General features: G+C 62.6%; 111 protein-coding genes and 1 tRNA gene (2 of these 112 only partly in view). 58 read left to right on the forward strand and 54 right to left on the reverse strand.

Annotated features, from left to right (window positions below; all coding sequences use genetic code 11):
• Window positions 1-134, reverse strand: the start of a protein-coding gene (gene hspQ / locus WFR25_RS04430) for a heat shock protein HspQ (RefSeq protein WP_336968912.1). Its footprint begins 238 nt before the window's first position; 134 of the gene's 372 nt are visible here — the first part of the coding sequence; its start codon is at window positions 132-134; the stop codon falls past the left edge of the window.
• 147 nt (window positions 135-281) lie between these two features.
• Here hspQ and WFR25_RS04435 point away from each other — a divergent pair.
• Window positions 282-371, forward strand: a tRNA-Ser gene (locus WFR25_RS04435).
• Window positions 372-600: 229 nt separating this feature from the next.
• On the forward strand, window positions 601-1,950 hold the full coding sequence (locus WFR25_RS04440) for an IS1380-like element ISSp1 family transposase (protein WP_013039775.1): 1,350 nt from the start codon (window positions 601-603) through the stop codon (window positions 1,948-1,950).
• A gap of 322 nt (window positions 1,951-2,272) precedes the next feature.
• Here WFR25_RS04440 and WFR25_RS04445 read toward each other — a convergent pair whose 3' ends face one another.
• Window positions 2,273-3,439, reverse strand: a complete 1,167-nt coding sequence (locus tag WFR25_RS04445) for a hypothetical protein (protein ID WP_336968915.1) — start codon at window positions 3,437-3,439, stop codon at window positions 2,273-2,275.
• Window positions 3,436-3,999: a UGSC family (seleno)protein gene (locus WFR25_RS04450; protein ID WP_336968918.1), complete on the reverse strand. Its 564-nt coding sequence runs from the start codon at window positions 3,997-3,999 to the stop codon at window positions 3,436-3,438. Before WFR25_RS04450 ends, WFR25_RS04445 begins: the two co-directional genes overlap by 4 nt.
• 111 nt (window positions 4,000-4,110) lie before the next feature.
• Between WFR25_RS04450 and WFR25_RS04455 the strand changes: the two genes are divergently transcribed.
• Window positions 4,111-5,004 (forward strand): LysR family transcriptional regulator, encoded by an 894-nt coding sequence (locus tag WFR25_RS04455; RefSeq protein WP_336968921.1) that lies wholly within the window; start codon window positions 4,111-4,113, stop codon window positions 5,002-5,004.
• A gap of 63 nt (window positions 5,005-5,067) precedes the next feature.
• Here WFR25_RS04455 and WFR25_RS04460 read toward each other — a convergent pair whose 3' ends face one another.
• Window positions 5,068-5,916, reverse strand: coding sequence for an amidohydrolase family protein (locus WFR25_RS04460; RefSeq protein ID WP_336968922.1), 849 nt, complete (start codon window positions 5,914-5,916; stop codon window positions 5,068-5,070).
• Here WFR25_RS04460 and WFR25_RS04465 point away from each other — a divergent pair.
• Window positions 5,911-6,111: a helix-turn-helix domain-containing protein gene (locus WFR25_RS04465; RefSeq protein WP_336968923.1), complete on the forward strand. Its 201-nt coding sequence runs from the start codon at window positions 5,911-5,913 to the stop codon at window positions 6,109-6,111. The two genes, WFR25_RS04460 and WFR25_RS04465, sit on opposite strands and share 6 nt — an antisense overlap.
• Window positions 6,112-6,114: 3 nt before the next feature.
• Here the strand turns inward: WFR25_RS04465 and WFR25_RS04470 are convergent, their stop codons facing one another.
• From WFR25_RS04470 to WFR25_RS04480, 3 genes are read right to left on the reverse strand one after another with little or no spacing between them, the layout of a single operon-like run.
• The gene (locus WFR25_RS04470) at window positions 6,115-8,139 is read right to left on the reverse strand and encodes a M3 family metallopeptidase (protein WP_336968925.1); all 2,025 of its coding nucleotides are present in this window, start codon (window positions 8,137-8,139) and stop codon (window positions 6,115-6,117) included.
• Window positions 8,132-8,947 (reverse strand): transglutaminase-like domain-containing protein, encoded by an 816-nt coding sequence (locus WFR25_RS04475; protein ID WP_336968926.1) that lies wholly within the window; start codon window positions 8,945-8,947, stop codon window positions 8,132-8,134. Before WFR25_RS04475 ends, WFR25_RS04470 begins: the two co-directional genes overlap by 8 nt.
• 5 nt (window positions 8,948-8,952) lie before the next feature.
• A complete protein-coding gene (locus tag WFR25_RS04480; protein WP_336968928.1) occupies window positions 8,953-9,891 on the reverse strand; it encodes a transglutaminase family protein in 939 nt (312 codons plus the stop codon).
• Between the two features lie 14 nt (window positions 9,892-9,905).
• Between WFR25_RS04480 and WFR25_RS04485 the strand changes: the two genes are divergently transcribed.
• Window positions 9,906-10,679, forward strand: coding sequence for an N-formylglutamate amidohydrolase (locus tag WFR25_RS04485; RefSeq protein WP_336968931.1), 774 nt, complete (start codon window positions 9,906-9,908; stop codon window positions 10,677-10,679).
• 10 nt (window positions 10,680-10,689) lie between these two features.
• On the opposite strand, the gene WFR25_RS04490 is transcribed toward WFR25_RS04485, so the two are convergent.
• From WFR25_RS04490 to WFR25_RS04500, 3 genes are read right to left on the reverse strand one after another with little or no spacing between them, the layout of a single operon-like run.
• Window positions 10,690-12,078, reverse strand: coding sequence for an efflux transporter outer membrane subunit (locus WFR25_RS04490; RefSeq protein WP_336968933.1), 1,389 nt, complete (start codon window positions 12,076-12,078; stop codon window positions 10,690-10,692).
• Window positions 12,068-13,252, reverse strand: a complete 1,185-nt coding sequence (locus tag WFR25_RS04495) for an efflux RND transporter periplasmic adaptor subunit (RefSeq protein WP_336974669.1) — start codon at window positions 13,250-13,252, stop codon at window positions 12,068-12,070. Before WFR25_RS04495 ends, WFR25_RS04490 begins: the two co-directional genes overlap by 11 nt.
• 31 nt (window positions 13,253-13,283) lie before the next feature.
• Window positions 13,284-16,481 (reverse strand): efflux RND transporter permease subunit, encoded by a 3,198-nt coding sequence (locus WFR25_RS04500; protein WP_336968935.1) that lies wholly within the window; start codon window positions 16,479-16,481, stop codon window positions 13,284-13,286.
• Between the two features lie 300 nt (window positions 16,482-16,781).
• Here WFR25_RS04500 and WFR25_RS04505 point away from each other — a divergent pair, with 300 nt between their 5' ends.
• Complete coding sequence (locus WFR25_RS04505; protein WP_336968937.1) at window positions 16,782-17,672, forward strand: LysR substrate-binding domain-containing protein; 891 nt, start codon at window positions 16,782-16,784, stop codon at window positions 17,670-17,672.
• A gap of 293 nt (window positions 17,673-17,965) precedes the next feature.
• The gene (locus tag WFR25_RS04510; RefSeq protein ID WP_336968940.1) at window positions 17,966-18,616 is read left to right on the forward strand and encodes a GntR family transcriptional regulator; all 651 of its coding nucleotides are present in this window, start codon (window positions 17,966-17,968) and stop codon (window positions 18,614-18,616) included.
• Window positions 18,617-18,637: 21 nt separating this feature from the next.
• Here the strand turns inward: WFR25_RS04510 and WFR25_RS04515 are convergent, their stop codons facing one another.
• The 4 genes from WFR25_RS04515 to WFR25_RS04530 form a co-directional block, all read right to left on the reverse strand.
• Window positions 18,638-18,814, reverse strand: coding sequence for a LytTR family transcriptional regulator DNA-binding domain-containing protein (locus tag WFR25_RS04515; RefSeq protein ID WP_336968942.1), 177 nt, complete (start codon window positions 18,812-18,814; stop codon window positions 18,638-18,640).
• A 193-nt stretch (window positions 18,815-19,007) separates the two neighbouring features.
• Window positions 19,008-20,171, reverse strand: a complete 1,164-nt coding sequence (locus tag WFR25_RS04520) for an FAS1-like dehydratase domain-containing protein (RefSeq protein ID WP_336968945.1) — start codon at window positions 20,169-20,171, stop codon at window positions 19,008-19,010.
• Between the two features lie 119 nt (window positions 20,172-20,290).
• The gene (locus WFR25_RS04525) at window positions 20,291-21,646 is read right to left on the reverse strand and encodes a sensor histidine kinase (RefSeq protein ID WP_336968948.1); all 1,356 of its coding nucleotides are present in this window, start codon (window positions 21,644-21,646) and stop codon (window positions 20,291-20,293) included.
• Window positions 21,643-22,395 (reverse strand): response regulator, encoded by a 753-nt coding sequence (locus WFR25_RS04530; RefSeq protein WP_336968950.1) that lies wholly within the window; start codon window positions 22,393-22,395, stop codon window positions 21,643-21,645. Before WFR25_RS04530 ends, WFR25_RS04525 begins: the two co-directional genes overlap by 4 nt.
• A 265-nt stretch (window positions 22,396-22,660) precedes the next feature.
• Between WFR25_RS04530 and WFR25_RS04535 the strand changes: the two genes are divergently transcribed.
• From WFR25_RS04535 to WFR25_RS04575, 9 genes are all read left to right on the forward strand, one after another.
• Window positions 22,661-22,984, forward strand: a complete 324-nt coding sequence (locus WFR25_RS04535) for a high-potential iron-sulfur protein (RefSeq protein WP_336968952.1) — start codon at window positions 22,661-22,663, stop codon at window positions 22,982-22,984.
• A gap of 5 nt (window positions 22,985-22,989) precedes the next feature.
• Complete coding sequence (locus tag WFR25_RS04540; RefSeq protein WP_336968955.1) at window positions 22,990-23,652, forward strand: cytochrome b/b6 domain-containing protein; 663 nt, start codon at window positions 22,990-22,992, stop codon at window positions 23,650-23,652.
• Window positions 23,653-23,669: 17 nt separating this feature from the next.
• Window positions 23,670-24,131, forward strand: a complete 462-nt coding sequence (locus tag WFR25_RS04545; protein ID WP_336968958.1) for a c-type cytochrome — start codon at window positions 23,670-23,672, stop codon at window positions 24,129-24,131.
• A complete protein-coding gene (locus WFR25_RS04550) occupies window positions 24,131-24,931 on the forward strand; it encodes a hypothetical protein (RefSeq protein ID WP_336968960.1) in 801 nt (266 codons plus the stop codon). Before WFR25_RS04545 ends, WFR25_RS04550 begins: the two co-directional genes overlap by 1 nt.
• Before the next feature lie 77 nt (window positions 24,932-25,008).
• Complete coding sequence (locus WFR25_RS04555; protein ID WP_336968963.1) at window positions 25,009-26,157, forward strand: hypothetical protein; 1,149 nt, start codon at window positions 25,009-25,011, stop codon at window positions 26,155-26,157.
• Window positions 26,154-27,884, forward strand: coding sequence for a DUF1592 domain-containing protein (locus tag WFR25_RS04560; protein ID WP_336968965.1), 1,731 nt, complete (start codon window positions 26,154-26,156; stop codon window positions 27,882-27,884). The genes WFR25_RS04555 and WFR25_RS04560 overlap by 4 nt, the downstream gene beginning before the upstream one ends.
• Window positions 27,881-29,221: a DUF1552 domain-containing protein gene (locus WFR25_RS04565; RefSeq protein WP_336968968.1), complete on the forward strand. Its 1,341-nt coding sequence runs from the start codon at window positions 27,881-27,883 to the stop codon at window positions 29,219-29,221. The genes WFR25_RS04560 and WFR25_RS04565 overlap by 4 nt, the downstream gene beginning before the upstream one ends.
• Window positions 29,222-29,276: 55 nt before the next feature.
• Window positions 29,277-30,170: an ROK family protein gene (locus WFR25_RS04570; RefSeq protein ID WP_336968970.1), complete on the forward strand. Its 894-nt coding sequence runs from the start codon at window positions 29,277-29,279 to the stop codon at window positions 30,168-30,170.
• 102 nt (window positions 30,171-30,272) lie between these two features.
• Window positions 30,273-30,911 (forward strand): peptidylprolyl isomerase, encoded by a 639-nt coding sequence (locus WFR25_RS04575; RefSeq protein ID WP_336968971.1) that lies wholly within the window; start codon window positions 30,273-30,275, stop codon window positions 30,909-30,911.
• 4 nt (window positions 30,912-30,915) lie between these two features.
• Here the strand turns inward: WFR25_RS04575 and WFR25_RS04580 are convergent, their stop codons facing one another.
• Window positions 30,916-31,152 carry a DUF2061 domain-containing protein gene (locus WFR25_RS04580; RefSeq protein ID WP_336968974.1) on the reverse strand — a complete coding sequence of 79 codons (237 nt, stop codon included), beginning with the start codon at window positions 31,150-31,152 and terminating at the stop codon, window positions 30,916-30,918.
• Window positions 31,153-31,294: 142 nt separating this feature from the next.
• On the opposite strand from WFR25_RS04580, the gene WFR25_RS04585 reads away from it, so the two are divergent.
• Window positions 31,295-32,035: a DUF72 domain-containing protein gene (locus WFR25_RS04585; protein WP_336968976.1), complete on the forward strand. Its 741-nt coding sequence runs from the start codon at window positions 31,295-31,297 to the stop codon at window positions 32,033-32,035.
• A 339-nt stretch (window positions 32,036-32,374) separates the two neighbouring features.
• Here the strand turns inward: WFR25_RS04585 and WFR25_RS04590 are convergent, their stop codons facing one another.
• Window positions 32,375-32,563: a PspC domain-containing protein gene (locus WFR25_RS04590; protein WP_336968979.1), complete on the reverse strand. Its 189-nt coding sequence runs from the start codon at window positions 32,561-32,563 to the stop codon at window positions 32,375-32,377.
• 356 nt (window positions 32,564-32,919) lie between these two features.
• Between WFR25_RS04590 and WFR25_RS04595 the strand changes: the two genes are divergently transcribed.
• Window positions 32,920-33,297: a gamma-glutamylcyclotransferase family protein gene (locus WFR25_RS04595; RefSeq protein ID WP_336968982.1), complete on the forward strand. Its 378-nt coding sequence runs from the start codon at window positions 32,920-32,922 to the stop codon at window positions 33,295-33,297.
• Between the two features lie 34 nt (window positions 33,298-33,331).
• Here WFR25_RS04595 and WFR25_RS04600 read toward each other — a convergent pair whose 3' ends face one another.
• Genes WFR25_RS04600 through WFR25_RS04610 form a run of 3 tightly spaced genes read right to left on the reverse strand, consistent with a single transcriptional unit; the run spans window position 33,332 to window position 35,577 of the window.
• The gene (locus WFR25_RS04600) at window positions 33,332-33,754 is read right to left on the reverse strand and encodes a hypothetical protein (protein ID WP_336968984.1); all 423 of its coding nucleotides are present in this window, start codon (window positions 33,752-33,754) and stop codon (window positions 33,332-33,334) included.
• A 17-nt stretch (window positions 33,755-33,771) separates the two neighbouring features.
• The gene (gene rlmN, locus WFR25_RS04605) at window positions 33,772-35,040 is read right to left on the reverse strand and encodes a dual-specificity RNA methyltransferase RlmN (protein WP_336968986.1); all 1,269 of its coding nucleotides are present in this window, start codon (window positions 35,038-35,040) and stop codon (window positions 33,772-33,774) included.
• A 45-nt stretch (window positions 35,041-35,085) separates the two neighbouring features.
• Entirely contained in the window at window positions 35,086-35,577 is a 492-nt protein-coding gene (locus WFR25_RS04610) for a hypothetical protein (RefSeq protein ID WP_419723141.1), read from the reverse strand.
• Between the two features lie 185 nt (window positions 35,578-35,762).
• On the opposite strand from WFR25_RS04610, the gene dnaN reads away from it, so the two are divergent.
• A complete protein-coding gene (dnaN, locus tag WFR25_RS04615) occupies window positions 35,763-36,875 on the forward strand; it encodes a DNA polymerase III subunit beta (RefSeq protein WP_336968987.1) in 1,113 nt (370 codons plus the stop codon).
• A 92-nt stretch (window positions 36,876-36,967) separates the two neighbouring features.
• Window positions 36,968-39,595 carry an EAL domain-containing protein gene (locus WFR25_RS04620; RefSeq protein ID WP_336968988.1) on the forward strand — a complete coding sequence of 876 codons (2,628 nt, stop codon included), beginning with the start codon at window positions 36,968-36,970 and terminating at the stop codon, window positions 39,593-39,595.
• A gap of 60 nt (window positions 39,596-39,655) precedes the next feature.
• Here the strand turns inward: WFR25_RS04620 and WFR25_RS04625 are convergent, their stop codons facing one another.
• The 3 genes from WFR25_RS04625 to WFR25_RS04635 form a co-directional block, all read right to left on the reverse strand.
• Window positions 39,656-42,511, reverse strand: coding sequence for a TonB-dependent receptor (locus tag WFR25_RS04625; RefSeq protein ID WP_336968990.1), 2,856 nt, complete (start codon window positions 42,509-42,511; stop codon window positions 39,656-39,658).
• Between the two features lie 119 nt (window positions 42,512-42,630).
• Window positions 42,631-43,299, reverse strand: coding sequence for a 2OG-Fe(II) oxygenase (locus WFR25_RS04630; RefSeq protein ID WP_336974673.1), 669 nt, complete (start codon window positions 43,297-43,299; stop codon window positions 42,631-42,633).
• Between the two features lie 56 nt (window positions 43,300-43,355).
• A complete protein-coding gene (locus WFR25_RS04635; protein ID WP_336968992.1) occupies window positions 43,356-44,117 on the reverse strand; it encodes a class I SAM-dependent methyltransferase in 762 nt (253 codons plus the stop codon).
• A 150-nt stretch (window positions 44,118-44,267) separates the two neighbouring features.
• Between WFR25_RS04635 and pip the strand changes: the two genes are divergently transcribed.
• Both pip and WFR25_RS04645 read left to right on the forward strand, forming a co-directional pair.
• Window positions 44,268-45,230, forward strand: a complete 963-nt coding sequence (pip, locus tag WFR25_RS04640; protein ID WP_336974676.1) for a prolyl aminopeptidase — start codon at window positions 44,268-44,270, stop codon at window positions 45,228-45,230.
• 76 nt (window positions 45,231-45,306) lie between these two features.
• Window positions 45,307-45,900 carry a hypothetical protein gene (locus WFR25_RS04645; protein WP_336968995.1) on the forward strand — a complete coding sequence of 198 codons (594 nt, stop codon included), beginning with the start codon at window positions 45,307-45,309 and terminating at the stop codon, window positions 45,898-45,900.
• Here WFR25_RS04645 and WFR25_RS04650 read toward each other — a convergent pair.
• Both WFR25_RS04650 and uvrB read right to left on the reverse strand, forming a co-directional pair.
• A complete protein-coding gene (locus WFR25_RS04650) occupies window positions 45,891-46,208 on the reverse strand; it encodes a hypothetical protein (protein ID WP_336968998.1) in 318 nt (105 codons plus the stop codon). The genes WFR25_RS04645 and WFR25_RS04650 overlap by 10 nt on opposite strands.
• Before the next feature lie 93 nt (window positions 46,209-46,301).
• Window positions 46,302-48,482, reverse strand: coding sequence for an excinuclease ABC subunit UvrB (gene uvrB, locus WFR25_RS04655; RefSeq protein ID WP_336969001.1), 2,181 nt, complete (start codon window positions 48,480-48,482; stop codon window positions 46,302-46,304).
• Window positions 48,483-48,714: 232 nt separating this feature from the next.
• Between uvrB and WFR25_RS04660 the strand changes: the two genes are divergently transcribed.
• Window positions 48,715-49,281, forward strand: a complete 567-nt coding sequence (locus WFR25_RS04660) for a DUF3617 domain-containing protein (protein ID WP_336969002.1) — start codon at window positions 48,715-48,717, stop codon at window positions 49,279-49,281.
• 25 nt (window positions 49,282-49,306) lie between these two features.
• Here WFR25_RS04660 and WFR25_RS04665 read toward each other — a convergent pair whose 3' ends face one another.
• The 5 genes from WFR25_RS04665 to WFR25_RS04685 all read right to left on the reverse strand — a co-directional run bounded on the left by WFR25_RS04665 (window position 49,307) and on the right by WFR25_RS04685 (window position 54,912).
• On the reverse strand, window positions 49,307-49,786 hold the full coding sequence (locus tag WFR25_RS04665) for a GNAT family N-acetyltransferase (RefSeq protein WP_336969004.1): 480 nt from the start codon (window positions 49,784-49,786) through the stop codon (window positions 49,307-49,309).
• A gap of 26 nt (window positions 49,787-49,812) precedes the next feature.
• The gene (locus tag WFR25_RS04670; RefSeq protein ID WP_336969006.1) at window positions 49,813-51,036 is read right to left on the reverse strand and encodes an MBL fold metallo-hydrolase; all 1,224 of its coding nucleotides are present in this window, start codon (window positions 51,034-51,036) and stop codon (window positions 49,813-49,815) included.
• Between the two features lie 36 nt (window positions 51,037-51,072).
• Window positions 51,073-52,434: a methyl-accepting chemotaxis protein gene (locus WFR25_RS04675; RefSeq protein ID WP_336974678.1), complete on the reverse strand. Its 1,362-nt coding sequence runs from the start codon at window positions 52,432-52,434 to the stop codon at window positions 51,073-51,075.
• 200 nt (window positions 52,435-52,634) lie between these two features.
• The gene (locus WFR25_RS04680; protein ID WP_336969009.1) at window positions 52,635-54,155 is read right to left on the reverse strand and encodes a fumarate hydratase; all 1,521 of its coding nucleotides are present in this window, start codon (window positions 54,153-54,155) and stop codon (window positions 52,635-52,637) included.
• Between the two features lie 103 nt (window positions 54,156-54,258).
• Window positions 54,259-54,912 (reverse strand): glutathione S-transferase family protein, encoded by a 654-nt coding sequence (locus WFR25_RS04685; RefSeq protein WP_336974679.1) that lies wholly within the window; start codon window positions 54,910-54,912, stop codon window positions 54,259-54,261.
• A 458-nt stretch (window positions 54,913-55,370) separates the two neighbouring features.
• On the opposite strand from WFR25_RS04685, the gene WFR25_RS04690 reads away from it, so the two are divergent.
• The 3 genes from WFR25_RS04690 to WFR25_RS04700 all read left to right on the forward strand — a co-directional run bounded on the left by WFR25_RS04690 (window position 55,371) and on the right by WFR25_RS04700 (window position 59,182).
• Entirely contained in the window at window positions 55,371-57,338 is a 1,968-nt protein-coding gene (locus WFR25_RS04690) for a ribonucleoside-diphosphate reductase subunit alpha (RefSeq protein ID WP_336969011.1), read from the forward strand.
• A 62-nt stretch (window positions 57,339-57,400) separates the two neighbouring features.
• Window positions 57,401-58,450, forward strand: coding sequence for a ribonucleotide-diphosphate reductase subunit beta (locus WFR25_RS04695; RefSeq protein ID WP_336969012.1), 1,050 nt, complete (start codon window positions 57,401-57,403; stop codon window positions 58,448-58,450).
• A 207-nt stretch (window positions 58,451-58,657) separates the two neighbouring features.
• On the forward strand, window positions 58,658-59,182 hold the full coding sequence (locus WFR25_RS04700; RefSeq protein ID WP_336969014.1) for a glycine zipper 2TM domain-containing protein: 525 nt from the start codon (window positions 58,658-58,660) through the stop codon (window positions 59,180-59,182).
• Between the two features lie 49 nt (window positions 59,183-59,231).
• Here the strand turns inward: WFR25_RS04700 and WFR25_RS04705 are convergent, their stop codons facing one another.
• From WFR25_RS04705 to WFR25_RS04715, 3 genes are all read right to left on the reverse strand, one after another.
• The gene (locus tag WFR25_RS04705) at window positions 59,232-59,576 is read right to left on the reverse strand and encodes a VOC family protein (protein WP_336969016.1); all 345 of its coding nucleotides are present in this window, start codon (window positions 59,574-59,576) and stop codon (window positions 59,232-59,234) included.
• Between the two features lie 2 nt (window positions 59,577-59,578).
• Window positions 59,579-59,893, reverse strand: a complete 315-nt coding sequence (locus WFR25_RS04710; protein WP_336969018.1) for a hypothetical protein — start codon at window positions 59,891-59,893, stop codon at window positions 59,579-59,581.
• A 63-nt stretch (window positions 59,894-59,956) separates the two neighbouring features.
• Window positions 59,957-60,487, reverse strand: a complete 531-nt coding sequence (locus WFR25_RS04715) for a thermonuclease family protein (protein WP_419723191.1) — start codon at window positions 60,485-60,487, stop codon at window positions 59,957-59,959.
• Window positions 60,488-60,648: 161 nt separating this feature from the next.
• On the opposite strand from WFR25_RS04715, the gene WFR25_RS04720 reads away from it, so the two are divergent.
• From WFR25_RS04720 to WFR25_RS04740, 5 genes are all read left to right on the forward strand, one after another.
• The gene (locus tag WFR25_RS04720) at window positions 60,649-61,035 is read left to right on the forward strand and encodes a RidA family protein (protein ID WP_336969024.1); all 387 of its coding nucleotides are present in this window, start codon (window positions 60,649-60,651) and stop codon (window positions 61,033-61,035) included.
• Window positions 61,036-61,040: 5 nt separating this feature from the next.
• Entirely contained in the window at window positions 61,041-61,400 is a 360-nt protein-coding gene (locus tag WFR25_RS04725) for an ArsC family reductase (protein WP_336969027.1), read from the forward strand.
• Between the two features lie 59 nt (window positions 61,401-61,459).
• Entirely contained in the window at window positions 61,460-62,458 is a 999-nt protein-coding gene (locus WFR25_RS04730) for a glycerophosphodiester phosphodiesterase (protein ID WP_336974681.1), read from the forward strand.
• A gap of 49 nt (window positions 62,459-62,507) precedes the next feature.
• Entirely contained in the window at window positions 62,508-62,924 is a 417-nt protein-coding gene (locus tag WFR25_RS04735; protein WP_336969028.1) for an RrF2 family transcriptional regulator, read from the forward strand.
• 69 nt (window positions 62,925-62,993) lie between these two features.
• The gene (locus tag WFR25_RS04740) at window positions 62,994-63,656 is read left to right on the forward strand and encodes an MBL fold metallo-hydrolase (protein WP_336969030.1); all 663 of its coding nucleotides are present in this window, start codon (window positions 62,994-62,996) and stop codon (window positions 63,654-63,656) included.
• On the opposite strand, the gene WFR25_RS04745 is transcribed toward WFR25_RS04740, so the two are convergent.
• A complete protein-coding gene (locus WFR25_RS04745; protein WP_336969031.1) occupies window positions 63,657-64,088 on the reverse strand; it encodes an MAPEG family protein in 432 nt (143 codons plus the stop codon).
• Window positions 64,089-64,301: 213 nt separating this feature from the next.
• On the opposite strand from WFR25_RS04745, the gene rpmF reads away from it, so the two are divergent.
• The 5 genes from rpmF (at window position 64,302) to WFR25_RS04770 (ending at window position 67,430) form a co-directional block, all read left to right on the forward strand.
• Window positions 64,302-64,481 carry a 50S ribosomal protein L32 gene (rpmF, locus tag WFR25_RS04750; RefSeq protein WP_336969033.1) on the forward strand — a complete coding sequence of 60 codons (180 nt, stop codon included), beginning with the start codon at window positions 64,302-64,304 and terminating at the stop codon, window positions 64,479-64,481.
• Between the two features lie 76 nt (window positions 64,482-64,557).
• Window positions 64,558-65,580, forward strand: coding sequence for a phosphate acyltransferase PlsX (plsX, locus tag WFR25_RS04755; RefSeq protein ID WP_336974682.1), 1,023 nt, complete (start codon window positions 64,558-64,560; stop codon window positions 65,578-65,580).
• On the forward strand, window positions 65,577-66,545 hold the full coding sequence (locus tag WFR25_RS04760; RefSeq protein ID WP_336969036.1) for a beta-ketoacyl-ACP synthase III: 969 nt from the start codon (window positions 65,577-65,579) through the stop codon (window positions 66,543-66,545). Before plsX ends, WFR25_RS04760 begins: the two co-directional genes overlap by 4 nt.
• Window positions 66,546-66,704: 159 nt before the next feature.
• Window positions 66,705-67,001, forward strand: a complete 297-nt coding sequence (locus WFR25_RS04765) for an integration host factor subunit alpha (protein ID WP_336969038.1) — start codon at window positions 66,705-66,707, stop codon at window positions 66,999-67,001.
• A gap of 84 nt (window positions 67,002-67,085) precedes the next feature.
• Window positions 67,086-67,430 carry a MerR family transcriptional regulator gene (locus WFR25_RS04770; RefSeq protein ID WP_336969041.1) on the forward strand — a complete coding sequence of 115 codons (345 nt, stop codon included), beginning with the start codon at window positions 67,086-67,088 and terminating at the stop codon, window positions 67,428-67,430.
• A 119-nt stretch (window positions 67,431-67,549) separates the two neighbouring features.
• Here WFR25_RS04770 and WFR25_RS04775 read toward each other — a convergent pair whose 3' ends face one another.
• The 4 genes from WFR25_RS04775 to WFR25_RS04790 form a co-directional block, all read right to left on the reverse strand.
• The gene (locus WFR25_RS04775; protein ID WP_336969044.1) at window positions 67,550-68,086 is read right to left on the reverse strand and encodes a GNAT family N-acetyltransferase; all 537 of its coding nucleotides are present in this window, start codon (window positions 68,084-68,086) and stop codon (window positions 67,550-67,552) included.
• A gap of 24 nt (window positions 68,087-68,110) precedes the next feature.
• A complete protein-coding gene (locus WFR25_RS04780) occupies window positions 68,111-68,653 on the reverse strand; it encodes a SixA phosphatase family protein (protein WP_336969046.1) in 543 nt (180 codons plus the stop codon).
• Window positions 68,650-71,430: an ATP-dependent DNA helicase gene (locus WFR25_RS04785; RefSeq protein ID WP_336969049.1), complete on the reverse strand. Its 2,781-nt coding sequence runs from the start codon at window positions 71,428-71,430 to the stop codon at window positions 68,650-68,652. The genes WFR25_RS04780 and WFR25_RS04785 overlap by 4 nt, the downstream gene beginning before the upstream one ends.
• Before the next feature lie 77 nt (window positions 71,431-71,507).
• A complete protein-coding gene (locus WFR25_RS04790) occupies window positions 71,508-71,888 on the reverse strand; it encodes a PilZ domain-containing protein (RefSeq protein ID WP_336969051.1) in 381 nt (126 codons plus the stop codon).
• A 128-nt stretch (window positions 71,889-72,016) separates the two neighbouring features.
• Between WFR25_RS04790 and WFR25_RS04795 the strand changes: the two genes are divergently transcribed.
• A complete protein-coding gene (locus WFR25_RS04795) occupies window positions 72,017-73,612 on the forward strand; it encodes a lysine--tRNA ligase (RefSeq protein ID WP_336969053.1) in 1,596 nt (531 codons plus the stop codon).
• Between the two features lie 222 nt (window positions 73,613-73,834).
• Here the strand turns inward: WFR25_RS04795 and WFR25_RS04800 are convergent, their stop codons facing one another.
• From WFR25_RS04800 to WFR25_RS04810, 3 genes are all read right to left on the reverse strand, one after another.
• A complete protein-coding gene (locus WFR25_RS04800) occupies window positions 73,835-74,305 on the reverse strand; it encodes an RcnB family protein (RefSeq protein WP_336969056.1) in 471 nt (156 codons plus the stop codon).
• A 162-nt stretch (window positions 74,306-74,467) separates the two neighbouring features.
• Window positions 74,468-75,148, reverse strand: coding sequence for a prolyl hydroxylase family protein (locus tag WFR25_RS04805; RefSeq protein WP_336969058.1), 681 nt, complete (start codon window positions 75,146-75,148; stop codon window positions 74,468-74,470).
• Between the two features lie 110 nt (window positions 75,149-75,258).
• Window positions 75,259-76,179, reverse strand: coding sequence for an RcnB family protein (locus WFR25_RS04810; protein ID WP_336969059.1), 921 nt, complete (start codon window positions 76,177-76,179; stop codon window positions 75,259-75,261).
• 242 nt (window positions 76,180-76,421) lie between these two features.
• Between WFR25_RS04810 and WFR25_RS04815 the strand changes: the two genes are divergently transcribed.
• Entirely contained in the window at window positions 76,422-77,231 is an 810-nt protein-coding gene (locus tag WFR25_RS04815) for a DODA-type extradiol aromatic ring-opening family dioxygenase (RefSeq protein WP_336969061.1), read from the forward strand.
• Between the two features lie 107 nt (window positions 77,232-77,338).
• Here the strand turns inward: WFR25_RS04815 and WFR25_RS04820 are convergent, their stop codons facing one another.
• Window positions 77,339-77,875: a (2Fe-2S)-binding protein gene (locus WFR25_RS04820; protein ID WP_336969063.1), complete on the reverse strand. Its 537-nt coding sequence runs from the start codon at window positions 77,873-77,875 to the stop codon at window positions 77,339-77,341.
• A gap of 66 nt (window positions 77,876-77,941) precedes the next feature.
• Window positions 77,942-78,700, reverse strand: coding sequence for a class II aldolase/adducin family protein (locus tag WFR25_RS04825; RefSeq protein ID WP_336969066.1), 759 nt, complete (start codon window positions 78,698-78,700; stop codon window positions 77,942-77,944).
• Window positions 78,701-78,923: 223 nt separating this feature from the next.
• On the opposite strand from WFR25_RS04825, the gene rpsU reads away from it, so the two are divergent.
• Both rpsU and WFR25_RS04835 read left to right on the forward strand, forming a co-directional pair.
• Window positions 78,924-79,130, forward strand: coding sequence for a 30S ribosomal protein S21 (gene rpsU / locus WFR25_RS04830; RefSeq protein WP_004208618.1), 207 nt, complete (start codon window positions 78,924-78,926; stop codon window positions 79,128-79,130).
• A gap of 88 nt (window positions 79,131-79,218) precedes the next feature.
• Window positions 79,219-79,797 carry an FKBP-type peptidyl-prolyl cis-trans isomerase gene (locus WFR25_RS04835; RefSeq protein WP_336969068.1) on the forward strand — a complete coding sequence of 193 codons (579 nt, stop codon included), beginning with the start codon at window positions 79,219-79,221 and terminating at the stop codon, window positions 79,795-79,797.
• A gap of 66 nt (window positions 79,798-79,863) precedes the next feature.
• Here the strand turns inward: WFR25_RS04835 and WFR25_RS04840 are convergent, their stop codons facing one another.
• From WFR25_RS04840 to pyrE, 5 genes are read right to left on the reverse strand one after another with little or no spacing between them, the layout of a single operon-like run.
• A complete protein-coding gene (locus WFR25_RS04840; protein WP_419723192.1) occupies window positions 79,864-80,940 on the reverse strand; it encodes an AI-2E family transporter in 1,077 nt (358 codons plus the stop codon).
• Window positions 80,941-80,975: 35 nt separating this feature from the next.
• Window positions 80,976-81,902, reverse strand: a complete 927-nt coding sequence (lepB, locus tag WFR25_RS04845) for a signal peptidase I (protein ID WP_336969073.1) — start codon at window positions 81,900-81,902, stop codon at window positions 80,976-80,978.
• Between the two features lie 32 nt (window positions 81,903-81,934).
• Window positions 81,935-82,336 (reverse strand): holo-ACP synthase, encoded by a 402-nt coding sequence (gene acpS, locus WFR25_RS04850; protein ID WP_336969076.1) that lies wholly within the window; start codon window positions 82,334-82,336, stop codon window positions 81,935-81,937.
• Window positions 82,337-82,349: 13 nt separating this feature from the next.
• The gene (locus WFR25_RS04855) at window positions 82,350-83,078 is read right to left on the reverse strand and encodes a pyridoxine 5'-phosphate synthase (protein ID WP_336969079.1); all 729 of its coding nucleotides are present in this window, start codon (window positions 83,076-83,078) and stop codon (window positions 82,350-82,352) included.
• Window positions 83,079-83,085: 7 nt separating this feature from the next.
• Window positions 83,086-83,667 (reverse strand): orotate phosphoribosyltransferase, encoded by a 582-nt coding sequence (gene pyrE / locus WFR25_RS04860; protein WP_336974684.1) that lies wholly within the window; start codon window positions 83,665-83,667, stop codon window positions 83,086-83,088.
• Between the two features lie 228 nt (window positions 83,668-83,895).
• Between pyrE and coxB the strand changes: the two genes are divergently transcribed.
• The 10 genes from coxB to WFR25_RS04910 all read left to right on the forward strand — a co-directional run bounded on the left by coxB (window position 83,896) and on the right by WFR25_RS04910 (window position 92,643).
• A complete protein-coding gene (gene coxB / locus WFR25_RS04865; protein WP_336974687.1) occupies window positions 83,896-84,885 on the forward strand; it encodes a cytochrome c oxidase subunit II in 990 nt (329 codons plus the stop codon).
• A 17-nt stretch (window positions 84,886-84,902) separates the two neighbouring features.
• Window positions 84,903-86,597 carry a cytochrome c oxidase subunit I gene (gene ctaD, locus WFR25_RS04870; RefSeq protein ID WP_336969081.1) on the forward strand — a complete coding sequence of 565 codons (1,695 nt, stop codon included), beginning with the start codon at window positions 84,903-84,905 and terminating at the stop codon, window positions 86,595-86,597.
• 83 nt (window positions 86,598-86,680) lie between these two features.
• Window positions 86,681-87,595 (forward strand): heme o synthase, encoded by a 915-nt coding sequence (locus tag WFR25_RS04875; RefSeq protein ID WP_336969084.1) that lies wholly within the window; start codon window positions 86,681-86,683, stop codon window positions 87,593-87,595.
• On the forward strand, window positions 87,592-87,729 hold the full coding sequence (locus tag WFR25_RS04880) for a hypothetical protein (protein WP_336969087.1): 138 nt from the start codon (window positions 87,592-87,594) through the stop codon (window positions 87,727-87,729). The genes WFR25_RS04875 and WFR25_RS04880 overlap by 4 nt, the downstream gene beginning before the upstream one ends.
• On the forward strand, window positions 87,729-88,304 hold the full coding sequence (locus tag WFR25_RS04885) for a cytochrome c oxidase assembly protein (RefSeq protein WP_336974689.1): 576 nt from the start codon (window positions 87,729-87,731) through the stop codon (window positions 88,302-88,304). Before WFR25_RS04880 ends, WFR25_RS04885 begins: the two co-directional genes overlap by 1 nt.
• A 43-nt stretch (window positions 88,305-88,347) precedes the next feature.
• Complete coding sequence (locus WFR25_RS04890; RefSeq protein WP_336969090.1) at window positions 88,348-89,178, forward strand: cytochrome c oxidase subunit 3; 831 nt, start codon at window positions 88,348-88,350, stop codon at window positions 89,176-89,178.
• 87 nt (window positions 89,179-89,265) lie between these two features.
• Window positions 89,266-89,661, forward strand: coding sequence for a DUF983 domain-containing protein (locus WFR25_RS04895; RefSeq protein ID WP_336969092.1), 396 nt, complete (start codon window positions 89,266-89,268; stop codon window positions 89,659-89,661).
• Window positions 89,662-89,663: 2 nt separating this feature from the next.
• Complete coding sequence (locus WFR25_RS04900) at window positions 89,664-90,320, forward strand: SURF1 family protein (protein ID WP_419723193.1); 657 nt, start codon at window positions 89,664-89,666, stop codon at window positions 90,318-90,320.
• A gap of 44 nt (window positions 90,321-90,364) precedes the next feature.
• Entirely contained in the window at window positions 90,365-91,765 is a 1,401-nt protein-coding gene (thrC, locus tag WFR25_RS04905) for a threonine synthase (protein ID WP_336969094.1), read from the forward strand.
• Between the two features lie 8 nt (window positions 91,766-91,773).
• Complete coding sequence (locus WFR25_RS04910) at window positions 91,774-92,643, forward strand: class I SAM-dependent methyltransferase (RefSeq protein WP_336969097.1); 870 nt, start codon at window positions 91,774-91,776, stop codon at window positions 92,641-92,643.
• A gap of 184 nt (window positions 92,644-92,827) precedes the next feature.
• On the opposite strand, the gene WFR25_RS04915 is transcribed toward WFR25_RS04910, so the two are convergent.
• The 3 genes from WFR25_RS04915 to WFR25_RS04925 all read right to left on the reverse strand — a co-directional run bounded on the left by WFR25_RS04915 (window position 92,828) and on the right by WFR25_RS04925 (window position 98,121).
• Window positions 92,828-95,257 (reverse strand): TonB-dependent receptor, encoded by a 2,430-nt coding sequence (locus WFR25_RS04915; RefSeq protein WP_336969099.1) that lies wholly within the window; start codon window positions 95,255-95,257, stop codon window positions 92,828-92,830.
• Window positions 95,258-95,432: 175 nt separating this feature from the next.
• Window positions 95,433-96,314 (reverse strand): Coq4 family protein, encoded by an 882-nt coding sequence (locus WFR25_RS04920; protein WP_336969101.1) that lies wholly within the window; start codon window positions 96,312-96,314, stop codon window positions 95,433-95,435.
• A 64-nt stretch (window positions 96,315-96,378) separates the two neighbouring features.
• Window positions 96,379-98,121 carry an N-acyl-D-amino-acid deacylase family protein gene (locus WFR25_RS04925; protein ID WP_336969102.1) on the reverse strand — a complete coding sequence of 581 codons (1,743 nt, stop codon included), beginning with the start codon at window positions 98,119-98,121 and terminating at the stop codon, window positions 96,379-96,381.
• Window positions 98,122-98,266: 145 nt separating this feature from the next.
• On the opposite strand from WFR25_RS04925, the gene WFR25_RS04930 reads away from it, so the two are divergent.
• Both WFR25_RS04930 and purU read left to right on the forward strand, forming a co-directional pair.
• Window positions 98,267-99,019 carry a helix-turn-helix domain-containing protein gene (locus WFR25_RS04930; protein ID WP_336969105.1) on the forward strand — a complete coding sequence of 251 codons (753 nt, stop codon included), beginning with the start codon at window positions 98,267-98,269 and terminating at the stop codon, window positions 99,017-99,019.
• A 168-nt stretch (window positions 99,020-99,187) separates the two neighbouring features.
• Complete coding sequence (purU, locus tag WFR25_RS04935; RefSeq protein WP_336969107.1) at window positions 99,188-100,039, forward strand: formyltetrahydrofolate deformylase; 852 nt, start codon at window positions 99,188-99,190, stop codon at window positions 100,037-100,039.
• Window positions 100,040-100,042: 3 nt separating this feature from the next.
• Here the strand turns inward: purU and WFR25_RS04940 are convergent, their stop codons facing one another.
• The gene (locus tag WFR25_RS04940) at window positions 100,043-101,842 is read right to left on the reverse strand and encodes an IlvD/Edd family dehydratase (protein WP_336969110.1); all 1,800 of its coding nucleotides are present in this window, start codon (window positions 101,840-101,842) and stop codon (window positions 100,043-100,045) included.
• A gap of 11 nt (window positions 101,843-101,853) precedes the next feature.
• Window positions 101,854-103,428, reverse strand: coding sequence for an aldehyde dehydrogenase (NADP(+)) (locus tag WFR25_RS04945; RefSeq protein WP_336969113.1), 1,575 nt, complete (start codon window positions 103,426-103,428; stop codon window positions 101,854-101,856).
• Window positions 103,429-103,700: 272 nt separating this feature from the next.
• On the opposite strand from WFR25_RS04945, the gene WFR25_RS04950 reads away from it, so the two are divergent.
• From WFR25_RS04950 to WFR25_RS04965, 4 genes are read left to right on the forward strand one after another with little or no spacing between them, the layout of a single operon-like run.
• Complete coding sequence (locus WFR25_RS04950; protein WP_336969115.1) at window positions 103,701-104,837, forward strand: fumarylacetoacetate hydrolase family protein; 1,137 nt, start codon at window positions 103,701-103,703, stop codon at window positions 104,835-104,837.
• A complete protein-coding gene (gene xylB / locus WFR25_RS04955) occupies window positions 104,834-105,598 on the forward strand; it encodes a D-xylose 1-dehydrogenase (RefSeq protein WP_336969118.1) in 765 nt (254 codons plus the stop codon). Before WFR25_RS04950 ends, xylB begins: the two co-directional genes overlap by 4 nt.
• A 4-nt stretch (window positions 105,599-105,602) precedes the next feature.
• Window positions 105,603-106,475, forward strand: coding sequence for an SMP-30/gluconolactonase/LRE family protein (locus WFR25_RS04960; RefSeq protein ID WP_336969121.1), 873 nt, complete (start codon window positions 105,603-105,605; stop codon window positions 106,473-106,475).
• A gap of 19 nt (window positions 106,476-106,494) precedes the next feature.
• Complete coding sequence (locus tag WFR25_RS04965; RefSeq protein ID WP_336974693.1) at window positions 106,495-107,910, forward strand: sugar porter family MFS transporter; 1,416 nt, start codon at window positions 106,495-106,497, stop codon at window positions 107,908-107,910.
• Between the two features lie 54 nt (window positions 107,911-107,964).
• On the opposite strand, the gene WFR25_RS04970 is transcribed toward WFR25_RS04965, so the two are convergent.
• A complete protein-coding gene (locus WFR25_RS04970) occupies window positions 107,965-109,026 on the reverse strand; it encodes a LacI family DNA-binding transcriptional regulator (protein ID WP_336969124.1) in 1,062 nt (353 codons plus the stop codon).
• Between the two features lie 98 nt (window positions 109,027-109,124).
• Here WFR25_RS04970 and WFR25_RS04975 point away from each other — a divergent pair, with 98 nt between their 5' ends.
• Together WFR25_RS04975 and WFR25_RS04980 are read left to right on the forward strand one after the other, a co-directional pair.
• Complete coding sequence (locus WFR25_RS04975) at window positions 109,125-110,018, forward strand: ThuA domain-containing protein (protein WP_336969126.1); 894 nt, start codon at window positions 109,125-109,127, stop codon at window positions 110,016-110,018.
• 103 nt (window positions 110,019-110,121) lie between these two features.
• Window positions 110,122-110,745 (forward strand): DJ-1/PfpI family protein, encoded by a 624-nt coding sequence (locus WFR25_RS04980; RefSeq protein WP_336969128.1) that lies wholly within the window; start codon window positions 110,122-110,124, stop codon window positions 110,743-110,745.
• 3 nt (window positions 110,746-110,748) lie between these two features.
• Here the strand turns inward: WFR25_RS04980 and WFR25_RS04985 are convergent, their stop codons facing one another.
• Window positions 110,749-111,888 carry the 3' portion of an alpha-glucuronidase family glycosyl hydrolase gene (locus tag WFR25_RS04985; RefSeq protein WP_336969130.1) on the reverse strand. 1,014 nt of this gene lie beyond the right edge of the window, so 1,140 of the gene's 2,154 nt are visible here — the last part of the coding sequence; its start codon lies beyond the right edge, outside the window; the stop codon is at window positions 110,749-110,751.

Genomic DNA, 111,888 nt, shown 5'->3' on the forward strand with positions numbered 1-111,888 from the left:
ACGGGATCGATGTCGAATACCACGCCGCGAAAGCCGAACATGCGATGCATAAGGACATCGCCGATGTTGAAACGTGCATGGGCTACAGGAGGAGCAGTTATGCCGGTGCCGAAGGGCTGAATCGCGTTAGTCATATATACTATGTAGGACTGCTGGTGGCGCAGACAAGAAAAATAGGCAAAGCCTTCTTGGCAAGGACGTCATCATCCGCTAATGGCCGCCCTCGACCTGGTCGGTCGGCGAGCAAAGCATGGCTTTCGCACGCTTTTCCGACCTTCTGCGGAGAGGTGGCAGAGTGGTCGAATGCACCGCACTCGAAATGCGGCGTGCCGGTGACGGTACCCAGGGTTCGAATCCCTGCCTCTCCGCCAATTTCTTTTAAATTACTGAATTTAAAGAGAATTTTGGCATTTTTGCCATGCTCAATATTCAGCCGCTTATTGGATTTGTTGAATAGGGCGTCGGCCATTAGCCCGCCTTATTCACCAAAAGTGTCCTGAAGGGTTGGCGGGAGTGGCGTAAGCCTCTGATCTGAATTAGGAACTGGGTGTCTAAGCCGAACCTGCCGCAGGGCAGAAAATGCCACGGGCCACACCCGCCATGAACGATGATATCGCAAGCTCATTTGGATTCCCAGCAGTCGGCCGCAAGAAAATCACAGCTGCGTTCGACGGTGGCCGGCTTACCTCGGATGGCGGTGTTCTACTGCTTGCACAGGCCGAGCGCGCGATGGGGATTTGCCAGCGCCTGGCGGCTTGTATTGCCGATCCGCGCGATCCAGCGCGGGTGATCCATCGCCTGGATGACATTCTGCGTGCCCGTGTGTTCGCGATTGCGTGCGGCTATGAGGATGCCGATGATCTCGATGCTCTGCGCGACGATCCAGGCTTCCGCCTGGCGCTCGGCAAGCTGCCGGAATCGGGCGCGGGGCTGGCCAGCCAACCGACGATGAGCCGGTGGGAAAATGCACCGACTACGCGCGAACTGGCCAGCATGATGGCCGCGATGATCGACATCTACTGCGCCAGCTATCCCGCCCCTCCGACAGCGGTCACGCTGGATATCGACGACACGTGCGACGTCGTGCATGGCTATCAACAGCTCTCGTTCTGGAACGGGCATCATGGGGAGCGCTGCTTCCTACCGATCCATATCTACGACACCGCGACCGGCAGGCCGGTGGCCATGCTGCTGCGCACAGGCAAGACGCCTTCTGGAAAGGAGGCGGCGGGGCACATCCGACGCCTGGTGCGTCACCTGCGCCGTAATTGGCCCGATACCCACATCACTATCCGCGGCGACGGGCACTATGGTCGACCCGAGGTCATGGCCTACTGCGATGCGGCCCGCGTCGATTACGTGTTCGGCCTGCCCACCAATTCAGCGCTGCGCGCCGATCCCGCCATTGTTGCGGTCGCCGATGCCTGCGCGGTCAAGCGCGCCCAGCGTCAGTGTCCCGTCCTGCGCAACTATGCCGAGACCCGCTATGGGGCAAAGACCTGGAAGTGCCAGCGTCGCGTCGTTGCACGGATCGAGGCCAGCACGCTGGGCATGGACATCCGCTATGTCGTCACCTCGTTGGCAACAGGATCGGCCGAGCACATCTACGACACGCTCTACTGCGCGCGTGGTCAGGCCGAGAACCTGATCAAGCGCCACAAGTCCCAGCTCGCCAGCGACCGAACCTCGTGCCGCTCGGCCAATGCCAATCAGATGCGCCTGATACTGCACACTGCCGCATACTGGCTGCTATGGCGCATCCAGCAGGCGATGCCCAGGACCGCTGCTCTGGCAAGCGCGGAGTTTACCACCTTGCGCCTGCGGCTGCTCAAGGTCGCTGCGCGCGTCGTAGAAAGTGCTAGCCGCATCCGCATTGCCTTCGCTTCCGCCTGTCCGGATGCCGACCTGTTCCGCGCCCTCGTTCTCCGGCTGAAGCCTGCGCCGACGTAGCCCATGCGGCAGCGCCGCAGAACTCCGAGCCCAGCCCTTCAACCCGAAAAGCCCATCAATCCGAATGCGGTGAAACAAACGCCAGCGATGCCGGTCGTCCGCGCAATACAGCCAGCCGCAGCAAATGCCCAGAGCGGGCCCGAAACCGAGCGTCGTGAATAAGAGAGGTTAGAGTGTCCGCCCGCTCATGACGCGGTGAAACGATGTTCATGCCGCGCTGATCGGCGGTCATGATATTTGAGTTTTGGAATGCCGAAAAGCGCCGGTACGGTAAGTGCAGGGAAGGCCGTGACGTTTGACGTCCACCTTCCCTGCGATCAGGTCATTCCGCTGCCTGGACTTCATGGGCAGGCGCCGCGGTGGCGATTTCCTTGGTCTGGGCAAGGGAGCTGCCGAAACTGTGCAGGCCCAACGCATGCAAGCCGCCAAGACCGCCACAGACGAACAGGATGACGTCCTTCGGCTCCGGTGTCGCATAGATTTTGCCATCCTCGCGGATGCGGCCCTGCGCTTCCAGCTGGTTGAGATGCAACCTCTGGAACCAGTCTGCCGGGACGGCGGCATATTTCCAGAGAACCTCCTGCACATCCTCGATCGTCGGTAATTCTCTGGCGATGATCTCGGCGCAGATCGGATTGATACCGATCGTCATCTCGCTAAATTCCATCGCCGGCGAAAAGCAGTTGGCGCCCGCATAGGAGACGGATTTGCCAATCATCTCCAGGAACGCCAGCGCGCCCGAAGAGGTGGTGTCGAGGATGTTCATCGTGCCTATCGTGCTGAACGCGGTAACGGCATTGCCCTTGATGCCTGCATGGCGTTCGGCCAGCGGCGCCCAGGGGGATTTTTCTTCCCACTCGCCCATGATGAGGCCGCCAAGCCGACCTGGCGAGCCGAAGGTCGTCTGCGTGGTGACGCCCGCGACCTGTCCGGCGACATTCCGCATGATCAGGCGGATAGCGCGGCCGATAGCATTGGCCTTGGTCGCCACGCCGCCCGCGCAGCCGTAGCTGTAGGGGATTTTCAGCGCGTCCCGGATCGGTCCGTTAACGATGAAGCCGGGATAGACAGGCGCGGTGGTGGCATTGACACCATAAAGTTCGAAGTCTGGTTCCGTAATCGCCTCAATCGCCGCGATGATCAGTTCCAGAGAGTCCGCCGGGGCGCCTGCCATCACCGCGTTGATGACGATCTTTTCCACTGTGCATTCGGAACTGTCGGGCATGCGTGCGATCAGTTCATCGGGATAACGGTCATTTTCCGACAGGAACAGGCGGACGCGTGCATCGGTTGGCGGGATCAACGGCAGACCATCGCCCCAACCCTGCTCCAGAGAAAAGTCGGTAAAGGCCTCAATGCTGTCCTCTGTGTCGAGACGGCGGCTGGTCAGCCAGTCGACCTCGCACCCCGCCGGGCCGCAATCGCGGCTGACGAGGGTCTTGGGAGTGGTCGATTTGCGGTTGGACGGCTTGATCAAATGGATGCTCATGCCGCTTTCTCCTGCGCGCTCAGGCTGGCGCCCATGACTTCGAGAGCGCCTGCGAAATAGGCTTCGGCCACCGGCTCGACCTCTTCGCGCGACAGTTCGTTGAGGGGGTAGGGGAGGACATGGACGCGCAGGCCCGAACGACCACCGCGTGCGGCCAGTTCATGCGCGAACTCCTCGAAATTCTTGGTCGCGATGGCGGTCGTGGCTACGCCCGCATTGGCCGCCGCGATGGCGTCGCGGATGGTCCAGCCCGTGCATGACCCGCAATTGGCCAGGCCAACAACGGCGACGTCGATGGTCTTGAGCCATGCATCCAGTGAGCGGGCCTGCTCCTCGCCCTCTTCGCCCGAGCGGTTGGTGGAGCGCCAGAAGGAGACTTCGGCGCCGGCATCGCGAAACTTCTCCGCCCAATTCTCGCTGATCAGGTCCCAACAGCGCCAGATCTGGTCCAGACGAAAACCGATGCGCTTGCCCGCCAGAACGCCCGCGTCGGGGCCGGGGCTGGCATTGTCGTCTGACCGGTTGGCGGTGGGGTCGAGAACTTTGATACGCGCCATCATTCGTCTCCTAAATCGCCTGCATCGGCGGCAGGCTGTGTCAGGAGATGCTTGCAGAGGACCTCCGTTGCGTCCAATGCATATCAAAGGCGAAATTAATACGCTGGACGTATCATGCTGGAATTACGCACCCTCCGTCATATGCTGGCCCTCGCGCGGCGCCTCAACTATGCGCGGGCCGCCGAGGAGTTGGGCATAACCCAACCCACGTTGACCCGATCCATCCAGGCTCTGGAGCGCCAGCTTGGCGTTCGCCTCTTCGATCGCGACCGCAGCGGCGTGAACCTGACACCCCAGGGCCAGATGATCGCGGACCGGGCGAGCTTCCTGATTGCTGACGCAGACGATCTGGAGCGCCAGTCGCAACTCAGCGCGCAGGGAGAGGTTGGCCGCATCCGCTTCGGCATGGCGCCCATGCCTGCGCGGGCGCTGCTTTCCCGGCTATTGACGGATCGGCTGAACGTCGCGCCGGAGGTTGCGAATGAGGTGGTCGTGCGCGACGTGGAGGCGCTGTGGGGGCTGCTCCTCGCGGGGGAGATCGAGTTCTTCGTGAGCCAGGATGGCGTGATCCACGATGTGACGCAGGCGCGTGTCGAACTGCTGGGACATTTTCCACTAAGCCTGATCGTTCGCGCGAGGCATCCCTTGCTCTTGGAGGATGGAATGGAGGGGCGCTTTCCTGTCCTGCGGTCCAGTTGGGCGGGATTGCCACTCTCCGCAGCAATACAGGATCATATTTACGGTTCGCCCAATGTGGTTGAGGATTTTGGGGCATTGGTTGCAACAGCGGCAGCGACCGATGCGATATGGTTCACCTCCACCTATGCCGTTGCGGAAGAGATGAATGAGGGAATCCTGGTCGAGCTTCCCCATCAGCACCCCCAGCATGTGAAGGTGGTGATGTACACATTGGCTCGCCGGTCCCCGTCGCCCTTATCTCAGGCGCTGAAGAAAGTCCTGCGGCATCATATCCGTCTCATGGAAGGGGTCGACGGTTCCAGCGCCTAGTGACGTAAAAGAAGGCCCGACAATTTCTCGCCGGGCCTTCTTTCATGTGCGTTGCCGTTCGGCTCAGAGGGGCAGGTTGTAGAGCTTGCAGGCGTTATCCTGGAGGACCTTCTTCTTGGTGGCGAAGTCATAGCCGCCCAGCGTGTCGATGACATGCGCCTGGACGCCGGGATAGAGCGAGGTGGGATGCGGGAAGTCGGTTTCGAACATCACATTGTCGACGCCGATCGTCTCCAGCAACTGCTTGGGACCGACCTTCTCGAACCAGTAGGTCACCCAGAAATGGTCGCGGAAATATTCCCATGGCCGCTTGTGGAGCAGATGCGCCTTGCTGGGCAGCATTTCGTTGAACTGATGCTCCAGCGCCTCGACCGCGAAGGGCACCCAGCCCATGCCGCTTTCAATGAGGCCGATCTTGAGCCTGGGATGCTGGTCGAGCCGGCCCGACACCATCCAGTTGCCCAGCGTCGCGGCATTGCCGATCGAGAACATCGTCGCCACCACTGACAGCGTCTGTTCAAAGCCAAAGCCATCCCAGGTCAGCGTGTTGGGGTCGATCGCCGCATTGAGGTGGAAGTTGAGCGGCATGCCAGTCGCTTCACACATTTCCAGGAACGGGGTCCAGTAATCGCTCAGGAAGCTGGGCACGCCGACGCGCTCGGGCGTGTCGGGCAGGACAAAGCCCTTGAGGCCCATGTCATGGCAACGGCGGGCTTCCTTCTCCAACTCGGCCTGATCCCAGAAGGGCAGATGGGCCATGTTGAAGATGCGGTTGCCCGACACCTGCTGATATTCGGCGGAGGCGTCATTGTAGATCTGGATGATCGCAAGGGCGAGGGCGGGATCGCCCAGCGACATCAGCGATCCGGCCTGGGTGACGCCCGAATTCTGGAAGCCGATCTGGGCATGCATACCCATATCGTCAGTTGGGAGGATTATCGGCGCCGGGCGCGGCTGCTCAAAGCTGCCGCCCTGCTCAGCGAAGGCCGAATGCCGATCGGCAATGTCGCGGCCGAGGTCGGTTTTGAAAGCCAGAGCGCCTTTTCGCGGGCGTTCAAGGAACTGACCGGACGCAGCCCGCGCGACTTCAAGACCAGCATCGCCTGATCCTCATGCATCGACCAGATGGCGCGCCCGCATCAGGGCGCTGGCATCGGGGGCGTTGCCGCGAAAGGCGGTGAAGGACTCCATCGGATCGCGACTGTCGCCGGTGCTGAGTATTTCCGACCGGAAGCGGGCGGCGAGGGCGGGATCGAAAATGTCGCCGCTCGCCACAAAGGCCTCGAATGCATCGGCGTCCAGCGCCTCCGACCAGACATAGCTATAATAAGCGCTGGCATAGCCGCCGTCGAAGATATGGGTGAAATAGGGGATCTGGTGGCGCAGGCCGATTTCGGGCGGCATGCCGAGCCGGGCCAGTTCCCCCTCGACAAAGGCGCGCGGATTGGTGGCGGCCTCGGGCGCGCGATGCATGGCGAGATCGACCAGGGCGCAACTGATCAGTTCCACCGTGGCGAAACCCTGGCCATAGGCTTCGGCGTTGCGGATGGCCGCGATCAGATCGTCGGGCACGCCGAAGCCGGAGAGCACGGGCGCGCTGACGATCCAGTTTTCCATGAACTTGCTGGGAAATTCCACAAAGTCGCGGGCCACCGACGTACCCGACTGGCTGGGATAGGTGACGCGGGAGAGGAGACCGTGCAGCGCATGGCCAAATTCGTGGAACAGGGTGCGCGCTTCGTCGATTGACAGGCGGGTGGCGGCTCTGTCAGGGGGCGGAGCGGGCGCGAAATTAGCGACCAGATAGACGATCGGGCGGACGTCGCCGTCCATCTGCTCCTGCACGCGCAGGCTGCCCATCCAGGCGCCGCCATGTTTTTCGGGGCGGGAAAGATAGTCGGTGAAGAGCAGGCCGATAGGGATGCCGCTGCCGTCGCTCACCTCCCATGCCGAAACGTCGGGATGATAGCCTGCAATGTCTTCGCGGCGGGTGAAGCGCAGGTCGTAGAGCCGGGCCGCTGTGTCGAAGGCGGCCTGCCGCACGGCGTCCAGCCGCAAATGTTGCGCGACTGCCATGCCGTCGAGGGCGAAACGAGTCCGGCGCACCTTTTCAGCATAGAAGCGCCAGTCCCAGGCGGCGAGGACGAAGCCGCCACCTTCCGCGTCGATCAGCGCCTGCAACTCGGCGGCTTCCTCCGCCGCGCGGCGCTTGCCCGGCTCCCATAGCTCTTCGAGCAGCGCCTGCGCTGCGTCCGGGGTGCGCGCCATGCTGTCTTCCAGCGCATAATGGGCATGGTCGGCATAGCCGAGTAAGGCAGCGCGCTCCTGTCGCAGCGCCAGCGTTTCGGCGATGATCGGCCAATTGTCGTGCGCGCCGCCGTCGCAGCGAGCAGTGAAGGCGCGCCATAGCGTTTCGCGCAGGTCGCGCCGGTCCGAAAAGGCCAGGAAGCTTTCATAATCCGTGCGGTCGAGCGTGATATGATAGCGGCCCGGAGCGTCCTTCGCCTGCGCGCGAGCGGCGGCGGCGTTACATAGCGAGGGGGGCAGGCCGGTCAGGTCATCCGGTCCCAGGTCCATCGCCCAATCGGCGGTGGCGGCAAGCACATTATGGCCGAACGCGACCGATAGCGCTGAGAGCCGCGCGTCGATCTGCGCGAAGCGGGCCTTCGCATCGGGGGTGAGCGCCGATCCGCCGCGGAGGAAGGCGGTGTGACTGGATTCGACCAGGCGGATTTGTTCGGGCGAAAGCTTGGCCTCATGCCGTGTCTCATGGACGGCGGCAACGCGGGCGGCCAGCGCGCTATCATGGCTGATGGCGGTCGAATGGGCGCTCATCAGGGCAGAAACTTCTGCCTCTATCGCGCGAATGGCCGGGGTCGACTGAGCAGAGGAGAGTGTCCAGAACAAGCGGCGCACGCGGGCCAATGGCTCGCCCGAACGCTCCAGCGCAGCGATCACATTGTCGAAGGTTGCAACCTCCCTTCGCGTTGCAATCGCGGTGATTTCACTGCGATGCAAAGCCATTGCAGTGTGAAAGGCGGGGAGGAAATCCTCTGCCCGCACGGCTGCGAACGGGGGCGCGCCCAACGGACCGTCCCAGGGTTGCAGCAGAGGATTGGGGGCCGTGTCAGTCAATGCTTTGCACCTCGTCGGTATGGACGTCGAACCGCACCAGATTTGCCGGACCAAAGGCTGTGGTCAAGGCGACATCGGTAGCGTCGCGTCCGCGCGCCATCAGGATGCGGCCGATGCGCGGCCGGTTGTGGCGCGCATCATGGGTGTACCAGTCGCCGGCGATATAGACATCGAACCAGGCGCTGAAATCCATCGGTGCGTCCACCGGCGGGATGCCGATGTCGCCCAGATAACCGGTGCAATAGCGCGCTGGAATGTTCATGCAGCGGCACAGCGTGATGGCAAGATGGGCGAAATCGCGGCACACGCCCTGCCGCTCCTGATAGGCGTTCCATGCCGTCTTGTCGCTACGGGCGTGATGATAGCCGAACGCGATATGGGTGTGGACGAAGGTGACGATCGCATCCACCCGCTCGCGGGCACAGGTGAGATGGCCAAAGCGCGACCAGGCCACGTCCATCAGCCGGTCGGTTTCACAGTAACGACTGCCCAGCAGATAAGGGATGACCTCGTCGGGTAACTCCTCGACGGGCATTTGTGGGCCGCCGGGAGTAGGGCGATCGGGTTCGCCGCTATCCTCGATCACGAAGTCGCAGGACAGGGTGACGCCACCCTGCGGGATGGTAAGGCGCGTCGCGACATTCCCGAACCCATCCTCAAATTGGTAGAGCGGAATATCCGGGTCCGCCATCAACCGCTGGGGCGTCTTGAGATCCTGATGACGGGAGGGGTGGATGCTCAAAAGCGCCATCATCGCGGTTGGCTGGTCGATTTCAAATCTTATGTCATATCCGCAACGGATCAGCATTGAGATCACTTTCCTGACGGGCCGGCAAGCCGACTGTTGATGGCTCCGTGAACGGAGGAAGGATATTGGCTGGAATCGGCGCGATGGACGTCGACGGTGATGTCCATGCCAAGGAAGCTGGCGGGGAAGCCGAACCATGTGCCTGACAGTGGAAGCGCCTGATAAGCGTCGCGCGCGACCGCGACCCGGATGAGGCCGCGATTGCCGATGATGCCATTGGTCGGATCGAACTCGACCCAGCCCGATCCGGGCAGGAAGATGCGGACCCAGGCGTGGGTATTGCCGCCGCCGACCACCCCCTCCGACGGGGAAGGGTTATAGACATAGCCCGACACGAAGCGGGCGGCGAAGCCCAGCGCCCGGACCGCCTCTATCATCAGGACGGCGAAGTCGCGGCAGGTGCCCTGACGCTTCGTCAGCGTTTCCAGGGGAGACTGGGTGCCCTTTTCATGGCGCGGCACATAGGTAAAGTCGCGCCGCACGCTGGTGGCCATTTGGGTCAGCATGGGAATCGTCCCTGTCGTCCCGTCGTTCTTGACGAAGGTGCGCGCCCAATTGTCCAGCACGCGGCCGGGGTCGTGATATTGCCGTTCGATCGACCGGAGCAGGTCGGGCATATCCTCCGATGAATAGGTGAAGGGGAAGAGGCGGGCATAAGGCTCCACATCGACCTGCCCCTGGCCGAGTGGGGCATGTTCCAGTGTCGCCTCGCTCGTCACGATCAGGCTATCCGTGCGACGGTCGAACACCGCAACGGCGACCGAATTACCGAACACGTCATGCAGCCAGCGCAACTCGCACGGCTCCGGCGCGATCTCCAGCCGGGCGGACAGCAAATGCTGGTCAAAGGCTTCCCGAGGCCGCATCATGATGCGATGCTCACCAAGGAACACGGGTTGCCTGTAGCGATAGGTGGTGACGTGATGGATCGTCAGCAACGGCATGGGGGCAGATCCTGATGGCCGGGCGCATGACCGACATGCTGCTGGGTCCGGACGATCCGGCGCCTTTCACCCTGCATAACGCGGCGGGCACATCCCCGTTCCTGTTGATCGGCGATCATGCGGGCGATGCCATCCCTTCACGGCTTGGCGATCTGGGACTAAGCGCTGGTGATCGGGCGCGGCACATCGCCCTGGACATCGGTGTGCGGGGGCTAGGCGAGGCGTTGGCGGAAAGGCTGAACGCGGCGTTCCTGCACCAGGCTTATTCGCGGCTTGTCATCGACTGCAACCGCGATCCTGCGAGTGCGGAGGCCATGCCTGCCCTGTCGGACGGGAGCCGCGTGCCGGGCAATGAAGCGCTGGACGATGACTCTCGCGCGGCCCGGATAGCGGCTATCCATGCACCCTATCATGCCGCGATCGCCGGGGTAGTCGCGGCGCGGGCGGCGGGAGGGCAGGGGACGATCCTGCTGGCGCTCCACAGTTTTACGCCGGTCATGGCGGGCCATGAACGCCCCTGGCATGTCGGTGTCCTGTACTGGCGCGGCGTAACGGATTTTGCCGTTCGGATGATACGCGTGCTTCAGGATCTAGGCGATTGGGTCGTGGGCGACAATGAACCCTATGTGATGGACGACACCGATTATACGGTGCCAGCCCATGCCTTTGCGCAGGGCCTTGCCTATGCGGAGATCGAAGTGCGGCAGGATTTGATCGGCACGTCTGACGGACAGCGCCTATGGGCTGACCGGCTGGCCCTTGCCGCTCGGGCTGCGGCGGGAGGGTGAGGCCGCCTCGCTATCCGCCCAGCGCTTTCACCAGCGACACACTCGCACGCATCCTTTGCGTCTCCACCACCAGCAATGCGCGTTGCGCCTCCAGCGCGTCGGTTTGGGCGGTGACGACCTCCAGATAGTCGGAAGCGCCGTCATGATAGCGGCTCAGCGCGATCGTGCTGGTCCGGGCGGCAGCTTGGGCTGCGTCCCTCTGGTCGACGGACTGTGACGCCAGATAGCGGTTGGCGGCAAGGGCGTCCTCGACCTGACGGAAGGCGGTCAGGACGGTTTCACGATAACTGGCCGTCAGTTCCTCATAGTCGGCGCGCGATAATTTCACTGAGGCCCGGCGACGGCCCCCATCGAACAGCGTTAATATGGTCGAGAGCGGGCCAAGGCCCCAGAAGCTGTTGGGTGTCGTCAGCAGGTCTCCATGAGTCGCCTCCCATCCGCCGCCAAGGCCCAATGTGAGCGAAGGGAAGAAGGCCGCCTTCGCCACGCCGATGCGCGCGTTGGCGGCATAGATGCGGCGCTCTGCCGCAGCGATGTCGGGCCGGCGTTGGAGCAGTTCCGAAGGGGTGCCGGCGGGCAAGGCGGGGGCGGTAAGCGGTTGCACACGCGGAGCGATCGCAAAGTCGGACGCCACCGCGCCGATGAGGGCTGCGATCTCATGCTCGGTGGCAGCGCGTTCGTTGGCGATGGCAGAAATCTGCGCGCGGGCATTGCCCAGCACCGTCCTTGCGCGGTTGACGTCCATGCCGGACGCGATGCCGCCCTGCCGTCGAGTGACAGTCAGGTCATAGGCGCGGGTGAAGGCGGTGACGGTCTGTTGCAGCAGGGCGGCCTGCGCATCCAGGCCGCGCAGCCGGGCATAGGCGTCCGCGACGGCGGTTTGCAGGCTGAGGCGCGCGGAGGCGAGGTCCGCACCGCTGGCATCAGCGTCGGCGCGGGCCGCCTTCACGCTGTTGCGGATACGGCCCCACAGGTCGAGTTCATAGTCGAGCGCGCCGCCGACCTGGAAATCATTATAGGTCTGGGCATTGCCATTGCCGCCGAAGCGATTGCCCGAAACCCGCTGGCGGCTGGCATCGCCCCCGGCGCTGATCTGGGGGTAGAGGTCGGCGCCTTCTATCCGCGCGGCGGCGCGTGCCTGATCGTAGCGGGCCAGCGCGGCGGCCAGCGTGGGGCTGGCCTGCTCGGCCCGCGCCTCAAGGTCGTTGAGGACCGGGTCGTTGAACGTGGTCCACCAGGCGTCGCGCGGGGCGGTGTCGAGGGGTGTTGCGGCGGCCCAGCCCGCGACCTCCCGATAAATTTGCGGAGCGGGGGCGATGGGCGGCGCATAGGCAGGCGCCATCGAGCAGCCCCCAAGGAGCGCCAGAACGAGAGCCGCGCCCCGGCGGTCAACGCGCATTCGCGGCGCCCTTTGCGGCCTTGGCGGGTGCCTGCACCTTCACCCTGTCGCCCGTGCGGATCGCGTCGGGCGGCGTATCGACGATCCGGTCGTTTGGCGAGACGCCGCCCGATAGCTGGACCGTGCTGCCTTCATCGCGGGCGATGGTGACAGGCTTTACGCGCACGCGTCCGTTGCGATCGACGATGGCGACCGTCGGGCCGTCATTGCCGTAGAGGATTGTGCTGCCAGGTAGGGTCACGCCGTTGCCTTGACCGGCGCCGACATCGAACTTCACTTGAGCGAAGGCGCCGGGTTTCAGCGCACCATCGGGATTATCCGCCTGCAATTCGACCAGCACGGCACCGGACTGAGCATCGACGGCGCCCGCGCTGCGCGTCAGGGTCGCGGTGAAATTACGGCCCGGATATTCGGGTAGGGTGAGCGTTGCGCCCATGCCGGGCTTTACCGACGCCGAATAGCCCTGAGGCACCCGGACATAAATCCGCATCCGGTGAATGTCGGACACGGTGAAAAGCGGCTGCGCGGCGGCATTGCCGGAGACGACGAGCGCGCCGATCTGGGCGGAGCGGCTGGTGACGATGCCGCCAAAAGGCGCGGACAGGCGCGTAAAGCCCTGCAAGGCGCGCAAACGGTTCACATTGGCGAGCGCTGCGTTGGATACCGCGATCCGGGCGGCAAGGTCGCCCGCTTTCTCATCGGTTTCCTGCTGCGAGACGGCATCCTGTGCCAGCATCGCCTGCCAGCGCTTGGCTGTGCTGCCAGCGAGTCGCTGATTGGCGAGCGCGGTCTGATAATCGGCATTGGCCGCCGCAAGCTGCTGGTCGATTTCCGGCGCGTCGAGGATCGCCAGCGGCTGGCCCGCCCCGACATGATCGCCGATGTCGGCGAGCCAGCGACGGACATAGCCGTTGGTGCGCGCGTAGATGGCGGCGCTGTTATAGGCCTGCACATTGCCCGGCAGGACCAGCGCATTGCCCTCACCACCTATGGACGGGGTGACGACCGCGACCGTCGGGATGGATGCGTCGGCGGCCGTTTCACGCAGGTCGTTGGTAGCGCTGATCCGCGTCGCCGTGCCGATGGCGACCACGCACAGGGCGACGACGGCAGCGCCGATGCCCACCCGTTTCAGGGTGCGACTGTCCGGCCCGGTTGTTGCGACACTTTCCATGTCTGGATGGTCAGCTTGGGTGTTGATGTGCTCAGACATGGTTCGGCTGCATTTCCATGGAGGTCTGATCCTGCTGTCCATGCTTGCGGTGGACAAAGGCGAAGACGGTGGGGACGAAGAAGAGGGTGGCGATGGTGGCGCAGATCAGGCCGCCGATGACGGCACGGCCCAGCGGCGCATTCTGCTCGCCGCCTTCACCCAGGCCAAAGGCCATTGGCGCCATGCCGATGATCATCGCGAGCGCGGTCATCAGGACCGGACGGAAGCGGACCATTCCGGCCTCCAGCGCCGCTTTGGTCGCGTCGCCGAGGATTTCGAGTTGTTCGCGCGCGAAACTGACCACCAGGATTGAGTTGGCCGTGGCCACGCCCATGCACATGATCGCGCCGGTCAGGGCGGGGACGGAAAGCGTGGTGCCGGTCATGAACAATATCCACACGATCCCGGCCAGCGCGGCGGGCAGCGCGGTGATGATGACGAACGGATCGACCCAGCTCTGGAAGTTGACGACGATCAGCAGATAGATCAGCACGATCGCCCCGGCGAGGCCGAAGCCCAGCCCGGAAAAGGCCGTGTTCATCGTCGCATATTGGCCGCGAATGGTGACGGTCGTACCCTTGGGCAGTTCCTTTTCCAGCGATTTGATCATGCGTTGAATGTCGCCCGCGACCGCGCCGAGGTCGCGGCCATGGGTGGTCGCATAGACGTCAAGCACGGGCGCGATATTATAATGCGACACGACCGGGACCGTGTTGGACCGCACGATGGAGGCAAGGCCGCCCAGCGGTTGAACGGAAGTCGCGTTCGCACCCGATACGGGGACGTTGGCAAGCGCGCTGACCGACCCGACCAGATATTCCGGCGCCTGCGCCACGACCGGATATTGCACGCCATTTTCCGGATTGACGAAGAAGACGGGAGCGGTTTGCGACGTGCCGGCTAACTGGCTGGCAAGGCTGGTCGTCACGTCGCGCTCAGTCAGGCCATATTGACCGACACGGGACCGGTCGACATCCACATCAAGTTGCGGCGACCGGCCGGGCTGCTGGATGCGTGCATCGGCGAGGCCGGGGATGGCCGCTATCCGTGCCAGCAGCGTCTGGGCATAGGCGCGATTAGCGATCGCATCCTTGCCCGCAATCTGGATATCGATCGGCGCGGGCGCGCCGAAATTCAGAATCTGGCTGGTGATGTCGGCAGGCAGGAAGGCGAAGGTCGATCCGGGGAAACGGGCGGGCAATTCGCGCCGTAACTGCGCCACGATGTCTTCGGTCGGGCGGTGTCCTTCCTTGAGCGCGATCAGCATGTCGCCATCCTGCGGTCCGATCGTGCCACTATTGTTATAGACGGTGTTGATGGCACTGACTGGCAGGCCGATATTGTCCGTGACCGACCCCAGCTCCTCTGCCGGAATGATCTCCCTGATCACGCGGCCGATGCGGTCGAAGCGGGCGGCGGTATCTTCGATCCGCGAACCGACGGGCACGCGGACGTGCATCGCGATCTGGCCGGAATCGATCGACGGGAAGAAATTGCTGCCCAGCATCGGCAGCAGGCCGAAGGAGAGGAGGACCACGACCATGAAGCCCAACAGAAAAGGCTTGCGGGCATTGAGCGCGCGGCGAAGCAGGCCGATATAGCCCGTCCGCACCCGCTCGAACCGATGTTCGAAGCCGCGCTGGAACCGGACCAGCGGATTGCGCGAGGTCGGTTCGCCCGCCAGATGCGCGTCTTCGTCGCCTTGCCTGTGGGGTTTGAGCAGATACATCGCCATCGTCGGCACCAGCGTGCGGGACAGGACGAAAGACGCGATCATCGCGAACACCACGGACAGCGCCATCGGCACGAACAGGAAGCCCGCGACACCCGGCAGGAAGAACATCGGCACGAACACGATACAGATGCACAGCAGCGAGACGAAGGCCGGCGTCACAATCTGTTCGGCGCCGTCCAATATGGCCGCGATCACGCTCTTGCCCTGCTCCAGATGCCAGTTGATATTTTCGATCGTCACCGTGGCATCGTCGACCAGGATGCCGACGGCGAGCGCCAGTCCGCCCAGCGTCATGACGTTCAATGTCTGGCCAAAAGCCGCCAGCGCCGCAACGGCCGCGAGGATCGCCAGCGGGATGGAGAGGGCGATGATGACGGTCGAGCGCCACGATCCCAGGAACAGCAGGATCATGAGCGAGGTCAACGCGGCCGCGATCGCGCCTTCATAGACGACGCCTTCGACCGCGCCCTTCACGAATACAGACTGGTCGCCGACCGGTATGATCTTCAGGCTGTCGGGCAGGGTGGCGGCGATGCGGGGCAGCGCGTCCTTCACGCCGTCGACGATGGCGAGGGTCGATGTCGCGCCGTTCTTCAGCACTGTCAGCAGCACGGACCGGCCGCCCTCCACATGGACGACATTTTGCTGCGGGCCGTTACCATCGCGCACATAGGCGACGTCGCGCATATAGATGGTGGCGCCGTTCACCACCTTTACTGGAAGGTCGTTCAGCGCCTCGATCGATCCGGGGGCGTTGTTCAGGCGCACGCTATACTGGGTCGCGCCGATCTTGACGAAGCCGGCGGGGTTGATCTGGTTCTGTGCCGCGATCGCGTTGCCCACATCCTGTGCCGACAATCCCTTGGACTGAAGCGCCAACGGATTGAGGTCGATCTGCACCTGTCGCTGCTTGCCGCCGGAAGGGAAAGGCATGGCGAGGCCCGGAATGGTCACGAGTTGCGGGCGGACCTGGTTCTGGCCGATGTCGAATAGCTGCTGTTCCGACAACCCCTTGCCCGACAGCGCGAGTTGCAGGATCGGCACGGTCGAGGCGCTGTAGTTCAGGATTAACGGTGGGTTGATGCCCGGTGGCATCTGCCGCAGGACGGTCTGCGATATCGACGTGACCTGCGCTGTCGCGGTACGGATGTCGGCACCCGGCTGGAAGTAGATTTTGGCGATGCCGACGCCCTGAAACGACTGGCTTTCGATATGCTCGATGTCGTTGACCGTGGTTGTCAGCACGCGCTCATAAGGGCCGATGATGCGGTTGGACATATCTTCGGGCGACAGGCCGGAATAGGTCCAGGCAACGGCGATCACAGGGATCTTGATGTCGGGGAAAATATCCACAGGGGTACGTATTGCTGCCGCCAGACCGACGATTGCGATCAGGATCGCCATGACAATGAAGGTCAGTGGACGATGCAGCGCGACCTTGACGATACCGATCATTCACAACTCCTGGGCGCGCAACCGATAATCCGGTGCGTGGCATGCATCCGCCTCTCCCAAAGCTATAGTCCTTCTCTAGCGCGATCGCTTGTCCGACATAAGCAGGCGAAAACTGCATAGAGCTATGATTGACGTTCATGAATGTGCTGACATGTGATGCCGGGGACGTCCCCTTGCGGAGCGGACCTTTTTCATCACAGGACGGCGATATATTGCTATTTTGTTGCGTGAAATGCGCCCCTCAATCATTTGCGTCTAATATATAATTCGGCATGTTTGATATGTTTGAGGACTGGATTGATGGATCTGCGTCATCTGCGCTACTTTCTGTGCGTTGCGGAGGAACTGCATTTTGGCAGGGCCGCGCTCAGGCTCGGCATCTCCCAGCCGCCGCTCAGCCAGCAAATCCGGGCGCTTGAGGTGGAATTGGGCGTGCAGCTATTCGATCGTACCAGTCGCCGGGTGCGCCTGACGGTCGCGGGAAAGGCCTTTGAACCTGAAGCGCGGCAAACGCTGCTTCAGGCCGATCATGCGGCGGCGACTGCCCAGCGGGCGCAGCGCGGCGAGAGTGGGCATCTTGCGCTGAGCTTCACCCCGTCTGGCCCGTTCGTGTCCCGTATAGCCGGTGCGCTCTATCGCTTCCGCCAGCGCTATCCGCAGGTCGAAATGACCTTATGCGAACTGGGCCGCGACGAGCAGATAGAAGGGGTGCGTGATCGCCGGCTGGACATCGGGGTCGTGCGGGATTTCGGAAAGCCGACGCTGCCCGCTGGCATGGCCGCCCATTGTCTGCTGACAGAAGATATGGTGCTGACCCTGCGCGCCGATCATCCGCTGGCGCAACAGGAGGCCGATCCTGGTATCGCCGATCTGGCGAATGAACCGCTGGTGCTTTATGGCGCCGCGAACGGGGCGGGGTTCAACGAACATTTCTTCGCGCTGTGCGAAAAGGCAGGTTTCGTGCCTCGTGTCGCGCTGGAGGCAGGCAGCCTTGCCACCTTGCTGGGATTGGTGGCTGCGGGTTTTGGTCCGACGATCATTGCGCGCTCGATGGCGCGACTGCACGTCGATACATTGGTCAACCGATCGTTCGACAAACCTGTCACCAGTTCCTTGTGGCTCATCCACAATCCTGACCTGTCGGCGACCGCAGCGTCCTTCAAACAAACGGTCATCGCAGAGGAGCAATGAAGGCAGGCCCGTCATTCATGCCTTAGTACCCATATTTCGCATGGGCGATCAGTTTGTCCATGAAAGCACCGCTTCATGGGGTTGGGGGTGACGAAGCGATGACCGGCGATCATCCCGTTGATTGAGTGTTCCGCCTTTGCCACGGGCTTCAACGCGGTCCGGGACGATCGTCAGGATCTTTTTCCGGGCCGGTTTCTCCGTTGGCTGGTCGGACTTCGCGCCTTTGTCCGGGGCGGATCGTCCACGATATGCGATATTGAAATGTGCTTGTCCGTGTGCGTTATGATTGGGTCATGAACCTCATCATCAGAAATCTGTCTGAGCAACTGGTCGATCTTGTCCGTGAACGTATTCTGACCGGACGCGTTGCTCCCGATGGACCGATCCGTCAGGATGCCCTCGCCGCTGAACTGGGCATCAGCAAGATTCCATTGCGCGAGGCGCTGGCGCGTCTGGAGCAGGAGGGGTTGTTGAAATCCCAGGCTAATCGTGGCTTTTTTGTCCGCAGTCTCAATCGGGGGGAAGCGGAAGAAGTCTATGCCCTGCGCATGAAGCTGGAGCCGGACGTCATGGCGCTGGCGGCGGCCCGTGCGAGTGAGGCCGATCATGCCATCGCGATTGGAACGCTCGCAACGCTGGACCAGGTGACGGACAAGGGGGGCGATGGCGTGGGGGCGTTCAATCGCGCATTCCATATGGCGTTGCTCACGCCCAGCCGGCAGCCGTTGTCGATGACGATCCTGCAACGCCTGCATGTTCTTTCGGAGCGCTATGTCCGTAAACATCTGGAGCCGCTGGGCCGGGATGAACGGGCGAATGAAGAGCATCGCGAGATGTTGGAGGCATGGCTGGCACGCGATGACAAGCGTATCCGGGCAGTGACCATCGCGCATATCGAGAAGATCATGGACGATCTCAGGGTTCAGCTCGACGCTGGCGGCTGATCTGTGGGGCAAGGACGGCGTTTAACCGGGCAGAAAGCCTGATCGCCGCAGTCGGTCGACCGAATCCCGTGCAACCGGCGCACGGATGCCGTTCACTAGCCGAATTTCCCGATTCCGTCCAGCGCCTGCTGTTTCGGCAACCGCCTCCCTTGCCACCCACCAACTGCGATGGGTTTGCTCGCCGGATATGTCGTCCATTTCGGCTATCGCGTCGCAGGCGGATAAGGATCAGCTCGCTTTCGTTCAGGCCATGGACGCGCACATAGTGATCCTCGCTTTCCAGCGCGAGGATGGCGCCGCCAAAGCTTGCGCTCAATCGATCGTGAAGGCGGGGGCGGACGGTACCTATGGCCTCGCGGACAGGAAACAGCGGCATTGGTGTCCCCAGTGTTCAGGCCTTGGACGGCAGTTCGATTTCGGCCTTGGCGGTGGCCATGGTGACCCCCAGATGGCTGGCCATCTTGCAGTCGATCTGAACGATCTTGCGGCCGTCTTCGTCGACCAGCTTGTCGACGATCGTGGCAGTCATCACGGTTGCTTCGCCAGTAAAGGCAGGGCCGCGATAGGAGGAGTTGAGGTGGACGACCTGGCCCCATTCGCCAGCCCAGCCCGCCAGATAGTCGATGATCCATGCGCCCATGGAAGCGCCATAGCCATAGGAGCGCGGCATGCCGATATAGCGCGCCCAACGGGGGAAAAGGTGCCCGCGCGATGGGCCGAAATAGGCGCCGTCGGTCAGTTCCGGATTGATCTTCTCCATCACCGGGTCATTTTCGTGACCGGCCATCGCCGGGTCAAAGCCCAGCGCCTCCATATCAATACCCGGCCGGTGGGTGCCACCCCAGATGGTGAACAGATAGGCGCGCCACTCGGTCGTCAGGCTGGCGATGGTATGCGGGCCAAAGACGCGCACGGGCAGGGTGTCGCCAACCGAGGCATCCTCCCAGTACCGCTTGCCATGACCCAGATCATGCATCGCATTGATATATTCGAGCTTCTTTTCTTCCAGATCGACCAGAGCCTCATCGGTCCATTCCGGGTCTTCCGTATTTTCCAACGATCCCATTTCGAGAGCCAGGTCGTTGCGATAGCGGATGGCGGTCGAACGCTGCTTGGCGATCAGATCGCCGTTCTGGTTGTAGTAATTATTGTCGCCGCGCTGGAAGCAGGTCGGTCCCGCGAATTTGGTGTCCTTCACCACATAATCGAACGGAACCTTCTCGTTGGTGATCATATCGCCGCCGAAAATCTTGGGGCCATAGAACCACCATTCGTCGCCGCCAAAGATCAGGTGCGAACCGGGGATGCGGCCAACGCAGGCAGGCCCGGCGCCATGGCCGTCATCGGCCGCGACGGCGAAGGATTGTGGGGCAACCAGCTTGCCGTACCGGCTTTCGGCGGCGAAATCATGGTCGTAATGCACCAGGTTGGGATAGTGCATCGCCTGCGCCCAGCGGCGGAAGTCGTTGTTATGCAACGGCTCCTTCATACGGGCAGGGGCAATCGGTTTGCCCATATAGCTGTCGAGATCGGAGCAATCGAGCATATTGGTCATCGGGAGGAGCCTCGCGATCAAAAGTTGATGGGGAACGACCATCGGTCATCCGCTTGCATCTTCTTTGCCGCATTCCGAGGAATTCTCGAACCGCAGGTGCGATATGTGGATAGGATGGTTCAGGCCGTACCCGTGACAGAGTCCGGTACTGGTAACACCACCCGCGCCGTCAAACCGCCGCCGGGGCGGGATTCCAGCGAAACCGTACCGCCATGAGCGGTCGCGGCGGACAGGACGATGGACAGGCCCAGCCCCACGCCGCCCGTCTTGCGGTTGCGCGACGGTTCGCCCCGGAAAAAGGGTTCAAAGGCGCGGGCAAGCTGCGCCTGAACCATGCCCGGTCCCTCGTCCGATACCTCGACAATGGCCTGCAGGCCGTCGCGTCGCACGGATACCCGCGCGCTGCCGCCATATTTGACGGCGTTGTCGATCAAGTTGGTGAACAGCCGTTTCAGCAGGATCATGTCGCCCGCTATGGTGATGGATTGGGCGTCCAGCATTGTGACATCTTCACCCATGTCGGCAAAGTCATCGACCAGCCCCTCGACCAGCATCCCCAGGTCCAGCGGTTCCATCACCCGCGGGCGGCTTTCATTGTCGACGAAATCCAGCGTCGTGCCGATCAACTGCTCCATCTGGCTGATTTCCTGCTCCGCAGCCTTGCGGATCGCTTCGGGTGCGGTGGCAAGGTGAAAGTGCAATCGCGATAGCGGCGTCCGCAAGTCATGCGCGATCGCGCCGACGACCGAGGTCCGCTCCTGCACGAAGCGGGCGATGCGCGATTGCATCTCGTTCAGCGATTGGGCGGCCATGCGGATTTCCGTCGGCCCCTCGATGGGTACGGGTTTCTCCTCGATCCCCGCGCCCAGCCGCTTGGCGGACGCGGCAAAGGCGCGGATCGGGCGGGTCAGCCGGGCGCTGAACCACATGCTGAGCGGGATGATGAACAACAGGCCGAAGATGAACGTATCCCGACCCGTCAGCCGCCAGATATTTTCGGGCGCGCGCGCCTTGCGTGTGATCAGCCGCCATTGCCCCGATGGCTGGCGTATCGCTGCGGTAAAGGTGCCGACAATGAAGGGATCGGCGGCACCCTCCTTGCCATAAAGATCAACCTCTTGGGTGATCTGCGTGAACCGCTCCCTGTCCCCGGGGTTCAGATAGACACGCACATCCTCCTGAGGCAGGTTCAACTGGTCCGCCAGCATGGCGGATACCAGCTTTTCGGTGCGGTCGGTCACCGGCCTTGGTTCGGCGGCTTGTTCGCGTGACCGGAGCACTGGCGTATCGCGGACGAGCGGCAGATCGCGCACGATCCGCGAAATTTCGTAGATGGAAACAGGGATCCGTTCCGGTGGATGTATCAGGAACAGGATCGACAGGCTGAACGCCGTCATGGTGACGATCGTCCCCAGCGCCATCGCCAGCATATGGGCGTGGATGGAATTGGCCCAACGTGTGATCCGGGCCATCATGCGCGTGTTACCGGGGGCAGGAAGATATAGCCTTCGCTGCGCACGGTGCGGATGATTTCGCCGTGAGTCCGCGTGCCCAGCTTTCGGCGCAGGCGACTGACCTGCGTGTCGATCGCCCGGTCGAAGGCGTCCGAATCCTCACCTCGCGCCAGTTCCAGCAATTGGTCGCGGTTCAATATCTGCTGCGGTTTTTCGATGAAGGCCAGCAGCAGGCCGAATTCGCCTTCCGACAGGCTGATGATGATGCCGCCCGGATCGCGCAGCACACGCCGCACCGGGTCCAGCCGCCAGCCTTCGAACTGATAATGGGCCATGCTGGCAGGCGGTGCGCCCGGCGAAGGCCGTCGACGTCGCTCCAGCGCGCGGATTCGGGCAAGCAGCTCGCGCGGGGACACTGGCTTGGCCAGATAGTCGTCGGCTCCGACCTCCAGCCCGATGATGCGATCCGTCTCCGTGCCCAGCGCCGATACCATGATGATGCCGACGCCCTCCTGTCCCACCAGCGACCGGACAATGGACAGGCCGTCCTCGCCCGGCATCATCACGTCCAATATGATGATGTCGGCAGGGCGGCGGGCCATCGCGCTCCGCATCGAGATGCCGTCCTCCGCCTCGTCCACGTCATAGCCCTCGCTGACCAGAAATTCGCGGATAAGCGCGCGCAACGACCGGTCGTCATCGACGATCAGGATATGGGGCTGATGGGTGGTGGTTTCCTCGACCGGATCGACCGGGCTGTTGCTGGGCATGGCCTATATCCTCGGGCTGCGAGAGCGATCGCCCGCGGCACCGCCATTGCGTCGACCTCTCCCAATGCCTCTTATCCTCGCTCTTGATGGCCGGAGTTTGTCCGACTTTTTCAGCCCGGACACAATCGCGCGGCCAACAGCATCGTTGGGGCGACATCTTCGTCCATTCTTGTCAGCGCAGACAAATTAATCCGGGCAGCGGCTGGTACACCCTTTCCCACAAAGAGGCCGGACATGCGGCCCGACAGGGAAACAGGAGATGGGTATGCGCGAGCAAGGTGAACGATCCTGGACGCGCCGGTCGGCGCTGATATTGTTCGCCTGTATGCCGCTTGCCATAAGCGGCGGCGCCAGTGCTACAGCAGGGGGCGGGGCAGCGGGATGCGGCGATGCCGCGACCCTCTCCGCCGCGCAGAAGAGCATGCGGAAATCGTTGGGCTTTAAGGCACCGTCGCCTGACGCGGCCAAGCGCTGCGCGCTCTGCACCTTCTTCACGCCCGGCGGCAATGGCTGCGGCCAATGCGCGCTCCTCAGCGGCAGCGTCGTTCCGGTCGAGGGGGTTTGCGACTCCTGGGCGAAGAAGGGCTGAAGGCGATGCCCCAACATACATCCCGTCAATATGTGTGGGACCTGCCCCTTCGTCTGTTCCATTGGTCACTCGTTGGGTTGCTCGCCTTTTCATGGTGGAGCGCTGAAAACCATTACATGGACTGGCACCGGCTGTCGGGTCAGGCGGTGTTGTTCCTGATCGCGTTCCGGGTGATCTGGGGCGTCGTCGGCTCTGACCCGGCGCGTTTCGCCTATTTCCTGAAAGGGCCACGTTCGATCCGCGCCTATATGTCGCACGGAGAAGTGGCGACGGTCGGCCATAACCCGTTGGGCGGCTGGAGTGTCGTTGCGATGCTGCTGGCCCTTTCCGTACAGGTCATGACCGGCCTGTTTGCGGTTGATATTGACGGCATCGAATCCGGGCCGCTTTCCCATCTGGTGGACTTCGATCAGGGACGTTTGGCCTCCGCCATCCACGGTTTTGCGTTCAATGTCCTGCTGGGGTTGATCGCCCTTCATGTCGTCGCGGTCTTCTTTTACCTGATCGTGCGGCGGCGGAACCTGATCGGTCCGATGGTAACGGGTAGCGCGTCGACAAGGACCGCGCCGCCGGTCCCGGTCCGCCGTGCCAACCCGGTCGCTTTGCTTACCGCGATCGCAGTGGCGGGCGCGCTCGCCTGGTGGGTGTTCGCGGAACCCATGCTTTAAAAAAGGGAATGAACAGAATGAGGACACTCCGTCCCCGGGCACTTGTTGCCGCTCTTGCGGCTCTTGTCGCCGCGCCGCTGATCGCTGCGCCCGCCGACATCGTGGCGACCCGCGTCGCGGGCTTCCGCGAAGTCGGTGCGGCCTTCAAGAACATCAATGACGAACTGAAATCGAGCACGCCGCAGGTTTATGTGATCCAGATTTCGGCGCGGCAGATCCGCGACTATGCGCGCCAGCAACAAGGGTGGTTCCCAGCGGGCAGCGGCCCGAAACCGGGTGTGAAGACCGCCGCCAAACCCGAAATCTGGAGCCAGGCGGCTACATTCAAGAAGGCGCAGGACGGCTTCACGGCGCAGGCCAATGCCTTCGCGACCGTCGCCGCCACCGGGGACGCGGCCAAGATACGCGTCGCGGCCAAGACACTGGGGCAAAGCTGCGCCACCTGCCACCGCAGCTTCCGCGTCGAGGAACGGCGCTGATGTTCCGCGCCGCCCTTTCGGCCCAATTGCTCGCGATGCTGCTGGCTGCGCTGCCTGCAACGGTCCGGGCGCAGGCGTCGGACCTGCCGATTCCCGCCGCCGCATCGAATAGCTTTCCGACCGGCATAGCGGTGAAGGAGGCGGGGGAGAGACGCATCTATGTCAACCGACGCGGTTTGACGCTCTATGGCATGGACATGCGCGCCGTGACCGGACGGACCGGCCGTCCTGCGCTCTATTGTACGGGCGACTGCCTCGCCGAATGGGAACCGTTGCTGGCGCCGCCGGGATCGCCGCTATCGCCTGTCCCACACCAGTTTGGCGGGCCGAAAACGTCTGGCGAAGGGCCTGCCTCCGACGCCGGGGATTGGTCGGTGATGGAGGGACCAGCGGGACCACAATGGGTCTATAAGGGCATCCATATGGTCTTCACCCGTAAAGGCGACCAACCCGGCTCCATTGCGCAGGACGGCCAGGACGATTTTGTCTGGAATACGCTCAAATATTTGCCGCCGGTCCCCAAGCTGACCGCACCCGCCAATGTGACGTCCCGTCTGGTGAAGGACGCCTATGTTCTGGCTGACGCGCAGGGCAATCTGCTGTTCACCTCCCGGCATAACGAGTGTGCCGACCCCTGTATGTGGCGCGATTTCGCGTCGGGCATGGCGCGGCGAGGTATTGGCGAATGGACCGTGCGGCAGGGCGAGGATCAGGCCCAGTGGGTCTATCGGGGCAAGCCCGTCTACCGGACTGAGGGCAAGGATTTGATTCCGGCAGAAGCTGTGGCGCTGACGCCCTGAGCCTGCCCGACACATAAGAACATGCAGAGGAGATGATGATGACAGGCCACAGGAAACAGAGAGGCGCTGCCGCGCTAATGCTGATCCCGCTGGCAGCCGGCGCGCTGATCCTTGGCACCGGGAGCGCCGACCTGTCGCCCCGCGCGCGCGCGGCTGCGCCCGTTCTTCCTGCCCCGCCTGCCAATGGTGAGATGGGCTTCATCTTCACCCATTTCGCGCCAGCCATCTATCAGGGGAAGGAGGATTGCCCCGAAGGGCTGGCGGCCACGTTGCGGGACAATTATCTCCAGACGCAGGCGCCTGCGGAACGGATGCGCCTGCTGGAAAAGCCCAATGAGAAGGAACTGACCACCCGCTGGACCGGCTATGCCTTTGGCCCTGAAAACACCAATATCTGCACGCATCCCGACAAGTTCGACCGGCCCCCGCAGCGGGTAGTTCAGGGCAAGGTCGCGCAGGGCATCGACCTGGATGGCGGCGCGGATGCCGAAGGCTGCGGGCATGAGAATTTCACCAGCCCCACAGGTGAAGCGGGCATCGACAACCAGATGTGGCGGGCGATGGGCTGTGTGCGGACATGGCGTGGCGTCGATGGCATGGGCGGCGATATCGTGCGCGGCCTTACCCAGTTTCTGGTAAGCGGCGAGCATACGCAGGTGTTGCTGCTGACCGGCGTGGACAGCCTGTCCGACGATCCCGACGTGACGGTGATCTACGCCAACAGCGAGGATCGCGCGATCGTCGATTCCCGCCAGAATTTCATCCCCGGCGCCAGCTATACGGTCGTGGACAATCCGCAGCATCGCAATGTGCTGAAGGGGCGGATCGTCGGTGGCGTGCTGATGACGCAGCCGCAGCATATCCGCCTGCGCCAGACCTGGGGACAGGGATCGGAGCGCGACATTCGGGGCCAACGGACCGAATGGGATCTGGCCAAGGGGCGACTGCACCTCGCTTTCCAGCCTGACGGATCGCTCAAGGGTATCGTCGGTGGCTATCAGCCGATCTGGAACATCATGGCCAGCGCGTCGATCGGCGGGGAGGGGGCGGCTACGACGGCGGGCTATGATTGCGCCGCCATATATGCTGCGCTCAAGAAACTGGCCGATGGCGATCGCGATCCGAAAACCGGCCAGTGCCGCCGGATTTCCAGCGGGCTGGAGGCCGTCGCCGTGCCTGCCTTCGTCAATGACCGGCTGCCCGAGACGAAGGTGGCGCACAAATGAGCGGCACCCAGTTCAAACGCGCGGGCACTTTGCTTGCCCCCACGCTGGCGCTGATATTGGCGGCCTGCACGGCGGAAAAGGCGCCGAAAAGCGCCTCGGCTGAACCATCCTTCGCGACCCTGCAAGCGCCGCTGGGGCAGATCGTCGGGATGCGGCGGCTGACCGAAGCCCAGTATCGCAACAGCATCGCCGATATTTTCGGCCCCGACATTACCGTCGCAGGCCGTTTCGAACCGATCGTCCGCCCTGTTCATGAGCTGATCGCAACCGGGGCGAGCGACTCCACCATCTCGCCCGCTGGCCTCGAACAGTTTGACGCCATGGCGCGCAACATTGCCGCGCAGGTCTTTGAGGAGGATCGCCGCGCCCAGTTCATGGCCTGCACACCCCGCGATGCGGCGTCGGCGGACCCGGACTGCGCCGCGCGCACCCTTGTGCCGCTGGGCCGTTACCTCTTCCGCCGTCCGATGACGCAGGCCGAGGTGATGGTCTATGTGAAGATGGCGGGCGATGCCGTTGGTCCCGGCACCTCCTTTCACAAGGGGCTGGAACTGGCGCTGGCGGCGATGATGGTGTCGCCCCATTTCCTCTATATCATCGAAAGCGCAGAGCCGGACCCGCAAGCGCCCGGTCAGCAACGCCTCGACAATTATTCGCGGGCCGCGCGGCTCAGTTTCTTGCTGTGGAATAGCACGCCCAACGAGGCGCTGCTTCAGGCAGCGGCGCAGCAGCGGCTGACCGATCAGGCCGAACTGGTCGCGGTCGCCGACCGCATGGCGAAGTCACCTCGGCTGGAGGATGGCGTGCGCGCCTTCTTCGCCGACATGTTGTTGTTCGAAAAGTTTGACGAGATGGCCAAGGACCAGATCGTCTATCCCCGCTTCAACCCGGACGTCGCTTCGGCGTTGTCCGAACAGATGTTGCAGATGATCGTCGATCAGTTGGTGATGCGGCAGGGTGATTATCGGGAGTTGTTCACCACCCGGCGCACCTTCATCAACCGGGCGCTGGGGCCGCTCTATCAGACGAAGGTCAGCAGCGCGCAGGGCTGGGTACCCTATGAGTTCAGCCCTGACGACGATCGCGCGGGCCTGTTGGGGCAGGCCGGGTTCCTGGCCCTCTATTCGCATTCGGGGCGAAGTTCGCCGACGCTGCGTGGTCGCGCGATCCGGGAATTGCTCTTGTGCCAGCCGGTTCCCAACCCGCCCGGCAACGTCAATTTTACCGCCGTGCAGGATGTCGCTAACAAGGCGATGCCGACCGCGCGCATCCGCCTGAACGCGCATAACAGCGATCCGGTTTGCGCCGCCTGCCACAAGATCACCGATCCGCTGGGCCTGCCGCTGGAACGGTTCGACGGCATCGGCGCCTTCCGTCCGCGTGAGAATGACGCGGTGATCGACACCGCCGGAGTGTTCGAGGGGACGGCTTTTCAAGGCAATATCGGGCTTGGCAAGGCGCTGGCCGCCAGCAAGTCGACCACCGAATGCGTTGCGGGGCGCGCCTTCCAATATGCCACCGGCCGCGTGCCGGAGGATGATGGTGCGCTCGCCGCCACGCTGGAATCGAATTTCGAAACCGACGGCTATCGCATCCGCGCGCTGTTCCTGCGCGTTGCGACCATGCCCGAAGCCTATCGCATCAAGACCCCGCCACTTGGCACCTCCACCGTCGCCATGATGACGCCCCCACGCGGCGTCACGCTCACCAAGGGAGTTCATCCATGACCTTCACGCTCAATCGCCGGACCGCGCTGCGCGGCATGGTCAATGGCATGGCCGTTGCTGTCGGCCTGCCGTTGCTGGACATATTTCTCGACGGCAATGGGCGGGCGATGGCGGCGACTGGCGCGCCGGTGCCCATTCGTTTTGGCACATGGTTCTGGGGGTTGGGCGTCAACCCGCCGCGCTGGTTTCCCGGCAAGGCGGGCGCCGACTATGAGCTGAAGGAAGAACTGGCCGCGATCGCCCCGCTCAAGCACAAGGTCAACATCCTAGGCGATTTCACCCTGCCGCTGGATGGCAAGCCCAATCTGCCGCACATCAGCGGCGGCATCGGCATCCGCACCGGCATGGCGATCGCGTCGGACCGGGGACTGCCCGCCCCATCCTTCGACGTTTTGATCGGTGATGTCATCGGCACGCGGACCCGCTTTCGCTCGCTGGAGCTGTCGGCGACGGGTGATCCGCGCAATTCTCTGTCGGGACGTGGGAACGGCAATCTCAATCCCGCCGAAGTGTCGCCTGCCGCGCTCTACACACGGTTGTTCGGTCCCGATTTTCGCGATCCCAACAGCGCGACCTTCACCCCAGATCCCGCCGTCATGGCCCGGCGCAGCGTGTTGTCGGGCGTCGCCGAACAGCGGCAGGCTCTGGAATCTCGATTGGGTACTTCCGATCGTCAGCGGCTCGACCAATATTTCACGTCATTGCGGCAGTTGGAAAAGCAGCTCGACGTGCAACTGACCAAGCCTGAACCGATGCAGGCCTGTATCGTGCCCGGCAAGGTGCCTGATACGCCGGTCAATGCAGAGATTGAGAATGTCATGCGTAACCATGAGGTTATGACCGACCTGCTGGTCATGGCGATGGCCTGTGACAATGTTCGCGTCTTCAACATGAACTTCAACAATGGCGCATCGTCGCTGACGCGCATCGGCAGCACCATCACCCATCACCAATTGACGCATGAGGAAGTGCTGGACAATCGCCTTGGCTATCAGCCCGAAGCGACCTTCTACGTCAATAAATGCATGGAAGCGTGGGTCTATTTCATCAAGGCGCTGGATGCAGTCAAGGAGGGCGACCGTACGCTGCTCGATAACAGCCTGGTCTTTGCGCACAGCGAAACCGAATTCGCCAAATTCCACACCATCGACAATATCCCGATGATGACGGCTGGTTCGGCGGGGGGAAAGATCCGCACCGGCCACTATATCACCGGCGACGGCAGCCCCGTCAGTCGTGTGGGCCTGACGCTCCAGCAGGCGATGGGCGTTCCCGTCGATGGCTGGGGCACGGACAGTCTGGGCACCAACAAGACGATTCCCGGCCTTATCGTCTAGCCATAACCGTAGTCCGTGACGGGCTGCCGCTCGGCCTGCTATGGGGCGACGCAGCATGATCACTCCATCTATCTATGGCTGCATTGAAGCAGGCGGTACGAAGTTCATATTGGGCATCGTCACCGACACGCGGGAAGTGCTGGCGACGCTCCGCATCCCGACAGAAGCGCCGTCCATCACCATCCCCGCTGCACTGGCTTTTTTCCGCGAAGGCGCGATCCGGCATGGTCCCTATGCGGCCTTCGGCATCGCCAGTTTCGGACCCGTCGATGTCGACCGCCGCTCGCCGAGCTGGGGCCATCTGATCGAGACACCCAAGGTTCACTGGAGCAATATCGACCTTGCCGGTCCATTCGCGAAAGCGTTCGATTGCCCGGTTGGCTTCGATACTGACGTCAATGGCGCTGCTTTGGCCGAAAGCCTGTGGGGGGCGGCTGTGGGCGCGGATATTGCCACCTATATTACGGTCGGCACGGGCGTCGGCGGCGGCGCGATGGTCGAGGGGCGACCAATCCATGGCCAGCGCCACCCGGAAATGGGTCATTTTCGTCCCGCCCGTCATCCGCACGACACCCGGTTCGACGGCATCTGCGCCTTTCATGGCGCCTGCCTCGAAGGTCTCGCCAGCGGTCCTGCAATCATCGCGCGCTGGGGTGCTTCGCTGTCCGACTTGCCCGCGGATCATGAAGCCCATGACATCATCGCTCATTATCTGGCTCAGCTTGTCATCGCGCAACAGGCGCTGCTCTCGCCCCGCCGGATCATTTTCGGCGGTGGCGTCATGGACACATCCGGCCTGCTTCAGCGGGTGCGGGATCAGGCTGCGATCCTCGCCGCCGATTATTTCGGCGTGGCTACTATCGATTATGACGCGCTCATCGTTTCCCCGGCACTCGGCGATCAGGTGGGGCTGATGGGCGCGCTCGCCCTGGCGCAACGCGCCCGTTAAACGTCCAGAGGGTTGCGTGGCCCCTGCGTGGTCTTTAGTCTTGGCCCTGTTTTGCCCCGATCAGATGTTTCCCCACTCCGCCCCATTGTTCTGATCGCCACCTTGCTGGCGCTCGTTCTGCTGCCTGGGAGGCTGCTAGCACTCCCGGCCAACAAGCCTGTGCCCGGCTATGTCCGGGTACGGATTGAAACGTCGCAGGGACCGATCATCGTTTCGGTCGACACCAGGCGCGCGCCCAAAACCTCTGCCAATTTCCTTGCCTATGTCGATGATGGCCGGTTCGACGGCACCACCTTCTACCGCGCTGCGCGGCGCAAGAGCGCGCCGACCTATGGCTTGATTCAGGGCGGCATCGACATGGATGCGCGCCGCTCCATTCCGCCAGTCGTACACGAGCCGACCACCCGGACCGGCATCCATCATCTGGACGCTACCCTGTCGATGGCGCGGCCCGACCGGCCCAATTCGGCGATGGGCAATTTCTTCATGACGATCGGCGCGACCCCGACGATGGACGCGCGCGGCACCTATATCGGCTATGCGGCGTTCGGCCATGTCGTGGGGGGCATGGATACGGTGAAGCGTATCCTCGCGCTTCCCACGGGCGGCGGCACCGGGGCGATGCGCGGCCAGATGATCCGCCAGCCTGTCCGCATTATCCGCGCCGTCCGTCTCGACGGCAAGCCGCAGCCCACGGGCCGGATCAAACCCTGGTTGATGGGCCTCAACCGCAAGAAATAATGCGTCAGGCCAACGCCGCCTGACCGCTGTACCATGGTTTGGCCTTCACCAGTTCGCGCCGCGCGATGACCTTTTTCCAGACTTGTTCGTGGAAGAAGAAGGCGACTGCATTGACCATCGGTTCGATCAGGGCAATGCCGCCCGCAATCGCCACCGATCCGGTCATCAAATAAGCGACGGTGAAGCCCACGGTCAGGTGGATGGAAAGATAGGTCGCGGTCTTGATGAGGTCGAGGCGCATTGGGAACTCCTGTGTTGCGTCCTTATTAAAAGTTGTTCGCAATAGTGGCTAACGCAACCTGTCGGTCATAGTGATCGATGAAAGCGATCTGGTCATGCGCGCGTGGCCTGCTATCTTCGCTATCACGACGTGGGAGAGGCGCATGAGCGGCACGATCAGGGTGGGCATTGGTGGCTGGGTCTACGAGCCCTGGCGCGGCACCTTCTATCCCGAAGGCCTGCGCCAGAAGGATGAACTGGCCTATGTCGGTGAGCATCTGACCGCGACCGAGATCAACGCCACTTATTATAGCAGTCAAAAGCCTGCGACCTTCGCCAACTGGGCAAAGGCCGTGCCCGACGGCTTCGCCTTCGCGGTCAAGGCCTCGCGCTACTGCACCAACCGCCGCTTGCTGGCGGAGGCAGGTGAGTCGATCGACAAATTCGTGAATCAGGGCTTGTCGGAGCTGGGCGATCGCCTTGGCCCGATCCTCTGGCAGTTCATGCCCACGAAAAAATTCCATGACGACGATTTCGCCGCTTTCCTTAAGCTGCTTCCCACCAGCGTCGCGGGCGTCCCCCTGCGCCACGCGCTGGAGGTGCGGCACGGCAGTTTCGACGATCCCGTGTTCCTCGCCCTCGCGCGGGATGCGGGTGCGGCGATCGTCTTCGCCGACCATGATGTCTATCCGGCGATAGAAGGGCATGATGTCGGCTTTTCCTATATGCGCCTCATGCGCTCTCAGGAGGAGCAGCCGACCGGCTACGACGCTGCGAGCATCGCGCAGTGGAAGGCCCGCGCGCAGCATCAGGCGCAGCAGGGAGATGTCTTCACCTTCTTCATCAGTGGCGCGAAAGTCCGCGCACCCGCGGCGGCGCAAGCGCTGATAACGGCGCTTGGTTAATATTTTCTGTGTTGCGTTTAGTGCAATCGTAAACTCAAACATTGCGATTGTTACAATTTAAAGGCAGGCGCATAGGCGCTCTCGCAACGTAACAAAATTACCGAATGGAGCAATATATGCGTCACGCCATCCAGGGTGCGGCGGTGCTTGTAGCGGTCAGCGCACAGCTGCTGACTTTCTACTCCGTGCTGTACGCCTAAAGCCTTTCCGAAGGCGAAGCCGGTGCCCCGCCTGTTTTGTGCGGTGCAACCGGACGACAAAAAGCCGCCCAGGGCATAAGCCGGGGCGGCGTTTTTGTATGCGGCGTTCTCAAGGGCGAGCGCCGCGCGGTCGATCCGTTCAGCCTTCGGCGGCGAGCCAGCCCGCCAGCAGATAGGCGACAACGCCGATCGGTCCCAGCACGCACAGCGTCAGCAGCACCAGCCCGACGCGGATCAGCGTCACGTCCAACCCGGTTCGCGCCGACAGGCCTGCGCATACGCCCATGATCTTGCCATTGCGACGGTCGAGGGTGAAGCTGTTGTCCATGAGTCTGGCCTTCAAATATCTATGGTATCGAGCGGGGGGAGCATGTCCGTTCAGGCGAGCGAGGTGACCGGCCCAACGGTTGCGCCAACGAAGACGGTAGCGACGATGACCGCGCCTACGAGGGCAATGGCGGCACTTTGGATCTTGGCGATGAACATGATGATAACTCCTTGCTTTACACTGTCACTGGACCATCCAGTGTCATGCCAGGGCGATTGCAGGAGCCGTGCCAGTTTGGTTTTTTGTCCGCTTTCCGGCGATTCTTGGGCTTGGCGACACTGGGTGATCTGTGAAAAATTCCGCTAGTTGGTAAAAACTGCATCAAGTTGGGATTTTGCGCAGCCATGAAAGAGAAAATGGTTCTGCTTTTCGTCTATGGAACGCTGCGTGTCGGTTTCGATGGACCGATGGCGCGGTGGCTACGCGGCGTGGCGCAGGCGGTGGGGCAGGGGCATCTCACGGGCTGCCTCTATTGTGTCGATGATTATCCCGCCTTCGTGCCGGGGGAGGCGGGCTGCGTCACCGGCGATCTGTTTGCGCTCCGCGATCCGGCCATGGTTCTCGCCAAACTGGACGACTATGAACAATGTTCGGAATGGCCGCAGCCGCACGAATATCGGCGCGAACGGGTCATGGTCATGACATCGGACGGCCCTTTTAAAGCATGGGCTTATATCTATGCCGATGACACGTCCGGATTGCCGTTGATCGTTGGCGGCGACTTTCTGCATTGACGTGAGAAGGCTGGCGTCGTCGCCTTCGCGGTGGCTATGCCGGCAAGTCCTGCAAAACCGGTGCAACCCAAGCCCGCCGTGCGTCTTTCGACATCAGCCGTTCGCGCGTCCAATAGGCATAGGGCCAATCCTTGTCGCCCAGCGGAGAGGCCAGCAACAGCATCAGCGCCGCACACGGCATGATGCCGTCCGGTACTCCTGCCAGCACGCGCCGGGTCATATGCAGCGACGCCTGCGTGATTGTCTCATGATAGCCTGCGGTGTCACTGTTAACCCCACCGACGGCCTCATTATAGCTGCGGATCATGGCCGGCATGTCCCGCTCGACCAGGATGTCGGCGCGTGTCAGAATCAGCCATAATGCAGTCGCGAAATGCGCGGCATGGGTCCATTCCGCCTTGGGCAGCGTCCGCGCACAAAAGGCCCGCGCGATCCGGTCTATCTCATCATCGGTCATGGATTATTCGTGGAAAACTACCCAAGCGCCGCTTGTTTTTCCGCCGCCAGCCGATCCAGTTCCGCCCGGCTCTTCTTTTCCGACGCGGACTTTAGCTGCCCGCAGGCGGCCATGATGTCGCGGCCGCGCGGGGTGCGAACGGGTGCGGAAATCCCACCCTCGAACACGATATTGCTGAACGAACGAATCCGCTCTGACGTCGAGCATTCATAATCGGTGCCGGGCCAGGGGTTGAAGGGGATGAGGTTCACCTTCGCGGGCAGCTTATATTTGCGGATCAACCGGACCAGCTCACGCGCATCGGCGTCGCTGTCATTCTTGTCCTTGATCATCACATATTCAAAGGTGATGCGCCGCGCATTATTCGCCTTGGGATAGTCGGCGCAGGCCTGCAACAGCTCCTCGATCCCGTATTTTTTGTTGAGCGGGACCAGTTCATCGCGCACTTCCTTGGTCACGGCGTGGAGCGAGACGGCCAGGTTCACGCCGATCTCTTCGGCCGCGCGCGCCATCATCGGCACGACGCCGCTGGTCGACAGGGTGATGCGCCGCTTCGACAGAGAAAGGCCGTCGCCGTCCATGATCAGCTTCAGCGCGTCGCGCACATGATCGAAATTATAAAGCGGCTCACCCATCCCCATCATGACGATGTTGGTCAGCATCCGCCCATCCGGCGAATATTGGGGAGCATCCTCATCCTCAATATCGGCATCATCGTTGGCGCTGGCCATGCTGCCCTTGGGCCATTCGCCCAGCGCATCACGCGCCAGCATCACCTGACCCACGATTTCGCCCGGCGTCAGATTGCGGACAAGGCGCATCGTGCCGGTATGACAGAAACGGCAATTCAATGTGCAGCCGACCTGACTGGACACGCACAGCGTTCCCCGGTCCGCGTCGGGGATGAACACCATTTCATAGTCCTGTCCGTCATCGGATCGCAGCAGCCATTTGCGGGTGCCGTCGGTGGACACCTGCGCCTCCACCACTTCAGGGCGGCCCACGACGAATCGCTCGGCCATCCACAGGCGCATCGGCTTGGCCAGATCGGTCATGGCCTCAAAATCGGTTTCGCCGCGATGATAGAGCCAGTGGAACAACTGCTTAGAGCGCAGCTTTGCCTGCTTTTCGTCCAGGCCTGCTTCCTCCAGCGCGCTTTTCATTTGCGGGCGGGACAGGCCCATCAGGTCGACGCGCCCATCTTCACGCGGCGTCACGGCGCGCGGCACGGGCACAGGGTCGATAAGGCCGGGAATCGGCATAAGGAGGTTTGCGGCTGATTGCATGCGCGCGCCATAGCGCATTTTCTTACTTCTGACCAGCGTAGCCAGTTACCCCCGGCGCGCGCATCCCAGCGCTGCCGCGTCGATCGCCGTCGCCGCGCCCCGCAGGGCATAGGCGTCGGCATAGGCGCGCCCGCGTGCATCGCGCGTCTCCACGCTCATGCTGGTGCCCGACCGGATGGCCGCCACGATCGCCGCGTCGCCCTGCGCATCGGCGGCCCAGGCGTCGGCAGCCCCCGCTACCAGCGCAAAACGGCGGTCGCCAATGCTGAGTGTGACAGGCGCGCTCTGTCCGTGACCACGACTGAGGCGGAACTGTATCTGACCGCGAATCCGTTGCTCGGGCCAGTGCGAAATGGTCGCGAAACCCTCACGCCCGCCCTTCCGGACCGGCAGGGCGATGGCATAGCATCGAGCTGGGGAGGGATCGCGAAACGCGCCCCAACTTTCGAATATGCCAAGTGATTCCCTTGCGTTCACCGGCGTCGCGGCGGCAAGCAACAAAGGGAGTAGCAGCAGGAAAACCGGGCGGATCATCATCCACGCAAAGCCCAGTCAGCGCGCTTTTGCAAGCCTTTGCGTGTCAAGGCGGGAAAAGCCGTTGCGTGCCGCTTGCCGCCGCCGTCACAGCGGTTATGTAGAACGGGCACCACTATCGCCCGGATTCGGCCCTTCATGCGCTGGAGCCGGGCTTCAACGAAGAACAGAAGCGGACACACAGGGACATGAAGGCCACCATCGAACGCGCGACGCTCCTCAAGAGCCTGAGCCACGTCCAGTCGGTGGTTGAGCGTCGGAATACGATTCCCATTCTGTCCAACGTGCTGATCGAGGCGTCTGCGGACGGCGCGATCAAGCTGATGGCGACCGACCTCGACCTCCAGATCGTCGAAAGCATCTCCGCCCAGGTCGAACAGGCCGGCGCGACCACCATTTCCGCGCATACGCTGTTCGACATCGCGCGCAAGCTGCCGGAAGGGAGCCAGGTTTCGCTTCAGGCCGCGGACGGCAAGATGCTGATCCAGGCGGGGCGCGCGCGCTTCAACCTGTCCACCCTGCCGCGTGACGACTTCCCCGTGATCGCAGAGGGCGACCTGCCAACCCAGTTCGAGCTTCCGGCCGCGACCCTGATCGAGATTATCGACAAGACCCGCTTCGCCATTTCGACCGAAGAGACGCGCTATTATCTGAACGGCATTTATTTCCATGTGTCGGAAGATCCGCTGCCCGTACTGAAGGCGGCCGCCACCGACGGCCATCGCCTGGCCCGCGTCACCGTGGCCCGGCCCGATGGGGCGGAAGGGATGCCCGGCATCATCATTCCGCGCAAATGCATCGCCGAACTGCGCAAGCTGCTGGACGAAGTGGACGGATCGGTCGCGATCACCCTGTCGGCCAGCAAGATCCGCTTTGGTCTGGGCAACGCAATCCTTACCAGCAAGCTGATCGACGGGACCTTCCCCGACTATAGCCGGGTCATCCCGACCGCGAACGACAAGCTGCTCAAGATCGATCCGCGCAGTTTCGAGGAAGGCGTCGATCGCGTCGCCACGATCGCCACCGAAAAGACCCGCGCGGTCAAGATGTCGCTGGACCGGGACAAGATCACCCTGTCCGTCACCAGCCCTGAAAATGGCACGGCGGCAGAAGAGGTGCCGGGCGACTTTGCGGGCGAAGGCTTCGACATCGGCTTTAACGCGCGGTATCTGCTCGACATATTGGGACAGATCCACAGCGACGTGGTCGAGCTTCATCTGGCCGACGCAGCCGCGCCGACGCTGATCCGGGAAGATGACAAGAGCATTGCGCTCTATGTGCTGATGCCGATGCGGGTCTGATCCCTTCGGAAACGCAAATATCGGTTATTTACGTAGAGTTGCGCTGCTGAGTTCGTAACCCTCTCTCAACCACTTTGGGTTAAGTGCAGGCTATGCAATCCCTGCGCTCAGCCATCCTCGATTCCGCCGATCGTCCTGCCGGGTTACTTTCCGCGCTCGGGCTTACTGAAAGCAGGACGGACGTCGCCGCCACCTGGGTGTCCGCCGCTTATCGGGGCATTGCCCTGCTATGGCCGCTGGTGCTGCTTGCAAAAATCTGCGTCAGTGCGTTGCTGCACATCCCACTTGGCTTTGCCGCCGCGAGCGGCGCTGGTTGGCTGGCTGTCGGACTGGCGGTGATTCTGCTCGATCTGATCATCCTTGCTCTGCCGCGCTTGCGTGTTTTTGGCGGTCTGCTGCCGCACGTCCAGACGTGGGTATTGCTGCCGCTCGTCATCCTGTCCGGTGTGGCGTTCAGCCTTTGGCTCGCGCTTGGCCAGGCTGGCGACGAAGTGGGGGGATGGCTGACGCTGACCGCAACCTTCTGTATCGCATTACTGGTCACAGGTATCGTCGGCGATCGACGGCTGCTTGCCTTTGGCTATGTGTTGGGCGCCCTGCTGGTTCCCACATTGCTGCATGGCGACTTTATCCATGCGGGCCTGCTGGTCAGTTGCCTGTCGGTCATGGCGCTGGCGACGATGCGACAGGCCATTGCCGACCGTGACCGGGCGCTTGATGATCGCCGCCGGGACTTGCAAGTCCAGCGGTCGGACCGGCTGTTGCAGGATTATGAGCGGTCCGGGCGGGGCTGGTTCTGGGAAACGGACCGCAATGGCTGCATCAGCTATGTGTCCGAAACGCTGGTGGCGACCATGGGCGCATCCTCGACGACGCTGATCGGTCGCCCGATTACCGACATGATCTGCCATGGTGACCGGCAGCAGGGCGATGGCGAGCGGACGCTGGGCTTCCATCTGTCGGCCAGGAGCGGCTTTGCGGACATCGCGGTTCGCGCGGCGATGACGCAGGATGAGCGCTGGTGGTCGATTTCGGGTCAACCGATATTCAATGAATATGGGCAGTTTCACGGTTTCCGTGGGTCGGGTACCGACCTCACCGAAATGCGCCGCAGTCAGGCGGAAGTGGTTCGGCTGGCGCAATATGATTCGCTGACCGGCCTTGCCAACCGCGTGCAGATGCTTCGATCGCTGGAACAGGCGGTGACGAGCGTGCGCGGGCAACCGGGTGACTGTTCGCTGCTGATGCTCGACCTCGACCGGTTCAAATATGTCAACGACACGCTCGGTCATCCTGCTGGCGACGCGTTGTTGCGGCAGGTCAGTCAGCGCCTGCAGCGGGTGGTTGGCGATCAGGGGCTGGTCGGCCGTCAGGGTGGCGACGAGTTCAAGATATTGCTGCCGGGCCGGGTCGAACATGCCGCGCTGGTTCAATTGGCCGACATCATCATTGCGTCGCTGTCCCAGCCTTATTCGATCGAGGGCAGTCGGGTGGTCATCGGCGTGTCGATCGGCATTTCGTCCTGTCCCATCGATGGTGTGACTGCCGATGCATTGATCCGCAACGCCGACCTCGCGCTCTATGCCGCCAAGGGTGACGGACGCGGCATCCATCGTTTCTACTCGCCCGAAATGCATGCCGATGCAGAGGATCGCCGCCAGCTTGAGGAGGATCTGCGTCAAGCGCTGGCCAGCGACGCGCTGCATCTGGTCTATCAGCCGGTCGTCAATGCGCGAACGGAACAGATTACCGGCTATGAAGCGCTGCTGCGTTGGGAGCATCCGGTGCGTGGCGCGATTTCTCCGAACATATTCATCCCGATCGCTGAGGATACCGGGTTGATCGCACAGATCGGCGAATGGGTGCTGCGGACGGCCTGTCAGGACGCGGCTGGTTGGACCGATGGCGCGCGGGTGGCGGTAAACGTCTCGCCCATCCAGTTTGCCAACCCTGCTTTCCCTTCGACGGTGATGAACGTACTCGCATCCACGCAGCTTGCGCCCGAACGGCTGGAGCTGGAGATTACGGAGAGCGTGTTCCTCAACGACAATGATGGCACGGACGCGATGTTCGCGCGGTTGAAGTCGCTGGGCGTGCGGCTGGCGCTCGACGATTTCGGCACCGGCTATTCCTCACTCGGTTATTTGAAAAAGGCCCCGTTCGACAAGATCAAGATTGACCAGAGTTTCGTGCGCGGCGCAGCGATCAAGGGTAGTCGCAACAGCGCGATCATCAAGGCGATCGTCAGCCTGGCGGAAGCGCTGGGCATGGATACGACGGCCGAAGGCGCGGAAACGCAGGACGAGCTGGACCTGATCCGTCAGTTGGGGTGCAGCCATATCCAGGGCTATATCTATGGTCGCCCGATTTTGGGTATCGACATCATGGCGCGGCAGACGGGCGTGAAGGTCATTGCCCAGTCTGACGGCTTCCGTTCGAGCAGACCAGAACGCAAATCGATGCTGAGGACCATTTCCGTTCATCATGACGGGCAGGTTTATGGCGCCCGTGTCCGCAACATCTCCGCCACTGGTGCGCTGGTGGAAGGATTATGGAATGTCCCGGAAGGCACGCGGTTCGCGATCGAACTGGCAGAGGGGCAGCTTGTTCAGGCTACGGCGCGCTGGTCGAAGGATGACCGGATGGGCGTGGAGTTCGATGAGGGGATCGACCTCGTGACGCTTCGTACCTCTGCGGTGCCCCGCGCACTGGCGTCGTGACGCTCATCCTTCCCTGATTGAGGGGCCGGGAAAGGGTGCTCCTTCTCCGGCCCTTCCCGTTTAGAAGAACAGCTTGCGGAAGCTGACGCTGATCGTGCGGCCCAGCGGGTCCAGATAGCCAGGCTGATACCGCAGCGGGGTCGCGCCGGTGGCGTCGGTCACGTTGCGCCGCGTGTTCAGGATATTGTCGATCCCGACCGACACGCGTGCGCCGCGGAAGAAGGGGTGATCGCGCACCAGTGCCGGGATCTGCCCCAGATTGGCGAACAGCCGCAGGTTGGCGGTGGCGAGGCTGCCGAAGTTGAGCCGCGACGTACCGCCCAGCGCCCCATCGACATGGGTGCCGCTTTCCCAGTCGATCGACAGGCGACCGCCCAGGCCATTGTTGGAATAGCCGACCCGTGCCTGAAGTTCATGCCGGGGTTGGCCGCCTGACGATCCGGTGGCGTCGCCGTTCAGCAGGTCGAGTTCCGGTACGCCCGGCGCAATCAGGATCGAATCGGTGAAATGCCATGTGTGGTAGAGGCTGAACTGGATGCGACCGCCACCACCGCCGGGGCCGCCGCGACCGCCCCCGCCACCGCCCCGGAAGCCTCCCCCGCCGAAGCCTCCACCGGGGCCACGCTCACCGCCGCCGCCGGGACCAGCATTGCTTTCGCCGCCGCGCTGCACGTTGTCGGCATTCTGCGCGCCGTCTGGCCCGCCAGCCTGTCCGCCGCCGCCCTGCTGGCCTTCGCCGCCGGCCTGACCGCTGCGCCCCTGCCCCCCCGGCCCGCGATTGCCCATCATGGCGCGCAGGTCGGCGGGCATGTCCTCACGCTTGGCGCCCGATGCGCGCCACGTCTCCATCTGTTTCTGGATGCTCGACTTGATCGGGATCGAATAGTCGAAGCCCCAGCGCAGTTGCGACCGCTGCGAAGAAAGATAGTTGATCGGTCGCCCGTCGATCTGGAGCAGGGTGCCGTCGGCATCGCGCATGAAACGCTGCGGGAAGGCCGCCTCGATCGCCGGCGTGGGCGTGGGGAAAGAGGAAATGGGATTGTCGGTCCGACTGTTGAGGTAGGTCGCCGTGAGCGTCAGGTTCGCCTTCTCCAGCGGCTTTAGCGTCACGCCGAGCCGGAACTGGTCGCGCACGCTTTCGCGCAAATTGGGATTGCCGCCCGAAATCTGCGTTACGAACACCGTCTCGCCCCGCGCATAGTCGAACAGCGATACGTTGGGCGTGGTGATCGTCGGATCGTTGATCTGGTTGCCCGTCGGCGCGGCCCGATCCTGATTGGCTGACAGCAGGAAGCGGATCTGCGGAATCGGCGTCCAGCGCAGGCCATAGCCCAGCGTGGAGAGCGTGCCGAAGTCCGACAAGCGCTGCGCCGCGGCGTTCACATTGACGCCCAGATCACCAACGGCGCCCAGGACATTGCGCCCGCGACTGGTGAGCGGCAGGTCCAGGCTGATCTGCCCGCTGCCGATTTCCCGATTATAGCTGGAGGAACGGAACACGCCCGATCGTGTGGATTCGCCGTCAAAGCCATTGGCGCTGGCGCCCAACCGGATCGCAGTCGTCGCCGCGCCCGCAGGCAGGTTGAACAGGGTGCCGCTGATCAGCAGGTCGCCCTGAACTGCCTGCGACTTGGCCCGCGCGCTGTCGGTCAGGCGGGTGCTGAGCAGCCCATCGGGCAGGCTGGTCGCAAAGGGGTTCACCGTTGGATCATTGCCACTGATCGCCGTCTGGAGGACAGTGCCCGATACGCCCCGATCGGTGGCGGTGCGGGTGTCGGACAGGTCGGCATTGCCGGTAAACGACCATTGCCATTTGGGCGTGATACGACCGTTCAGGGTCAGGCCGATATGGCTGGTCGTACCCCGGATACGTTGCCCCAGCGCGCCCGCTTGCTCCAGATAGCGATAGAGTTGCACGTCGTTGGAGAAGGGGGAGAAAGGATTGCCATCGGGCAGGTTCAGCGTGAGCGCAGACAGGCCCTGAAGTGTGTTGTTCTCACTGAGTTCAACCCGACCGTTCAGCGTTGCGGATACGTCACCGATCGGCCGTGCCAGCGTGGCGTTGGCGGAGAAACTCTCGGTCGCGGGGCTGAGCGTGCGATAGCGCGACAGGTCGCTGATGCTGGCCGTATTGGCCCCCGCGACGAAATCGCCAAGCGCGGGGGCGCCATTGGCGGCGATGCCGGGCACGGCGGCGACAGTAACGGTCTGGCCCGCCAGCGCGGACAAGGCCGGATCGACCTGCGCGCCGCGCGTCAGTCCGCCGACATTGCCGGGAATGGAAAAAGGGTTGCCTGGGGTGGTCGGGTTGATGCCGCGCTCGCTTTCCAGCAGGCTTGCTGCGCGATTATATTTGAGGTCCAGTGTGAAACGGCTGTCGCCCCTGATCCGCAACAGGCCCAGATTGGCACCGCCACTCTCCCGCCCGCCATCCGTGGTCGTGGCACCGCGCAAATCGGCGCTTTCGGCCCGGAAGCGCTGGCGCAGGACGATGTTCACGACCTTCTGCGTCGGCGCATAACCATAGGCGAGTGCTACCTCTTCCGACAATATCTCGGTACGGGCGATCGCTTCTGCCGGCAGGTCGGAAATCTCGGAGAAGCTGGAGATACGCTTGCCGTTTAGTAGCACCACCGGCGCGCCGCCCGCCGCATTGGTCTGCGGCGCCAGTTCAGCGATCAGTTCGGAAACCGACGAGACGCCCAGCGCGCGAATGTCCCCGGCGTTAAACTGTTGCTCCGGCTGGATCGCACCGATGACCGATCCGCGCGGCGCCTGACCGGTGACGACAATTTCCTCCTCGCCCATGTCCTGCGGCGGGGCGGACTGTTGCCGGTCTTCCTCCTGCGCCATCAGCGCTGTTGGCGATACGCCCATCATCAAAACGAATGCGGCAAGACTGGTCGAACGATGCACGGAACCCCCCAAGACATGCACTATGTTGCAATGCCGCATTAGCGCGTACTTGTCGTATAAATCTCCCATGAAATGGGCAAGTTTGTCGCAAAGTGTAACAGAGCTGACGGGGGAAGGCGTCAGGTGGCGTCGTGGAAAATCAGTCCCAGCATCATCCGGCTCCCCCACAACAGGCGGCTGACCCCGTGCCGCATCTGCACCTTGTGGACGCCGCGCGACCCCATGACCGGTCGGTCGCGCACCGGGAAGATGACTGCGTCCCCTTGATTCAACAGCACGACTTCGGGGCGCGACTGCATCCGGGGCCGCTGTTCTGTCAGGACGAACGATCCGCCGGTGAAATCTTCGCCGGGTCGCGATAGCAACACGGCCGCCTGCAAGGGGAAGATGTGCGGCCCATAGACATCCTGATGCAGCGCGTTCCAGTCCCCCGCCTCATAGCGCAGCAGCAACGGCGTGGCCTTGTCCTGCCCGCCCAGCGCACCCTGCCTTAGAAAGTCGACATGACGCGCCGGAAAGATGTCGTTCGACCCCAGCGCGCTTGCCCAGCGATTGGCGACGTCCGCCAGTGGTGCATAAAGTTGCTCGCGCAAGGCCGCGATCGGTGTGGGCAGGGGATAGGCGAAATAGCGATAGCATCCGCTGCCAAAACCATGGCGCGCCATCACGACTTCCTTGCGGAAAACAGCGGGTTCATCCCACAGCGCGGCAATTCGCGCGCACTGTTCAGGGTCAATCAGCGCAGGCAGCACGGCTGCGCCATGGGTGTCGAGATCGGAAAGGTTCATGGCGGGCAGGATGGCGGCTGGACGATCCTCTGTCCTCCCGTCGCTTGCGTTCAAAACTATCGCGGCTTGCGAAAGCGGAAAAAGAACCGATCCGTTTTCCCGCGTATCGCAGGATCGAACACCAGCTTGCTATGATCGTCCGCCGGATTGGCCAGCAGCGGGCTTTGCGCCTCCAGTACGAAACCGGCGGCCGTGAAGTCCGCCTTCACGGTGTCGGGGTCGATCCTGTGCAGCTTGTCTACTATTGTGCGCGTATCGCCGGGCGTGCCGACATGGTCGATGATCCCGACGATCCCGCCCGGCCTGGTCGCGGCATAGAGCGTCTTCACGAAGACCGCCGGATCGGTGCGGGGGATGCCGTATTTCGCCGATACCCAATAGAGGTCATGATAGGACAGGTTGATGATCGTGAAGTCGAAGCTATTGGGCGCTGCGGCGAACGCCTCGAACGGATAGCGCACCCAAGCGACTTGCGGCACGCGTTTGGTCAGCGCTTCCCATTTGGGCTTTTCCTCCGGCGTTGCATAGAATTGGCTCGGCTCGAACCCCGTCACCTTGCCCTTCGGTCCCACAGCCTTCGCCATGATCTCCGCCCAATAGCCTGATCCCGTCATGATGTCGGCGGCTTTCATGCCCGGTTTCAGGCCCAGAAAATCCAGCGTCTCGGCGGGCTTGCGGCTCTCATCCATCGCGCGGGCGTCCGCAGGGCGACTGGCATCGGCGACCGCTGCCGTCAGGGCAGGATAGGGCTTTGCCGTGACCGGCGCGGCGAGCAGAAAGGAAAGGCCCGCAAAGGCCATGGCAACCCGACAGTGCATCGACTCTCTCCCCTGTTTGAATGGCGGGATATTGCGCCCGACCGATCCACCGATCAATCGCCCTGACGGACGATGGTCGACGCGCATTTGCCGTTGGTCGAAACGGGAAGCGTGCTTGCCATCGCAGGCGGCGCGGGGCACAAAAAGGGCATGACCAACAGCCTCCGCACCCTCTACCCGGCGATCGAGCCTTATGCCTCTGGCCATCTGGGCGTGGGGGACGGCCACGCCCTCTATTGGGAGCGCGCGGGCACGCCGGGCGCGAAGCCGGTTGTCTTCCTGCATGGTGGTCCGGGTGGCGGCATCGCGCCCGAGCATCGCCGCCTGTTCGATCCCGCGCGCTATGATGTGCTGCTGTTCGACCAACGCGGCTGCGGTCGATCGACACCCCATGCGGAATTGGAGGCCAATACCACCTGGCACCTCGTCGCCGACATCGAACGGCTGCGCGAGATGATGGAGGTGGAGCAATGGCTGGTCTTCGGCGGTAGCTGGGGCTCGACCCTCGCGCTCGCCTATGCCCAGACCCATGTGCAGCGCGTCACTGAACTGGTGCTGCGTGGCATTTTCACGATCCGGCGGAGCGAGATCGACTGGTATTATCAGCATGGCGCCAGCCGCATCTATCCCGACAAATGGGAGCGTTTTGTGGAGCCGATCCCGCAGGCGGACCGCGACAACCTCGTTAAAGCCTATCGCCGCATCCTGACCGGCGATGATCGCGCGGCCCGGATCGCCGCGGCCAAGGCGTGGAGCGTCTGGGAGGGCGAAACCATCCGCCTTCTTCCCGATGACGCGCTGTCCGCCACCCACGAAGCCGACGATTTCGCCTTGGCCTTCGCCCGCATCGAAAATCACTATTTCGTTCATGGCGGCTGGTTGGAAGACGGCCAGTTGGTCCGCGACGCGGGCAAGCTGGCGGCCATCCCCGGCGTGATCGTGCAGGGCCGTTACGACATGGCCTGCCCGGCGGAAACGGCGTGGGCGCTGCACCGCGCCTGGCCGCAAGCGGACTTCGAGATGATCGAGGGGGCGGGGCACGCCTATAACGAGCCGGGGATATTGGATGCGCTGGTCCGGGCGACGGATCGGTTTGTCAAAAGCCAAAATTAGACTGCGATAATAATTTCCAAGCAATTGAGTCACTTACAATATTTGACTAACCATCTGATTCTGATACAATATTTTTATGGATGCTACATACAACCTCAACGGCGGGTTCAAGCCGACAATCAAGCGTTTCGCCGATCTGGATGGCCCAGATTTTTTCCCGACCCCTTGTTGGGCAACCCATGCGTTGATTGATAATGAACGGTTTGATGGCGACATCTGGGAAAGTGCTTGTGGCAACGGAGCGATGTCTGATGTCTTGGAGTTGACCGGCAACCGAGTTGAAAGTTCGGATCTTCATAATAGGGGCTACGGGGAGGGCGGGGTGGATTTCCTGGCTACCCAACGCCGTGCAGCTAATATCGTCACCAATCCGCCTTATAATGCGGCTGAAGGGTTCGTTCAGTCCGGTCTTAAAAGTGCAGAAAGCAAGTTTGCCTTGCTGCTTCGCCTCGCATTTCTGGAAGGTGCGAATAGACAGCGAACCATCTTTACAGATGCTCCGCCATCTAGGGTATGGGTCTTCAGCGAACGGATTACATTTTATCCAGCTGGTGCGATCCAAAAAGGGACGGGAACGACCGCCTACGCTTGGTTCGTCTGGGATAAAAATGCTTCCAACGGCACGGAACTCAAGTGGTTCAAGCCCGGATATAAGGCGCGCTATTCCTGAGGAACGGTATCGAGAAATTTCCTGCCCGCATCAGTAATTGTGATCGATTCTGCTTCTGCATCATAAGTGGCATATCCACGAGTAAACATGCTGGTGGTCGTGCCGCGATGAGAAACTAAATTACGAACTTTTTGACTGAAATAAGAGTCGTTGCGGCCGTCGATTATTGCAGCATCCGTGCCCTCTGGTTGAAATTCGTCAGTTAAAACATTGATAAGCGCCGTTGTTGTAATTTCGCCATTGGGCTGTGCTGCCGCTGCACGAAGCGCTGGAACTACTAGGTCATGCTCGCGAATACGTACTGCCATTTTAAACTCCATAATGCTCAAAGGCATTGTTGTGCAATTTTGTATATTTGCAAGCGAGATTTAGTTCAATTCGGTTTCTAACCTACAGAATACCTACCGACCCTTCCGCTGCACCTTCCCATACCGCATCTTCCGCGTCCCCGGCTTCCCCTCCGTCGCCCGCCCCCTGATCGCCGCGATCTGCTCATGCGCGGGCAGGCCTAGTTCCTCCGCTTCCAGCTTGCGGATTTCGTCGCGGATCCGTCCGGCTTCCTCAAACTCCAGGTCCGCCGCTGCGGCGCGCATCTTCTTTTCCAGATCCTCGATATGGGCGCGCAGATTGTGGCCGACAAGGTGGGGCTTGTCGTCGATTCCCGTGTCGATCGTCACCTGATCGCGGGAGGCGACATGGGCGATGATGTCGCCGATGTTGCGCTTGATCGTGGTGGGGGTGATGCCATGTTCGGCGTTATAGGCTTCCTGCTTTTCGCGGCGGCGTGAGGTTTCGCTCAGCGCCCGTTCCATGCTGCCGGTGATCCGGTCGGCATAGAGGATCACGCGCCCGTCCACGTTGCGCGCCGCGCGGCCGATCGTCTGGATCAGTGAGGTTTCGGAACGCAGGAAGCCTTCCTTGTCCGCATCCAATATCGCCACCAGTCCGCATTCGGGAATATCCAGCCCCTCGCGCAGCAGGTTGATGCCGATCAGCACATCATAGACGCCCAGCCGCAGGTCGCGGATCAACTCGATACGCTCCAGCGTCTCGACGTCGCTGTGCATATAACGGACCTTGATCCCCGCCTCATGCATGAACTCGGTCAGGTCTTCGGACATCCGCTTGGTCAGCGTGGTGACGAGCGTGCGATAGCCCTGCGCGGCGACCTTGCGACATTCGTTGATCAGGTCATCCACCTGATCCTCGACCGGTTTGATCTCGACCGGCGGGTCGATCAGGCCAGTGGGGCGGATCACCTGTTCGCTGAACACGCCGTCGGTCTGCTCCATCTCCCATTTGCCGGGGGTGGCGGAGACGCTGACCGTCTGCGGCCGCATCACATCCCATTCGTTGAAGCGCAGCGGGCGGTTGTCGATGCAACTTGGCAGGCGGAAGCCATATTCGGCCAGCGTGATCTTGCGCCGGTGATCGCCGCGCGCCATCGCGCCGATCTGCGGCACGGTCTGGTGGCTTTCGTCCACGAACAGCAGCGCATTCTCGGGCAGATATTCGAACAAAGTCGGCGGCGGTTCCCCCGGCAGACGGCCAGTCAGGAAGCGCGAATAATTCTCGATCCCCGCACAGCTTCCGGTGGCCGCGATCATCTCAAGATCGAAATTGGTGCGCTGCTCCAGCCGCTGCGCCTCCAGCAGCTTGCCCTCCGCCTCCAGTTCCTTCAGCCGTTCGGTCAGTTCATGGCGGATCGCTTCCATCGCCTGTTTCAGCGTCGGTCCTGGCGTCACGTGGTGGCTGTTGGGAAAGACCTTCACATAGTCGAGGCTGGCGACCTTCTTCCCCGACAGCGGGTCGAACTCGACAATCTCCTCAATCTCGTCGCCGAACATGGATATGCGCCAGGCGGTATCCTCATAATGGGAAGGGAAGATTTCCAGATTGTCGCCCTTCACCCGGAAATTGCCGCGGGCAAAGCCGACATCGTTGCGCTTATACTGGAGCGCGACCAGCTTGCGGATAATCTCCCGCTGATCCTCGATCCCGCCTTTTTTCAGGGAGAAGGTCATGGCTGAATAGGTTTCGACCGACCCGATGCCATAAAGGCACGATACGGAAGCGACGATGATGCAGTCGTCCCGCTCCAGCAACGCGCGGGTGGCGGAGTGGCGCATCCGGTCGATGCTCTCGTTTACGCTCGACTCTTTCTCGATATAGGTGTCCGACCGGGCTACATAGGCCTCGGGCTGGTAATAGTCATAATAGCTAACGAAATATTCGACCGCATTGTCGGGAAAGAAGCTCTTGAACTCGCCATAAAGCTGTGCCGCCAATATCTTGTTGGGCGCAAGGATCAGGGCAGGCCGCTGCAACGCCTCGATTACCTTGGCCATGGTGAACGTCTTGCCAGAGCCGGTGACGCCCAGCAGTACCTGGTCCTTCTCTCCGCCCAGCGCCTGCTCGACCAGTTCGGCGATCGCGGTCGGCTGATCACCCGCCGGTTCATAGTCCGATACCAGCGTGAAGGGACGGCCCCCCTCGCTCTTTTCAGGGCGCGCGGGGCGGTGGGGGACAAAGCCCTCGCCCGTTTCGGGTTCATCGAGGGTGGTGCGGATCTGAATTGCCATGGTCGTAATATGGGGCCTTTGGCCAGCGGCGCAATCGGCTCAGGGTTTCAGTTCGAACGCGGTCTTGGGCGGCGGCGGATAGACCACCGGACGCGTGGCACAAGATTTGGAACAAATCAAGAACAATTGGTGTCGAAGCGCATCCGCCCGGTCTGGCGCGGTTCCGATTCGAATAGTCACGACGCCTTGATATGGTCACATCGGAAGCCGGCGCGAATTTTGAGGACAAGTTATGAAAAATGCGATTTTGGTCTTGGCGGGCATGACGGCCTTGCTTGCAGGTTGCGGCAAGAGCGAGAAGGATGCCATCAACGCCAGCGCGCCAATGAGCCGTGAGGATGTCGCGGCGCAGGTGAGCAAGGTAAAGATGAAGCCCGGCCAGTGGGAAACCAGCTTCGCTCTGGAAGACATCGACTTCACCAACATGCCCAAGGGTGCGCCGACATCCGCGCAGATGAAGGATCAGATGAAGGCGGCGATGAGCCGCTCCGCCATCAAAAATTGCGTGACGCCGGAGCAAGCCGCCAATCCCAGCGCAGATATGCTGTCGGGTCAAAAGGACCAGAACTGCACCTATAAGGGCTTCGACATGGCGGGCGGCACGATCAAGGGGCAGGTCAGCTGCGACAAGGGCGGGCAAGCGATGACCGCGACCATGACCGGCCATTATGCGCCCGAAAGCTATGACGTGACGATGGACATGACGACCAAGGGCGGGACCGACGGTGTCGCCATGACCATGAAGGCGCGCACGCAGGGTAAATGGGTTGGCGACCAATGCACGGCGAACAAGGGGTAGGATGTCGCCCGCCCATTAGACGCGGTCAGCCCTCGATGACGCGGCGCATGTGGTGCGTTCCTGCGCCATAGCCACCGGGCTGTGCTGCCGGGTCGGCGTCGTCCACATAAGTGAAACCGACCGATGCCCAGAAACGGTCAGCGCCATTGACGGCCATCAGCATCACGTCCTGAAAACCGGCTTTCCGGGCGAGGTCGATAATCAGGTCGACGGCGGCCCGTCCGGCTCCACTGCCGCGCGCATCGGGCAGCAGCGCGATATCATGCAGATAATAAGTGCCCGCCATGGCCGGGATGGAATCCAGCATTGCGTTCAGCGCCGGGGGGCTATGGCGATGCCATGGATGGCTGATCAGATAGCCACCGATCCGATTTCCTCGCCATAAGGTAAAGCAACCGGACGGATAGAGGTCCAGCCGCTCGGCATAGATCGCCATATCCTCCGAATAGCTTTGGTGGACGGTGTCCGAAATGGCGGCGATAGCGGGCAGGTCTGCATGGCGCATTGCCGTCCAAATTGCGCTTGGCTGGTTCATTGGAGTGCCTTTATCGCCCGTTCGTCACAGGATGGTTTTTCGTGGGGCACGGACGAGACGGTCGGTACCATGATTTCCTGCCCGATCTTCACTGGCGCAAAGCGGCTGCGTGGGATGCCTTCGCACCGTAGATAGTGTTCCAGCATTCGGGGCGGGGTGTCCCACTTCTCATAGGACAGGCGGAAGGTGCCCCAATGGATCGGGATCGCGGTGGAGGCGCGCAGCCGTTCGAAGACTTCGACCGCCTGGCGCGGCCCGATATGCGCGTCCGACTGCATCTGCCCCGGCCAGAAGCGAAACGCGCCGATCGGAATCAGCGCCAGTCGGATCGGTCCGATCCGGGCCGCTTCATCCGCCCAGCGCATATCCCCCGCGCCGGTGTCGCCAGCAAAGAAGATATTGCCCGCTCGCGTCTCGATGAAGAAGCTCGACCACAGAGCGCGGTTGCGGTCGGTGCCCCAGCGGCTGCTCCAATGATGGTTGCGTGTCACATGCACGCGATAATCGGGGCAATGTTCATAGGTTTCGCACTGGATCACCGCCTGCGGCACCAGATCATTGAGCGCAGCGCCCGTCACCGACTGTCCCCAGTCGAGCGCCGTCGCCGCAATCCCATGCGCTTTCAGTAACGCGTCATTGCCAAGGCTCGTCACGATCTTGGGCTTGTCGCGCGCCCACAGTGTCTTCAGTGTCGGCAGGTCCAGATGATCATAATGATTATGGCTGATGAGGATCAGGTCGATCTTTGGCAGCTTTTCTATTGCGATCCCCGGCTTTGCTACCCGCTTCGGACCAAAGGGGGGCAGGGGGCTGGCGTGATCCGACCAGACGGGGTCGGTCAGGATGTTAAGGCCGGCCGCCTGCACCAGCACCGTGGCGTGACCGACCCATATCGCTTTCATTCCCCGTGGTGCGGCGAAGGGGGCGGGGCGTGCCTGCCGCACCGCCACAGCATCGGGCCAATCCGGACGGTCGTCGCTGCCTAGCAGCCAGCGCGCGACAAAGCCATGACGGCTGCGCCCCGGCTGCACCGGCGGCTCGATCGCGCCATCGGGATTGAAGAAATGCGCGCCATCATAATGGCGGCTTACCGGCCCCTCATAATAGATGCGGTCCAGAAAGGGCGGGACTATCGTGATCGCCAGACAGAGAGCGACAACGATGAAGAACAGGCTCGTGCCAATAGCACGGGCGATACGAAGGAAGAGGCTGCGATCCATGTCCGGCCCATAACGCGGAACCGGGATCGCGCAAACCTATGCCTGATCGTGATAGGCCATCTGCAATATGCCCCAATGCCGACCCTTGACGTGGATCGACGCGATCACCTGCTTGAGCAGGATGACCTCACCTTGCGCGGTCAGGCGACGATAGGCCTTGATGAAGAAGGGCTGGGTGATCCGGCATTGCTCCTGCGTGTCAGGGAAATCAAAGATCGTGCCTTGCCGTGCATGTTCCAGATTCCAGGCAATGTCACCGGGCCGTTGTGCCTGGGCGCGTTCGGGCATCGCCACGGCACCAAAGGCATTGCGGTCTGTGAAGGTCATGCCGAACAGGCCCTTGAACCTGCGCGCCTTTTCCTGTTCGATGCGGGCCACAGGTAGCATCACGCGTTGCACCGGATGGGTATGGAGGACGGGGTTGCTGCCGGGGATCGGCGCATAATCTTCGCTCATCACCTCGGCCTCGCTGATCTGGCGGGCGTCGATGGCGCGTTCGATTGCCGCGCTGACTGCCTGCGCGGCCTCCAGGGCAAAGCTGACATAGGGTGAATCGGGTATTTCAACGCCGCTTTCGGCCAGATATTGGAGCAGCCGGTTCGTGTCGTCGCTGGCCGAAGAGACACGGCCCGACAGACGATGGAGTCCATCGGCATTGTCGCTCGACGTACTGGCGAGCGCGGCTAGCCCGGTGCGGATTTCGCCCACCGACCGGACAATGGATTCCATCCGTTGCGCGACCGCATCGCCATTGCGACCCATGCCCTGCATCAGCGCGCCCAGCCGTTCGACCAGTTGTTCGATGTCCTTGGTGCCCTTTAGCGCGCTACGCGCTGTGTCTGCCCCGTCGTTGATCCGCTCCAGCATGCCACCGGCTTCGCCCGTCAGAACGGCGATGGAGGCTTCGATCGTCTGGGTTGCGGCGGCAGTTTCCTGCGCCAGCTTCTTCACTTCGGACGCGACCACGGCAAAGCCGCGCCCGGCGTCTCCCGCCCGCGCGGCCTCGATCGTGGCGTTCAGGGCCAGCAGGTTGGTCTGGCCGGCGATACCGCTGATGACACTGGTCACATGCGCGACGGTCTTGAGCGCATCGGTGAACCCGTCGAGCCGATCGTGGATCAGGCTGACCTGCTCGATCAACCCGACGAAATGGCTATTGGCCTGATTCAGTACGCGACTGGAATCATCGACGATGCCGCGTGCGGCGAATGCGGTTTCGCGCGCCTCCTGCCCTACCTTGTCGACGCTTTCGCTGTCGGCTTCCAGTTGCACGGCCTCGCCGCTGATCGCTTCGATCGTGCGCGCCTGATGGGTAACCCGGTCGGCCAGCGCACTGATGTCGGCCTGAAGGTCAAGCGTGCGAAGGCCCAGGTCGCCCGATAGCCGGGCAACCTTCATGATCGCCTGCGCGACCCCTTTGGATGGCAAAATCTGTCCCACATGCTGAGGGCTAGGGCAGGATGGTAAATTAAAGGTTAGCGGTGCGGTGGTCCGTTTGGATGGCCTTCAGGCAAGGCGCAAACAGCGAACGGGGTGACTGTTGCACCCCGCCTGATCCGATTAACCTGCGTTTGGAAGATGCCTGCCGACCTGAAAGCTCATGCCTTCTCCAGCAGCCTCTCCCGCTTGATCTTCTCCTGCCACACCAATGGCGCGAGGTGGTGGACGCTTTGGCCTTCGCTATCCACGGCGACGGTGACGGGCATGTCCTGCACTTCGAACTCGTAGATCGCTTCCATGCCCAGATCATGGAAGCCGACGACCTTCGACCCCTTGATCGCCTTCGCCACCAGATAAGCCGCGCCGCCGACCGCCATCAGATAGGCGCTCTTGTGATCGCGGATTGCGTCGATTGCCATCGGGCCGCGCTCGGCCTTGCCGACCATCGATAGCAGGCCCTGTTCCAGCATCATGCGCGTGAATTTATCCATGCGCGTCGCGGTGGTGGGACCGGCGGGGCCGACAACTTCCTCGCCCACCGGATCGACCGGGCCGACATAATAAATGACGCGGCCCTTGAACTCGACCGGCAGGTCTTCGCCCGCGTCCAGCATGTCCTTGATCCGCTTGTGCGCGGCGTCGCGGCCGGTCAGCATCTTGCCGTTGAGCAACAGCCGGTCGCCATGCTTCCAGCTTTGCACCACTTCCGGGGTCAGATTGTCCAGATCGACGCGGATCGCCGCCTTGTCCGGGGTCCAGTTGACGTCGGGCCATTCGGCCAGGTTGGGCTGTTCCAGATAGGCGGGGCCGCTGCCGTCCAGCGTGAAATGCGCATGGCGGGTCGCGGCGCAGTTGGGGATCATCGCGACCGGCTTGCCCGCTGCATGACAGGGCGCGTCCATGATCTTGACGTCCAGGATGGTGGACAGGCCACCCAGCCCCTGCGCGCCGATGCCCAGCGCATTCACCTTATCGAAAATCTCGATCCGCATCGCCTCGATATCATTTTGCGGACCGCGTTTCTTGAGCTGCCCCATGTCGATCGGGTCCATCAGCGCCTTCTTGGCCAGCAGCACGCAATGTTCCGCCGTGCCGCCGATGCCGATGCCCAACATGCCGGGCGGGCACCAGCCAGCGCCCATTTGCGGGATCATCTCCAGTACCCAGTCGACGATGGAATCGCTGGGGTTCATCATCTTGAACTTGGACTTGTTCTCGCTGCCGCCGCCCTTGGCCGCGACGTCGATGCTGACCTTCGACCCCGGCACCATTTCGACATGCAGCACGCTGGGCGTATTGTCCTTGGTATTGCGGCGGGTGAAGGCAGGATCGGTCAGGACCGAGGCGCGCAGCTTATTCTCCGGGTGGAGATAGGCGCGGCGCACTCCCTCGTCGACGACTTCCTGAAGTGACCGGGCGGTATCATCCAACTGGCAGTCCATGCCCCATTTGACGAAGACGTTGATGATGCCGGTATCCTGGCAGATCGGGCGATGCCCCTCCGCGCACATGCGGCTGTTGGTCAGGATTTGGGCGATGGCGTCCTTGGCGGCGGGTGATTGTTCGGCCTCATAGGCTTCACCCAGCGCGCGGATATAATCCATCGGGTGGTAATAGCTGATGAACTGAAGCGCGTCGGCGACGCTCTCTATCAGGTCGGCTGCTTTGATGGTGACCATTGTGCCCGTTTCCCTATGTCCAAAAGCCCCGCATTGGCTACGGGTGCGTTCACCGGGCGGCTATACGGTTTTGAGGGCGCGAGTCCAGATGGCGGGCGTTACTTCAAACCGGCGGGCCATCGGCAAAGGGGAACATCGCCCAGACCGGCTCCTTCTCCGCCAGTACCCGCGCAACGCTTGGCCGTGCCTCCAGCCGGGCCAGATAGGCGGCCAGCACCGGGTGGCTTGCGCGGAACGGCACCACCTTGTCGGCATAGAATAGCGCGGGCAGAGCGGCGCAATCGGCCAGCGTGAAGGCTTCTCCTGCCGCCCAAGTCCGCCCCGCGATCCGCTCTTCCAGCAGGGCATAGGCCTTGCCCAGCAACGTCCGTGCTTGCCCCACGCCATGCCGGTCTTGCGTGCCATCCGGCCGGATGCGGTCGGCGACGAAGGCCTGCATCGGCGTCATCACATAATTGTCGAACAGCCGGTCCATCAGCCGTACTTCAAGAGCCGAATCGACGTCCATCGGGATCGGGGTGAAAGCGGTGGGATAATGAACACCCAGATATTCGATGATGATGCTCGCCTCCGCCACGGTGGCGCCGCGCTGTTCATCGCGCAACAGCGGAAAGCGCGCGATCGGCCAGAGCGCCTGCAAATCCGCTGCCGCCTGCGGATTGTCCAATACGAGGCCCTCGAACGGCGCGCCATTCTCGTAAAGGGCGATCAGCACCTTCCAGCAATAGGAGGAGAGGGGGTGGTAAAAGAGCCGCAATGTCATCCTTCGTTCCTCCATCGGGCGGGGTTGGCGTCGGTCACGAATCCGTCGCTCAACCGATCGCATGGCAAGCGAAATTTATTTTCAGTATGACGATTGTCCACTTGCCTTTTGCGGGAGCTAGGAAGGTCCATGCGTCGCGGTGGTAGAGTGCCCCGGAACGTCGGTGAACCGACTCGCGTTAGCGACGAGCCGAGTCCTTGTATTGTCATTTACCCTCTTGCGTCGCTGCGAGGCTGTGGCACTATCCCTTGTATCAGGATAACGGGGGTTACCCAACAGATTGTGATCGCACTGCCGGACCAGATTCGGCGGTCAGGGCCTCTTCGGCCTTGCGATCCGGTCGGTTGACCCCATTTCCAGTCCTGCGCGGGCTGGTTCTGTGATAGGGTGTTCGGCTTCTTGCCCATGCTCTTGACCGAAACGAACGGAACTAGAACAATCTGGGGGCGGACATGGATTTTCGAGACAGCGAACAGGGTGGTACAAGCGACGTGGCAACGGTAATCGAAGATCGGACGGATGATGTGACGGCAGTCCCTGAGAAGGCCTCGGCTCCTACTGCACCGACGAAGCCTGCGCCGGCTAAGTCGGCTGCCCCTGAGTCCTCGTCTTCCGTTCAGGAGCGGCGTTTCGATGTCGTGACGGATTCGTCGCGCGATGCGCTGCTGACGGAGTTCGGCAAGGACACGCTCAACGACCGCTATCTGCTGCCCGGCGAAAGTTATCAGGATCTGTTCGCCCGCGTCGCCGCCGCCTATGCCGACGATCAGGATCATGCCCAGCGCGTCTACGACTATATCTCGCGCCTGTGGTTCATGCCCGCCACGCCCGTATTGTCGAATGGCGGCACCGGTCGCGGCCTGCCGATCAGTTGCTACCTGAATAGCGTCGACGACAGCCTGGAAGGCATCGTCAACACCTGGAACGAGAATGTGTGGCTCGCTTCGCGCGGCGGCGGTATCGGCACCTATTGGGGCAGCGTGCGCGGCATCGGTGAGCCAGTCGGCCTCAATGGCAAGACCAGCGGCATCATCCCCTTCGTCCGCGTCATGGACAGCCTCACCCTCGCCATTTCGCAGGGGTCGTTGCGCCGTGGTTCGGCCGCCTGCTATCTCGACGTTTCGCATCCGGAGATTGAGGAGTTCCTTGAGATCCGCAAGCCGTCCGGCGACTTCAACCGCAAGGCGCTGAACCTCCACCATGGCGTCCTCCTGACCGACGAGTTCATGGAGGCCGTGCGCGACGGGTCCGAATTCATCCTGCGCAGCCCCAAGGACGGGTCGCAGCGCGGGAAGGTCGACGCCCGCTCGTTGTTCCAGAAGCTGGTCGAAACCCGCCTTGCCACCGGCGAGCCGTATATCGTCTTCAACGACACCGTGAACCGCACGATGCCCAAGCATCATCGCGATCTGGGACTGAAGGTGTCGACCTCCAACCTCTGCTCGGAAATCACGCTGCCTACCGGCAAGGACCATCTGGGTCAGGACCGCACGGCGGTCTGCTGCCTGTCGTCGATGAACCTGGAAACCTGGGACGAGTGGAAGGACGAGAAGCTTTTCGCCGAAGACATTATGCGCTTCCTCGACAATGTCCTTCAGGACTATATCGACCGTGCCCCGCCCGAAATGGCGCGCGCCAAGTACAGCGCCAGCCGTGAACGCTCGGTCGGCCTGGGCGTGATGGGCTTCCACAGCTTCCTCCAGGCGCGCAATATCCCGTTTGAGGGCGCGATGGCCAAGTCGTGGAACCTCAAAATCTTCAAGCATGTAAAGGGGCAGGTCGACGAAGCCTCGATGCAACTCGCGATCGAGCGCGGCCCTTGCCCGGACGCCGCCGACATGGGCGTGATGGAGCGGTTCTCCTGCAAGATGGCGATCGCGCCCACCGCGTCTATCTCCATCATCTGCGGCGGCACCAGCGCGTGCATCGAACCGATCCCGGCCAATATCTACACGCACAAGACGCTCTCGGGCAGCTTCTCGATCAAGAACCCCTATCTTGAAAAGCTGCTGGTCGAAAAGGCGAAGGACAGCACGAACGTCTGGAACTCGATCCTCGAAAATGGCGGTTCGATCCAGCATCTCGACTTCCTCAGCCAGGAAGAGAAGGATGTGTTCAAGACCAGCTTCGAGATCGACCAGCGCTGGCTGCTCGAACTCGCCGCCGACCGCACGCCCTATATCGATCAGGCGCAGTCGCTGAACCTGTTCATCCCGGCGGATGTGGAAAAGTGGGACCTCCTCATGCTTCACTTCCGCGCCTGGGAACTGGGCATCAAGTCGCTTTACTATCTCCGCTCCAAGTCGGTGCAGCGCGCCGGTTTCGCAGGCGGTGTGGAGGCGGACAACACCATCGACGCCCCGAAGTTCGAGCTGGGCGCAGAAAGCACCGACTATGACGAGTGCCTTGCCTGCCAATGACCCTGCTTTCCCCTCTCCCGTAAAGGGAGGGGGGATGATATATATTCCCCGGAGTTAATCCCATGCCCCTTCTCCAAGCCTCCAAGGTTTACAAGCCGTTCGAATATCCCTGGGCCTATGAGTTCTGGAAGCGCCAGCAGCAGTTGCATTGGCTGCCCGAAGAAGTGCCCTTGGGTGAGGATTGCCGCGACTGGGCGCAAAAGCTGTCCGATCATGAGCGCAACCTGCTGACGCAGATCTTCCGCTTCTTCACCCAGGCGGATGTCGAGGTGCAGGACTGCTATCACGAAAAATATGGCCGCGTGTTCAAGCCGACCGAGGTCAAGATGATGCTGACCGCGTTCAGCAACATGGAAACGGTCCACATCGCCGCCTATTCGCATCTGCTCGACACGATCGGCATGCCCGAAAGCGAATATAGCGCCTTCATGCAATATAAGGAGATGAAGGACAAACACGACTATCTGCAACAGTTCGGCGTCGACAGCGACGAGGATATTGCCCGCACACTCGCCATGTTCGGCGGCTTTACCGAGGGGCTGCAATTGTTCGCGTCCTTCGCCATGCTGATGAACTTCCCGCGCTTCAACAAGATGAAGGGCATGGGGCAGATCGTCACCTGGTCCGTCCGTGACGAGACGCTGCATTGCGAGGGGATCATCAAACTCTTCCACGCCTTCTGCGCCGAACGTCAGTGTCTGACCCCCGCGGTCAAGGACGACATCTTGGACATGTGCCAGAAGACGGTGCGGATCGAGGATGCGTTCGTCGACCTGGTGTTCGAAATGGGACCAGTGCCCGGCATGACGCCCAAGGACATCAAGAAATATGTCCGCTACATCGCCGACTGGCGTCTGGGTCAGTTGGGCCTCAAGCCCATCTACATGATCGAGGAGCACCCGCTCCCCTGGCTCAGCCCGCTGCTGAACGGCGTCGAGCATGCCAATTTCTTCGAAACCCGCGCCACCGAATATTCAAAGGGCGCCACCCGCGGCCAGTGGAGCGACGTCTGGGACAGCTTCGACCGTCGCAAGAAGTTGAAAGCCAACGACGTCGCGCCGGAAGAGGGTGACGCGGATATGTTCAAGGCAGCGGGGATTGCTGCGGAGTAGGTCGGATTAGACATCGAGAGCGCTGGCCCAAATTGCGCTGATAAGCGCAATTTGGGCCAGCGCGAATATCCGACCGTGCAGCAGCCCAAGTGCCGTATCCTGCGTCCGCCCTGCCTGACAAAATCCTGAACGCGCTGTTTTATTGCGTTCATGAAACATTTCTTGGGGTCGCCGGTTCTGCTTTCCAGGACCAAAGGAGCCATCAGCGTGAAAATCACGATCAACAAGACCCTTGCCACCCTGACGCTGGGCGCCATCGCGCTCACGGCCGTGCCGGCCTCTGCCCAGCGCCACGATGATCGCCGGGATTCCCGTCACGAACGCCGCGACGACAAGCGGGATTATCGCGCCGACCGGCGGGACGACCGCCGCGATAATCGTCAGGGTTGGCGCAACGATCGGCGCCCCGGCAAGGTCGTCTATAATTATGACTATAACCGGCCCGACCCGCGCTATCGCAACTATTATGCTGAACGCTATTATCGTGGTGGCAGCGGCTATGCGCCGGTCCGTGTGACCCGCCAGACCCGCATCTATCGCGGCTCGAACGATCACTATTATTGCCGCCGTTCGGACGGCACCACCGGCTTGATCGTCGGCGCTGCACTGGGCGGCGTGCTGGGCAACCAGCTTGATCGCGGCGGCTCGAACCTGCTCGGCACGTTGATCGGTGGCGGTGCAGGCGCGCTGCTGGGGCGTGAGATCGACCGCGGCGGGGTAAGCTGCCGCTAAGGCAAAGAAAGAGGGGCCGGGTGTGACCCCACGCCCGCCCTTTTTCGTTTCACGCCCCCGTTGGCTGCGCCAGTACCACCAGATTGCTGTCGGGATCGCGCATCCGGCAAATGCTGGTATAGTCGGCCGCCTCGACCGGTCCCGGCTCCAGCCCGGCCTCGACCAGTCGCGCTCGATCACTCGCGACATCGCTGACGATCAACGTCAGCGTCCCGTGCCCAGCATGATCCGCCGCCTCGAACAGTTGGAACCCGGCGCCTTGGCCCTCATGCCATTCGGCCAGCCCCGGCATCGGTCGCGCATCGGGGTCACGCCCGAACACCTGTGTGAACCAGCCGATGCTTTCCTCCAATCTGGAGCAGGATAGCTGCGCGAAAATGGCGGTGAGGGCCATCGTTACAGTTCCTCATTGTCGCTGTCGGTGTCGCCCAATGCGTCATCCTCATCATCCATCATCGGCTCACCGGCAAAGGCGTCATTGTCGATGTGGCCGCTGCGGTTCATCTCGTTCATCTTGTCAATCAGGTCCGGCATGTCGTCAGGGATGATTTGCGCCGGGTTGGTCTTGCCCCCATGCTTGCTGTCTTCGCTGAGCGTCGTCTGCCGTGCGCGGGCGTCGTCGGCCACATCGTTGGCCTGGGTGCCGCTATCGGCCTGTTCACTATTCTCCTCGTCGATCGGGGGCAGCGGATCGGGAGTGGGGCGGTCCATGGTGCAAATCCTTGGCTTGTGGGGCATAGGCCTCTCAACGGCCCGCACGGCTCCTCCGTTCCCTCAGCACCACGGATCGCGATGCCCGCCCCATTGTCGCGCCAGCCCCTCGGCTACCAGCGTCTCCCCGATGGAAGCGCCGTCCCGCGTCACGATCCGCAGCGCCCGGCCATAGCGGTCGCTGGCCCGCTCGCCGCTCTCCAGCGAGAAAGGCCCGGCACTGAGCAGCGCTGCCAGCCGCTCCGTCGCCCGCGCGCCCAGGGCAGCCTCCGCGGCGCAGCGCGGCGAATGCGTTTCGGGCGTATCAATGTCCGCAATCCGATATTTGACGCCCGCGAACCAGAAAGTATCGCCATCCACCACGCAATTCGTCCCATCACCGCGATGGCACAGCGCGAAATCAGCCGACAGCCGATCAGACGACACCGCAGGAACAGGTGCATCGAGCGTCAGGGCGGGGAACGGCCAGTCCCGCCACTCCGGCGCCAGCCACGCTGCCGCAAAGGCCAGCATCGCCAGATTGAAGAGGGTGACGCCCGACGGCTTCCAGCGACGGAGGGAACTTGCCTCCCGATTCCTGCTAAACCATGTCATCGCCATGCTCTAGCGACCCCCTGGATAAAGCAGGGCTGAACCGCATCCAAATTTCCGCCGTTTCGGCTGGACGTTTGCGATGGACGTTTGGACTGGACAGGCGTCCGCGCCCGCGTCACAAGCCCGCGCGATAGTTTCCACCCCACAGGACAGGGATTCCCATGACCCGCACCCTCATTTCCTCGGGCTCGCCTTTTGAGGTACAGGTCGGCTATTCGCGCGCTGTCGTTCAGGGCGACTGGTGCTTCGTCGCCGGCACCACTGGCAGCGACCCTGAAACGAAGGTCATGCCGGAAAGCGTGGCGGAACAGACCGCCAATGCCTTGAAGATCATTGGCAAGGCGCTGGATGAGGCGGGCTTTTCCTTCGCCGATGTGGTACGGGCCACATATTATATTACCGATCCGGCCTATTGGGATCAGATCGGTCCGCCGCTGGGCGCGGTTTTCGGCGACATTCGCCCTGCCGCCACCTGCGTCGTCGCTGGCCTTATCAAGCCGGAAATGAAGATCGAAATCGAAGTTACCGCTCTCAAGGCCCGAGGATAAAGATCATGCCCGCCACCATGTATGGCATCAAGAATTGCGACACGATCAAGAAGGCCCGCAACTGGCTGGACAATGAGCGCGTCCCCTACAGCTTCCATGACTATAAGGTGTCGGGCATCGACGAAGCGACGCTGCGTGGCTGGGTGGATGAGCATGGCTGGGAAACCATCCTCAACCGCTCTGGCACCACCTTCCGCGCCCTGCCTGAAGGGGATCGCGCGCATATCGACGCGGACAAGGCGATCATGCTGATGATCACCAGCCCGTCGATGATCAAGCGGCCGATCCTGGCGGTGGGCGACAAGACGGTCATCGGCTTCAAGGCGTCGATCTATGAAGCCGCCACGGAGGGCGTGAAGGCGTGAGGCCGGGGGCAGGGGGCGGAGCCGTGCTTCGCCGCTGCCTCGCCTTTCTGCTGTCGCTGATGACCTTCGCCATGGCTCCCGCTGCCTTTGCCGAACCGCTGATCATCGCCCATCGCGGCGCCAGCGGCGAGCGGCCCGAACATACGCTCGCCAGCTATGAGCGGGCGATCGACCAGGGCGCGGACTATATCGAGCCGGATCTGGTGCTGACGAAGGACGGCGTCCTTGTCGCCCGGCACGAAAATGAAATCGGCGGCACCACCGACGTTGCCGCCCATCCGGAGTTCGCCGACCGCCGCACGACCAGGGTGATCGACGGGAGGGATATTTCCGGCTGGTTCACCGAGGATTTTACCCTTGCTGAACTGCGTACCCTGCGCGCCCGTGAGCGGCTTCCTGATCTGCGCCCGGCCAACCGGCGCTTCGATGGGCTTTTCCTGATCCCGACGTTCGAGGAAATCCTCAAGCTCATTCGCGCCAAGGAGGCGGAGGTCGGGCGGCGCATCGGCCTCTATCCCGAGACGAAGCATCCCAGCTATTTCGCGGGGATCGGCCTGCCGCATCAGGCGCCGTTGCTCGCTCTGCTTGACCAATATGGCTATACCAACGCCGCTGACCCGGTCTTTATCCAGTCGTTCGAGGTGGGCAATCTGAAGGCCCTGCGCGCCGCGACCCGCCTGCGCCTCATCCAACTGGTCGAGCCGGAGGGCGGGCCCGCCGACCTGCCCGGTACCAGCTATGCCGACATGCTGAGTGTCGAGGGGCTGGGGAGAATCGCGACCTATGCCGATGGTGTCGGTCCGGCGCTCTCGCTGGTACTGGCGCCTGAAGGCCCGACCGCGTTGGTAGGCCGCGCGCATGATGCGGGGCTTGCGGTCCACCCCTGGACGCTGCGGATGGAAAACAGCTTCCTGCCCGCCCAGTGGCAGCGGCCTGACGATCCGCAGGGGCGTGGCGATTTTGCAGGCTATGTCCGCGCCGTCGCGGCGACCGGCGTGGATGCGATGTTCAGCGATTTCCCCGCACAGGCGCGGGCGGCGCTGGAGCAGAAGGAATAACTCTTCCTCTCCGCTTGTAAAAACGCTCGCCTGAGCGAATAACGAATCCATGCTCTCGCAGAAGACCCGTTACGCCATTCGCGCCCTCCAACATCTGGCCGATCGTTACCGTCAGGGACCAGTGCCCCTCAACGAAATCGCGACGCGGCAGAATATCCCGGCAAAGTTCCTGACCGTCATCCTCTCTGAACTGTCGCGGGAGGGACTGGTCGCGACCCAGCGCGGACGGGACGGGGGCTATTGGCTGGCGCTGGCGCCGGTCGATGTCAGCTATGGCGACATCGTTCGGCTGACGCGCGGATCATTGGCGCTCACGCCCTGCGCCAGCCGGTTCGCGCATGAAACCTGTACGAACTGCCTGCCCGAATCGGAATGCCGCCTGCATCGGGTGATGCTGCGTGTGCGCGATGAAACGGCAAAAGTGCTGGATAGTATCAGCCTGGCCGAACCCTTCGCGACGGAGTGAGCGGGGCGATGGCCAAGGAAGCGAGGGAAGGGCTTGTGCATGGCCCGGGCCTTCGCCACATCAGGCGGCATGAGCAATCCACCCCTTAAAGCGACCCTGATTCCCGTCACCCCCTTGCAGCAGAATTGCACGCTGCTCTGGTGTACCGCCACCATGCGCGGCGCCTTTGTCGACGCGGGGGGCGACTTGCCCATGCTGAAGGCCGCTGCCGCCCAGCATGGCGTCCGAATCGAAAAGCTGCTCGTTACCCATGGTCATATCGATCATTGCGGCCAGACCGGCCAGCTCGCCGCCGAACTGGGCGTGCCGATCGAGGGGCCGCATGAGGACGATCGCTTCTGGATCGACCGGCTGGGGGAGGACGGCGCTAAATACGGGATTGATGGCCAGGTGTTCGAACCCGACCGCTGGCTTGTGGATGGCGACACAGTGAGCGTGGGCGAACTGACGCTGGACGTGCTGCATTGCCCCGGTCACACGCCGGGTCATATCATCTTCCATCACGCGCCCAGCCGCCTTGCCATCGTCGGCGATGTGCTGTTTCAGGGATCAATCGGTCGCACGGATTTCCCGCGCGGCAATCACCAGCATCTGATCGACGCGATCACGGGCAAACTCTGGCCGCTTGGTGGCGAGACGGCTTTTGTCCCCGGTCACGGACCCATGAGCAATTTCGCCCATGAGCGCCGGACCAATCCGTTCGTCGCCGATTCGGTGTTGGCGCGCGCTTAGTCAGGCATGCGCGGCGAGCGCCGGTGGCGCAGGTAGCTCTCTTGTGCCCGTATAGGCCGCGTAGAGCGCCGTCACGGCCATGCCCAGCATCACGGCCCAGGTCAGCAGGATGCCTGCCATGCGGCCTATGCTGGGCTTGTCGCTGTCCATGCCGAACGCATGACCCACGCGCCCGACGATGAAGATCAGGGCAGCGACCCACAGCCAGATCGATGCGCCCAGCGCCAGTTCGACCAGTGCAAAGAGGATCAGCGTTATCGGCGCATATTCGATGAAATTGGCATGGGCGCGAATACGCTTGCCCAGCAGCGGGTTGCCGCCATCGCCATGCAGCACCTTCTCGCCCACCCGCAGGCGCGCGCAGCGGGTCGCCAGCCAGAAGTTGAGCAGCGCGCTAGCGGCGGCCAGCGTGAGGGTGATCGGCAGCAGCATGGATGAATATCCTCCCCGGTAACTGGCTTGTACCATGATGTTCCGCATAGCCTCGCGCAAGGAAGGACTTGCACATGCAACAAAATTGGCTATAGGCGCATGGCTTCGCGATCAACCGGGCCGCATGGGTCTGCGGCTCTTTTGCCGTCAGCCCCGCAAAAGCGGAAACCGGCCAGTCGCACATATTCTTGAACACGAAAAATAGGTGCCGATATGGCTGTTCCCAAGCGGAAAACGTCCCCCTCCAAGCGTGGTATGCGCCGCAGCCACGATTCGCTGCGTATCGAAGCATTCCAGGAATGCTCCAACTGTGGCGAACTGAAGCGCCCACATAACCTATGCGACGCCTGCGGCCATTATAATGGCCGTGAAGTCGTCGCCGTCGGGGCGTAATTCACGCTTTTTGCCGACACTCTCCTGAACAAGGGGTCATAAAGTGAGCAGCCAACCGCGGATCGCAATCGACGCGATGGGCGGGGATGTTGGTGTGCGCGTGATGTTGGCTGGCGCTGCGCTCGCCCGTCACCGCCACGACGGGCTGCGCTTTACCCTGTTCGGGGACGAGGCGCAGATAAAGTCTGCGCTCGACAGTCATCCCAATCTGCGCGCCGCGTCAGAGGTCGTCCACGCCGCTACGGTTGTGGAGGCGACCGACAAGCCCAGCGCCGCCATCCGCAAGAAAACCAGCTCCATGAGCATGGCGATTGCGGCGGTGAAGGCGGGGGATGCCGGCGCGGCCGTGTCCGCCGGCAATACCGGCGCGCTGATGGCCATGGCCAAGGTCGCGCTGCGGACCATGAAGGGTGTCGATCGGCCCGCGCTGGCGGCCATGCTGCCGACGCTGGGTGACAATGATGTCGTCATGCTGGATCTTGGCGCCAATACTGAATGTGACGCTCGCAATCTTGTCCAGTTCGCTGTGATGGGCGCGGCCTATGCACGCATTGCCTTCGATCTTGAAACACCCCGCGTCCGCCTGCTGAATATCGGCACGGAGGAGATGAAGGGGACGGATGAGATCCGCGATGCGGCCGCCATGTTGCGCAAGGCGACGCTGCCGTTGCGCTTCGAAGGATTTACCGAGGGCGACAAGATCGGCCATGGCGACACCGACGTGATCGTGTGCGACGGATTTTCGGGCAATGTCGCGCTCAAGACGGCGGAGGGCACCGCCCGTTTCGTCACCGACGTGCTGCGTCGCGCTTTCACCAGTTCGATTCGCTCGAAACTGGGCTTCCTCATTTCCAAGCCGGCGATGCACCTTCTCAAGCATCATCTCGACCCCAATAATCACAATGGCGCAGTATTTCTGGGGTTGAATGGCGTGGTGGTGAAAAGCCACGGTAACGCCAATGAAAAGGGCGTGGCCAACGCTGTTCATGTTGCAGCCCGGCTGTTGGAAGAGGATATTACCCGCCGGATCGCGGCGGACATGGCGAGCGTCGAGTCGCTTTCAACCACCGCGTCCCATATGGAGCTGCCCGTAAAGTGATCCGTCGCTCCGTCCTGCTTGGTACGGGCTCAGCCCTGCCGTCGCGCGCTGTCTCCAATGCTGAACTGGCGGAGACGGTGGACACCAGCGACGAATGGATCGTCGAGCGGACCGGCATCCGCAACCGTCACATCGCCGCTGAAGGGGAAACCACCGCGACGCTGGCGACACAAGCGGCCCGTGCTGCGCTTGACGCCGCGGGGTTGGGACCACAGGCGATAGACCTCATCATCTTGGCAACCGCCACGCCGGACCAGACGTTCCCGGCCAGCGCTACTATCGTTCAGGCTGCACTCGGGATCGACGATTGCGTTGCATTCGACGTTGCGGCGGTCTGCTCGGGCTTTCTCTACGCGATGACTGTCGCCGACAGTATGATCCGCAGCGGCGCTGCGGATCGCGCGCTTGTCATTGGTTCGGAAACCTTCAGCCGCATCCTCGACTGGGAGGATCGCACGACCTGCGTTCTCTTCGGCGACGGCGCGGGTGCGGTCGTGCTGGGCGCGGAGGAAAGCGAAGCGGGCGCACGCGGCATCCTGGCGGCGAAATTGCACGCCGATGGCCGCCATAATGGCCTTCTCTATGTCGATGGCGGTCCGTCGACTACCGGCACCGTGGGCAAGCTGCGGATGAAGGGGCAGGAGGTGTTTCGCCATGCCGTCACCAACCTTGCTTCCGTACTGAACGAAGTGATGGGTGTAGCGGGCCTGGACCCGCAGGATATCGACTGGCTGATCCCGCATCAAGCCAATGCCCGCATTCTCGATGCGACCGCACGCAAGCTCAAATTATCGCCGGACAAGGTGGTCGTCACCGTGGATCGCCACGCCAATACGTCGGCGGCCTCCGTACCCTTGGCGCTTGATGTCGCCATGCGTGACGGGCGAATCCAGCCGGGCCAGGTGCTGGTGCTGGAGGCGATGGGCGGCGGCTTTACCTGGGGTGCCTGCGTCCTTCGGACCTGACGATCATTTCCCGGAAAGCGGGTTGTTGCGGACCTGTCCCGATATTGTTCAATCCTTACAATGTGAAGCCTTGCCGAATCGGTGAGGATGTCGCACATTTCGCCGTGATCGTCCGCGCCCGATGATCAAAGGGGCTTGGTGGCGAAAAGCGGGGACAGGATGAGCAGCAACGGAACCTTGACGCGTGCCGACCTGGCCGAAAGCGTTAACCGCCATATCGGCCTGTCGCGGGCGGAGGCGTCGTCGATCGTCGAATCCATTCTTGATCATATGTCCGACGCGCTGGAGCGTGGCGAGAATGTGAAGATTTCCAGCTTTGGCACCTTCGTCCTGCGCGACAAGAACCAGCGCATGGGCCGCAATCCCAAGACCGGGGTGGAAGTGCCGATCGATTCACGGCGAGTGCTGACCTTCCGCGCCAGCCAGTCGATGCGGGATCGCGTTGCGGGGGCGTAACCCTTAATAGCGGCCTGGTTGTCGCACTGGTCAGACCTTGCCAAGGTTGACCTTTTATCAACTATAGGTGCAAACCAGCCTGCTATGAAGGTTGAGGGTGCATTTCTGACGATCAGCGAACTGGCGGCGGAGCTATGTTTGCCCCAGCATATACTGCGCTATTGGGAAACGCGTTTCCCGGAACTCCGCCCGCTGCAGCGATCGGGCAATCGTCGCTACTATCGGCCCGCCGACGTTGCACTCGCCCATCGCATCAATCAGTTGCTCAATGTTGAGGGTTTTACCGTTCGCGGTGCGCAGAAGGCGCTGGCAGAGGGGGAAGGCCATGCGCCACAGGATAGGCCAGCCTCATCTGACCAGGACCTCGCCCTGATCGCCCGACTGGAAGCGATCCGCGCGCAATTGGCGAAGATCGTCGGCGAACCTTAGAGCATTTTCTAGGCAGATGGCACGATCTGCTGACTTACGAAAATGCGGAAAACAAAAGATAAATGGAGCATGATCCGACTCAGTCTGATCGGATCATGCTCTAAGCGCTCGGGACCGATCTATAAATCCCGCGCATAGACCAGATCCTCGAACGGCACGTCGCCGACCATGAAGGTCATCGACCCAATCTGCACAAAGCCGTGCCGCGCATAAAAGCGCCGTGCGCGGTCATTTTGTGGATAGACCGCCAGTAGCAGTCTGCTCGCCCCGCGCCGTACCGCTTCCTGCATAAGCAGCCCCATCAGTGCGTCGCCATTGCCGCCGCCCTGCCAGCCGGTCAGCAGATAGATGCGTTTCAGTTCCAGGTCCGTTGCATCGTCGGTCGCCACGGGCAGGTCAGGCGGGGTCAGCAGCGCATAGCCGACGGGCGCGCCAAGCGGTGTTTCACCGATCAGCAAATAGTGGCGCGGATTGCCGATGGCGGCCCGATAATAGTCATCGCCATGAGCGCGACGGATATGATCGACCAGTGCCGGCCCCGGATGGTCATGGGCAAAACTCGTCAGGAACGTCGCGCCGCCCAATATGGAAAGGGCCGGGGCATCCTTTGCCTCTGCGATGCGCCAGTGGATCGGTGTGGATGGCCCCGCTTTCATCGCAACAGGTTCACCACAACAGACTCAACGCGTTTCTGGCCCGAGCGCCGGATCAAGATCACGTGGCCGTGTGAAACTGACCAGCGTGGCGCTGTTATCGGCTACGTCCGACCAGCGTTCTACGGCAAGATCGAGAACGACCAGGCTTGCGGTCGGGAACTTCACCTCCACATCTTCGCGCAACGTGCTGGCGCCGTCGTCCGGCACGAGAGCCAGGATCAGTTCCTCCAACCCCGGATTATGTCCGGCCATCAGCGCGCTGTCCACGCGTTCGGGCAGATCGCGAATCACGTCGATCAGCGTGGCGGGGGATGCCAGGTAGATGCGCCGGTCCCACTGCGTCTCGACCGCCTGCCCATAGCCTTCGAAGAAGGTTTCCAGCGTCTGCATCACCCGTGCGGCGGGGGATGCGACCAAGTGATCAAACGCCATCTTCCGCGATTTCGCATATTGGCCGACCAGCAGCGCGGCCTTCTCGCCCCGGCGATTGAGGGGCCGATCGAAATCGCGCGCTACCGGATCGTCCCAGTCGGACTTGGCGTGGCGCAACAGGGTCAACCGCTTCATTCGCTCTCCAGGTCGCCGCTCTTGGATTCGTCCCCCTGATGCACGAAGGCGCCGTCCGCGCCAAGTGGGGGATGTCCCGATCCGACAAAGGATTTGTCGTCGGACGAAGAGGTGCTGACAGCAATGATCGCTTCGTCCAACGTCACACGGCGGATCGGCACGCCCGGCGGAAAGGCGCTCAGCAAGCGGCTGGGCATGGCGGCGGACAGAATGACGAAGCTCCCTTGGTCGCCCGCCCGCCGGATCAGCCGCCCAAAGGCCTGCGCCAACCGCGCACGGATCAGCCGGTCGTCATAGGCATTGCCCCCGCCCACCAGCCGCCGCGCCGCGTGCAGCACCGTTGGCTTGGGCCATGGCACCCCTTCCATCACCACCAGCCGCAGCGAATGGCCGGGAACGTCCACACCGTCCCGCAAGGCATCGGTGCCCAGCAGGGACGCGCGCGGATCGTCCCGGAAAATATCAACCAGCGTGCCCGTATCCATTGGATCGACATGCTGGGCAAAGAGCGGCAGGCCGGCCCGCGCCAGCCGGTCAGCGATCCGGGCATGAACGGTCCGCAAGCGACGGATGGCAGTGAACAGGCCCAGCGTGCCGCCGCCCGCCGCCTCGATCAGTCGTGCATAGGCGCCCGACAGCGCGGCAATGTCGCCGCGCTTGATGTCGGTGACGACCAGCACCTGTGAGGCTTGTGGATAGTCGAATGGGCTATTTGCTTCGAACCGTGCGGCGCCGCGTGGCAGGTGGGTCGCGCCGCTGCGTTCCTCCGCATTGCCCCAGTCGCCACCGCCTTTCAGAGTCGCCGAGGTGACGATGACGCCCTGCGCCGGCTTCAGCACCGTCTGGGCGAGGGGCTTGGTCGGGTCCAGCCAGTGGCGGTGGATACCGATGTCGAATTCGCGCCCCTCGAAACGATCAACCGCCAGCCAGTCCACATAATCGCTGTCCGCCGGGCCGCCGATTCGCGCCAGCAATGCCAGCCAGGCGGCGATCAGGTCGCAGCGCCAGCCAAGCGAGGCGATCGCCCCCTCAATCCGAGCGCGCGCTGCGCCGTCAAGCCAGTCGGGCGCATCCTCGATCACCGCTTCCAGCCGCTTGCCCAGGCGCGTGAGCGGGCGCAGCAGCCCGTCGAGCGCCAGCGCCGCTTCCTGCGCGGCGTCGACCAGCGCGCCGTCCGGTTCGGCCAGTTCCGTCTCCAGGCCATAGCCTGCATCCGCTTCGCCATTTTCCGCCGCGCGCGTATAGACCGTGCCTCGCGCCGCCGCGAGCAGCCGCTCGATCGGCCCGAACGGATCGCCCCCGACGATGCGCTTCAACCAGTCATCGCTCGGCAGCGCCTGCGCCGCATTGCGCGCCGCCTCGATCGCCTCGCCACCCTCTGTATCATAGCTTGCGACGTCGGACAGGCGCGCCGCCAGCCCCCGCCGTCGCCCGCGCGACGTGCCTTCGGGACCGATGATCCAGCGCCGCAACTCGATCGCCTCCGCCCCGGACAAGGCAGCGGAGAAGGTCGAATCGGCCGCATCGAACAGATGATGCCCTTCGTCGAAGATGATGCGCGTGGGATGCTGCCCCGTCTCACGCCCGCGCGCGGCGTTGATCATCACCAGCGCATGGTTGGCGATGACGATGTCCGCGTCGGCGGAGGCGCGCGCCGATCGTTCGATGAAGCATTTGCGATAATGCGGACAGCCCGCATAGATGCACTCGCCGCGCCGGTCGGTCAGCGCGGTGGAGCCGTTGCGGCGAAACAGCGTCGGCAACCAGCCGGGCAGGTCGCCGCCGATCATGTCGCCATCCTTGGTGAACGCCGCCCAGCGCGCGACCAGTTGCGCCAGCACGGCGGCACGGCCCGCAAAGCCACCCTGCAATGCATCCTCAAGGTTCAGGAGGCACAGATAATTTTCGCGACCCTTGCGAACCACCACCCGCTTCGCCGCGATCTGCGGATCGGGAAACAGGCGCAGCGTTTCGCGGTCCAACTGGCGTTGCAGTGCCTTGGTATAGGTGGACACCCACACCGTCCCGCCCGCTTCGGCGGCCCAGAGCGAGGCGGGGGCGAGATAGCCCAGCGTCTTGCCGATGCCCGTGCCTGCCTCTGCCAGCAGCATATTGGGCTGGTCGCGCATTTGCTTGGGGCCAAAGGTTGCAGCGGCCGCCTCTGCATAATCGCGCTGGCCCTGACGCGGCTCCGCGCCCGCGCCGGTCAGCCGGTCCAGCCGCTCCAGCACCGTATCACCATTCAGGGTGATCGTGCGTGGAGCAGGGCGGGGGGCGGCTTCTTCCCATTCGGACAATTTGGAAAAGAGCCAGCGTTCCGCTTCGCGCGGCTTGGCTATGTGTGGCACGACCAGCGGCGCCCAGGGCCAGCGCAGCCGCGCCAGCGATTGCGCGCTGGTCCATGCGCCCTCCCGCTCGGTCCAGCCGGTGTTCGTCAGTGTCGCGACCAGTGCGCCCGCCACCGCTTGTAGCAGCGCTGGAATATCGCCCTCCTGCCGCGGTGGCGTCAGGCCCAGCGCATCGGCCAGCCCCTTGGGCGTGGGCACCACAAAGCGCGCTGGATAGACGAAGGCCCATAATTCCAGCAGGTCGAGGCCGTTGAGTTCAGGATAGCCCAGCCGCTGTCCGGTCAGCGGTGCGTTCAGCAGCAGGACCGGCGTTTCTGCCGCACGCGCGATAGCCTGCCCCTTGGCCAAGCCGCGTGTTTCGTCGCCCTCGCGCAGCCACACGCCGCCATGGCTGGCATGAAGCGCGGGTAGGGAAGCAGGGTCGATCACGGACCCGGCTTAGTGATGTCGGAACAAAAGGGAAACCGCCTTTGCGGCGAAATTAGATGCGGGGGCGAAAGTGGCCGTCAGGCGCGCCGACGTCCGAACCCACCGCCACCGATGCTGGCGACCGGAGCGGGTCGCGAGGTTGCGGGGCGCAATTGGTAGGCGGCTGGCGCGTGCTTTGGGGTCTTTGCCATTGCCAGCTTTTCGAACAACGGGCCTTCAGTCATGGTGAACGGAAAGCGGATGCCCATGCGGTCTTCTTCCGACCAGCGCACCGTGCCGAACACGACATAGCCGTCCAGATCGATCTGGCACTGGCTTTTCGGAGGCAGGCTGCACCCGGTAATCTGCGCGCCGCCTTCGCTCAGGTCGACGATCACGCCTTCCATGCTTTCCAGCACCGTCGTTATGACGATGGGAATTTCTACGGTGATGCGTTCGCGACTGCGCGGTATCTGCATGGTGCCTCCAATATGGGATTATCCTAGATCAGGGTTAACGAAAGTTGAAAATCCGGCACGATTTGGCCCACTTTTCGCGGGTAAAGGGCGTTTCTTTTCGCCGCCGTACAGTCTAGTGGGGCATCGCTATGACCGTATCCGATACCCTGCGCGCCGCCGCGCTCTCGTCCAAGGCCTGGCCCTATGAGGAAGCGCGCAAGCTGTTGAAGCGCTATCCGGATGGCGCGCCGGGCAAGGGCCATATCCTGTTTGAAACCGGCTATGGCCCGTCGGGCCTGCCGCATATCGGCACGTTCAATGAAGTGCTCCGCACGACGATGGTTCGTAACGCCTTCCATGCGCTGTCGGACGTGCCGACGCGGCTGGTCGCGTTCAGCGATGATATGGACGGCCTGCGCAAAGTGCCCGACAATGTGCCCAATGGCGCGATGCTGGCCGAGCATCTGGGCAAGCCACTGACGCAGGTGCCCGACCCGTTCGGATGTCATGAAAGTTTCGCGCATCATAATAATGCGACGCTGCGCGAATTTCTTGACCGCTATGGCTTCGATTATGAATTCGTCTCGGCGACCGAACGCTATCAGGCTGGCGCGTTCGACGAGGCGCTGCGTCAGGTGTTGCGGCGCTATTCTGCGATCATGGACATTATGCTGCCCACGCTCCGCAAGGAGCGGCAGGCGACCTATTCCCCTATCCTGCCAATCTCGGCCAAGAGCGGGATCGTCCTGCAAGTGCCGGTCGAGGTGATCGACGCCGAGGCTGGCCTCGTCCGCTTTCAAGACACTTCGGTCCCTGGGGGTGAGATGGTTGAACAGTCGATCCTGTCCGGCGCGGCGAAGCTGCAATGGAAGGTCGACTGGGCGATGCGCTGGGTCGCGCTGGGCGTCGATTATGAGATGGCTGGCAAGGATCTGATCGATTCGGTCACGCAAAGCTCGAAGATTTGCCGCGCGCTGGGCGCCCGCCCGCCCGAGGGCTTCAACTACGAAATGTTCCTGGACGAGAAGGGGGAGAAAATCTCCAAGTCCAAGGGCAATGGTCTGAGCCTCGACCAATGGTTGACCTATGGTCCGCAGGAAAGCCTGGCTTTCTACGCCTATCGGGAGCCGAAAAAGGCCAAGCAATTGCACATGGGCGTCATCCCGCGTGCGGTGGACGAATATTGGCAGTTCCGCGGCAATTATGCCAATCAGGCGGTCGAGCAGCAACTGGGCAACCCGGTCCACCATATCCATGACGGAAAGCTGCCGCAGGGCACTCTGCCCGTGACCTTCGGCCTGTTGCTGAATCTGGTCGGGGTGATGGGGGACGCGACCCGCGATCAGGTGTGGAGTTATCTCCGCAACTATGTCGCCGACGCTTCGCCAGAGGCCTATCCCGAGCTTGACGCGCTGATTGGCCATGCGTTGGCCTATCACCGTGATTTCGTCGCGCCAACGCTCAAGCGTCGCGCGCCTGAGCCGAATGAAGCCGCCGCGCTGCAAAAGCTGGATGATGAACTTGGAGCTCTATCCGCCGATGCCTCGGCGGAAGATGTCCAGAATATCGTCTATGCCATCGGCAAGGATGAGGCGTTCGGCTTTGCGGAACTGCGTGACTGGTTCAAGGCGCTATACCAGACGTTGCTCGGTGCCGATCAGGGGCCGCGCATGGGCAGCTTTATTGCCCTCTATGGTATTGATAATAGTCGGAAACTTATTGCCAAGGTGCTTGGGCAAAGCTGAGCCTGAGACGAACGGAACATTCATCCGTTCTATACGTTTGCAAGGATGGTCCACCCCCCTTTCGGACCGGTGATATGCCATGCGTATGTCATCGGCCGCGCCTGCCCGGAAACGGGCGGCGCGGCCAAGGGGGATGGGTCTTTGGAGAGAGTGTCGTCGCAACGATAAGCGGCCCCGGACCTAAGTGCGGGGCCGCAATAATTTCAGCTTCGGCTTGCTGGCTTACCAGAAGAAGCCGCGATGGACCTGCATCACGCGACCGGTCCGGACATTGACCAGCAGCACATCATTATAGTGGCGCACCCAGCGGGTGTTGGCACCGGCGCGGGGCAGGCGATAGCGCTGCGGGTCGTTGATATAATAGCGTGAATTATAATAGGACGGGCGAAGCTGGGCGCCGACATTCCACTGATTGTAGCGGAACGGCGCGCGCCAGTTGCCGCCACGATAGACGTCGCGGTGGCTCTTGCGATAGTCGCGCCAGTCCTCACGCGATTCCTGGCGGGCGTCGCGCAGGTCAGCGCGGGCGTCACGCACATCGCGGCGATCGCCATGCCGCTGGGCCTGTTGCAGGTCGCGTCGTTCCTGGCGTACTTCGCGCTGGCTGTCGCGGGCTTCGCGATAGGATTGCGCCTGGGCGACGCCCGGCATGACGGTGGCGGCCAGCAGGCCTAACATGATGATCTTACGCATATCTTTTCTCCCTTCAGCCTTTGCTGAATATCGCTGGTGAGAACTGCCGACGGAGCGGCGGGTTCCTCAATCAACAAGGGCATTATAGGGCAGCCTGACTGAACGGGCGGGGAATGACGCTGTCAGCTATCAGTCATCTCTGTCGCAAAGTGTAACGACAGTTCAGGGTGTCCAGGCGCGTTCGCGATACCATTTCGTGACGACATATTTGCTGCCCTGCTCGACCGGGCGCGCGGCATGGACGCTCTGGGGATTGGGCGCGCCGTTGTTATCCAGATTGTTCCAGATCAGGATCATCCCCTCACGCGGGGGGACCATGAATTCGCAATGGGGGAAGTGCGTCTCGCCTCCCGCCTCGACAGGGGAGAGGTAGATCATCGCCGTCCAGCAGCGCTGCCCGCCGGTTGCGCGCATCCTGGGCCAATAGTCGGCGGTGACGGGAAAATAGTCGCAATGAACCTTATATTCCTGACCCGCCGTATAACGCTGCCCTTGAAGCGTTTCTCCGGTGGCCGGGTCGATCCCGGTCAGTGCGGCAATTCGATCACTCACTCCCAGCACCAGCGGGTCGTGGTGATTGAGGTGGCAACTGTGACTGGTGCGATAGTCGGGATTGGCGCTCCCGGCAAACAAGGTGGAGGGTTGCGCCTGCGCGTCGATCTGGCTGCGTAGATCGGCGCATTCCTGCGCGCTCAGGAAATCATGGCGGCCATAGATTTCGAAGTCCTGCGCCTCGATGCGGCTGACCAGTGGATTGCGGTCCAGCCGCGACCGGACGGTCTGCCCTATCCGGGCGCGGTGGGCGGAGGCCACCCCGCCATCGTCGATGATCGGATCGCTCATGCTGCGCCTCTGCCATTCCCCTTGGGTGCCATCAATATAAAAGAACCCGAGACGTTGCCGCCTCGGGTCCAGTGGTTCCTGAAGGCCAGTCCAGGAAGTCCGATATTTGTTTAGATGAAGAAATCGTGAATCACATCGACGACATAGCCGTCGCGGATATCGACCAACAGCGCATCGTCATAATAGCGCACCCAGCGTAGCGTGCCGTAGGCGGGTGGCAGGCGGTAGCTGTAAGGATCGTCCAGCCAGTAATTATTGGCATAGAGCATGTTCGACAGGAATATCCCTACCGAGAAACGCCGATAGCCATAATCCCAGCCGCGCGGTGCATAATATCGACTTGCCCGGTAGCGGTCGCCATAATGCGAGCGATAGCTCTGCCAGTCATAGCGACGGTCATTGCGCCAGCCATTGTCCCAGCGCCGCTGGTTGCTCCAGCGCGTCCGGTCATCATAGCGGCGGGCACCACTTTGCCAGCGCCCGTTGTTCGTATTGTTCCAGCCATTGGACGGGCGATCGTTGCGCCAATCATTCTGACGTGCGTTGTTGCGGTTGTCATTGCGCCAGTTGTTCTGCGTTTCGTCGCGGCTGTTATTGCGGGCTTCGCCGCGCCCTTCGTTGCGACTGCCCTGGCGCCAATATTGCCGTTCATTGCGCTGCCCTTGCTGCCAGCCCTGTTGCTGCTGGGCGCGCTGGCCCTGCTGCCATTCGCGCTGGGCTTCGGGCGCACGCTGTGGCTGCACCTGGGGGCGAGCCTGCATTTGTGGCTGGCCGCCGGGCTGCGCCTGCGCACCACGCCATTGCGCGCCGCGACCGTCCTGCATCTGACGGCCTTGTGTCTGCCCGCGATCCATCTGGCCGCCCTGGGGACGCGCTTCGCCACCGCGCTGCCAACCCTGACCACGACCCCGATCAGAACTGCCACGCTCCGAACGGCCATGTTCATTGTCGCCACGCTGTGCGTAGGCGGGGGCAACGCCGCCCAGTGCAGTCACGGCCATAAGACCCACCAGCATTGTCTTCCTAAACATCGCCTTTGACTTTCCTCTGACGGACACCATCTGGCCCGTTGTCTCCTTCATTTAGGCTTGTCGCTATGTCGCATTGCTGAATTGTTCTGTCAGCTTGCAGAAAGATTCGGTTCTTGGCCCGGCTACTTTCCGTCATCACATAGGCATCAGTCCTGTGCGGCTAAGGTCGTTAGCGTGGACGAAACCCTTCGTTTCCTACTGGGCGATTGCGGGCGGAGCGTCGCCACCCGATCTGTTGGTGCATGACACTTCCCACATTCTTCATCCCCCATGGGGGCGGTCCCTGCTTCTTCATGGACCCTGCCGATCCCGATCATCCCCACAGCGACCCGATGTGGCATCCGATGCAGGACTATCTGGCAGGTCTGATCGGCAGCTTGGCCGAACGTCCGCGCGCCATACTGCTGGTCTCGGGCCATTGGGAGGCGCGGGACTTCACTGTTCATGTCGGCGAACGGCCGGAACTACTGTTCGACTATCACGGCTTCCCGCCGCACACTTATCAGTTGCGTTGGGATGCGTCGGGCGCGCCCGACGTCGCTCGCCGCGCCGCTGCATTGCTGGAAGGTGCCGGTTTCGCCACATCGGAGGAAACCGCACGCGGCTGGGACCATGGTGTTTTCATCCCCATGAAGGTCGCGGTCCCCAGCGCGGACATTCCACTGGCGCAGATCTCGCTTCGCCATGATCTTGATCCCGTTGCACATATCGCTGCCGGACGGGCGCTTGCGCCCCTGCGCGACGAAGGCGTGCTGATCGTCGGATCGGGCATGAGCTTCCACAATTTGCGCGTGCGTGGGGCACAGGCGATGGCGCCGTCCGCCACCTGGGACGATGCGTTGACCGCGGCTGTGACCGATCCCGATGCCGATAGCCGCGCGCGACGGGTCGCCGCCTGGGATCATCTTCCCCACGCGCATTTCGCTCACCCGCGCGAAGAGCATCTGTTGCCGCTGATGATCGCGTTGGGCGCTGGCGGCGACGATCCGGCTGTGCGCGATCATCGCAGCAGCGTGCTGGGCTGGACCGTCTCGGGCTACCGTTTCGGTTAGAGCGTTTTCCAAGCAGGCGGAATCACCTGCTGGCTCAGAAAACGCGGTAAATCAAAAGACTAGACAGCCGCGCCGATGCAATCGGATCGGATTATGCTCTAGGGTGGCTATGGCTTCTTCAACGCAGGCACCGTCCGCGCTGCATCCTCGGGTGTAATGCCGGGCGGCGGGGCGGCGGCGACCTGTTCCTCGCCCCGCATGACACGCGCCGCGCGCTTGATCGCCCCCCGCACGCGCGGATAAACCCCGCAGCGGCAGATATTGGTGATCGCGCCGTCAATCTCGTCGTCGCTGGGGTCGCTGGTCCGCCTGAGCAGTACCGACGCCGCCATGATCATGCCGGGGATGCAATAGCCGCATTGCGACACATTTTCCGCCGCGAATGCCTGTTGCAGCGGATGGCCGCGATCGGGGGATAGTGCCTCGATCGTGGTGACGAAGCGCCCTTCGGTCTTGCCGATGCTGATCTGGCAGGATCGAACCGCTTCACCATCAATATCGACGGTGCAGGCCCCGCAATCGCCCGTCCCACAGCCATATTTCGTGCCCGTCAGGTTCGACGCATCACGCAGCGCCCACAGTAAAGGCGTGTCCGGGTCCATTCGATATTGGACGGGGCGATCGTTGACGGTGAACCGGGTCATGTCGTTTGCTCTAGCGTAGCGGCGGGGGAGCGTCCAACAGCCTGTCGGATGTCGGCCGCGAAGCCCCTAGTCCCGCCAACTCTTGTCCTGCCGGTCGATCAGTCGCACCATCGCCTGAAAGTCGGGTACACCCGGCCCAACGGGCAGCGTCACGCCCGCCAGATCGCGTTGATGCACCGCGATCACCTCATGCGGGATCACCACCGGCGTGCCCGCTGCGCCAGTCGCCACCTGGATTTCGCAGGCGCGCTGGAGCATCCAGTGAGTCAGGAACGCCTTGGGCAGGCTATCGGCCATCACCAGCGTCCCATGGTTGCGCAGCATCATGATTCGTTTGTCGCCCAGATTGGCAATCAGCCGTTCGCCCTCCTCGGGGCGAATCGTCACCCCCTCGAACTCGTGGTAGGCGATCCGCCCGATGAAGGCGGCGGCGTAGAAGTTTGTGGGCGTCAGTCCTTCGACGGTCGCGCTCACTGCCATGCCCGCTGTTGTATGGGTGTGGATGATGCAATGGGCGTCGGGCAAATGGCGGTGAAAGACGCTATGCTGGGTAAAGCCGGCGCGGTTGACGGGGTAGGGGCTGCCGTCCAGTACCGTGCCGTCAATGTCGATCTTGACCAGGTTGGACGCACAAACCTCTGAATAGAGCATACCGAACGGGTTGATGAGGAAAGCGCCGTCTTCGCCGGGTACCTTCAGCGTGATGTGGTTGTAGATCAATTCGGACCAGCCCATATGGTCGAAAATGCGATAACAGGCGGCTAGCTGCTGGCGCGCTTCCCGTTCCGCGTCACTCATGGTTGGGCTGTTGATGGCGGTAGCCATGGCGATCCTCCTTGTTTATTATGACCGCACTATCCCTCCGTCCGTCGCATATGTCGAGGGAGTCGGCTTTTGGGTTGAGTTTCTGCGACTCTGCTGGTAGGGCGCCAGCCATACGACGCAGGGTGACTTGCGGCGGCTTGTTGCTTTTTTGCTTTCGGCCGGCCCGTCGGGAAGGATTTTTTCCCGCCGATCCGACTGTTATCGACTGGAGATAGACTGGGTTATGCAAATCATCGTTCGCGACAACAATGTCGATCAGGCCCTGCGCGCGCTCAAGAAGAAGCTGCAGCGCGAGGGTGTGTATCGCGAAATGAAGTTGCGTCGCCACTATGAGAAGCCCTCGGAAAAGCGCGCCCGTGAAAAGGCCGCTGCGGTTCGCCGCGCACGCAAACTGGAGCGCAAGCGCGCCGAGCGTGACGGCGTCCGGTAAGACGCCCCTGGCGTCCCGGCGGGGCGGCTGAAACGCCGCTCCGTGCCTGTTTTTTCCAACTTCCCCTCAGCTACAAGGCGCCAAAGCCATGTCCACGACGGCCGTTCCCCTTCGCCCCATTGCAAAGGGGTCGTTGACCCGCCTGTGGATTGGTGTTGCTGCCGTGGCACTCGCAGCAGGCGGTCTGGCCTGGGCGGGGCAGGGTGGTGTCGCTGCGACGCCGGTCAGCTTCCTTGCGGCCAATGCCGGGGAAGCGGGCGTCGTGACCACGCCATCGGGGCTTCAACTCAAGGTGATCGAGGAGGGCAGCGGCCCGACTCTGACGGCTTCTGATGTTGCGCTGATCGGTTACAAGGGCACGCTGCTCGACGGTACGGTCTTTGACGAGAATCCGCAGGCGGCGATGCCGGTGGATGGCGTCGTGCCGGGCTTCTCCGAAGGCCTGCAAAAGATGAAGAAGGGCGGCAAATACAAGCTGTGGATTCCGCCGCAGCTTGGCTATGGCGCCGAAGATAATGGCCCGATCCCCGGCAATTCGCTGCTGGTCTTCGATATCCATGTCATCGATTTTAAATCGAAGGCGGAAATCATGCAGATGCAGCAGATGATGCAACATCAGGGCGGCGCCGGCGCACCGCCAATACCGCCGCAGATGCCGGGTCAGTAAAGCGCCACCGAGCGCCAAAGAACACTGAGCGCCAAAGAAGATGCAAAAACGGGCCTGCCTCTCCAGTCAGGCCCGTTTTTCTATGGTCCGTGGTTCAGTCTGGCCGCTCGCCTTGGCGCCCAGCGTCCTGGAGCGTTCTTCCAGATAGACCTTGATCATTGCGACGATCGGATCGGCCAGAAACAGGCCCATGATGCCGAACAGCGCGCCAAACAGGATCTGCGCGGCCAACACCAGTGCAGGGGCAAGGTCGGTCGCCTTTTTCGCGACCATCGGCACGATCAGATAGCCATCGACGATCTGTACCGCCAGATAGACGCCAAAGGCATAAAGGCCGGTATTGGTGCCAGCCGAAAAGCCCACCAATATGATCAGCACGCCGGAAATGATCGACCCGATATTGGGGAGGAAGGCGAACAGGCCGGTCAGGATGCCCAGCAGTCCCGCCATCGGTACGCCGCCCGCCCACAGCAGCAGCCATGTGCCAACACCCTCGACCGTCATGCCGATCAGCCGCCCGAACATCAGCCGCCGCAGCGTCCAGCCCATCTTGTCGGCGATGGTGTAGAAATTGGCGCGCTTTTCCATCGGCAGCATCCAGGCGACGCCGCGTTCATAGAGTTTTGGCTCGACCGCGATGAAGATCGCCAGCACCAGCATCATAACGCCGCTGGTGATGGCGCCGACCGCCGTGCCTACGGCCGCCGTGACCCGGCCCATCGAACTCATCGCCTGGGTGGCGAGGCTCTTGAGGTCTTCCGGCGTGGTCGTGATGCCCATTTGCTGCATCCAGCCGCCGATGCGCGTGACCTGCGCCTCCACGATGGTCCGCATCGCCTGCGCCTGCGCGGCGAGGCTCGATCCGGTGAGGTAGAAAGTGTAGACCATGAAGGCGACCGCACCGAGCAGCACGATTGTCAGCCGCCAGCCGCGGCCTATCGGCGCGGTACGACCCAACAGGCGTGTGCCGCCGTCCATCATCGTCGCCAGCACCAACGCGCCCATCACCAGCATCAGCGGCTGCGCCAGCAGCACCAGCAGCGCGATGGCGATCCCCAGCGCAAACCAGACGCCTGCGCGCTTCAGTTCATGCTGGACGAGGGGGCTTTGCAATTCGCTGGGGCCTGGCTCCTCAACATGCATTTGTTTGTCGCTCAAGCCCGGCCCCTTTCATTGCCTTATTTCGGGGGTGTAACGCTTGCCGGTCTCAGGCTGTTCCCGGCGCGCTCGCCACGCAGGGCGCGGAACCAACTGACAGGGTTCCAGTTGGCGTTGCCGTCCAGCGAGAAGGTGATGAATTCGGCCCGGCCGCCGATCGTTTCCCACGGTACCGGTCCGCCAAGGCCATTTTCCTCCAGCGGAGCGCGGCTGTCGGCGCTGTTGTCGCGATTGTCCCCCATCAGGAAAACGTGATTGGTGGGAACGCGCACAGGTCCGTACCAGTCGAGCGCGCTCGGGCCGACATCGATGGTCAGATAGGTCTTGCCATTGGGCAGGATTTCCTGTCGCACCGGCAACTCGCAATAATCCAACCCGTCGGCGGCCTGGATCAGCGCACCGGGAAATTGCGAAGGCGGGCAGGGGGCGTTGGCATCAATGGGAATGCGGATTGGCTTTACCGCCTTCTGCTTCAATGCGATCCCGTTCAGGATCACCTGGCCGCCACGCACCTCTATGATGTCGCCGGGCAGGCCGATGACGCGCTTGATATAATCCTCTCGCCGGTTCTGGGGCGAAACGATGACGATGTCGCCGCGCGCGGGCAGGCGGCCGAATATCCGTCCGCCGATGAAGGGCAGGGGATGAAAACTGGGCGATACATAGGACCAGCCGTAAGGGAATTTGCTGACCACCAGCCGATCGCCTTTGAGCAGCACCGGCATCATCGATTCGCTGGGGATATAGAAAGGCTTGGCGACGAAACTGTGGAACGCCAGCACCGCCAGGATCAACAGGACGATGCTCTTGACCTCATGCCACCAGTTGACCGGGGGCGTGCCACTCTCTGCGACAGGCCCGCCCTCGATTAACGGCGCGCCATTGTCGGATGCGCTGTCATAGGGGACAGGCTTGGTGGAATGCTCGGTCATGTCGGCTGCCGTCATGGGAATTGAACGCTCGTTCGGAATGGTCCGCCTTATTGCGGCAGAACCTCGATGATTACAAATGCCTGCGCCCAGGGATGGTCATCGGTCAAGGTCAGGTGAATCACGGGCCTGTGCCCATCTGGTACAAGGGCGTTCAATCGGTCCAGCGCGCCGCCGGACAGCGCCAGCGTCGGCGCGCCCGAGGGGGCGTTCACCACCCCGATATCGCGCATGAACACGCCGCGTTTGAAGCCCGTCCCGACGGCCTTCGAAAAGGCCTCCTTGGCGGCAAAGCGCTTGGCTAGCGTACCGGCCTTGGTAAAGGGTCGGCGATCCGCCTTGGCCCGCTCGACGTCGGTAAACACCCGCTGTTCGAATCGCGTTCCGAACCGGTCGAGCGATGCCTGTATCCGCTCGATATTGCAGAGGTCAGAGCCAAGCCCGATAATCACGCGCCTGTTGCTTTCATCGGGCCAGATCCATCTGCCGCCGCATCTCACGGATGCTGGCCTCCAGCCCGCCGAAGATCGCCTCGCCGATCAGGAAGTGGCCGATATTGAGCTCGGCGACCTGCGGAATGGCGGCGACGGGTCCGACATTGTCGAAGGTCAGGCCGTGGCCTGCATGGGGTTCGATGCCGTTTTTGGCCGCCAGCGCCGCGGCGTCAGCCAGCCGCCGCAATTCGCCAGCCCGTTCTTCGCCCACCAGATGGGCGTAGCGGCCGGTGTGAAATTCGACCACCGGCGCGGCAAGCCGAATCGCCGCCTCAATCTGTACCGGGTCCGGTTCGATGAACAGGCTGACACGGATGCCCGCATCGCTCAACGCGCCGACGATTGGTTTGAGCGCTTCGATCTGCCCGGAGGCGTCCAGCCCACCTTCGGTCGTGCGTTCTTCACGCTTTTCCGGGACGATGCAGGCGGCGTGCGGACGATATTTTAACGCAATGCCCAACATTTCCTGTGTCGCTGCCATCTCCAGATTGAGTGGCACGGTCAGCGCGGCCATCAGCGTGGCGATGTCTTCATCGCGAATATGCCGTCGATCCTCCCGCAAATGAGCGGTGATACCGTCTGCGCCAGCCTTGGCCGCCAGCAGCGCCGCCTTCACCGGATCGGGATGCTCGCCACCACGCGCGTTACGGATCGTCGCGACATGGTCGATATTGACGCCCAGGCGAAGATGCGTGCTCATGGTCGGATCAGGCCTTTCGGCTGCCCGGCTTGATTGCCGGGATCTCCGCCAGTTCAGGCGGCACCGCGTCTGCATCATAGACCGGGAAGTTGATGCTGACGAGCGGGTAGAAGGGTACGCCCAGTTCGACTTCGCCCGCCGACCGGTCGACCAGCGCGACCTCTGCGATCACGATTCCACCCTCGGCTGCCACGGCATCGATCGCCTGGCGGGAGGAAAGGCCCGTGGTCACCACATCCTCGACCATCAGCACCTTCTGGCCGGGTGTGATCGCGAATCCGCGGCGCAATTCGAACGTGCCCTCAGGCCGCTCCAGAAACACCGCGTCCTTTTCCAGTGCGCGCCCGACCTCATGGCCTATAATAAGGCCACCCATCGCTGGAGAGACGACCAGATCGATCTCGTTGCGCAGTTCACGGGGCAACTGTTGCACGGCGGCGCGGGCCAGTCGCCCAGCCCGGTCAGCATTCATCAACACGCGGGCGCATTGCAGATAATTGCCGCTACGCCGACCCGAAGACAGGATGAAATGTCCTTCGAGCAGGGCGCCAGCCGCCCGAAATTCCGCCAATACCTCTTCGTCCGTCATGTTCGTGCCGTTCATTACTGCGCCCCGGTGCGCGGGGGCTGTGCGCGGTGAGCGAGATAGGCGGGCCACTGGCGCGTTGCAACAGCGAAGAAAATCTGCTCCAGCACGCTTGAGGCATTAAAAAACCATGCCTATAAGCCGCGGCTGACCGACCGGGCGGGGGAGATGCGCGATATGCGTGCCCTTCGTCGCAACGGCGCCAAGGGGTTACGGGGTATCGAGACGCTTATGAAGATGGTGAAATCGCTTGTTCTCGCCGGGTTGCTGGCTTTTGCCCCGACCCTTGGCCTGAGCGGTCAGGCAATGGCGCAGGACAATGCCGCCGCGACGGCCGCACCGGCCGATTCGGCTGACGCCAATGTCGCCAATGCGACCGCCGCCGCACCTGCGGTCAAGGTTGCTGCCCCTCCGCGCATGAAGCCGACCGAAGGCATCGGTATGCCGCGTCCGGGCGAATATACGTTGCAGGAACAGTTCAGCCCGACCGGCCACACGGCTCGCTGGCTGCATGACAAGATGCTGTTGCCGATCTGCTTCATCATCTCGATCTTCGTTCTGATCCTGATGATCTACGCGATGATCAAGTTCCGTCGCTCGGCAAACCCGGTCCCGTCGAAGACCGCGCACAACACGCTGATCGAAGTTCTGTGGACCGTGATCCCGGTTGTCATCCTGCTGGTGATCGCGGTGCCTTCGATCGGCCTGCTCGCCGACCAGTACAAGCCAGCGCCCAAGGATGCGCTGACCGTCAAGGTTACCGGCTACCAGTGGTATTGGGGTTATGAATATCCCGATGCGGGCATCCCCGAATTCGTGTCGAACATGCTGACAGCGGAAAAGGCGCTTGAAAATGGCGAGCCGCATCTGCTGGCCGCTGACAACCGCCTGGTTCTGCCGGTCGGTCGCCCGATCAAGCTGATCATCACTGGCGCCGACGTGATCCACAGCTTCGCGGTTCCCTCGCTCTGGATGAAGATGGATGCCGTTCCCGGCCGCCTAAATGAAAAGAGCCTGACGATCGAGAAGCCGGGCGTCTATTATGGCCAGTGCTCGGAACTGTGCGGCGCGCGTCACGGCTTCATGCCGATCGCGATCGAGGCGCTGCCTCCCGCCCAGTTCGACCAGTGGGTGCTCTCGCAGGGCGGCACGCTGCCGGGCGCCAAGCCCGCGGCGGCAACTGCCGCTGCCGCCGCGCCCGCCGCCCCTGCCAAGCTTTGATGTAAGGTCCGATAGTCATGACCACCATTACCGCAGATCATCACGGCGAGCACGCCCATGATCACCACGACGCCGATCATAAGCCAGCCTTCTTCCAGCGCTGGTTCATGTCCACCAACCACAAGGACATCGGTACCCTCTATCTGATCTTCGCGATCATGGCGGGTATTATTGGTGGCGCGATTTCGGGTCTGATGCGCGCCGAACTGGCGCAGCCGGGCGTGCAGTATCTGCAGACCTGGGCCAATATGCAGCACAGCCTGATGGGCGTTGAGCCTGCCACGCTGGACCAGGCCTATCATCTCTGGAATGCGCTCATCACCGCGCACGGTCTCATCATGGTCTTCTTCATGGTGATGCCTGCGATGATCGGCGGCTTTGGCAACTGGTTTGTGCCGATCATGATCGGCGCGCCGGACATGGCCTTCCCGCGCATGAACAATGTCAGCTTCTGGCTGCTCATCCCCGCTTTTGCGCTGCTGCTTGGCTCGGCGTTCGTGCCTGGCGGCACCGGCTATGGCGCGGGCACCGGCTGGACTGTTTATGCACCACTTTCGACCAGCGGTTCCGCTGGGCCAGCCGTCGATATGGCGATCCTGTCGCTCCATATCGCGGGCGCCAGCTCGATCCTGGGCGCGATCAACTTCATCACCACCATTCTCAACATGCGTGCGCCGGGCATGACCCTGCACAAGATGCCGCTGTTCGTGTGGTCGGTGCTGGTCACTGCCTTCCTGCTGCTGCTGGCGCTGCCGGTTCTGGCCGCTGCGATCACCATGCTGCTGACCGATCGTAATTTCGGCACCACCTTCTATGACGCGGCCGGTGGCGGCGATCCTGAACTGTACCAGCATCTCTTCTGGTTCTTCGGCCACCCCGAAGTGTACATCATGATTCTGCCCGGTTTCGGCATCGTCAGCCAGATCATCTCGACCTTCAGCCGCAAGCCCATTTTTGGTTATCTCGGCATGGCCTATGCCATGGTCGCGATTGGTGTCGTCGGCTTCGTCGTGTGGGCGCATCACATGTTCACCACCGGCATGTCCGTGAACGTGAAGATGTACTTCACCGCTGCGACCATGGTTATCGCAGTCCCCACCGGCATCAAGATCTTCTCGTGGATCGCGACCATGTGGGGCGGGTCAATGACCTACAAGACGCCGATGATGTGGTCGCTTGGCTTCATCTTCATGTTCACCGTGGGCGGCGTTACCGGCGTCGTGCTGGCGAATGGCGGCGTCGATGACGTGCTGCACGACACTTATTATGTCGTCGCGCACTTCCACTACGTCCTTTCGCTGGGCGCGGTGTTCGGTCTGTTCGCGGGCTTCTATTACTGGTTCCCGAAGATGTCGGGGAAGATGTACAACGAGTTCCTCGGCCACCTGCACTTCTGGGTGTTCTTCGTCGGCGTGAACCTGCTGTTCTTCCCCATGCACTTCCTGGGCCTGTCGGGTATGCCGCGTCGCTACCCCGACTATCCGGAAGCCTTCGCCAAGTGGAACCAGCTTGCCACCCATGGCTATGAGATCATGGCGGTCGGCATGCTGATCTTCTTCGTGAACCTCATCTGGTCGCTGGCCGCAGGTAAAAAGGCCCCGGCCAACCCATGGGGTGAAGGGGCGACGACGCTGGAATGGACATTGTCCAGCCCGCCGCCCTTCCATCAGTTCGAAACGCTCCCCGTCATCGACGACGCGGTGCATCACTAAGTTGCATATGGTCGGGGGCGGACATGGTTCGTCCCCGGCCAATCGCCTCTGACGGTTGGGGCGCAGGAATGATGATGAAGACCATGAGCTTCGATACCCGGCCCCAGGCTGAATCCGTGATGCCCGCGCACTGGCGCGACTTCGTGGCGCTGACCAAGCCACGGGTAATGACGCTGGTCGTCTTCACCGGCCTGTGCGGCCTGCTTGCCGCCCCTGGGCATATTCACCCGATCCTTGCCTTCACCGCCGTCCTCTGCATTGCGCTGGGCGCCGGTGCGGCTGCGACCCTCAACCAATGGTATGAGGCGGATATCGACGCAAAGATGAAGCGGACCGCCAATCGCCCGCTGCCCGCCGGACGCATGGATCGCCAGTCGGCCCTGCACTTCGGTGTCGGCCTGTCCTTTTTCTCGGTGCTGTTGATGGGCGTGGCGACCAATTGGTTCGCCGCCGCGATCCTCGCCGTGTCGATCCTGTTTTACGTCTTTATCTACACCATCTGGCTCAAGCCCCGGACGGCGCAGAATATCGTCATCGGCGGCGCGGCCGGTGCGTTCCCGCCTGTCATTGGTTGGGCAGCGGTCACGGGTGATGTGTCGGCCTTGCCGATCGCGCTGTTCATGCTCATCTTCTTCTGGACGCCGCCGCATTTCTGGGCGCTGGCCTTGTTCGTGAAGACCGATTACGCCGCCGCTGGCATTCCGATGCTGCCGGTTGTGTCGGGTGAAGTCGTGACCCGCCGCCAGATCTGGTTCTATACCGCCATCATGGCCGTGGCGGCCATGGCGCCGGTGTTGTTGCGCTTGACGGGGGTCGTTTACGGCACTGTCGCGCTACTTGGCACCGCGCTCTTTGTCGTCTTTGCTTTCCAGGTGTCGCGGCGTCGTGAGACTGATCCGACGCGCATGGCGCCCGAGCGGCGGCTATTCAAATATTCGATCCTCTATCTTTTCCTCCTGTTTGGGGCGGTCGTTGCTGATCGTTGGTTGCTCGTATGACGCCTGAAGAGGAAAAGCAGGTTCGCGCCCGGCAGAAGTCGCGTGCTATCGTCACAGGCCTGTTGCTGGTGGCGCTGGTTGTCCTGTTCTACGGCATCACCATTGCCAAGATCAGCAGCAGTCACGCGATATGATGGCGACGCTTCCCCCTTCACCCTTCGACCGGGATCGTCGCAATCGCCGCACGCTGGTGGCGATGGCGGGGGTCGGGCTGGCGATGCTGGGCCTGGGCTTTGCATCCGTTCCGCTCTACCGCATCTTTTGTGAGCAGACGGGCTTTGGTGGCACCACCGCGCGCGCGGCGGCAGATACGCAGGTGGCGGTGGCCGCAGGGCACACCATGTCGATCCGATTCGATTCCAATGTTCAGCCAGGCATGCCGTGGCAATTCTATCCCGAGCATCGGGTGGACACCGTCACCGTCGGTGCCAAGGACATGGCGATCTTCATTGCGAAGAACATGTCGGACAAACCCGTGACCGGGACCGCCAGCTTCAACGTCACGCCGACTCAGGCGGGCGCCTATTTTACCAAGATCCAGTGTTTCTGCTTCACCCAGCAGACCTTGCAGCCGGGGCAGGAGGTGCGGATGCCCGTACTTTTCTATGTCGATCCCAAGATCCTCAAGGATCCCGACAACAAGGATACGCAGGAAATTACGCTTAGCTATACCTTCTACCCTGTTGAGCAGGACAAGAAGCCAAGCTAAGGCACGAAACAATAACGCGAACGCGAACAGGGAAGACACGCTCATGGCCGGCGCCAAGAACCACGATTATCATATTCTTCCGCCCAGCATCTGGCCGCTTTTTGGCTCATTGTCGGCGCTGGTCATGGCATTCGGCGGGATCATGTGGCTGCATCCCGACGCCATGCCGGCAGGCGGTGGCTGGGTGTTCTTCCTGGGTGTCGCGGGCGTATTGTTCACCTTCTACAGCTGGTGGGCCAATGTGATTGCAGAGGCGCATGCGGGCGATCACACGCCGGTGGTACAGCTGCATCTGCGCTATGGGATGATCCTGTTCATCGCCTCGGAAGTCATGTTCTTCGTCGGCTGGTTCTGGGCCTTCTTCGACTTCTCGCTCTTTCCCAGCGCGCTTGCGCCGATCGAGGGTCTGTTCCCGTCCAAAGGCCTGGAAGTCATGAACGCGTTCGAGCTGCCGCTGCTCAACACGCTGATCCTGCTCTGCTCGGGCACCACCATCACTTGGGCGCATCATGCGCTGATCCATGGTGACCGTGAGGGCCTGAAAAAAGGCTTGTGGTGCACCGTGCTCCTGGGCCTGCTTTTCTCGTCGATCCAGGCCTATGAGTATGTTCATGCGCCGTTTCCGTTTGGCGGCAGCCCCTATAGCTCGGCCTTCTACATGGCGACCGGCTTCCACGGTTTCCACGTCATCGTCGGCACGATCTTCCTGATCGTGAACCTGATCCGCGCCAATAAGGGCGACTTCACCCCCCGTCAGCATTTCGGCTTCGAAGCGGCGGCCTGGTACTGGCATTTCGTCGATGTGGTCTGGCTGTTCCTCTTTGTCGCCATCTATGTCTGGGGCGGTTGGGGCGCGCCGATCCACGGCGGCTGATCGGTTAGCGACCTTTGAAAATATCGAACGGCCGGAGAGCGATCTCCGGCCGTTTCCTTTTGTGACGGCGGCGGCTATGGCTGGGCCATGTCCACGCAAGGCCCGCCCTCGGTGTCATCCGCCACGCCCTTGCTGCTCGCCGCTGCACGAGGGCATTGCCCACGCTGTCACGCGCTGACGTTGTTTGAAGGGCCGGTACGCTTTGCCCCCGCCTGTCGGGGTTGCGGGCTCGACCTCACCCAGTTCAATGTGGGCGATGGTCCGGCCGCTTTCCTCACGCTCATCATCGGCGCGGTGATGGTTGCGATGGCGCTGGTATTGGAACTGAAGGTCCACCCGCCGCTCTGGCTGCACATCCTCCTCTGGACGCCGCTGACGGCGCTGGCGGTGGTCGGTGCGCTCCGACTTGCCAAGGGGGCATTGCTGACCCTCGAATATCGGAACAAGGCACGCGAAGGCCAGATCAAGGAAGCAGGGAAATGATGATGATGATGCGTCGCTCGGCTATCTTGCCCACATTGCTGGTGGTGGCGGCGGTCGCCGTCATGATCGGCCTCGGGGTCTGGCAGCTACAGCGCCGCAGTGAAAAAGCGGCCGTGCTGGCGGTCGCGACCACCAACCCCGGCAAGCCCGCGATCAGCTTCCCGGTGTTGCCACCGGTGCCGCGCGAGCTTCTGTTTCGTCCTTCGTCGGTCCATTGCCTGCATGTCGTGAAATGGCGTGTCGAGGCGGGCAGGGCGGCCGATGGCAAGACCGGCTATCGCCATATCGCGGAATGTTCGACCGGGGTGGAGGGGCCGGGCGTGCTCGTCGTCATGGGCGTCACCCAGCGGCCCGACGCGAAGACGACCTGGACCGGCGGGCAGGTCAGGGGCTGGCTGTCCGAGGAACCCGATCACCGTTCGCTGCTGGTCCGCCTGACGGGCAATGCGCCGCCGCTGCGGCCCATGCTGATCGCGCGGGAACCGGCGCCGGAGTTGAAGGCTGCCGCGCCGCCAACCGCCGACGATATTCCCAACAATCACCTCGCCTATGCGGTTCAATGGTTCCTCTTCGCCGGGATAGCCGTGGTGATCTACGCTATCGCGCTGCGCCGCCGTGCAACCACGCCAGCCACCCCGCCCACAGGCACGAATCCCTAAACAGTTGCACGGGCGTCCGCGCATCGCTACCGCGCTTTCCCATTATGCACTATGTCAGCACCAGGGGGAGCGCTCCGACGCTCGGGTTTGAGGATGTGACGCTTGCGGGCCTCGCATCGGACGGTGGCCTTTATCTGCCGGAAAGCTGGCCGGGCTTTTCCCGTGCCGACATTGCCGCGCTGGCGGGCCTTTCCTATGTCGAAACGGCCGTTCGGGTGATGACGCCGTTCGTCGCTGGTTCGTTGACGCCGGAGGAATTGCGCGATCTTTGCACCGCCGCCTACGGCCGTTTCAGCCACGACGCGGTGACGCCGCTGGTTCAGCTCGATCACCGCAACTGGCTGCTGGAATTGTTTCACGGCCCGACGCTGGCATTCAAGGATGTGGCGCTGCAACTGCTCGGCCAGTTGTTCGAGCGTTTCCTGTCACGCCGGGACGATCATCTGACGATCGTTGGCGCGACCTCTGGTGACACCGGTTCGGCCGCGATCGACGCGGTTGCGGGACGTGAGAAGATCGACATCTTCATGCTGCATCCCGAAGGCCGCGTCTCCGACGTGCAGCGTCGGCAGATGACGACGGTACGGGCGCCCAACGTCTATAACATCGCCATCGATGGCAGCTTTGACGATGCGCAGGCGCTGGTGAAGCGCATGTTCAACGATGCGGATTTCTCCACCCGCTTTAACCTGTCCGCCGTGAACAGCATCAACTGGGCGCGGCTGATGGCGCAAGTCGTCTATTATTTTTATGCCGCCGCGCGTCTGGGCGCGCCTGATCGCCCGATCGCCTTCTCCGTGCCCACCGGCAATTTCGGGGATGTGTTTGCAGGCTATGTCGCGGCCAGGATGGGCCTGCCCGTTGCCCGGCTGGTGGTTGCCACCAACGTCAACGACATCCTTCACCGCGCGCTAAGCGAAGGTGATTATAGTCAGGGTCAGGTCGTGCCGACCGCCACGCCCAGCATGGACATTCAGGTCAGCTCGAACTTTGAGCGGCTGCTGTTCGATGCGGGTGGCCGCGACGGCACCGCGCTGGCGGAGCAGATGCATGGGTTTGAGGGCACGAAGGCCATGCGCCTCACCAACGCCCAGCGGGAAGGCGCGGCCCATCTGTTCACGTCCGCCCGGATCGACGCTGATGCGATGACCATGGCCATGCGCTGGGCCTGGGATTCGGCCGGGCAGATTATCGACCCGCACAGCGCCATCGGTCTGGCCGCCGCGCGTGCGGTCGATCTCGACCCGGAAATCCCGGTCGTCACGCTGGCGACCGCGCACCCCGCCAAGTTCCGCGACGCGGTTGAGCGGGCCACCGGCACTCGTCCACCGCTGCCCTCACGCATGGGCGATCTCTTCGCCCGTGAAGAAAATTACACCAAGCTGCCGGGCACGTTTGAGGCGATCACTGACTTCGTCGCGGAGCGCGCGACTCCGCGCGCCTAGTCCTCGGCATGAACCTCCACACGCTCATCGGCGAGCCTTGGCCCGACTATGGCCTGATCGACAGCGGTAACGGGCGGAAGCTGGAGCGGTACGGAAAGTATCGCTTCATCCGTCCCGAACCGCAGGCAATGTGGACGCCCGCGACCGAGGACTGGAGCGCCGACGCGGAGTTCGTTCCCGGATCGGATGACGAAGGCGGTGGTCGCTGGTTCTACGAACATCCCGTGCCTGCCGAGGGTTGGCCGCTCGCCTGGAAGGAAGTGACCTTTCAGTCCAGTTGCACGCCCTTTCGCCATCTGGGTTTCTTCCCCGACATGGCGCCGGTGTGGGACTGGATGCGCGAACGTACCGCCGACAAGCCCGACGCCAGCGTCATGAACCTGTTCGGCTATACCGGTGTCGGCACGCTGGCGATGGCGGCGAGCGGTGCGACGATGGTCCATGTCGATGCATCCAAGAAATCGGTTGCCCAGGCCCGCGCCAATGCGGAGCTTTCGGGCATGGCAGACAAGCCGGTCCGCTGGATCGTCGACGATGCCGCCAAGTTCGTGGCGCGCGAAGTCCGGCGCGGTCGCCGCTATGACGGCATCCTGCTCGATCCGCCCAAATATGGCCGCGGTCCCGATGGTGAAGTCTGGCGGCTGGAGGAGGATATTCCCGACCTCATCGCCAATTGCCGTCAGTTGCTCGACGCCGATAGCCGCTTCCTTTTCCTCACCGTCTATGCCGTCCGCATGTCGGCGCTGGCGATTGGTGAACTGCTGAAGCAGGCCTTTGCCGATCTGCCAGGCGAAGTCGAGGCCGGCGAACTGGTTGTGCGTGAAGAGGCAAGGGGGCTGTTGTTGCCCACGGCGATCTGGGCGCGCTGGAAGCGCTGAATTAGATCAAAAGTGCTGCCCAATAGCGGCATTTGGTACCGAAAACGGCGATCCAGATAGCCGAACGCAATGTCTTCGTCCGTAACACCACCAAACGCAAGCCGCAGAATCCGAATTCCACAGGATGCCGGACAAGCGCGGTGCCCGCTCCCGCCGTCATCAGGCGACGGGAGCCAGGCGCGCATCAGAATGAAACCCCCAGTTCCACGCCATAAGTGCGACCCCGGTCAAACGCGCCGGTGAACAGCAGCACGGGTGCGCCGAACGCGATGTATCGCTTGTTCAAGATGTTGTCGCCGAACAGCGACAGTCCGACCTTGGCTCCGCCAACCGGCATATCGACCACGCCAAGGCGGCCATTGACCAGCCAGTAGCCGGGCCGGTGGTTGCGGTCCTCCAGTACGTTCTGCCCGGTGAGGATGTTCACCAGCGGGGTCGCGGTCAGGTAATAGGAGCTGCGATACCGTCCCTCGATCAGTGCAGTGGCATGTCCGCCTCTTGCCATTTCGGGCGAATTATACTGCCCGGCAAGTCGCGCCGTCCATTTCGAAAAATAGGTTGGTCGCGCAATGGCGGCGACATCGACGCCGTTGAGAATGAACTGCTTGTACTGAAAGTCGGTATAGGCGGCGCTCCCGCTCAGCGTCACGCCATTGACCGGGACAATGTCTGTCTCCACCTCGAAGCCCTTGATCTTGGCCTTGCCGGCATTGTCGAAAAACTGCCGGCCGTTGATGAAGTTCTGCGTCTGCAAGTCCTTATAGTCATTATAATAGGCTGAGGCGTTGACCCGCACACGGTTGTCGAGGAACTGCGTCTTCGCGCCGATCTCGTAAGAGGTCAGCGTTTCGGGATTGTAGGGAATGCCGCTAAGGATACCGCCTGCGACATAGCCGGTGGCGATCTTGGCGAAGAGTGTGGCGTCGTTCCCCGGCCGCCATGTGGCGATGCCAGTGAAGGTCGCCTTGGAAAAATCGACCTTAAAGTCGCCCACCCCCAGCGAGCCACCCTGCGCGCCCGAGATGGAATCGATTCGCAACCGCCGATCGTCGATCGTGCCGCGTGCGCCGCCGGTCAGGTCGAACTGGTCGGTCAGGTGCCAGGTGAACTGCGCATAGCCCGCCATCGAATGGTTGACGCCATATGTCCGGGTCAGGCCATTGCCGAAGATGCCATCCAGGAAGCTCGGCACGACGGTGGCCGACGGCGTCGGTTGGAGAATACCCAGGACTTCGGTGCCGGGCGAGCGTTCCTCGAAATAGAATAACCCCGCCGTCAACTGATAGCGATGCGTCTGGAGCAGGAACTGCAATTCCTGGCTGAACTGCTTCTGGCTGGTGGCGCGCGCGGACAGCAGCGGGAAGAAATAATCGTTTGGCCCCGGTAGATTGGCGGGGTTGAACAGCGCTGCCTGAATCTGTGCGGGCGTCAGCCCCGGCGTGATGAGCGCGGCCAATTGCTGAACCGTGAAGCGCAGGCCACCCGCCGCGCCCAGGTCGAAGACCACCGGGTCCTGCCGGAACTTGCGGTAGGAGGTAATGCTCTTGACCGTGAAATACTCGCTCGCTTCCAGCGTCAGGGTCAGGCTGTGTCCCTGCGTGACGACATGCTCGGTGCTGGTCGCTGCCGCCACCGCATCCAGCGGACCGGTGCCGGCGTTGGTGATGCCACCGAAGAAAGGTTGCAGCGCCACGATCGGGGCGAGCAACTGGCCCGATGCATCGGGGATCACGCCAAGATTCTGCATGGCGCGGCCGCTTGCTCGTGTGTCGGCATAGTCGAAGCGATAGTCGGCGGTGAGATTGCCGAACTCGCCACGCACCGCAACTTGCCCGCTATCGACATTGCGGCTGCCCAGCCGGTTTACGAAGCGCTGCGTGCCGAACTCGGCCGCGCGCGGCGTGATATTGAGCGACTTGCCGGCCATCAGGTTCCTGACATCGCCGTCAATCTGGTCGTGCAGGTACGACAGGCGCACCGAAAACGGTCCCATCTGTGGCAGATCGAGTGAAGCCTTGCCGCGCCATGCGTCATAATTGCCGTAGGATCCGGTGGCGCGAAGGCCCCATTCGCCCTTTGGCGGCGTGGTGGTGACGCTGATCGCACCTGATGTGGCGTTGCGGCCGAACAGCGTGCCCTGCGGCCCACGCAGCACCTCGATCCGTTGGATGTCCCCGAAATCGAGCAGCGAACCGACCGCGCGACCGATATAGACGCCGTCGATATAGATGCCGACCTTTGGATCGACAGAGTTGCTCGATGTGCCCGAGGCGATGCCGCGGATGATGATTGTGGGGTTGGACTGCTGTCCCTGCGTGTTGATCTGGAGGCTGGGGGCGATACCCCCGAGGCTGCGCACGCTGGTCACGCGTAATTGTTCGATCTGCTGGCTGCTGATCGCGGTCACCGCCACGGGAACCCTTTGCAGGCTTTCCTCGCGGCGCTGCGCGGTGACGATGATTTCCATCACCTGTGCATTGTCGCTGGTGCCCGATGCCTGGGGCATCGCATCCGCCGCGCGGGCGGTGGTTGCAAGGCCGGGTACGCCCCCGAACACGGCCAACGCCAGCGCCGATGCCTGTACCATCAACGCGCGGTTCCATTGTGCTTTCATATATTTTCCCCTCCTGCTTCTGTTTTGTGCGATCATGTCAGTGCGCTGGTCCCGATCCTCCACCCAGGCGCGGCGCGAAAAAAAGGGCGGCTCCGGGCAAGATCGCCCGTGCCGCCCTGTTGGCGTTGCCAAATCTGTATCGTCCCGCGCCCATGCTGCCGGAGCGATCCGTGCGTTATTCCGCCGCCTCCATCAGCGACTCGCCATAATGTGGGTCGTCTTCGTTGCAGAGACGATTGGTCGCGTCCCACAGCCCGTCGGGCAGGATCGGCGTGATGTTCAATTCTTTACGGATGTCCTCGATCTGCATGTCGACATATTGGCGCCAGTCGACCAGCATTATCGGGTAAGCCCAGTTGCGCCCCTGCTCCGAACCGACGAATTCCGCTTCGAGGTTGATCGCCATCGCTTGGGGATAGTGCAGCCCGTCCTTCATGATCGTCTTGGCCTTCAGGTAGAAGGCGATGCGGCTGAAGAAGGCATGCATTTCCGGGCGGAAATAGCGGGCCTTGGCGTGGAGGTTGGCGTTGATCAGCGCCACTTCGCCGCCATGGTTGGGGCCAAAGCCGGTCACCATATGCTCGATATCATGGCTTAGCGCGGTCTGGCGCAGGTAGAAAGTGAAGTCGTTCACCACCTGCACTTCCTGGAAGAATATGTCGAGCTGGTAGCCGCTGTTGACCATGAAATCACGGATCTTCTCGCCCAGCGTACCGGGCTGGCAATGTTCCAGTTCGGCGATGGTGAAGTTCGAGAGGCTGCGTTTTTCCAGCCATTCGCGGAAGCGCGGCAGGCGTGCCTTTTCGGCCTCGAACAGGCCGATCACCTGGCCCATGTCCTCAAGGTCGTGGAGGATCTGCGCCACCTCCGGGATATAGGCGGTATTGGGCAGGTCCGGCCCGTTGCGGCGCAACATTTCCTGCGCGATCAGATCACGCAGGCCTGCGTGATTGAGATAGCGCGAGGAACTGACCAGCACCGAGCTTTCGGTGGCGATGGTTTTGATATTGCCATTGAAATAGGCGCGGTCGGCATCACCGATCTGGGCATCGTTCATGGGAGTATCCTCTCTTGGTACGGCCGGCTCTGTCGGCGCGGCTGGTCGGGACGGATGGGGCTGCCTATTCGGCCGCCGCAGCAAGGGCGGCGACATCGTTGCCTGGGGACAGGAATTCGCCCGGTTTCGCGCCGGTATAGACCCCGTTTTCGAACGTCGGCACGCCGTTGACCAGTGTCAGGCGCGTCGGCATCGGCTTGCGCGTGAAGCGCCAGATCGTGCCCCCCTTGCCATCGGGCACGTCGTGCGCCTTTTCCATGTCGCGCCGCTGCACTTCGTTGAGGTTGAACACCGCAATATCGGCGCGCTTGCCCGCCGCGATCACGCCGCGATCATTGAGGCTGAAGTGATTGGCGATCTTGCCGGTCATCACATTGACCGCTTCCTCGATCGTCATGCGCTTTTCATCGCGGACATATTGCGTCAGCAACAGCGCGTTTTCGCCGCCGCCGCACAGCATCTGCAAATGCGCGCCCGCGTCCGAAATATTGCCCACGCTCTTGGGATCGCGCATCAGTTCCAGAGTCAGCTCTTCGTCCTTGGGAAAGGGCGCCATGTGCACGGTAGAGCGGATGCCGTTGATCAATATCCATTCGGCCATCGCGTCCGACCGGTGCAACCCGCGCGAGGTGGCATAGTCTTCCAGCGTGATGCCGATCGGGCCGGTGCCGTTCTCGCTGTCCAGCAGGAACAATTCCTGCGGGTTGCGCAGCGGCGAATGCGGCCATGCCTGGGTGTCCCAGCTTTCGCGCGCACGGGCGCGCCAGTCCGGATCGGCGAGCAGGCGAGCCTTCTCGGCGAAATCGTCAGCCAGCACCACTTCGTGCCACACATAGTCGTTCGACTGGGCGAAGATCAGCGACTTGATCAGGCTGAGGGTCGAGGTGGGAGATACATGGGCGAAGCCCGGCCACACATCGACCCCGGCATCGCGCATCGACTGCATGCTGGCCTGCATTTCCGGCAGGATCGGCTTCTGGAAATCGAGTGTAGGGATGCCGCCGGCGATCTGCACGCGGATCGGGCGTCCGGCGAGCAGCTTTTCCAGCCGCTTGAGGTTCGCCGGGCCGGTCATCCGCATGAATGTGTCGACGATCACCTGATAGCAGGAATGGGGATAGCGGGCCATCACGTCGAACAGCGCCTCGAACTCGGCATCATCGGCCAGCAACGAGGGGACGGGCCGGTTCTGGCCGTCATGATCGTGCATATTGTCCGACATGCCCAGCGCGCCTGCGGCCAGCGCATCGTCGAGCAGTTCGGCCATGCGTGCGATTTCCTCGGGCGTCGCGGCGCGGTCCCACGCCTCCACGCCCATCGCGGCCAGACGGATGGCGATGTGGCCGACATAGGCGGCATAATTTAGCGGCACGCGCACATTGCGTTCCACCGACGCGCGATATTCCGACCATGTGTTCCAGTCCCACGGCAGGTTCTGGATGAACGGACCTTCGGGAATGTCCTCGAAGAACGAAAAGATGCCGATCATCTCGCGCTGGGCGGGCATATATTTGTGCAGCGGCGCGGGCGAAAAGCCGCAATTGCCCATGATCATCGTCGTCGCGCCATAGCCCGGGAGGGGATCGAGGTCGGGCTGCCACCACATCGTGCCGTCATAATGGGTGTGGCTTTCGATGAAGCCGGGGGTGACATAGCAATCGGTCGCATCGAACTCCCGTTCGCCCTGCGGCGTCAGATCGGGCGCCACCTCCACGATCTTGCCCTCGCGCAAACGCACGTCAGCCTTGAAGGCGGGGGCGCCGGTGCCATCGACCACGGTGCCGTTCCGGATCAGCATATCGTTCATTGGTGTCCTTCTCCCAATTGGCTGTTCTTGTCGTGACGCGTTCTTGCTGCACGTCATGTTGCGGAGTGCAGCATAGGCCGGGGGCGGATTCGGTTGAAATCTGCGCTTGCCAATCGGATCATTTAACGATCTCTTGCGGATCACCATGCGACACGAATCCACAAGTGCCGGTATGCTGGCAGTGCTGCGCCGCCACTTGCGGCAAGAGGGGTGGACCTCGGCGCGGCTCGCCCACGATCTTGCCATCGGCGAAGCGACCGCGAAGCGCTGGCTGGCGGGCAAGGGATTGACGCTGGACCGGCTGGAACGCCTGGCGGCTCTTGCCGGGTTGACCATCGCCGATCTCGCGCGCGAAGCTGAGGAGGCACCGCAGGGTCTCGCGCACGAACTGACGCTGGCGCAGGAACGCGCGCTTTCTACCGATATTTTCCTGTCGTTCCTGTTCATGGCGATTCTCGGAGGGATTCAGCCCGATGAGGTCATGGCCGATTTTGCGCTGCCGCCGCGCATGATGGAAATCGCGCTGCTCAAGCTGGAGCGACTCGCGCTGATCGACCGGCTGCGCAGCGGACGGGCAAGGGCGCTGGTCGATCGCGCGCTGGTGTTTCGCAAAACGCCGCTGCGCGCTCTATTCGAGCATCAGATGAAATATTCGTTTTTCGAACTTGATTATGCGGCGCTCGAAACCCACTACGCGGCCGAAGTGGTCAAGCTGTCCGATGTTGGCGCCGCACAACTGGCCGAACTGATCGAGAAGTTTCGTGGTGAGGTGCAGGCGCTGTCGGACCGCGACCGTGAGACGACACTGCTTCCCCGCACATGGTATGGCGTATTGGGCGTGATGCGCGATCTCGACCTGTCGTCGGTCCGTGATGCCGGATGGCAGGCGGGGTCATAAACCCGATGGTTATTTGTCCGGACGACAGATCTGCCGGGGGGCTGGATCAGCATGATCGACACTGCGGCCTGCGCAGATGTGACATTGGCGGTGGGGGGCCTCGACGGGTTGAGCGAAGCGCCATCTCCCGGTAACGGCGGCTCGCGCCCCTTGCAGGATTTATGACCGATGACGCATGACTATATCCTCACTTTGTCCTGCCAGGACCGCCCCGGACTGGTCGCGGCCGTCAGCGCGCTGTTGTTCGCCCAGGGTGGGAATATCCTTGAGGCGCAGCAGTTTGACGATCGCGAAACCGGCCTGTTCTTCATGCGCGTCGTCTTCGCGACCGACCAGTCGCGTGACGCGCTGGAGGCGGCGATCGGCGGCCTTGCCGATCAACATCAGATGATCTGCCGTCTGCGCGCCGCACAGGAGCGACAGAAGGTACTGATCCTGGTGTCGAAGTTCGACCATTGTCTTGGCGACCTTCTCTATCGCACCCGCATCGGCGAACTGAATATGGAAGTGGTCGGCATCGCCTCCAATCACCCGTTCAGCGCCCACAATCCCGGCCTGATCGGCGACGCGCCCTTTCACCACCTGCCCGTTACCCCGGACACCAAGCAGGCGCAGGAAGCGCAGATCAAGGCGCTGGTGGAGGCAAGCAGCGCCGATCTTGTCATCCTCGCCCGCTATATGCAGATATTGTCGGACGACCTCGCCGCCTTCCTTTCAGGCCGTTGCATCAATATCCACCACAGCTTCCTGCCGGGCTTCAAGGGCGCGAAACCCTATCATCAGGCCCATGCGCGCGGCGTGAAGATGATCGGCGCGACCGCTCATTATGTCACCAGCGACCTCGACGAAGGCCCGATCATCCATCAGGATGTCGAAGCGATCAGCCATGCGGATGCGCCGGAGAATCTGGTCGCCAAGGGTCGCAACATTGAACAACGCGTCCTCGCCCGAGCGGTTCTCTATCACTTGCAGGAACGCGTGCTCATCAACGGCGGCAAGACGGTGGTGTTCAGGGACTAAACCCTAATGATTGTGCCGCGGCGTCTTATTGGCGATCCCGCGATATTTCACCGCCATTTCCAGCACCGCGCCATCGGCCATCTGCCCGGTCTTCTCGCGGAACAGCTCTTCCCACGGCGTATTGCTGACAGGCGCCTCGACCGGCGTTTCCACCTTGCGCCGCGCGATCTCGTCTGCGTTCACCAGTGCGTTGCATGCCCCCCGGTTGATGTCGATGCGGATCATGTCCCCGGTCCGCAGCCATGAAAGCCCGCCTCCCGCGGCGCTTTCGGGCGAGCAGTTGAGGATGGAGGGGCTGTCCGACGTCCCCGACTGCCGCCCGTCGCCCAATGTGGGCAGCCACTGGATGCCCTGCTGGATCAACGCATCTGGCGGCTGCATGTTGACGACCTCCGCCGACCCCGGCCAGCCGATCGGCCCCGCGCCGCGCATTACCAATATGCAATCAGCGTCGATGGCGAGCGAAGGATCGTTGATCCGGTGATGATAGTCATCGCCGCCCTCGAACACGATCGCCCGCGCCTCGAACACGCCTTCCGAACCGGGGCGCGACAGATAGCGGTCGCGAAACTCCTCGCTGATAACCGAGGTTTTCATGATGCCGAAATCGAACAGATTGCCCGCCAGCACCAGGAGCCCGGCCTTTTCGCGCAGTGGCTCTGCAAAGGGGCGGATGACCTCGCGGTCCTTCGCCTCGCGCCCACTCAGAGTATCGGCCAGCGTCCTGCCCGTCACCGTCAGGCAATCGGCGTCCAGCACGCCCGCCTGCATCAATTTCCACATCACCGAAGGGACGCCGCCCGCCCGGTGAAACCGCTCGCCCAGGAAACGCCCGGCGGGCTGCATGTCCACGATCAGCGGCAGGTCATAGCCATGGGTCGTCCAGTCGGAGGCATTGATCTCCACCCCGGCATGACGCGCCATCGCCATCACATGCGGTTGCGCGTTGCTTGACCCGCCGATCGCGCTGACGACGCGAATGGCGTTCAGGAAGCTCTCGCGCGTCAGGATGTGCGAGGGGCGCAGATCCTCCCGTGCCATCTCCACGATCCGGCGGCCCGTTTCATAGGCCATCTGGCCGCGCTCGCGATAAGGAGCGGGAATGGCGGCGCAACCGGGCAGGGACAGCCCCAGTGCTTCGGCCACCGCATTCATCGTCGACGCCGTGCCCATGGTGTTGCAATGGCCCGCCGATGGCGCGCTGTCGCAGGCGCGTTCCAGAAACTCCTCCTCGCTGATCTCGCCCGCCGCCAGTTTCCGGCGGCTGCGCCAGATCACCGTGCCCGATCCCACCAGTTCGCCCTCATGCCAGCCATCCAGCATCGGCCCGCCCGACAGGACGATCGCGGGAATATCAACGGTGGAGGCGGCCATGATTCCCGATGGCGTCGTCTTGTCGCAGCCGGTGGTCAGCACCACCGCGTCGATCGGATAGCCGTACAGCAGCTCGACCAGCCCCAGATAGGCCAGATTCCGGTCCAGCGCGGCGGTAGGCCGACGGCAATTTTCAAAGATCGGATGGACCGGAAATTCCATCGCGATTCCGCCCGCATCCCGTATCCCGTCGCGCACCCGCTTGGCGAGGTCGACATGGATACGGTTGCAGGGGGACAGGTCGCTGCCCGTCTGGGCAATGCCGATGATCGGACGCCCCGACCGCGATTCCGCCGGGGTGATTCCGTAATTCATGAAGCGCTCCAGATAGAGCGCCACCATGTCGGACCGGGCGGGGTCGGCGAACCAGTCCTGCGACCGGAACCGCCGACCAGACGGAGAGGGGGCGGGGGTAGGGGCGTCCGTCATGCTTTACTCCGTCAAGACAGCTTCAACACGCCATCGACGCGCTCAGGCAGGGTCCAGGGATTGCCGTCTGCAATCGCGGCAGGCACCAGCGATGCTGGCAGCGCCTGATAGCTGACCGGGCGCAGGAAGCGCTCGATCGCCTTCGCGCCGACCGAGGTGGTGCGCCCGTCGGAGGTCGCCGGGAACGGCCCGCCATGGACCATTGCGTGGCACACCTCGACACCGGTGGGCCAGCCATTGGCCAGAATACGACCGACCTTGCGCTCCAGCACGGGCAGGATCTGCGCGGCCAGCGGCTCGTCCTCGGCGTCCAGCAGGATTGTCGCGGTCAACTGGCCTTCCAGCGATGCGATGACGCTCCTGGCCTCGTCCATGTCCTTGACCGTCACGACGATCGAGGAGGAGCCGAACACCTCATGGCCCAGCGCCTTGTCAGCCAGGAACTGCGCAGCGCTCGTCTTGAACAGCGCGCCCTGTGCCTGATTGACGCCTTCGCCAGCCACGCCGCGCGCCACTTGCGTCACGTCATTGTGCGCCGCCAGCGCGGCCACGCCCTTCTCATACGCATCATGGATGGCGGGAGTCAGCATCTGCGCCGCGGCGCTCCCCGTCAGCGCTTCGCCAGCCGCTGCCAGGAACGCATCGAGGTCCGGGCCGTCGATCGCGATCAGCAGGCCGGGATTGGTGCAGAACTGCCCCGCGCCCATGGTCAGCGACCCGATGAATGCAGGCGCCAGCGCCGCGCCGCGCGCTTTCAGGGCGGCGGGGAACAGGATGACCGGGTTGATGCTGCTCATCTCGGCATAGACCGGGATCGGTTCGGCGCGTTGCGCAGCAATCCGCATCAGCGCCAGACCACCGCCGCGCGATCCGGTAAAGCCCACCGCCTTGATCCGTGGATCGGCGACCAGCGCACCGCCCAACTCGTTGCTGGTGCCGGGCAGGTAGGAGAAGACGCCCTCTGGCAGACCGCAGGCGGCAACCGCGCGCTGGATGGCGCGGGCGACCAGTTCGCCAGTGCCCGGATGCGCCGGATGCCCCTTCACCACCACCGGCGAACCAGCGGCCAGCGCCGAGGCCGTGTCACCCCCTGCGACCGAGAAGGCGAGAGGGAAGTTGCTCGCACCAAATACCGCGACCGGGCCTACGGAGATATTGCGCAGGCGAATGTCGGGGCGGGGCAGGGGCTGGCGATCGGGCTGGGCGGGGTCGATTGTCCGCGCGGCCCAGCTCCCTTCGCGCAGCACGGTGGCGAACAGCTTCAACTGCCCGGTCGTCCGCCCCCGTTCCCCTTCAAGGCGCGCACGGGGCAGGCCGCTTTCGGCCATGGCGCGCACGATCAGATCGTCGCCGATCGCGACGATTTCGTCCGCGATCTTTTCCAGAAAGGCTGCCCGATCGGCGGGCGCCAGGTCGGCAAAGGGGATGGCGGCGGCGTCGGCCAGCGCGCACGCCTGTTCGACCGAGTCGGTCCCGGCGCTGCTGAAGCTGGTGTCCAGAGCCTTGCCCGTGGACGGATCGACCGCATCGAACCGGCTGTCGCCCTGCGCTTCGCTCGCGCCGATGAGGATTGCGCCATTGATCATGTCGTCACCTTATGTCTGATGGTCTGAAATATCGGATCGGCCGTGGCCGCGGAACCCATATAGGGTGCGCAGCCCGAGTCCTCCATGCTAATTGTCGGACTAAATGATGCGGGCGACGCGAAGCTGCCTGTTGGCGCCATGGCTGATCGCAAACACTTCACACCTGCATCCTCCAGCCCGGCTGCAATCCGCTTGGCGCGAACCCTCTTGACAGCACAGCGTCATCCGTGTTGGTAGCGCTATCAAAGAGACGTGTCGAGTAGGAGTTGAGGATGCCGGGGGATTTTTCCTTTGTGAGCGATTTGCCGTCCGATTGGCGGGCAGGGCGCTTTGTGGGGCGGGTGCTGACGCAGCATGGGCCAAGCCCCATGCTGATCGTTGACGGCATCGCCCACGACATGGCGCGCGTCGCCCCCACGGTCGCCCAGTTGATGGACCAGCTTCCCCTCGATCCTGCCGATGGCATCATCCTTGGTCCGCTCGACAGCCTCGCCCTGCCGCTGCTCAGCCCCGTCGACCTGCAATGCATCAAGGCGTGTGGCGTGACCTTCGCCCTCTCGGCCATCGAACGGGTGATCGAGGAGCGCGCGCGCGGCGACGCAGGCGCGGCAGCGGACATTCGCGGACGGCTGGAGGAGCGTGTCGGTAGCTCGATCCGCGCCGTGGTTCCCGGCTCGCCCGAGGCGGCTGCGCTGAAAGCCGCGTTGATCGAGGACGGCCTCTGGTCGCAATATCTGGAGGTTGCGATCGGCCCGGATGCAGAAGTCTTTACCAAGGCTCCGGTGCTTTCCACCGTTGGCGCGGGCGCCCTGATCGGCATCCGCTCCGATTCCACCTGGAACAACCCCGAACCCGAAATCGTGCTGATCGTCGATTCTCGTGGGCAAGCGGTTGGCGCGACGCTGGGCAATGACGTCAACCTGCGCGATTTTGAAGGGCGCTCGGCCCTGTTGCTGGGCAAGGCGAAGGACAATAATGCCTCCTGCGCGCTTGGGCCGCTGATCCGTCTGTTCGACAATGGCTATACGATCGATGATGTGCGCAATGCGGACGTGACGCTGACCATCGACGGGCCGGAGGGCTATCGCCTCGAGGGCATCAGCGCGATGAACCAGATCAGCCGCGATCCGCTGGACCTCGTTCGCCAGACGCTCAGCGAACATCACTATCCCGACGGCTTCGTCCTGTTTCTGGGCACGCTCTTTGCCCCCGTGCAGGATCGTGACGATCCGGGGCGGGGCTTCACCCACAAGGTCGGCGACGTGGTGACGATCGCCACCCCGCGCCTCGGCCGCCTCACCAATCAGGTCACGACCTCCAAGGAGGCACCACCCTGGACGATGGGCCTTGGCGCCTTCATGGACAATCTCGCGCAGCGGGGCCTGCTCGCTCAGAAGGTGGATGCATGAGCGGTCGCGCTATCTATCCCAGCCTTGCCGGCAAGCGGGTTTTCATCAGCGGTGGTGGCAGCGGCATCGGCGAAGGACTGGTCGAGGGTTTCGTCACGCAGGGCGCAAAGGTCGCCTTCTGCGACATCCTGGATGCGGCTGGCCGGGCCGTGGTCGATCGCCTGACTGCGGCTGCTGCTCACACTCCGCTCTTCTACCCCTGCGACCTGCGCGACATCGCCGCCGTACAGGCGATGCTGGTCGAGGCCGAAAGCGCGCTGGGCGGCATCGACATCCTCGTCAACAATGCGGCCAATGACGATCGCCACAGGGTCGAGGACGTCACGCTCGATTATTGGGAAGAGCGGATGGCGGTGAACCTGCGCCATCTCTTTTTCGCAGCGCAGGCGGTTGTCCCCGCACTCAAGCGCGCGGGCGGCGGCGTCATCCTCAATTTCGGGTCGATAAGCTGGCATCTGGGCCTGCCCGAACTGGTCCTCTACCAGACGGCCAAGGCGGGTATCGAGGGGCTGACGCGCGGTCTCGCCCGTGAACTGGGCCGCGACAACATCCGCGTCAACACCATCGTGCCGGGCAATGTAAAGACACCCCGCCAGGAAAAATGGTACACGCCGGAGGGGGAGGCGGAGATTGTCGCTGCCCAGTGCCTCGATGGCCGCATCGCCCCGGCGGACGTTGCCGCGCTGGCGCTGTTCCTTGCTTCGGACGACGCGCAAATGTGTACCGGCCATGATTATTTCGTCGATGCAGGCTGGCGCTGAGGCCATGAGCCACGGTCCCCAGAGCCTCCTCAGCCTTCGCGCGACATTGGGTGAGGGGCCGGTCTGGGTCGCGCGCGATGCCGCGCTCTGGTTTGTGGACATCAAGGCGCCTGCCATCCACCGTTTCGATCCCGCGCTGGAAAGCCTGCAAAGCTGGACCGCCCCCGCGCAGGTCGGCTGGATCGTCCCAAGCGCCGACGGCCTGTTCCTTGTCGGCCTCCAGACCGGCATCCACCGCTTCGATCCTGCGCGCGGCAGCTTCACATTGGTCCATGCGCCTGAAGCCGATCGGCCCGGCAATCGCCTGAACGATGCGACCGTCGATGGGCAGGGGCACATCTGGTTTGGATCGATGGATGACGCGGAAGCGGCTGACACCGGACGCATCTATCGCTTTGACGACGCGGGTTGCACCGACGGTGGCTTCGCCCCGATCTGCATCACCAATGGCCCCGCTTTCTCGCCCGATGGCGGCATCCTTTATCACACCGACACGCTGGGCCGCACACTCTGGCAAAGCCGGGTGGAGGAGGGGCGCGTTCTTCACGACACCCGGCTGTTCACGATGATAGAGGACGGCGCGGGCTATCCCGATGGTCCCACCGTCGATGCGGAAGGCTGCGTCTGGACCGGGCTGTTCGCGGGCTGGGGCGTGCGGCGCTACGATCCGAATGGCAGGCTGATGGAAACTATTGCCTTTCCGGTGGCAAATGTGACCAAGATTGCTTTTGGCGGGGACGATCTGGCAACTGCCTACGCCACTTCGGCGGCCAAGGGACTGTCGAAGGAAGCCTTGACGGCGCAACCGCTCGCGGGCGACTTGTTCGCCTTTGATCCGGGGGTGCGCGGTTTGCCGGGCGTGATCGCAACAGCATAAAGAAAGAGGGACGGGAATGATGCAGCAGGAGGGGAGCGCCGGACAGGTCAATATGGGCTTCATCGCCGCAATCGTGGCGGTCGCCACGATCGGCGGGTTCATGTTCGGCTATGATTCGGGCGTTATCAACGGTACGCAAAAGGGGCTTGAGGCCGCTTTCGACCTGGGCAAGCTGGGTATCGGCGTCAATGTCGGCGCGATTCTGGTTGGTTCGTCGATCGGCGCATTCGGCGCGGGCCGCCTGTCGGACGGCATTGGTCGTCGCGGCGTGATGATGCTGGCGGCCATACTGTTCCTCGTCAGCGCGCTGGTCGCAGGTGCGGCGGGTTCCTCCGCCATCTTTATCATCGCCCGCATCATCGGCGGTCTTGGCGTCGGCGCGGCCAGCGTCATCTCGCCCGTCTATATTTCCGAAGTCACCCCCGCCGCCGTGCGTGGCCGCCTGTCCAGCGTTCAGCAAGTGATGATCATCACCGGCCTCACCGGCGCCTTCGTCGCCAACTTCACCCTTGCCCGCTATGCGGGTGGATCGACCGCAATCCTGTGGTTCGGCTACGAAGCATGGCGCTGGATGTTCTGGCTTCAGGCGATCCCCGCCGCCATCTACTTCCTCGCCCTTTTGGTGATCCCCGAAAGCCCCCGTTACCTCGTCGCGCGTGGCCGCGATGCAGAGGCGCAGGTCGTGCTCACCCGCCTGTTCGGCGCACAGGAAGCCACGCGCAAGGTGGCGGAAATCCGCGCCAGCCTGGCCGCCGACCACCACCGGCCCAAATTGTCGGACCTCATCAGCAAGACGACCGGCAAGATCCGCCCGATCGTCTGGACCGGCATCGGCCTTGCCGTCTTCCAGCAACTGGTCGGCATTAACGTCGTCTTCTATTATGGCGCAACGCTGTGGGAGGCGGTCGGCTTTTCCGAGGATAACGCGCTTCAGATCAACATCCTCTCGGGCGCATTATCGATCGGCGCCTGCCTCGCCACCATAGCTTTGGTCGACCGTATCGGCCGCAAACCGCTGCTGCTGATCGGCTCGGCGGGTATGGCGCTGACACTGGCCGTCGTCGCCTGGGCCTTCTCTACCGCCATTACCGGCGCGGACGGCGCGGTCAGTCTGCCCGGCCATAACGGCCTGATCGCACTGGTCGCTGCCAACCTCTATGTGATCTTCTTCAACATGAGCTGGGGTCCGATCATGTGGGTCATGCTGGGCGAGATGTTCCCCAACCAGATCCGTGGCTCAGGGCTGGCCGTCGCGGGCTTTGCCCAGTGGATTGCCAACGCGGCCATCTCCGTCACCTTCCCCGCTCTGACCGTGTCGCCGGGGCTGGCGATCACCTATATGGGCTATGCGGCCTTCGCGCTTATCAGCTTCTTCTTCGTTCGCGCCATGGTGCATGAGACGAAAGGCCGTGAGCTGGAGGATATGCAGGGCTGATCACTTGAGGCCACCCCCAAAAGAAGGCGCGGAAACGTTGGTTTCCGCGCCTTCTTATCCCTGCCGGGGCCGCTTCCTCGGCGCCGCATCCGACTGTCGCCGCACCAGTTGATAGTCCAGCAGCATATGGTTCGGCTCGCCAGCCTTTCCGCCGCGCGCACGTAGTTGCCGCACCAGCAGATCGACGGCTGCCCGCGACATGTCGCTGATCGGCTGGTGGATGGTCGTCAGTTCCGGCCAGATGGTGGTGGCCAGCGGTGTATCGTCAAAACCGCAGACGGTCAGATCGCCCGGCACATCCAGCCCGCGCCGGTGCGCCACCGCGACGGTCGCCGCTGCCATATCGTCATTGCTCGCAAAGATCGCGGTGGGCGGGACGGGCAGATCGAGTATCTTCTCCGCCGCGTCCAGACCGGATCGGTAGGTGAAATAGCCCTGCTCGATCAATATAATCTCGGCCGCAATCCCCGCTTCGGCCAGCGCGGCTGCATAGCCCTCGAACCGCCGGTCGCTCGCGCTCTGGTCGGGATTGCCCTTGATGAACCCGATGCGCTGATGGCCCAGCGCGATCAGGTGGCGCGTCATCGCATAGGCGGCATCATGATCGTCGATGCTCACGGCGGAAATATCCTTGGGCGGCTGCCCGCTTGCCACTACGATCGTCGGGATGGACGCGGCCCTCAACGCCTCCAGCATCTCTTCCGAATCGCATAAGGGCGGCGGCAGGACGATGCCGTCGATCCGGCCGCGTTGCAGATGCTTGACCACCATCTCGACCGACATGTCGTCGGCGAATTTCTCGACCACGATATGCACGTTGCTGCGGCTCGCCTGATCCAGGCTGCCCATCAGAAATTCGGACAGATAGGAAGAGGATGGGTTGGAATAGAGCAGGCCGATTCGCGTTTCTTCACCTCCCGCCAGACTACGCGCGGCGGCGCTGGGTGCATAGTTGAGCGCCGCGATCGCCTTTTCCACCTTCTCGCGCGTCGCTGCGCGCACGACCTGCTCGCCATTGATGACGCGCGACACTGTCATCGGCGATACGCCTGCCTGTTTGGCGACGTCGTTGATCGTCGGCACATTGCGCTGCCGCCGTGAAACACGATTTTCCATTATTGCAAAGCGCCCCTTGCGCTGTCGATCGGACATGTCATCGTTGAAATGGTAACGGAACCAGAAACAAATACTAAAGGAAAAAGGAGGGGAGGGGCATGAAGCTTCCTGTTTACGCGTCCGCCATACTGCTGGCAACGATCGCCGCGCCGGTCAATGTGTGCGCACAACAGTCATCCGAACCGGCCGCCCAGCCCGCAGCAGCCAAACCCGCGCCCTATGTGAAAGACCCGCGCAACTGGCCTACACCGGTTATGGACAGTGTAGCCCCGACACTCCCCGCGATGAAGGGCCGGGACGCGATCCTCATCTTTTCCAAGACCAACGGCTTTCGCGACGACCCCCAGATTCGCGCTGCCGCTAAGGCGATCGAGGAGTTGGGCAAGGCGCGCGACCGACAGGTGATCGTCACGGAAAATGCGGCGATCTTCAACCCGCGCCAGCTCAAATTCTTTGGCACGATCGTCTTCAACAGCACGAGCGGCAATATCTTCACCGACGATCAGCGGGTGGCGTTCAAAGGCTGGCTGGAAAAGGGCGGGGGCCTCGTCGCGCTGCATGGTGCGGGCGGTGACGGGCGCTATGACTGGCGCTGGTGGGTCGACACCGTGCTGGGCGCGCAGTTCATCGGTCACACCGCGCGGCCCAAACAGTTTCAGGACGCGACCATGAAGATTGCTGTCCCCGATCATCCGGCAATGGCGGGCCTGCCGACCGACTGGCGGCGCAACGACGAATGGTATGCGTTCAAGGCCGCGCCGACCGGCCAGAAGACCCAGATCCTCGCCACGCTGGACGAGCAAAGCTACGATCCCCCCTCGTCCCAGCGCATGGGTGTTCATCCGATCATCTGGACCCGCTGCATAGGCCGAGGCCGCGTCTTCTTCTCCGCGCTGGGGCACAAGGCTGAAACCTACAGCGAACCGCTGCACTTGCGCCTGATCGACAATGCGATCGGCTGGGCAGGGGAGGCACGGCGCAAGGGCTGTTAGGAGCGTCCTGCTTACAGGCCAAAAGGTCATAACTGGCCATGCGACCAATGTCCGCGATGCCCTACGACGCAGCTTGAAATTTGGCTGGCTACAGGAGGCATAGGTGCAGATCGCGGTTTTGACGTTCGACGGGTTCAATGAACTGGATTCGTTTGTCGCGGCGGCCATCCTCAATCGCATGAAGGCCAAGGGCTGGGCGGCCTATATCACCTCGCCCACTGAGCAGGTGACGTCGATGAACGGCGTCACGGTTCAGCGCCAACGCCCGCTCGAATTTGCAGGCGAAGCCGATGCCGTTCTGATCGGCAGCGGTGTCAGGACTCGTGACATCGCTGCCGATAAGGACCTGTTGTCGAGGATCAGGCTCGATCCCTCACGCCAACTCGTTGCCGCGCAATGTTCCGGAACGCTCCTGCTGGCAAGGCTGGGCCTGTTGGGCGATCTGCCCGCCTGTACCGACCTGACCACAAAGCCGTGGGTGCTCGAGGCGGGCGTCAACGTCATTGATGCGCCCTTTGTCGCGCATGACAATGTCGCAACGGCGGGCGGTTGCCTTGCCTCGCAGTATCTGGCGGCCTGGATCATCGCGCGCGGGGCCTCCCGGCGCGACGCCGAGGAGGCCATCCATTATGTCGCGCCGGTTGGGGAGAAGGCGTTGTATGTCGATCGCGCCCTGTCGGTCATCATGCCCCATATTGCCCATGCAGAGTGCGCAGCCATTTCCTAACGCTCACTTCGGATTGCCCGGCGCGTAGGACAAGCTCTGCGCCTTGTACCAGTCCAGCGGATGGGCGGGCGGCGCGGCGCTTGCGGGCAGGGGACGTTTCGTGATCGATTGGAAATAGGCGAGACACGCATCCCGCCACCATGTCGCATCGCGCTTCTGGATCACCAGAAACGCCTGTGTCTGGGCGAAGCGCTCGGCATCCACCTGACCGCGCAGGGCATCCCATGTCGCCTGCATCTCGCTTACCGATGCCACGCCCGCATCATAATGATGCACCAGCGCGTCCCACAGCGTCTCCCCCGATGACAACCGCTCGTCCCACCCGACATGATGGAACCACAGCAAATCGCGCTCCGGCGTCGTCTTCGGATCGGCCAACTTCCGGGCGAGGGCAGGGGCATATTGCGCGACCGCATTGCTCCCCGTCTTCGTCCGGTCAAAGCCGATGCCGCTGGCGTCTGCGCGATGATAATAGACCGGGTTCCATTCCGGCCGCGCCAGTTCCGACACCCAGGGCGCGGGGCCATAATGATGGCCTGTCGCCATGATGTGCGCCAGCCCCAGCGGTGTCATATAATTGACCGCCGCTTCGCGCGATCCCATCATCATCGCCACCACCGGATCGACCAGCGCGGGCGCGGGCGAGAAGGTCTGTGCCGTCCATTCCTTTGCAACAGCCTGCGCCGTCAGGTCGGGATTCCAAGCCATTCGTCCGAACGCATACCAGTCCGCCTGATTGAAGACCGACCCGCTCCAGTCGCGATCCGCGCCGATATTGGCGACGCCCGCAATGCCGGTCAGCCTGTGGCCCTCCAGCGACCCGTCGATGACCTTTGCCACCGTCGATCCCTTGCCCTTCGCCATCGTGTCGGCCTTCAGCACTTCTTCGAACAACGGTCCCAAATAGGTGAGGTGCGTCTGCTGTCCCAGATATTCCTTGGTGATCTGGAACTCCATCATCAGCGGGGTCTTCGGCATCGCTCCGAACAGCGGATGAAAGGGTTCGCGCGGCTGAAAGTCGATCGCGCCATTCTTCACCTGAACGATCACATTGTCGGCAAATTGCCCGTCCAACGGCTTGAAGTCGGCATAGGCCTGTTTCGCACGATCGTCGGGATTGTCATGGGCATAGACGAAGGCTCG

It is taken from the genome of Sphingobium aromaticiconvertens (genome assembly GCF_037154075.1).
GTDB classification, from domain to species: Bacteria; Pseudomonadota; Alphaproteobacteria; order Sphingomonadales; family Sphingomonadaceae; genus Sphingobium; species Sphingobium aromaticiconvertens.

Excerpts from the sequence above, each read along its gene's own strand:
- WFR25_RS04440 (WP_013039775.1), top strand. The coding sequence starts at position 601 with ATGAACGATGATATCGCAAGCTCATTTGGATTCCCAGCAGTCGGCCGC.
- WFR25_RS04445 (WP_336968915.1), bottom strand. The coding sequence starts at position 3,439 with ATGAGCATCCATTTGATCAAGCCGTCCAACCGCAAATCGACCACTCCC.
- WFR25_RS04450 (WP_336968918.1), bottom strand. The coding sequence starts at position 3,999 with ATGATGGCGCGTATCAAAGTTCTCGACCCCACCGCCAACCGGTCAGAC.
- WFR25_RS04455 (WP_336968921.1), top strand. The coding sequence starts at position 4,111 with ATGCTGGAATTACGCACCCTCCGTCATATGCTGGCCCTCGCGCGGCGC.
- WFR25_RS04465 (WP_336968923.1), top strand. The coding sequence starts at position 5,911 with ATGCATACCCATATCGTCAGTTGGGAGGATTATCGGCGCCGGGCGCGG.
- WFR25_RS04460 (WP_336968922.1), bottom strand. The coding sequence starts at position 5,916 with ATGCATGCCCAGATCGGCTTCCAGAATTCGGGCGTCACCCAGGCCGGA.
- WFR25_RS04475 (WP_336968926.1), bottom strand. The coding sequence starts at position 8,947 with ATGCTGATCCGTTGCGGATATGACATAAGATTTGAAATCGACCAGCCA.
- WFR25_RS04480 (WP_336968928.1), bottom strand. The coding sequence starts at position 9,891 with ATGCCGTTGCTGACGATCCATCACGTCACCACCTATCGCTACAGGCAA.
- WFR25_RS04485 (WP_336968931.1), top strand. The coding sequence starts at position 9,906 with ATGGCCGGGCGCATGACCGACATGCTGCTGGGTCCGGACGATCCGGCG.
- WFR25_RS04490 (WP_336968933.1), bottom strand. The coding sequence starts at position 12,078 with ATGCGCGTTGACCGCCGGGGCGCGGCTCTCGTTCTGGCGCTCCTTGGG.
- WFR25_RS04495 (WP_336974669.1), bottom strand. The coding sequence starts at position 13,252 with ATGGAAAGTGTCGCAACAACCGGGCCGGACAGTCGCACCCTGAAACGG.
- WFR25_RS04500 (WP_336968935.1), bottom strand. The coding sequence starts at position 16,481 with ATGATCGGTATCGTCAAGGTCGCGCTGCATCGTCCACTGACCTTCATT.
- WFR25_RS04505 (WP_336968937.1), top strand. The coding sequence starts at position 16,782 with ATGGATCTGCGTCATCTGCGCTACTTTCTGTGCGTTGCGGAGGAACTG.
- WFR25_RS04510 (WP_336968940.1), top strand. The coding sequence starts at position 17,966 with ATGAACCTCATCATCAGAAATCTGTCTGAGCAACTGGTCGATCTTGTC.
- WFR25_RS04515 (WP_336968942.1), bottom strand. The coding sequence starts at position 18,814 with ATGGACGACATATCCGGCGAGCAAACCCATCGCAGTTGGTGGGTGGCA.
- WFR25_RS04520 (WP_336968945.1), bottom strand. The coding sequence starts at position 20,171 with ATGACCAATATGCTCGATTGCTCCGATCTCGACAGCTATATGGGCAAA.
- WFR25_RS04525 (WP_336968948.1), bottom strand. The coding sequence starts at position 21,646 with ATGATGGCCCGGATCACACGTTGGGCCAATTCCATCCACGCCCATATG.
- WFR25_RS04530 (WP_336968950.1), bottom strand. The coding sequence starts at position 22,395 with ATGCCCAGCAACAGCCCGGTCGATCCGGTCGAGGAAACCACCACCCAT.
- WFR25_RS04535 (WP_336968952.1), top strand. The coding sequence starts at position 22,661 with ATGCGCGAGCAAGGTGAACGATCCTGGACGCGCCGGTCGGCGCTGATA.
- WFR25_RS04540 (WP_336968955.1), top strand. The coding sequence starts at position 22,990 with ATGCCCCAACATACATCCCGTCAATATGTGTGGGACCTGCCCCTTCGT.
- WFR25_RS04545 (WP_336968958.1), top strand. The coding sequence starts at position 23,670 with ATGAGGACACTCCGTCCCCGGGCACTTGTTGCCGCTCTTGCGGCTCTT.
- WFR25_RS04550 (WP_336968960.1), top strand. The coding sequence starts at position 24,131 with ATGTTCCGCGCCGCCCTTTCGGCCCAATTGCTCGCGATGCTGCTGGCT.
- WFR25_RS04555 (WP_336968963.1), top strand. The coding sequence starts at position 25,009 with ATGCTGATCCCGCTGGCAGCCGGCGCGCTGATCCTTGGCACCGGGAGC.
- WFR25_RS04560 (WP_336968965.1), top strand. The coding sequence starts at position 26,154 with ATGAGCGGCACCCAGTTCAAACGCGCGGGCACTTTGCTTGCCCCCACG.
- WFR25_RS04565 (WP_336968968.1), top strand. The coding sequence starts at position 27,881 with ATGACCTTCACGCTCAATCGCCGGACCGCGCTGCGCGGCATGGTCAAT.
- WFR25_RS04570 (WP_336968970.1), top strand. The coding sequence starts at position 29,277 with ATGATCACTCCATCTATCTATGGCTGCATTGAAGCAGGCGGTACGAAG.
- WFR25_RS04580 (WP_336968974.1), bottom strand. The coding sequence starts at position 31,152 with ATGCGCCTCGACCTCATCAAGACCGCGACCTATCTTTCCATCCACCTG.
- WFR25_RS04585 (WP_336968976.1), top strand. The coding sequence starts at position 31,295 with ATGAGCGGCACGATCAGGGTGGGCATTGGTGGCTGGGTCTACGAGCCC.
- WFR25_RS04590 (WP_336968979.1), bottom strand. The coding sequence starts at position 32,563 with ATGGACAACAGCTTCACCCTCGACCGTCGCAATGGCAAGATCATGGGC.
- WFR25_RS04595 (WP_336968982.1), top strand. The coding sequence starts at position 32,920 with ATGGTTCTGCTTTTCGTCTATGGAACGCTGCGTGTCGGTTTCGATGGA.
- WFR25_RS04600 (WP_336968984.1), bottom strand. The coding sequence starts at position 33,754 with ATGACCGATGATGAGATAGACCGGATCGCGCGGGCCTTTTGTGCGCGG.
- rlmN (WP_336968986.1), bottom strand. The coding sequence starts at position 35,040 with ATGCAATCAGCCGCAAACCTCCTTATGCCGATTCCCGGCCTTATCGAC.
- WFR25_RS04610 (WP_419723141.1), bottom strand. The coding sequence starts at position 35,577 with ATGATGATCCGCCCGGTTTTCCTGCTGCTACTCCCTTTGTTGCTTGCC.
- dnaN (WP_336968987.1), top strand. The coding sequence starts at position 35,763 with ATGAAGGCCACCATCGAACGCGCGACGCTCCTCAAGAGCCTGAGCCAC.
- WFR25_RS04620 (WP_336968988.1), top strand. The coding sequence starts at position 36,968 with ATGCAATCCCTGCGCTCAGCCATCCTCGATTCCGCCGATCGTCCTGCC.
- WFR25_RS04630 (WP_336974673.1), bottom strand. The coding sequence starts at position 43,299 with ATGAACCTTTCCGATCTCGACACCCATGGCGCAGCCGTGCTGCCTGCG.
- WFR25_RS04635 (WP_336968992.1), bottom strand. The coding sequence starts at position 44,117 with ATGCACTGTCGGGTTGCCATGGCCTTTGCGGGCCTTTCCTTTCTGCTC.
- pip (WP_336974676.1), top strand. The coding sequence starts at position 44,268 with ATGACCAACAGCCTCCGCACCCTCTACCCGGCGATCGAGCCTTATGCC.
- WFR25_RS04645 (WP_336968995.1), top strand. The coding sequence starts at position 45,307 with ATGGATGCTACATACAACCTCAACGGCGGGTTCAAGCCGACAATCAAG.
- WFR25_RS04650 (WP_336968998.1), bottom strand. The coding sequence starts at position 46,208 with ATGGCAGTACGTATTCGCGAGCATGACCTAGTAGTTCCAGCGCTTCGT.
- uvrB (WP_336969001.1), bottom strand. The coding sequence starts at position 48,482 with ATGGCAATTCAGATCCGCACCACCCTCGATGAACCCGAAACGGGCGAG.
- WFR25_RS04660 (WP_336969002.1), top strand. The coding sequence starts at position 48,715 with ATGAAAAATGCGATTTTGGTCTTGGCGGGCATGACGGCCTTGCTTGCA.
- WFR25_RS04665 (WP_336969004.1), bottom strand. The coding sequence starts at position 49,786 with ATGCGCCATGCAGACCTGCCCGCTATCGCCGCCATTTCGGACACCGTC.
- WFR25_RS04670 (WP_336969006.1), bottom strand. The coding sequence starts at position 51,036 with ATGGATCGCAGCCTCTTCCTTCGTATCGCCCGTGCTATTGGCACGAGC.
- WFR25_RS04675 (WP_336974678.1), bottom strand. The coding sequence starts at position 52,434 with ATGAAGGTTGCCCGGCTATCGGGCGACCTGGGCCTTCGCACGCTTGAC.
- WFR25_RS04680 (WP_336969009.1), bottom strand. The coding sequence starts at position 54,155 with ATGGTCACCATCAAAGCAGCCGACCTGATAGAGAGCGTCGCCGACGCG.
- WFR25_RS04690 (WP_336969011.1), top strand. The coding sequence starts at position 55,371 with ATGGATTTTCGAGACAGCGAACAGGGTGGTACAAGCGACGTGGCAACG.
- WFR25_RS04695 (WP_336969012.1), top strand. The coding sequence starts at position 57,401 with ATGCCCCTTCTCCAAGCCTCCAAGGTTTACAAGCCGTTCGAATATCCC.
- WFR25_RS04705 (WP_336969016.1), bottom strand. The coding sequence starts at position 59,576 with ATGGCCCTCACCGCCATTTTCGCGCAGCTATCCTGCTCCAGATTGGAG.
- WFR25_RS04710 (WP_336969018.1), bottom strand. The coding sequence starts at position 59,893 with ATGGACCGCCCCACTCCCGATCCGCTGCCCCCGATCGACGAGGAGAAT.
- WFR25_RS04715 (WP_419723191.1), bottom strand. The coding sequence starts at position 60,487 with ATGACATGGTTTAGCAGGAATCGGGAGGCAAGTTCCCTCCGTCGCTGG.
- WFR25_RS04720 (WP_336969024.1), top strand. The coding sequence starts at position 60,649 with ATGACCCGCACCCTCATTTCCTCGGGCTCGCCTTTTGAGGTACAGGTC.
- WFR25_RS04725 (WP_336969027.1), top strand. The coding sequence starts at position 61,041 with ATGCCCGCCACCATGTATGGCATCAAGAATTGCGACACGATCAAGAAG.
- WFR25_RS04730 (WP_336974681.1), top strand. The coding sequence starts at position 61,460 with ATGACCTTCGCCATGGCTCCCGCTGCCTTTGCCGAACCGCTGATCATC.
- WFR25_RS04735 (WP_336969028.1), top strand. The coding sequence starts at position 62,508 with ATGCTCTCGCAGAAGACCCGTTACGCCATTCGCGCCCTCCAACATCTG.
- WFR25_RS04740 (WP_336969030.1), top strand. The coding sequence starts at position 62,994 with ATGAGCAATCCACCCCTTAAAGCGACCCTGATTCCCGTCACCCCCTTG.
- WFR25_RS04745 (WP_336969031.1), bottom strand. The coding sequence starts at position 64,088 with ATGCTGCTGCCGATCACCCTCACGCTGGCCGCCGCTAGCGCGCTGCTC.
- rpmF (WP_336969033.1), top strand. The coding sequence starts at position 64,302 with ATGGCTGTTCCCAAGCGGAAAACGTCCCCCTCCAAGCGTGGTATGCGC.
- plsX (WP_336974682.1), top strand. The coding sequence starts at position 64,558 with ATGGGCGGGGATGTTGGTGTGCGCGTGATGTTGGCTGGCGCTGCGCTC.
- WFR25_RS04765 (WP_336969038.1), top strand. The coding sequence starts at position 66,705 with ATGAGCAGCAACGGAACCTTGACGCGTGCCGACCTGGCCGAAAGCGTT.
- WFR25_RS04770 (WP_336969041.1), top strand. The coding sequence starts at position 67,086 with ATGAAGGTTGAGGGTGCATTTCTGACGATCAGCGAACTGGCGGCGGAG.
- WFR25_RS04775 (WP_336969044.1), bottom strand. The coding sequence starts at position 68,086 with ATGAAAGCGGGGCCATCCACACCGATCCACTGGCGCATCGCAGAGGCA.
- WFR25_RS04780 (WP_336969046.1), bottom strand. The coding sequence starts at position 68,653 with ATGAAGCGGTTGACCCTGTTGCGCCACGCCAAGTCCGACTGGGACGAT.
- WFR25_RS04790 (WP_336969051.1), bottom strand. The coding sequence starts at position 71,888 with ATGCAGATACCGCGCAGTCGCGAACGCATCACCGTAGAAATTCCCATC.
- WFR25_RS04795 (WP_336969053.1), top strand. The coding sequence starts at position 72,017 with ATGACCGTATCCGATACCCTGCGCGCCGCCGCGCTCTCGTCCAAGGCC.
- WFR25_RS04800 (WP_336969056.1), bottom strand. The coding sequence starts at position 74,305 with ATGCGTAAGATCATCATGTTAGGCCTGCTGGCCGCCACCGTCATGCCG.
- WFR25_RS04805 (WP_336969058.1), bottom strand. The coding sequence starts at position 75,148 with ATGAGCGATCCGATCATCGACGATGGCGGGGTGGCCTCCGCCCACCGC.
- WFR25_RS04810 (WP_336969059.1), bottom strand. The coding sequence starts at position 76,179 with ATGTTTAGGAAGACAATGCTGGTGGGTCTTATGGCCGTGACTGCACTG.
- WFR25_RS04815 (WP_336969061.1), top strand. The coding sequence starts at position 76,422 with ATGACACTTCCCACATTCTTCATCCCCCATGGGGGCGGTCCCTGCTTC.
- WFR25_RS04820 (WP_336969063.1), bottom strand. The coding sequence starts at position 77,875 with ATGACCCGGTTCACCGTCAACGATCGCCCCGTCCAATATCGAATGGAC.
- WFR25_RS04825 (WP_336969066.1), bottom strand. The coding sequence starts at position 78,700 with ATGGCTACCGCCATCAACAGCCCAACCATGAGTGACGCGGAACGGGAA.
- rpsU (WP_004208618.1), top strand. The coding sequence starts at position 78,924 with ATGCAAATCATCGTTCGCGACAACAATGTCGATCAGGCCCTGCGCGCG.
- WFR25_RS04835 (WP_336969068.1), top strand. The coding sequence starts at position 79,219 with ATGTCCACGACGGCCGTTCCCCTTCGCCCCATTGCAAAGGGGTCGTTG.
- WFR25_RS04840 (WP_419723192.1), bottom strand. The coding sequence starts at position 80,940 with ATGCATGTTGAGGAGCCAGGCCCCAGCGAATTGCAAAGCCCCCTCGTC.
- lepB (WP_336969073.1), bottom strand. The coding sequence starts at position 81,902 with ATGACGGCAGCCGACATGACCGAGCATTCCACCAAGCCTGTCCCCTAT.
- WFR25_RS04855 (WP_336969079.1), bottom strand. The coding sequence starts at position 83,078 with ATGAGCACGCATCTTCGCCTGGGCGTCAATATCGACCATGTCGCGACG.
- pyrE (WP_336974684.1), bottom strand. The coding sequence starts at position 83,667 with ATGACGGACGAAGAGGTATTGGCGGAATTTCGGGCGGCTGGCGCCCTG.
- coxB (WP_336974687.1), top strand. The coding sequence starts at position 83,896 with ATGAAGATGGTGAAATCGCTTGTTCTCGCCGGGTTGCTGGCTTTTGCC.
- ctaD (WP_336969081.1), top strand. The coding sequence starts at position 84,903 with ATGACCACCATTACCGCAGATCATCACGGCGAGCACGCCCATGATCAC.
- WFR25_RS04875 (WP_336969084.1), top strand. The coding sequence starts at position 86,681 with ATGAGCTTCGATACCCGGCCCCAGGCTGAATCCGTGATGCCCGCGCAC.
- WFR25_RS04880 (WP_336969087.1), top strand. The coding sequence starts at position 87,592 with ATGACGCCTGAAGAGGAAAAGCAGGTTCGCGCCCGGCAGAAGTCGCGT.
- WFR25_RS04885 (WP_336974689.1), top strand. The coding sequence starts at position 87,729 with ATGGCGACGCTTCCCCCTTCACCCTTCGACCGGGATCGTCGCAATCGC.
- WFR25_RS04890 (WP_336969090.1), top strand. The coding sequence starts at position 88,348 with ATGGCCGGCGCCAAGAACCACGATTATCATATTCTTCCGCCCAGCATC.
- WFR25_RS04895 (WP_336969092.1), top strand. The coding sequence starts at position 89,266 with ATGTCCACGCAAGGCCCGCCCTCGGTGTCATCCGCCACGCCCTTGCTG.
- WFR25_RS04900 (WP_419723193.1), top strand. The coding sequence starts at position 89,664 with ATGATGATGCGTCGCTCGGCTATCTTGCCCACATTGCTGGTGGTGGCG.
- thrC (WP_336969094.1), top strand. The coding sequence starts at position 90,365 with ATGCACTATGTCAGCACCAGGGGGAGCGCTCCGACGCTCGGGTTTGAG.
- WFR25_RS04910 (WP_336969097.1), top strand. The coding sequence starts at position 91,774 with ATGAACCTCCACACGCTCATCGGCGAGCCTTGGCCCGACTATGGCCTG.
- WFR25_RS04915 (WP_336969099.1), bottom strand. The coding sequence starts at position 95,257 with ATGAAAGCACAATGGAACCGCGCGTTGATGGTACAGGCATCGGCGCTG.
- WFR25_RS04920 (WP_336969101.1), bottom strand. The coding sequence starts at position 96,314 with ATGAACGATGCCCAGATCGGTGATGCCGACCGCGCCTATTTCAATGGC.
- WFR25_RS04925 (WP_336969102.1), bottom strand. The coding sequence starts at position 98,121 with ATGAACGATATGCTGATCCGGAACGGCACCGTGGTCGATGGCACCGGC.
- WFR25_RS04930 (WP_336969105.1), top strand. The coding sequence starts at position 98,267 with ATGCGACACGAATCCACAAGTGCCGGTATGCTGGCAGTGCTGCGCCGC.
- purU (WP_336969107.1), top strand. The coding sequence starts at position 99,188 with ATGACGCATGACTATATCCTCACTTTGTCCTGCCAGGACCGCCCCGGA.
- WFR25_RS04940 (WP_336969110.1), bottom strand. The coding sequence starts at position 101,842 with ATGACGGACGCCCCTACCCCCGCCCCCTCTCCGTCTGGTCGGCGGTTC.
- WFR25_RS04945 (WP_336969113.1), bottom strand. The coding sequence starts at position 103,428 with ATGATCAATGGCGCAATCCTCATCGGCGCGAGCGAAGCGCAGGGCGAC.
- WFR25_RS04950 (WP_336969115.1), top strand. The coding sequence starts at position 103,701 with ATGCCGGGGGATTTTTCCTTTGTGAGCGATTTGCCGTCCGATTGGCGG.
- xylB (WP_336969118.1), top strand. The coding sequence starts at position 104,834 with ATGAGCGGTCGCGCTATCTATCCCAGCCTTGCCGGCAAGCGGGTTTTC.
- WFR25_RS04960 (WP_336969121.1), top strand. The coding sequence starts at position 105,603 with ATGAGCCACGGTCCCCAGAGCCTCCTCAGCCTTCGCGCGACATTGGGT.
- WFR25_RS04965 (WP_336974693.1), top strand. The coding sequence starts at position 106,495 with ATGCAGCAGGAGGGGAGCGCCGGACAGGTCAATATGGGCTTCATCGCC.
- WFR25_RS04970 (WP_336969124.1), bottom strand. The coding sequence starts at position 109,026 with ATGGAAAATCGTGTTTCACGGCGGCAGCGCAATGTGCCGACGATCAAC.
- WFR25_RS04975 (WP_336969126.1), top strand. The coding sequence starts at position 109,125 with ATGAAGCTTCCTGTTTACGCGTCCGCCATACTGCTGGCAACGATCGCC.